The 114059-nt window shown below is 67.1% G+C and carries 94 protein-coding genes and 1 pseudogene (1 of these 95 running past the window's edge); 52 read left to right on the top strand and 43 right to left on the bottom strand.

All coding sequences use genetic code 11. The annotated features are described in order from the left end of the window. The 4 genes from ACTOWK_RS13540 to ACTOWK_RS13525 all read right to left on the bottom strand — a co-directional run. Positions 1-552, bottom strand: the 5' portion of a protein-coding gene (locus ACTOWK_RS13540) for a VOC family protein (RefSeq protein WP_441330682.1). 510 nt of this gene lie to the left of the window's left edge; 552 of the gene's 1062 nt are visible here — the first part of the coding sequence; the start codon lies at positions 550-552; the stop codon falls past the left edge of the window. Positions 553-821: 269 nt separating this feature from the next. Beyond that, complete coding sequence (locus tag ACTOWK_RS13535) at positions 822-1118, bottom strand: hypothetical protein (protein WP_441330681.1); 297 nt, start codon at positions 1116-1118, stop codon at positions 822-824. 266 nt (positions 1119-1384) lie between these two features. After that, the gene (locus ACTOWK_RS13530) at positions 1385-1744 is read right to left on the bottom strand and encodes a helix-turn-helix domain-containing protein (RefSeq protein ID WP_441330680.1); all 360 of its coding nucleotides are present in this window, start codon (positions 1742-1744) and stop codon (positions 1385-1387) included. Between the two features lie 551 nt (positions 1745-2295). Next, entirely contained in the window at positions 2296-3138 is an 843-nt protein-coding gene (locus tag ACTOWK_RS13525; RefSeq protein ID WP_441330679.1) for a class I SAM-dependent methyltransferase, read from the bottom strand. Between the two features lie 341 nt (positions 3139-3479). On the opposite strand from ACTOWK_RS13525, the gene ACTOWK_RS13520 reads away from it, so the two are divergent. The 4 genes from ACTOWK_RS13520 to ACTOWK_RS13505 all read left to right on the top strand — a co-directional run bounded on the left by ACTOWK_RS13520 (position 3480) and on the right by ACTOWK_RS13505 (position 8671). Next, positions 3480-5552, top strand: coding sequence for a M13 family metallopeptidase (locus tag ACTOWK_RS13520; RefSeq protein ID WP_441330678.1), 2073 nt, complete (start codon positions 3480-3482; stop codon positions 5550-5552). A gap of 187 nt (positions 5553-5739) precedes the next feature. Continuing rightward, the gene (locus ACTOWK_RS13515) at positions 5740-6162 is read left to right on the top strand and encodes a YqaA family protein (RefSeq protein WP_441330710.1); all 423 of its coding nucleotides are present in this window, start codon (positions 5740-5742) and stop codon (positions 6160-6162) included. Between the two features lie 372 nt (positions 6163-6534). Next, positions 6535-7977 carry a glycosyltransferase gene (locus tag ACTOWK_RS13510; RefSeq protein ID WP_441330677.1) on the top strand — a complete coding sequence of 481 codons (1443 nt, stop codon included), beginning with the start codon at positions 6535-6537 and terminating at the stop codon, positions 7975-7977. A 91-nt stretch (positions 7978-8068) separates the two neighbouring features. Continuing rightward, complete coding sequence (locus ACTOWK_RS13505; protein WP_441330676.1) at positions 8069-8671, top strand: DUF6445 family protein; 603 nt, start codon at positions 8069-8071, stop codon at positions 8669-8671. Positions 8672-8842: 171 nt separating this feature from the next. Here the strand turns inward: ACTOWK_RS13505 and ACTOWK_RS13500 are convergent, their stop codons facing one another. Beyond that, positions 8843-9073: a DUF4287 domain-containing protein gene (locus ACTOWK_RS13500; protein WP_441330675.1), complete on the bottom strand. Its 231-nt coding sequence runs from the start codon at positions 9071-9073 to the stop codon at positions 8843-8845. Positions 9074-9295: 222 nt separating this feature from the next. On the opposite strand from ACTOWK_RS13500, the gene ACTOWK_RS13495 reads away from it, so the two are divergent. Both ACTOWK_RS13495 and ACTOWK_RS13490 read left to right on the top strand, forming a co-directional pair. After that, positions 9296-10219 (top strand): M14 family metallopeptidase, encoded by a 924-nt coding sequence (locus tag ACTOWK_RS13495; protein WP_441330674.1) that lies wholly within the window; start codon positions 9296-9298, stop codon positions 10217-10219. Positions 10220-10450: 231 nt separating this feature from the next. Continuing rightward, a complete protein-coding gene (locus tag ACTOWK_RS13490; protein WP_441330673.1) occupies positions 10451-10831 on the top strand; it encodes a YciI family protein in 381 nt (126 codons plus the stop codon). An 88-nt stretch (positions 10832-10919) separates the two neighbouring features. Here ACTOWK_RS13490 and ACTOWK_RS13485 read toward each other — a convergent pair whose 3' ends face one another. Together ACTOWK_RS13485 and ACTOWK_RS13480 are read right to left on the bottom strand one after the other, a co-directional pair. Further along, positions 10920-11318: a hypothetical protein gene (locus ACTOWK_RS13485; RefSeq protein WP_441330672.1), complete on the bottom strand. Its 399-nt coding sequence runs from the start codon at positions 11316-11318 to the stop codon at positions 10920-10922. Between the two features lie 6 nt (positions 11319-11324). Continuing rightward, the gene (locus ACTOWK_RS13480; protein WP_441330671.1) at positions 11325-12965 is read right to left on the bottom strand and encodes a tyrosinase family protein; all 1641 of its coding nucleotides are present in this window, start codon (positions 12963-12965) and stop codon (positions 11325-11327) included. A gap of 549 nt (positions 12966-13514) precedes the next feature. On the opposite strand from ACTOWK_RS13480, the gene ACTOWK_RS13475 reads away from it, so the two are divergent. Then, on the top strand, positions 13515-14198 hold the full coding sequence (locus tag ACTOWK_RS13475) for a class I SAM-dependent methyltransferase (protein ID WP_441330670.1): 684 nt from the start codon (positions 13515-13517) through the stop codon (positions 14196-14198). A gap of 51 nt (positions 14199-14249) precedes the next feature. Here ACTOWK_RS13475 and phaZ7 read toward each other — a convergent pair whose 3' ends face one another. From phaZ7 to ACTOWK_RS13435, 8 genes are all read right to left on the bottom strand, one after another. Next, positions 14250-15425, bottom strand: a complete 1176-nt coding sequence (gene phaZ7 / locus ACTOWK_RS13470) for an extracellular native short-chain-length polyhydroxyalkanoate depolymerase PhaZ7 (RefSeq protein WP_441330669.1) — start codon at positions 15423-15425, stop codon at positions 14250-14252. Positions 15426-15736: 311 nt separating this feature from the next. Next, on the bottom strand, positions 15737-16114 hold the full coding sequence (locus ACTOWK_RS13465; RefSeq protein ID WP_441330668.1) for a hypothetical protein: 378 nt from the start codon (positions 16112-16114) through the stop codon (positions 15737-15739). A 459-nt stretch (positions 16115-16573) separates the two neighbouring features. Continuing rightward, entirely contained in the window at positions 16574-18202 is a 1629-nt protein-coding gene (locus ACTOWK_RS13460) for a proprotein convertase P-domain-containing protein (RefSeq protein ID WP_441330667.1), read from the bottom strand. A gap of 407 nt (positions 18203-18609) precedes the next feature. Then, the gene (locus ACTOWK_RS13455) at positions 18610-19023 is read right to left on the bottom strand and encodes a hypothetical protein (RefSeq protein WP_441330666.1); all 414 of its coding nucleotides are present in this window, start codon (positions 19021-19023) and stop codon (positions 18610-18612) included. Between the two features lie 52 nt (positions 19024-19075). Continuing rightward, on the bottom strand, positions 19076-20536 hold the full coding sequence (locus ACTOWK_RS13450) for a DUF2235 domain-containing protein (RefSeq protein ID WP_441330665.1): 1461 nt from the start codon (positions 20534-20536) through the stop codon (positions 19076-19078). A gap of 195 nt (positions 20537-20731) precedes the next feature. Beyond that, entirely contained in the window at positions 20732-21838 is a 1107-nt protein-coding gene (locus ACTOWK_RS13445; RefSeq protein WP_441330664.1) for an alpha/beta fold hydrolase, read from the bottom strand. 401 nt (positions 21839-22239) lie between these two features. Beyond that, on the bottom strand, positions 22240-22536 hold the full coding sequence (locus ACTOWK_RS13440) for a hypothetical protein (protein ID WP_441330663.1): 297 nt from the start codon (positions 22534-22536) through the stop codon (positions 22240-22242). Positions 22537-22764: 228 nt separating this feature from the next. Further along, positions 22765-23688, bottom strand: a complete 924-nt coding sequence (locus ACTOWK_RS13435; protein WP_441330662.1) for a hypothetical protein — start codon at positions 23686-23688, stop codon at positions 22765-22767. A gap of 199 nt (positions 23689-23887) precedes the next feature. Between ACTOWK_RS13435 and ACTOWK_RS13430 the strand changes: the two genes are divergently transcribed. Both ACTOWK_RS13430 and ACTOWK_RS13425 read left to right on the top strand, forming a co-directional pair. Next, a complete protein-coding gene (locus tag ACTOWK_RS13430) occupies positions 23888-24316 on the top strand; it encodes a VOC family protein (protein ID WP_441330661.1) in 429 nt (142 codons plus the stop codon). Between the two features lie 548 nt (positions 24317-24864). Next, positions 24865-26028 (top strand): M23 family metallopeptidase, encoded by a 1164-nt coding sequence (locus ACTOWK_RS13425; RefSeq protein ID WP_441330660.1) that lies wholly within the window; start codon positions 24865-24867, stop codon positions 26026-26028. Positions 26029-26152: 124 nt separating this feature from the next. On the opposite strand, the gene ACTOWK_RS13420 is transcribed toward ACTOWK_RS13425, so the two are convergent. Both ACTOWK_RS13420 and ACTOWK_RS13415 read right to left on the bottom strand, forming a co-directional pair. Beyond that, on the bottom strand, positions 26153-28582 hold the full coding sequence (locus tag ACTOWK_RS13420; RefSeq protein ID WP_441330659.1) for a S8 family peptidase: 2430 nt from the start codon (positions 28580-28582) through the stop codon (positions 26153-26155). A 276-nt stretch (positions 28583-28858) separates the two neighbouring features. Then, positions 28859-29383 carry a hypothetical protein gene (locus ACTOWK_RS13415; RefSeq protein WP_441330658.1) on the bottom strand — a complete coding sequence of 175 codons (525 nt, stop codon included), beginning with the start codon at positions 29381-29383 and terminating at the stop codon, positions 28859-28861. Positions 29384-29843: 460 nt separating this feature from the next. Here ACTOWK_RS13415 and ACTOWK_RS13410 point away from each other — a divergent pair, with 460 nt between their 5' ends. Both ACTOWK_RS13410 and ACTOWK_RS13405 read left to right on the top strand, forming a co-directional pair. Next, positions 29844-31640 carry a hypothetical protein gene (locus ACTOWK_RS13410; RefSeq protein WP_441330657.1) on the top strand — a complete coding sequence of 599 codons (1797 nt, stop codon included), beginning with the start codon at positions 29844-29846 and terminating at the stop codon, positions 31638-31640. 320 nt (positions 31641-31960) lie between these two features. Further along, positions 31961-32494 carry a hypothetical protein gene (locus ACTOWK_RS13405; RefSeq protein ID WP_441330656.1) on the top strand — a complete coding sequence of 178 codons (534 nt, stop codon included), beginning with the start codon at positions 31961-31963 and terminating at the stop codon, positions 32492-32494. A 464-nt stretch (positions 32495-32958) separates the two neighbouring features. Here ACTOWK_RS13405 and ACTOWK_RS13400 read toward each other — a convergent pair whose 3' ends face one another. Further along, positions 32959-33435, bottom strand: coding sequence for a YybH family protein (locus ACTOWK_RS13400; protein WP_441330655.1), 477 nt, complete (start codon positions 33433-33435; stop codon positions 32959-32961). 1154 nt (positions 33436-34589) lie between these two features. Between ACTOWK_RS13400 and ACTOWK_RS13395 the strand changes: the two genes are divergently transcribed. The 5 genes from ACTOWK_RS13395 (at position 34590) to ACTOWK_RS13375 (ending at position 38394) form a co-directional block, all read left to right on the top strand. Continuing rightward, positions 34590-35528 (top strand): lipase family protein, encoded by a 939-nt coding sequence (locus tag ACTOWK_RS13395; RefSeq protein ID WP_441330654.1) that lies wholly within the window; start codon positions 34590-34592, stop codon positions 35526-35528. A gap of 112 nt (positions 35529-35640) precedes the next feature. Beyond that, the gene (locus ACTOWK_RS13390; protein ID WP_441330653.1) at positions 35641-35931 is read left to right on the top strand and encodes a putative hemolysin; all 291 of its coding nucleotides are present in this window, start codon (positions 35641-35643) and stop codon (positions 35929-35931) included. A gap of 212 nt (positions 35932-36143) precedes the next feature. Continuing rightward, positions 36144-36716 (top strand): hypothetical protein, encoded by a 573-nt coding sequence (locus ACTOWK_RS13385; protein ID WP_441330652.1) that lies wholly within the window; start codon positions 36144-36146, stop codon positions 36714-36716. A 136-nt stretch (positions 36717-36852) separates the two neighbouring features. Beyond that, complete coding sequence (locus ACTOWK_RS13380) at positions 36853-37431, top strand: hypothetical protein (protein ID WP_441330651.1); 579 nt, start codon at positions 36853-36855, stop codon at positions 37429-37431. Between the two features lie 72 nt (positions 37432-37503). Continuing rightward, positions 37504-38394 (top strand): LysR family transcriptional regulator, encoded by an 891-nt coding sequence (locus ACTOWK_RS13375; protein ID WP_441330650.1) that lies wholly within the window; start codon positions 37504-37506, stop codon positions 38392-38394. Positions 38395-38413: 19 nt separating this feature from the next. Here ACTOWK_RS13375 and ACTOWK_RS13370 read toward each other — a convergent pair whose 3' ends face one another. The 3 genes from ACTOWK_RS13370 to ACTOWK_RS13360 form a co-directional block, all read right to left on the bottom strand. Next, positions 38414-38800 carry a VOC family protein gene (locus ACTOWK_RS13370; RefSeq protein WP_441330649.1) on the bottom strand — a complete coding sequence of 129 codons (387 nt, stop codon included), beginning with the start codon at positions 38798-38800 and terminating at the stop codon, positions 38414-38416. 192 nt (positions 38801-38992) lie between these two features. Then, positions 38993-39295 (bottom strand): hypothetical protein, encoded by a 303-nt coding sequence (locus tag ACTOWK_RS13365; RefSeq protein ID WP_441330648.1) that lies wholly within the window; start codon positions 39293-39295, stop codon positions 38993-38995. A 158-nt stretch (positions 39296-39453) separates the two neighbouring features. Beyond that, positions 39454-40074: a TetR/AcrR family transcriptional regulator gene (locus ACTOWK_RS13360; RefSeq protein WP_441330647.1), complete on the bottom strand. Its 621-nt coding sequence runs from the start codon at positions 40072-40074 to the stop codon at positions 39454-39456. 67 nt (positions 40075-40141) lie between these two features. On the opposite strand from ACTOWK_RS13360, the gene ACTOWK_RS13355 reads away from it, so the two are divergent. Further along, positions 40142-40570: a VOC family protein gene (locus ACTOWK_RS13355; RefSeq protein WP_441330646.1), complete on the top strand. Its 429-nt coding sequence runs from the start codon at positions 40142-40144 to the stop codon at positions 40568-40570. A 202-nt stretch (positions 40571-40772) separates the two neighbouring features. Here ACTOWK_RS13355 and ACTOWK_RS13350 read toward each other — a convergent pair whose 3' ends face one another. Further along, a complete protein-coding gene (locus ACTOWK_RS13350; RefSeq protein ID WP_441330645.1) occupies positions 40773-41636 on the bottom strand; it encodes a DUF1684 domain-containing protein in 864 nt (287 codons plus the stop codon). 218 nt (positions 41637-41854) lie between these two features. Further along, complete coding sequence (locus tag ACTOWK_RS13345; protein ID WP_441330644.1) at positions 41855-42400, bottom strand: hypothetical protein; 546 nt, start codon at positions 42398-42400, stop codon at positions 41855-41857. Between the two features lie 98 nt (positions 42401-42498). Here ACTOWK_RS13345 and ACTOWK_RS13340 point away from each other — a divergent pair, with 98 nt between their 5' ends. The 5 genes from ACTOWK_RS13340 to ACTOWK_RS13320 all read left to right on the top strand — a co-directional run bounded on the left by ACTOWK_RS13340 (position 42499) and on the right by ACTOWK_RS13320 (position 47597). Further along, the gene (locus ACTOWK_RS13340) at positions 42499-43641 is read left to right on the top strand and encodes an alpha/beta fold hydrolase (RefSeq protein ID WP_441330643.1); all 1143 of its coding nucleotides are present in this window, start codon (positions 42499-42501) and stop codon (positions 43639-43641) included. Between the two features lie 144 nt (positions 43642-43785). Beyond that, the gene (locus ACTOWK_RS13335) at positions 43786-44400 is read left to right on the top strand and encodes a hypothetical protein (protein WP_441330642.1); all 615 of its coding nucleotides are present in this window, start codon (positions 43786-43788) and stop codon (positions 44398-44400) included. A 179-nt stretch (positions 44401-44579) separates the two neighbouring features. Continuing rightward, positions 44580-44867: a PAAR domain-containing protein gene (locus ACTOWK_RS13330; RefSeq protein ID WP_441330641.1), complete on the top strand. Its 288-nt coding sequence runs from the start codon at positions 44580-44582 to the stop codon at positions 44865-44867. 358 nt (positions 44868-45225) lie between these two features. Next, positions 45226-45819, top strand: a complete 594-nt coding sequence (locus ACTOWK_RS13325) for an HAD family hydrolase (RefSeq protein WP_441330640.1) — start codon at positions 45226-45228, stop codon at positions 45817-45819. A 383-nt stretch (positions 45820-46202) separates the two neighbouring features. Beyond that, positions 46203-47597, top strand: coding sequence for a hypothetical protein (locus ACTOWK_RS13320; RefSeq protein WP_441330639.1), 1395 nt, complete (start codon positions 46203-46205; stop codon positions 47595-47597). A gap of 168 nt (positions 47598-47765) precedes the next feature. Here ACTOWK_RS13320 and ACTOWK_RS13315 read toward each other — a convergent pair whose 3' ends face one another. Continuing rightward, the gene (locus ACTOWK_RS13315) at positions 47766-49136 is read right to left on the bottom strand and encodes a S41 family peptidase (protein ID WP_441330638.1); all 1371 of its coding nucleotides are present in this window, start codon (positions 49134-49136) and stop codon (positions 47766-47768) included. Positions 49137-49519: 383 nt separating this feature from the next. Here ACTOWK_RS13315 and ACTOWK_RS13310 point away from each other — a divergent pair, with 383 nt between their 5' ends. From ACTOWK_RS13310 to ACTOWK_RS13295, 4 genes are all read left to right on the top strand, one after another. Continuing rightward, positions 49520-49954, top strand: a complete 435-nt coding sequence (locus ACTOWK_RS13310; RefSeq protein WP_441330637.1) for a hypothetical protein — start codon at positions 49520-49522, stop codon at positions 49952-49954. Positions 49955-50172: 218 nt separating this feature from the next. Further along, positions 50173-51582 (top strand): PhoPQ-activated pathogenicity-related family protein, encoded by a 1410-nt coding sequence (locus tag ACTOWK_RS13305; RefSeq protein WP_441330636.1) that lies wholly within the window; start codon positions 50173-50175, stop codon positions 51580-51582. Between the two features lie 322 nt (positions 51583-51904). Further along, complete coding sequence (locus tag ACTOWK_RS13300) at positions 51905-52639, top strand: hypothetical protein (protein WP_441330635.1); 735 nt, start codon at positions 51905-51907, stop codon at positions 52637-52639. A 135-nt stretch (positions 52640-52774) separates the two neighbouring features. Then, on the top strand, positions 52775-53377 hold the full coding sequence (locus ACTOWK_RS13295) for a hypothetical protein (RefSeq protein ID WP_441330634.1): 603 nt from the start codon (positions 52775-52777) through the stop codon (positions 53375-53377). 87 nt (positions 53378-53464) lie between these two features. On the opposite strand, the gene ACTOWK_RS13290 is transcribed toward ACTOWK_RS13295, so the two are convergent. After that, positions 53465-54430, bottom strand: coding sequence for a chitinase (locus tag ACTOWK_RS13290; RefSeq protein WP_441330633.1), 966 nt, complete (start codon positions 54428-54430; stop codon positions 53465-53467). Positions 54431-54913: 483 nt separating this feature from the next. On the opposite strand from ACTOWK_RS13290, the gene ACTOWK_RS13285 reads away from it, so the two are divergent. Both ACTOWK_RS13285 and ACTOWK_RS13280 read left to right on the top strand, forming a co-directional pair. Next, a complete protein-coding gene (locus ACTOWK_RS13285; protein ID WP_441330632.1) occupies positions 54914-55546 on the top strand; it encodes a hypothetical protein in 633 nt (210 codons plus the stop codon). Positions 55547-55674: 128 nt separating this feature from the next. Next, the gene (locus tag ACTOWK_RS13280) at positions 55675-56019 is read left to right on the top strand and encodes a RidA family protein (RefSeq protein WP_057918314.1); all 345 of its coding nucleotides are present in this window, start codon (positions 55675-55677) and stop codon (positions 56017-56019) included. Between the two features lie 100 nt (positions 56020-56119). On the opposite strand, the gene ACTOWK_RS13275 is transcribed toward ACTOWK_RS13280, so the two are convergent. The 3 genes from ACTOWK_RS13275 to ACTOWK_RS13265 form a co-directional block, all read right to left on the bottom strand. Beyond that, the gene (locus ACTOWK_RS13275) at positions 56120-56917 is read right to left on the bottom strand and encodes a gamma-glutamyl-gamma-aminobutyrate hydrolase family protein (protein WP_441330631.1); all 798 of its coding nucleotides are present in this window, start codon (positions 56915-56917) and stop codon (positions 56120-56122) included. Positions 56918-56954: 37 nt separating this feature from the next. Then, positions 56955-58085, bottom strand: a complete 1131-nt coding sequence (locus ACTOWK_RS13270; protein WP_441330630.1) for a carboxylate-amine ligase — start codon at positions 58083-58085, stop codon at positions 56955-56957. A gap of 144 nt (positions 58086-58229) precedes the next feature. Next, positions 58230-59090 carry an AraC family transcriptional regulator gene (locus tag ACTOWK_RS13265; protein WP_441330629.1) on the bottom strand — a complete coding sequence of 287 codons (861 nt, stop codon included), beginning with the start codon at positions 59088-59090 and terminating at the stop codon, positions 58230-58232. Between the two features lie 373 nt (positions 59091-59463). Here ACTOWK_RS13265 and ACTOWK_RS13260 point away from each other — a divergent pair, with 373 nt between their 5' ends. Then, positions 59464-61641: an XVIPCD domain-containing protein gene (locus tag ACTOWK_RS13260; RefSeq protein ID WP_441330628.1), complete on the top strand. Its 2178-nt coding sequence runs from the start codon at positions 59464-59466 to the stop codon at positions 61639-61641. Further along, positions 61641-62561, top strand: coding sequence for a hypothetical protein (locus ACTOWK_RS13255; protein ID WP_441330627.1), 921 nt, complete (start codon positions 61641-61643; stop codon positions 62559-62561). The genes ACTOWK_RS13260 and ACTOWK_RS13255 overlap by 1 nt, the downstream gene beginning before the upstream one ends. Before the next feature lie 172 nt (positions 62562-62733). Here the strand turns inward: ACTOWK_RS13255 and ACTOWK_RS13250 are convergent, their stop codons facing one another. Then, positions 62734-63795 carry an oxidoreductase gene (locus ACTOWK_RS13250; RefSeq protein WP_441330626.1) on the bottom strand — a complete coding sequence of 354 codons (1062 nt, stop codon included), beginning with the start codon at positions 63793-63795 and terminating at the stop codon, positions 62734-62736. A 333-nt stretch (positions 63796-64128) separates the two neighbouring features. Here ACTOWK_RS13250 and ACTOWK_RS13245 point away from each other — a divergent pair, with 333 nt between their 5' ends. Next, positions 64129-65409 (top strand): MFS transporter, encoded by a 1281-nt coding sequence (locus ACTOWK_RS13245; protein ID WP_441330625.1) that lies wholly within the window; start codon positions 64129-64131, stop codon positions 65407-65409. 112 nt (positions 65410-65521) lie between these two features. Here the strand turns inward: ACTOWK_RS13245 and ACTOWK_RS13240 are convergent. Together ACTOWK_RS13240 and ACTOWK_RS13235 are read right to left on the bottom strand one after the other, a co-directional pair. Next, positions 65522-66013 (bottom strand): annotated as a pseudogene (locus tag ACTOWK_RS13240) (YgjP-like metallopeptidase domain-containing protein); the annotation flags it as partial. Positions 66014-66092: 79 nt separating this feature from the next. Further along, positions 66093-67919: an extracellular catalytic domain type 1 short-chain-length polyhydroxyalkanoate depolymerase gene (locus tag ACTOWK_RS13235; protein ID WP_441330624.1), complete on the bottom strand. Its 1827-nt coding sequence runs from the start codon at positions 67917-67919 to the stop codon at positions 66093-66095. Positions 67920-68106: 187 nt separating this feature from the next. Here ACTOWK_RS13235 and ACTOWK_RS13230 point away from each other — a divergent pair, with 187 nt between their 5' ends. Beyond that, positions 68107-68778 carry a hypothetical protein gene (locus tag ACTOWK_RS13230; RefSeq protein ID WP_441330623.1) on the top strand — a complete coding sequence of 224 codons (672 nt, stop codon included), beginning with the start codon at positions 68107-68109 and terminating at the stop codon, positions 68776-68778. Between the two features lie 118 nt (positions 68779-68896). Continuing rightward, the gene (locus ACTOWK_RS13225; RefSeq protein WP_441330622.1) at positions 68897-69451 is read left to right on the top strand and encodes a hypothetical protein; all 555 of its coding nucleotides are present in this window, start codon (positions 68897-68899) and stop codon (positions 69449-69451) included. Positions 69452-69538: 87 nt separating this feature from the next. On the opposite strand, the gene ACTOWK_RS13220 is transcribed toward ACTOWK_RS13225, so the two are convergent. Then, positions 69539-71017 (bottom strand): phospholipase D-like domain-containing protein, encoded by a 1479-nt coding sequence (locus ACTOWK_RS13220; protein ID WP_441330621.1) that lies wholly within the window; start codon positions 71015-71017, stop codon positions 69539-69541. Positions 71018-71411: 394 nt separating this feature from the next. On the opposite strand from ACTOWK_RS13220, the gene ACTOWK_RS13215 reads away from it, so the two are divergent. From ACTOWK_RS13215 to ACTOWK_RS13205, 3 genes are all read left to right on the top strand, one after another. Continuing rightward, positions 71412-71597, top strand: a complete 186-nt coding sequence (locus ACTOWK_RS13215; protein WP_441330620.1) for a DUF6229 family protein — start codon at positions 71412-71414, stop codon at positions 71595-71597. Positions 71598-71858: 261 nt separating this feature from the next. Then, positions 71859-74696: a type 2 lanthipeptide synthetase LanM family protein gene (locus ACTOWK_RS13210; protein WP_441330619.1), complete on the top strand. Its 2838-nt coding sequence runs from the start codon at positions 71859-71861 to the stop codon at positions 74694-74696. Positions 74697-74745: 49 nt separating this feature from the next. Next, positions 74746-75966: a glycosyltransferase gene (locus ACTOWK_RS13205; protein ID WP_441330618.1), complete on the top strand. Its 1221-nt coding sequence runs from the start codon at positions 74746-74748 to the stop codon at positions 75964-75966. Positions 75967-76797: 831 nt separating this feature from the next. On the opposite strand, the gene ACTOWK_RS13200 is transcribed toward ACTOWK_RS13205, so the two are convergent. Next, a complete protein-coding gene (locus ACTOWK_RS13200; RefSeq protein WP_441330617.1) occupies positions 76798-78207 on the bottom strand; it encodes an MFS transporter in 1410 nt (469 codons plus the stop codon). Continuing rightward, entirely contained in the window at positions 78204-79181 is a 978-nt protein-coding gene (locus tag ACTOWK_RS13195) for an NADP-dependent oxidoreductase (RefSeq protein ID WP_441330616.1), read from the bottom strand. Before ACTOWK_RS13195 ends, ACTOWK_RS13200 begins: the two co-directional genes overlap by 4 nt. Before the next feature lie 70 nt (positions 79182-79251). Between ACTOWK_RS13195 and soxR the strand changes: the two genes are divergently transcribed. The 4 genes from soxR (at position 79252) to ACTOWK_RS13175 (ending at position 82383) form a co-directional block, all read left to right on the top strand. Then, complete coding sequence (gene soxR, locus ACTOWK_RS13190) at positions 79252-79731, top strand: redox-sensitive transcriptional activator SoxR (protein ID WP_441330709.1); 480 nt, start codon at positions 79252-79254, stop codon at positions 79729-79731. Positions 79732-79819: 88 nt separating this feature from the next. Then, the gene (locus tag ACTOWK_RS13185; protein ID WP_441330615.1) at positions 79820-80329 is read left to right on the top strand and encodes a DUF1993 domain-containing protein; all 510 of its coding nucleotides are present in this window, start codon (positions 79820-79822) and stop codon (positions 80327-80329) included. A gap of 556 nt (positions 80330-80885) precedes the next feature. Further along, positions 80886-81440 (top strand): Ig-like domain-containing protein, encoded by a 555-nt coding sequence (locus tag ACTOWK_RS13180; RefSeq protein WP_441330614.1) that lies wholly within the window; start codon positions 80886-80888, stop codon positions 81438-81440. Between the two features lie 652 nt (positions 81441-82092). After that, positions 82093-82383: a DUF6916 family protein gene (locus tag ACTOWK_RS13175; protein WP_441330613.1), complete on the top strand. Its 291-nt coding sequence runs from the start codon at positions 82093-82095 to the stop codon at positions 82381-82383. Between the two features lie 121 nt (positions 82384-82504). Here the strand turns inward: ACTOWK_RS13175 and ACTOWK_RS13170 are convergent, their stop codons facing one another. The 4 genes from ACTOWK_RS13170 to ACTOWK_RS13155 all read right to left on the bottom strand — a co-directional run bounded on the left by ACTOWK_RS13170 (position 82505) and on the right by ACTOWK_RS13155 (position 84791). Beyond that, positions 82505-83050 (bottom strand): GNAT family N-acetyltransferase, encoded by a 546-nt coding sequence (locus ACTOWK_RS13170; protein ID WP_441330708.1) that lies wholly within the window; start codon positions 83048-83050, stop codon positions 82505-82507. Between the two features lie 53 nt (positions 83051-83103). After that, positions 83104-83634, bottom strand: coding sequence for a phage tail protein (locus tag ACTOWK_RS13165; RefSeq protein ID WP_441330612.1), 531 nt, complete (start codon positions 83632-83634; stop codon positions 83104-83106). Between the two features lie 31 nt (positions 83635-83665). Further along, positions 83666-84196, bottom strand: coding sequence for a phage tail protein (locus ACTOWK_RS13160; RefSeq protein WP_441330611.1), 531 nt, complete (start codon positions 84194-84196; stop codon positions 83666-83668). Positions 84197-84260: 64 nt separating this feature from the next. After that, complete coding sequence (locus tag ACTOWK_RS13155; protein WP_441330610.1) at positions 84261-84791, bottom strand: phage tail protein; 531 nt, start codon at positions 84789-84791, stop codon at positions 84261-84263. Positions 84792-85223: 432 nt separating this feature from the next. Between ACTOWK_RS13155 and ACTOWK_RS13150 the strand changes: the two genes are divergently transcribed. Then, positions 85224-91781, top strand: coding sequence for a putative Ig domain-containing protein (locus ACTOWK_RS13150; protein WP_441330609.1), 6558 nt, complete (start codon positions 85224-85226; stop codon positions 91779-91781). Between the two features lie 320 nt (positions 91782-92101). After that, positions 92102-92752 (top strand): HD domain-containing protein, encoded by a 651-nt coding sequence (locus ACTOWK_RS13145; RefSeq protein WP_441330707.1) that lies wholly within the window; start codon positions 92102-92104, stop codon positions 92750-92752. 152 nt (positions 92753-92904) lie between these two features. Here the strand turns inward: ACTOWK_RS13145 and ACTOWK_RS13140 are convergent, their stop codons facing one another. Beyond that, positions 92905-93216 (bottom strand): HPF/RaiA family ribosome-associated protein, encoded by a 312-nt coding sequence (locus ACTOWK_RS13140; protein ID WP_441330608.1) that lies wholly within the window; start codon positions 93214-93216, stop codon positions 92905-92907. Positions 93217-93422: 206 nt separating this feature from the next. On the opposite strand from ACTOWK_RS13140, the gene ACTOWK_RS13135 reads away from it, so the two are divergent. The 4 genes from ACTOWK_RS13135 (at position 93423) to ACTOWK_RS13120 (ending at position 96010) form a co-directional block, all read left to right on the top strand. Next, entirely contained in the window at positions 93423-94163 is a 741-nt protein-coding gene (locus ACTOWK_RS13135; RefSeq protein ID WP_441330607.1) for a sulfurtransferase, read from the top strand. 187 nt (positions 94164-94350) lie between these two features. Beyond that, positions 94351-94980: a hypothetical protein gene (locus tag ACTOWK_RS13130; protein WP_441330606.1), complete on the top strand. Its 630-nt coding sequence runs from the start codon at positions 94351-94353 to the stop codon at positions 94978-94980. Between the two features lie 205 nt (positions 94981-95185). Further along, the gene (locus ACTOWK_RS13125) at positions 95186-95548 is read left to right on the top strand and encodes a hypothetical protein (RefSeq protein ID WP_441330605.1); all 363 of its coding nucleotides are present in this window, start codon (positions 95186-95188) and stop codon (positions 95546-95548) included. 33 nt (positions 95549-95581) lie between these two features. Next, positions 95582-96010, top strand: coding sequence for a hypothetical protein (locus tag ACTOWK_RS13120; protein WP_441330604.1), 429 nt, complete (start codon positions 95582-95584; stop codon positions 96008-96010). Positions 96011-96126: 116 nt separating this feature from the next. Here the strand turns inward: ACTOWK_RS13120 and ACTOWK_RS13115 are convergent, their stop codons facing one another. Beyond that, positions 96127-97407 (bottom strand): TIGR03862 family flavoprotein, encoded by a 1281-nt coding sequence (locus ACTOWK_RS13115; protein WP_441330603.1) that lies wholly within the window; start codon positions 97405-97407, stop codon positions 96127-96129. A 140-nt stretch (positions 97408-97547) separates the two neighbouring features. On the opposite strand from ACTOWK_RS13115, the gene ACTOWK_RS13110 reads away from it, so the two are divergent. From ACTOWK_RS13110 to ACTOWK_RS13100, 3 genes are all read left to right on the top strand, one after another. Continuing rightward, positions 97548-99278: a serine hydrolase gene (locus ACTOWK_RS13110; RefSeq protein ID WP_441330602.1), complete on the top strand. Its 1731-nt coding sequence runs from the start codon at positions 97548-97550 to the stop codon at positions 99276-99278. A gap of 552 nt (positions 99279-99830) precedes the next feature. After that, on the top strand, positions 99831-100442 hold the full coding sequence (locus ACTOWK_RS13105) for a cold shock domain-containing protein (protein ID WP_441330601.1): 612 nt from the start codon (positions 99831-99833) through the stop codon (positions 100440-100442). A gap of 265 nt (positions 100443-100707) precedes the next feature. After that, positions 100708-102021, top strand: coding sequence for a PQQ-dependent sugar dehydrogenase (locus tag ACTOWK_RS13100; RefSeq protein WP_441330600.1), 1314 nt, complete (start codon positions 100708-100710; stop codon positions 102019-102021). A gap of 25 nt (positions 102022-102046) precedes the next feature. Here ACTOWK_RS13100 and ACTOWK_RS13095 read toward each other — a convergent pair whose 3' ends face one another. From ACTOWK_RS13095 to ACTOWK_RS13085, 3 genes are all read right to left on the bottom strand, one after another. Then, positions 102047-102682 carry a hypothetical protein gene (locus ACTOWK_RS13095; protein WP_441330599.1) on the bottom strand — a complete coding sequence of 212 codons (636 nt, stop codon included), beginning with the start codon at positions 102680-102682 and terminating at the stop codon, positions 102047-102049. Positions 102683-102791: 109 nt separating this feature from the next. Then, positions 102792-105143 (bottom strand): penicillin-binding protein 1C, encoded by a 2352-nt coding sequence (gene pbpC / locus ACTOWK_RS13090; protein ID WP_441330598.1) that lies wholly within the window; start codon positions 105141-105143, stop codon positions 102792-102794. An 80-nt stretch (positions 105144-105223) separates the two neighbouring features. Then, entirely contained in the window at positions 105224-111148 is a 5925-nt protein-coding gene (locus ACTOWK_RS13085; protein ID WP_441330597.1) for an MG2 domain-containing protein, read from the bottom strand. Between the two features lie 318 nt (positions 111149-111466). Here ACTOWK_RS13085 and ACTOWK_RS13080 point away from each other — a divergent pair, with 318 nt between their 5' ends. The 3 genes from ACTOWK_RS13080 (at position 111467) to ACTOWK_RS13070 (ending at position 113366) form a co-directional block, all read left to right on the top strand. Beyond that, positions 111467-111619 (top strand): hypothetical protein, encoded by a 153-nt coding sequence (locus ACTOWK_RS13080; protein WP_441330596.1) that lies wholly within the window; start codon positions 111467-111469, stop codon positions 111617-111619. A gap of 49 nt (positions 111620-111668) precedes the next feature. Then, entirely contained in the window at positions 111669-112139 is a 471-nt protein-coding gene (locus tag ACTOWK_RS13075; RefSeq protein WP_441330595.1) for a hypothetical protein, read from the top strand. A 240-nt stretch (positions 112140-112379) separates the two neighbouring features. Next, positions 112380-113366, top strand: a complete 987-nt coding sequence (locus tag ACTOWK_RS13070; RefSeq protein WP_441330594.1) for an LLM class flavin-dependent oxidoreductase — start codon at positions 112380-112382, stop codon at positions 113364-113366. The last annotated feature ends 693 nt before the right edge of the window (positions 113367-114059 follow it).

The following is a 114059-nucleotide window of genomic DNA, read 5'->3' as shown; positions in this document are numbered from 1 at the left end:
CGGCTGCGGTTCGAACGCGAACAGCCGCCAACGGGGCGGCCTGGTTGGGCCGTCGCCGTCGGGATCGGTAAGCGCGGCAGTGAAGATCGGTGTCGGCGCGAACGCCTGTTGCTGCAGGAACTTGTGGGCTTGGTCGAGGATCGCCGAGCGCAGACCGAAAGTCCGTGAACCCGCGCCACCGCGCAGCGAAGCCTGGTCCGCCTGCATGCCCGGGTCCAGCTCAGCATCCGCTCGCAGGATGCCGAACAACTCCAGATAACTGCGATCGGCCATCCGCACATAGGGGTTGGCCACGCCTCCCGTGCTGCGCCCCGGCCGGACCTGGAAGCCGAGTTTGACCGCCATGACCGCGCTGATCTGGTCGATGTCGCGTCCCCATAACAGGGCGTGGTCGATCTCGGTGGTGCCTCCGAGCGACTCTGCGGCGATGGCCGCGGATGGAACGATGCCCAGGATCAGGGCCGACCACAGCACGAACGTGCGTGTTGCGCTCTTGCTTCGCTTCAACTTCATTCCCAACCTCTGTACCTGCAGTGCGATGGTACGCAGCATGCGAGCACGGCCGGCCTCGATGCGAGCACAAACGGCCGCTGTAGAGCACGGGTGGATGAATATTTGCGGCCCGCAGGATCGCTGTTGCTGGCAACGGAGCAGGGGCACATCGTTCGGACAACTCGTCGGAGCGAGCGCTTTCGCCAGCCCCGTCGCGACCTTGTCCTGAGCGCGCTGCTTGTCGCGTCAATCATCCGTGTGGACGCAATGCGGCCTGCCGATGCCCTTGGCAGACCCCACTGCGTCCTCAGGATTACCCGATCAGTGGTTTAGACCGTGACCGACACCGTCTGAGTCCAGACCGCGCCGACCGGCGCGCTGGCATTGTTGTAGGTGTACGGCGTGGTGCCGACGGTGACGGCGAACTTGGCCGGGCCGCCCCAGTTGATGCCGACCATGGTCAGGTCGTACTTGCCGGGCGGCAGGATCGAGTTCAGGTTGACGGCGTAGTTCACCGGGTCGTTGTAGCCGGAGGTGATGTGGAGGATCTCGGAGGTGCCCGCTCCGGTCGATGCGACGATGTAGAGTTCGTTGTCGCAGGCGCTTACTTTGATCGCGGTTGCCATGTGGATATTCCCTTTCCTGGTGTGAGTGATGTCGCGGAATGAATGAAACGGTGTTTGCCTGTGTGCGGCTGTTGGTCGTCAGGTATCGCGTTTCCCCTGTGCGATCGGAGGGAGGCGCTTTGCATCGTCGCCTCCCCGCGAATCAACGCTGCAGCCACAGTATTCGTGAAGGCATTCGCACAAGCAGTTTCAATAAACGCTCACGCAGGTATCAGTTCCATCGCACTGCGTGCAATCGGGCGACACTGCTTGCCGTCGCTTCCCGCCTATGCGGCCGGTGGCGTCCGAACGATCCGCATGACCGGCACGTCGAAGCAGCGGGCCAGCTCGTGAGCGATGCGGAAGCGCACGGCGCGGCCGGATTCGGCGCGTTTTATCGTGGCGATGGACACGCGGATGTTGCGCCGCCAACAGTCGTCGGCCAGGTCCTGTTGGCTCAACAGGCGGCTTTGCCGTAGCCGACGCAACAGCGCCTTGTCTAGAACGACCTGTCCCCGGTCCAGCAGCGGCTTCGCGTGGTCGGCGGTCGCGACGGCATCGCCGTTACCGGACAGAGCAAGCGCGAAGGCCGACGCCGAGGCGAGCTCGTCGTCTGCGGAGGGGGCGGGCAGGATGAAGTAGTCCATTGAACGATCCTCGCGGGTATGGGGGTGACCGCGTCCGAGCGGCCCCACATCGCGGCTCCCTCTCCTCGGCGTCCGTCCGAACATCGACGGGTAGAGAGGCAGAATGGATTGCGATGCGTCGGCGATCACCTTGACCGCCAGATCCACTGCTCGCCTTTCGGAAACCTGCCGGTTCGTATCCTGCTGTTTTGCTGCGCGTTTCTTGTGAGACGACACCTCGGCCGCGAATCGGGATTCGCTGGCGGCCGAGGTTCGGCAGGAAACGGGAAGGTTCGCAGGCCGGGAAATCGCGATGAAGTTCGCGTGCTCAGGCGATCGGAAGGCGATGAGTCGGGTCGATGACTGCGCAGCGAGTTGATCGGGCGTTAGCCAAGGTTAGTCAGCGTTAGCGTGATCGGATGGATCGGACGACGCGCACGGCGTTGCCGCGCGTCGAGTCGGCGCAGCCGAAGCGGGATGGTTCGGTTGCTTTGGTTGCGTTGATGCAACGGTCCGGTCGGCGCGGATGGCGGCTCCGACCGAGCCCGATCAGTTCGGTCGCGACGTTCGATTCAGCGCCGGGTGCCCAGCACGCCGTCCAGCGCCAGCTCGGCCTTGAAGCCGGCCTGGTCGAGCCGCTTGGCCACTTCGCGCGGGACATCGCGGCCGCTGGTGAGTTTGTTCGGGCTGCCGGTGTAGTGGAACAGGCGCCCGCCGCGCCGCAGCACCCGCGCCAGGTGGTCGTAGAAGGTCTGCGAGTACAGCTCGCCGGCTATGCCGAAGCGCGGCGGGTCGTGTAGCAGCGCGTCGACCGAGGCATCGGCGATCCGGGCGATCGCGTGCGAAACGTCGGCATGGGTCAGTTGCAGGCGGCCGCCGCTCGACGCGGCCTCCGGGTCGGGCGACCACGGATTGAGGGTGCGCAGCCACAGCACGTCTTCGTTCTTCTCGAACGAATGGATCTGGGCGGCGCCGGCTTCGAGGCAGCAGGCGGCGAAATAGCCCAGGCCGCCGCAGGTGTCCAACACGACCTTGCCGCGCGGTTCGACCAAGGCGACCTTGCGCTGCGCATCGTCGACTGGCGAAGCCTTCGAGGTGGGCAGCATCTTGATGCCGTCGATCTCGAAGGTCGGCGCGCCCCATTCGGTCGGCACCAGCTTGATCAGCGAGCCGGAGAAGCGCGACACCGGGGCGAAGTCCTCGCCGTCCCAGTGGTAGATGGTGCGGTCCTTGAGTTTGGACGGGTACGGATAACGCTGGTCGCGCCACACCCAGGCGTCCGCTTCCAACTGCGCTTCGCCGCTCGAACGGCCCAGGTCCAGCGAGCCGGTCCAGAGGCCGGTGCCGGCAGTGCGCGCGGCCAGCAGTGTTTCGGCATCGGGACGAGTGAGCAGGGGACCGGAGTAATGCGGCACGGCGGGGCGTTTCCTTGGGCGGTGATCGGGATGAGCGCAGGCGGGTGATCGAGGAGCAAGCCCGAGCGTGGGACGGAACGATAGCGCGGCGGGCCGACCGCAGCCAGAAGTCGGCGAAGCGCCGGGTTGGCCTGCTGGCGCCGGATACAGGCCGGGATTAGCCGGGACTGGCCGGGTCCGGGCCGGGCTCGGCCCGAAGCTTGTGGGGCCAAAACTCACGCGTGTGGCCGCGGCGGATATCTGTGCCATTGCTGGCCTTATGACTGCGGGCCCCAAACCATCGGCCTACGACAGGCCGGCCCGGCTGCGCTAGGCTGCGGCCTTTCCAGCGGGGACCGCATATGAAGCCTTCACGTTTGAGCCTGGGCCTGGCGCTTGCCGCCGCGCTGGCTATTCCTTCCGTCCACGCCGCCGACTCCGCGGCCGGCGCCGCTGGCAAGGGGCAGCCCCGGCTCGGCAGCTTCGGCGTCGACATGTCGGCGCGCGACACCCAGGTCAAGCCCGGCGACGACTTCAATCGCTACGTCAGCGGCCACTGGCTCGACACCTATCAGCTGAAGGACTACGAGACCTCGTACGGCTCGTTCAACATGCTGCGCGACCAGTCCGAGGCGCAGGTGCACGCGATCATCGAATCGCTGCAGCAACGCAAGGACCTGGCGCCGGGCAGCGACGCGCTGAAGTTGTGCGACTATTACGCCAGCTACATGGACCGCGCCGCCCGCGACGCCGCCGGCATCCGTCCGCTGCAGCCGGTGCTCGACCGCATCGCCGCGATCGACTCGAAGCAGGCGCTGATCGCGGCCTTCGGCAACACCGACCTCGACGGCACCACCGCGCCGCTGCGTTTCGGCGTCGACCTGGACCGCAAGGACCCGGACCAGTACCTGGTCGGCCTGCGCGTCGGCGGCCTCGGCTTGCCGGATCGCGACTATTACCTCAACCAGGACGCACGCTTCGTCGGCATCCGCACCGCCTATCTCGCGCATATCGAGCGCATGCTCGGTTTCGCCGGTGTCAGCGATGCGAAGGCGCGCGCACAGGCGGTGCTGGCGCTGGAGACCGAACTGGCCAAGCCGCAATGGGAGCGCGCCAAGCTGCGCGACCGCGACAAGACCTATAACGTCGCCAGCTTCACCGAACTGGCCAAGCAGTACCCGGGCTACGACTGGGCCGCGCAGGTCAAGGCGCAGGGCATGCCGGCGCTGGACCGCGTCAACGTCATCACCCCGAGCGCGGTGCAGCCGGTGCTCGACGCGATCGCGGCCACGCCCTTGCCGGTGTGGCGCGATTACCTGAGCTTCCATGCCGTGCGCAACAACGCGCCGCTGTTGAGCCGCGAGATCGACGATGCCTCCTTCGCCTTCACCGGCACGGTGTTGAGCGGCCAGAAGGCCCAGCGCGACGACTGGAAGCGCGCGGTGGCGACGGTCGCCGGCAGCGACGGCCTCGGCGATGCCATGGGCAAGCTTTATGTCGAACGCCATTTCTCGCCGCAGGCCAAGGCCGCGATGCAGACCTTGGTGGAAAACCTGCGCAAGGCCCTGCGCAGCAACATCGAGAAGATCGACTGGATGGGCGAGGGCACCAAGGCCGAGGCCTATCGCAAGCTCGCCAGCTTCCGCCCCAAGGTCGGCTATCCGGACAAGTGGCGCGACTACGGCAGCGTCGCCATCGTCCCGGGCGACCTGATGGCGAACGTCATGCAACTGCGCGGCTATGGCCGTAACGACCAGGTCCGCCGCATCGGCACGCGTCCGGACCGCGACGAGTGGTTCATGACGCCGCAGACGGTCAATGCTTATTACAACTCGACCTTCAACGAGATCGTGTTCCCGGCGGGCATCCTGCAGGCGCCGTTCTTCGATCTCAATGCCGACCCGGCGGTGAACTACGGCGGCATCGGCGCGGTGATCGGCCACGAGATGGGCCACGGTTTCGACGACCAGGGCAGCAAGTCGGACTACGCCGGCATCCAGCGCAACTGGTGGACCGACGCCGACCGCGCCGGTTTCGAGCAGCGCACCCAGGCCCTCGGCGCCCAGTACGACGCGTTCTGCCCGTTGCCGGGCCAATGCGTCAACGGTGCGCTGACCATGGGCGAGAACATCGGCGACGTCGGCGGCATTTCGATGGCCTATACCGCCTATCAGCTCAGCCTCGGCGGCAAGCCGGCGCCGGTGATCGACGGTCTGAGCGGCGACCAGCGTTTCTTCCTGTCGTGGGGCCAGATCTGGAATGGCAAGTACCGCGACGAAGCGCTGCTCAACCAGATCAAGACCAACCCGCACTCGCCCTCGCAGTACCGTGCCAACGGCCCGCTGCGCAATTTCGACCCGTGGTATCGCGCGTTCGACGTGAAGCCGGGCGATGCGATGTACCTCACGCCGGACAAGCGCGTGCGGATCTGGTGAGGTAAGCGGCGAAGCTCGCCCAAGCGGGCTTCGCACCGGACCGGATGTTTGCGAAACAGGGGCCGCTTTCCGAGTCCGATCCGGACGAAGGAACGCGGCCCCGTTTCGTTTGCGGCGCCGGAGCGCGCTGCTCGTCGCGGTGGCCTCGAAACCGAGGCGCGGCGGCGGGGAGGCTAGAATGCCTGAGATGGCTTATCTGGGACTGTTCCTCACCGCGTTCGTCGCCGCCACCTTGCTGCCTGCGCAATCGGAAACCGTGCTGGCCGGAATGGTCGTGTCCGGTTATACGCCATGGCGGCTGGTGCTGGTGGCCAGCGTCGGCAACGTGCTCGGCTCGACCGTCAACTGGTGGCTCGGGCGCGAAGCGGTACGTTTCAGCCATCACCGATTTTTCCCGGTCAAGCCCGCGGCGTTGGCGCGGGCCCGCGCCTGGTACGGCCGTTTCGGCAGGTGGACGCTGCTGTTGAGCTGGTTGCCGATCGTGGGCGACCCGCTGACGCTCGCCGCCGGGGTCATGCGCGAGCGCCTGAGGGTGTTTTTGCCGATGGTGAGCGTCGCCAAGACTGCGCGTTACCTCGTGCTGGCGATCGTCGTCATGCGCTATGCCTGAGTGCGTCGACGGCCGCCCGGGCGTTGCTGCGATGCTGCCTGGATGCATGGACGGTACTTGTCGACGGCCTGCCGGGTCGTGTCCGCAGCCGATTCGGAATACCGCACCGCGCCGGGCCACACGGCAGCGGTTCGTCCGCCATGCAACCAAAAGCTCTCGGTGTGCATCTACCACTGTCAAGACCCACGCGACAGTCTCGGCTCGCTCAAGTGGGGCTTGTACAATGCGCCCATGAGGTGCTGAAGCAGCCTTATCGGCCGCTGCGGCATCTGTCTTGTCCTTAGGTTTCGCTGCCCGCGCGCGCGGGGTTCGGCCAGGACGAGGGCGGTCGCCGCGCTCGTCGCCGAACTTCATCAACACAGGGATGTACGCATGGCCGGCTCTATCGCGTTGATGCTGTCGAAGACCGGCGGTCCGCCGTTCCACGGCTCGGTCGGCTACGTCAACGACACGATCGGTACGATCCTGGCCCGGCATCGCTGGCGAGTGCGCGCATTCGAGCCGCCGCGCAGCGATCTCGGCGAAGAAGCCATGCTGCCGTTCGCGTTGAGCGCTCGCCTGGCCGCGCTGGATGCCTGCTCGGCGCCGGACGTGGCCCTGTTCGACGGCGCCGGCACCTCGATCCGTACACCGAGCCGCGGTTGGTCGCGGCGCAATCTGATGCTGTACCACGGCCTGGCCTTCGGCACCGGGGTGTGGATGACCTCGCGCGACATCGACCTGCATTGCGCGAACTCGCCTTATCTCGAACGCACTCTGCACGCGACCTTCGCCTTTCCCAACTGGCACCGCCGCAGCTGTCTCAACCCGCACGGCATGCGCGCCCTGACCAGCCTGCAACTGCCCGTGCCCTGCGTCGAAAGCCCCGATGGCCACCCCGGTTTCGGCTACGGCGCCGATATCCCGCCGCAGATCCTGCGCCGGTTCGAAGGCGGCCTGATCTGGGGGCATGCCTTGCAGCCGGGCAAGCAGGACTGGTTCGCCACTTTGAGCGTGATGTACTGGCTCAACGAATTGCGCGGCGGCCCCAGCGCGAAGGGCATCAAGCTGTTGGTATCGGAATCGTCGCTGACGCTCGATGCCCGCCGGGCGATGGACGCGATGCTGGCCGGGAGCGGCCGCTCCTGCGACGACTACTTCGTGCCGGTGCCGAATCTCAACCAGCGTGCCTTGTTCCGGCTGATGCGGGCCAGTCATTTCGCCCTGGCTTATAACCGCTTTCCCGAGCCGTTCGGTTTCTACGTGCTGGAGTCGGTGCACAACGGCTGCCCGGTCTATACCAATGGTGTCGGCAACAACCGTTTCCTGCTGCCGCCCGCGAACGGCATCACCGTGCTGGAAACGCCGGCGATGGCGGCGCAGGCCGACGGCCGGCAAGACCCGGCGGCGTACCGCTGCGTCGCCGAACGCATCCTCGGCGACCTCGGCCAGCGCGATGCGATCGCCGGGCAATGCCGGCGCGGGGCCGCGCTCATCGACGAGCGGTGGTCGGTCGAGGCGTTCGAGCGTAGCCTGCTGGCGGCGTTGGATCGCCTGGAGCATCCCTTGCCGCCGGAGCCGGATTTCGAAACCCTGCAGGTGCAACTGAGCCCGCTGGTGCGTAGTCTGGACCCGAGCGGTCGCAGCCTGAACGACTATGCGAGCACCACGCTGCGGCCGGAGACGGTCGCGCTGGCGACGCAGTTGCTGGGGCAGCGTTGCGCCGACCTGGCTTCGGACGAAATGGAACGCATCGAGGCCGAGCATCGTCTGTTCGCCGGCGGTCTGCTGACTTTGGCGGTTGCTCCGGGTCCAGCCTGCCCTGATCCAACTTGATCTGATTTAATTTGATCTGACCCAACTCGATCCGTTCCAGCTTGTCCTACCGCTCCGGTTTCGTCCCCAAACTGATCCTCCTGCCGCAGACATGCCCACTTCCCTGATCGTTGTCGACGACTTCTTCGAGCACGCGAACGGGCTGCGCGATGCAGCGCTGCGCCTGACCTATCCGGATCAGCAGGGCGCGTTCCCGGGGCGTAATTCGCTGGAACGGATCGAGCTGGACGGGTTGGCCCCGTACGTGTCCAGCATCGTCGGCGAGCGGCTCAAGGCGATCTCGCCCCTGGGGTCGCATGCGAAATTCCGCGTCACCCTGGGCTCGGACCTGGGCCGCGGCAAAGTTCATGTCGACCCCGGTTATTGGTCCGGCGTGCTCTACCTCAGCCGTCCCGAGGACTGCCGCGGCGGCACCGATTTCTTCCGTCATCGCCGCACCAACACCGATCGCCGCCCGATGAACGAGCGCGAGCTGGCCGAGTTGGGTTATTCCTCGATCGACGAAGCCCATCAGGACATCATCGAGCGCGACGGCCTCGACGACAGTTGCTGGGAAACCACGATGACCGTGCCGATGCGCTTCAATCGCCTGATCCTGCTGCGGCCGTGGCTGTGGCATACCGCCGGCGCGGGCTTCGGCGACAGCCTGCAGAACGGCCGCTTGGTGTACCTGATGTTCTTCGAGGCGGCATGAGCCGTTGACGGTAAGACGCGGTTCCTGGGCGTCTTGTTGCGGTTCGTCGACATCGTCGAGTGACCGCCGAGCGAGGCGAGAGCACCGGCCCGATGCCGGCTCCCATCGGGAGTATCCAACGCTCGCTGCCCCGCGCATCGATCGTCGCGGGGCGCGTGCCGGGCAGCGCCTTTACTGGTCGCCTTCCTTCTTGCTGCCCTTGAGCAGGGCGACGATGGCCATCGCGTGGCCTTGCCCGAGTTCGAAGTCCTGCTTGAGCCAGGCGATGATCTCGCCGGCCTTGACGCCCGGCTTCAGGCCCTTGGCGTCGGCGAAGCCCTTGCTTTTGGCGAGCGCGCGAAACTGGGCCGGGGTCTTGCCGGTCTTGGTCTGGATGTTGTCGAGATAGGCCTGGAAGGACATCGATGCGGCTCCTGGAGTGGTGGTCGGGGCGGTCGGTTTTCGCCCTTGTACCCACTCGACGAACGAGGCGCCGACGAATCGACACGATCCAGAACAAAAAAGCGAAGGGCGCCGGCAGCGCCCCTCGCGATCCCGGCGGCGGCAGAGGCCGCCGGCCCTGGCGCGTGCCGGGCCGATGCTAAAATGCCGGTCTTTCCATCACGCACCAGAGCGAGCGACGCGATGACCGCACCAGCCTTCTACCCGATCGGCACGCCCGGACAACCCTGGGGCGCGGCGGAAATCGCCGAATGGCGTTCCAGCCAGGTCCGTCATCGCAGCTACCAGGCCGACGTGGTGAGCGCGATCGAGCGTCTGCGCTCGCGTTTCGACGTGGTCGAGTACGGCCGCCTCGACTACGCCCCCGACAGTTACCCGCTGTTCGCGATCAAGAGCCGCGACTGGCAGGACGGTTTGCCCTGCATGCTCGTCACCGGCGGGGTGCACGGTTACGAAACCAGCGGCGTGCACGGCGCGCTGGAATTCGTCGAGCGCCATGCCGCCGACTATGCCGGCCGCGCCAATCTGCTGGTCGCGCCCTGCGTCAGCCCCTGGGCCTACGAACGCATCCACCGCTGGAACGTCGATGCGATCGACCCGAACCGCTCGTTCCGCGACGGCAGCCCGGCCGAGGAATCGGCGGCGCTGATGCGCCTGGTCGCGCCGCTGCGCACCGAGGTGTCGGTGCACATCGACCTGCACGAAACCACCGACAGCGACGAGTCGGAGTTTCGCCCGGCCTTGGCCGCGCGCGACGGCAAGCCCTACGAACCGGGGGAAATCCCCGATGGCTTCTATCTGGTCGGCGACAGCGAAGACCCGCAGCCCGAGTTCCAGCAGGCGGTGATCGCCGCGGTCGAGAAAGTCACCCATATCGCCCCGGCCGACGCCCAGGGCGAGATCATCGGCGCGACCGTGGTCGCGCACGGGGTGATCAATTACCCGGTCAAATCGCTCGGCCTCTGCGCCGGCATCACCGATGCCCGCTATCGCACCACGACCGAGGTCTATCCGGACAGCCCGCGCGCCACCCCGGAGCAGTGCAATGCCGCGCAGGCGGCGGCGGTGTGCGCGGCCATCGATTTCGCTTTGGCCCGCCAGGCCTGAGCGCCATGGCGCCGGTCCAGGCCGGCGTTGCCAATCCCAACGGCGGCCCTCCGGGGCGGCCTCATGTAGGTAGGGCCTGAGCGGCTCTGGGCCGGCCTGTCCCGGCCATGCATCGATCTTCGCGGGCGTGTCGATTTCCGCCCCGCCGGTTCGTCGTTCTGACAGGAGCGGGTTGTAAGCGCCGGATTCCCGGCCGCCGCGCTCCATCGATGCGACCACCAGGAGACCTGCATGCGCTTTCTTTCGATGATCCGGATCAACGAGGCCACTTGCCAACCGCCCAGCGAACAACTGCTGGCCGACATGGGCAAGTTGATGGAAGAAATGACCAAGGCCGGGGTGTTGATCGGTACCGCCGGTCTCACCCCGAGTTCCGATGGCGTACGCCTGCGGCTGCGCGCCGGCAAGATCACCGCCACCGACGGCCCCTTCACCGAAAGCAAGGAAGTGATCGGCGGCTATGCCTTGCTGGAGGCGGCCTCGAAGGAGGAGGCGATCGCGCATACGCGCCGTTTCCTGGCGGTCCACGGCGATGCCTGGGACATCGAATGCGAATTGCGCCAGTTGCAACCCGATGGCGAGTGCGGCGGCGAGCCCATTCGAGTCAACTGACTGAAGTCGATTGATTCCAGTCGATTGATTCCAGTCGATTGATTCACCGCGACTGAGCCGCTGCAACCGAAGCGGGCGCCGAGCGCGATCAGTGACCCTCGTCGCCGCTGAGGATTACCCGCACGCCGCGTACTTCGTCGGCGGACGCCTCGCGCGGCGCCGTGTCCGCGCGGGTGATGCGGATCCGCAGGCGCAGCGGCGCGTCGCGAACCGCATCGGCGGGCAGCGGCAGGGTATAGGTGCCGGCACCGCGACCGGGACGGATGGCGTGGGGCGAGATCACCCCCAGCCTCCGGCCCGTATCGCTGCTCACTTCGACCTCGTGCCCGCTGGGGAGCGCGCCCAACTCCACTTCGAGGAAGGCGCGCTCGCCGGGTTTGGGCGCATGTGGAAGCGTCAGGCTCGTGTAATCGCGGCTCGCCGCGCACCCGCCCTGCGCGATCAGCAGGGCGAGTGCGAGAACGACGGCGACGAGGCCGCGAGACATGCCCGATCAGCCGCCCGAGGTGATCGAAACGCCCTTGACCGGAACCGGGTCGGCCGGTTGCGGGCCCGAGGGCACCAGGCGGATGTTCAGGCGTGCGCTGGCGCCTTCGGCGGTGGAGAAGGCCTGCAAGGTCTTGCGCAAAGGCACCGCGAACGTGGCCGAGTGCGACATCGCCATGTTCGGCATGGTCGGGCCGAAGAAGGCGATGGTGCCGGCGTAGTAGGGGCTGCTCGCATCGACCCGGCCGACGTCGGCGGGCGCGTTGACCAGCACGTCGAATTCGCGCGCGAGCGCCAATCCGTCCGGACGATCCAGGGTGACTTCGGCGATCAACGGCGCCGGCAAGGCGTCGGCCAGATGGCGCTTCACCAACGCCGCCGGCAAGGTCACCGAGGCCGCATTCGCTTCGACCGTGCCCTTGATCGATCCGAACCGTTCCGCCGACGCCTGCAATTTCGGCCGCGTCGGCAGTTCGCTGCCATAGCCCGGGCCGTAGTCGTAGTCGAAGGCGGTTGTGCTGACGTAGTCGCCGGCCTTGCTGGGGCCGACGAAGCCGCCGTCGCCGTCGACGTAGAACAGGAAGGGCTCGTTCATGAAGGTGTTCAGATCGCTGCCGGTCGGCAGGATCGGCAGGCCGGCCAGGAACTGTTTCTGCGTCCACAGATACCACAGGCGGTCCATGTTCGAGTGGTGCAGGAAGAAAATCGGGTCCACCGGCGACAGGAAGTTGGTCATGTTGCCGTAGGGGCCCGGGTCGATCGGGCCGACCCCGCCGATGTAGTTGTGCACCTTGTTGTGCGGGAAGCCTTCGAGCATAGAGAACTTGGTCGCACCGTCGGGCTGGACCAGATGGGTGGCGGTCTTAGAGCTGGTGAAGCTGTTGCTGATCGTGGAATCGTAGAACAGGGTCGGCGCCAACCCGGAATCGATGACGTGCGGGGAGACGTCGTAGGTCGTCTTCTCGTCGAGCTTGGGATTGGACCGCGACAGATAGCGCGCCGCGCAGGTAACCACGAAGGCCTGGTTGCCCGAGATGCCGGTCTTCTGCGCCGTGCTGTAGCCGGTGACGTCGTTCCAGAGGTCGCCGAATTCCGGGTAGCCGCGCGACTGCAACTGTGTGCGTTGTGCGGACGACAACGAGTCCCAGTACTTGGCGAGCGAGGGCTTGATGAAGGAAGTGAACTTGGCCAGGTTGCCGGTATACGGCGAATAGGCGCCGTCGACCGGGGTGAGGACGCCGTCGAACATGCCCGAGGGGATTTCCGGATGGCGGGTCCAGTCCCAGAACGGCATGGCGAAATCCGGATCGTTGCTGAGCTTGCGGATGGCGCGTTCGAAATAGCCCACGTAGCCCCGGTGCCAGACGTAGAACCACCAGTTGCCGTGCGGGCAATCGAGGAAATGGGTGAAGGCGTTGCGGAACCAATTGTGCGGATGCTCGGCCGGCAGCTTGAGCATGGCTTCGATGCCGCGCGCATAGCTGACCAGCATCTTCTGGCCTTCCGGGGTGGCGACGTCGTAACGACGATAGCGCGCGGCCTTGGCCGGCGCTTCGGCGCCGGCGGCGAGGGCCGAGCCGAACGGCAGCATCGAGCTGCCGAGTGCGGCGGCGGTGGTGGTCAGAAATTCGCGGCGTGTGTAGCGCATCCTGCAGTCCTCCTGGTTCGTGGGCGATTTGTAATCCGCTGCGTGATCTGCTGAGCGCTTGCCGCCGCTTCTTCCTGTCGCGTCGATGCCGCTCGGCTTGGACCTCGACGGGCGTCGAGCACCGTGCGCGCGGCGTGCATCTTCGAAGTCGGCGGCTATACGGTCAGGGAACGATGCAGAACGCCGGCACCGCCGATACCGCCGGTCGATGCAGCGCTTATCCGTGGATGGACGCAGTGAGGGGAGCCGGGCGGCCAGGCCGATGACGAAGTCGGGCCCGCGGTCGCAGTTTCGAGCGGGCGCCGGACACGGGTCGTCGCGATGCGGTCTTTCGCACAGGCGCGGCTTTGCCGTTGGGCGAACAACAGGCCGGCCGGCTCCGACATGCGGTTCAGGCTTCCGGCCTCGCGACTGCCCGCACAGGTGTAGGATGCAGTCGGTAAGCCGTTCCAATCGCGCGTTTCGCCCGACCGATCCTTGATCGCTCGCTTCGCTCCCTTTCACGCGTCATCGCCCTGATCCAGGGGGACGCCCACTTGGGAGCGGCCCGTGCCGGGCTATACCACTCGTCAACTCGCACTGACCGTAGGCGGCGACGCCTGGGGTCTGCGTGTGCTGAGCGACCTGCAGCAGTTCAGCGATCCCGACGGCCACGGCGAACGCCTGGGCATTTCCGCTGCGCAATGGAGCCTGTTCGGGCAGGTCTGGCCGGCCGGGCAATTGCTGGCGCAGGCCATGCACCGTTTCGCCATACGCGGCCAACGCATCCTCGAACTCGGTTGCGGGATCGGCCTGGCCAGCCTGGTGTTGCAGCGGCGCGGGGCGAATATCGTCGCCAGCGACGTGCATCCGCTGACCGAACCCTTCCTGGCCTATAACGCCGCGCTGAATCAATTGCCGGCGGTGCACTATCGGCACCTGCGTTGGGACACGCCGCTGCCCACGCTGGGCCGCTTCGACCTGATCATCGCCAGCGACGTGCTGTACGAGCGCGACCAGGCCGAAGTGATCGGCGAAGTCATCGCCCGTCACGCCTTCGACGATGCGCAGGTGCTGATCACCGACCCCGGCCGCGGCAACAGCGCGCGCTTTACCCGCTTGATGCTCGCCCAGGGTTACTCGGTCGAAGAACGGCGCTGCCCGATGAACGACACCGACGAGCCGCCGCATCGCGGCAGGTTGTTGCATTACAGCCGCGGCACGGGTGCGACGCGCGGCGAATTCCAGGTTTAAGTCACGCCAGGCAGACGATCGGCATAAGCCGATCGCCTCGGCGAGGGCTGGCTACCGATTCACCGCCGGTCCGTTGACCCCGACATAGCCGTTCGCGCAGCCGGTCGTGCAGGTGGTCGCCAGCATGTTGGAGACGATGCGGCCGGCGTTGGTCTTGGAGCGGAAGTGGCCGACGCCGTTGCTGGTGTCGCCGCCGCCGGCGTTGTAGGGGCTGCCGTCGCTCCAGTCCCAATCGTAGGCATAGGCGGTGCTGCCTACGCCGATGTCCACTTGCGCCTTGACGTTGCTCGCGGCATTGAACAAGGCGCCGCTGCTGCAGCCGGCCGAGTAGCTGGTGGTAAAGCACTGCACTTGGTCGTGCAGGCCGGCGGTGATGGTGTAGAAGGCGATGCCGCTGTACATGGCCGGCATCGCGCGCAGGCTGTTGTTGCCGCTGCCGGTCCAACGGTTGTAGCCGTAATAGGCGACGCCGCTGCTCGGGTACAGGCCGAAGGTGTAGTAGTCGTACGGAAAGACGTAGGCCTCGGCGTTGCAGGTCGGTGCGTACGGCGATTGGTAGCCGGTGCTGAGGCAGGTCTGCAGGCCGCGCAATCCGCCGCCGATGTTGACGAAGCGGCGGACGTTGGCCTGATAGCCGTAGTAGCGCAGCATCGCCAGCGACATCGACGCGCCCAGCGAATGGGTGACGATGTCGACCTGGCTGCGGCCGGTGTAGGCTCTGACCTTGTCGATGAAGGTCTTGAGGATCTGGTACTTCGCCGGCTGGTGATAGTTGTACTGCGGGGAGCTGCGCTCCTCCGCATCGAGGTAGGTCACGCCGAACAGTTCGCAGTCGTTATAGCCGCGCGCCTTGAGTTCGTCGTACATCGAATGGGTCGGCGTGGCGTAACCGGTCACTGTCGCAGGCGGCATGTCGAAGCTGAGCGCGCTGTCGCCGTTGCCGGAGACGAATACGACCGGTGTGCGCGTGGCGATGCAGTCGCCGCCGCCGAACCCGCCGCTGCCGACGCCGGGGCTGAACCCTCCCGCGTACTGCGATGCCGTGCCCAGGCAGGTGTAGCCGTTGTTGCTGCCGCAATCCAGCGCCAGCGCGGTGGAGGGGGCGAGCAGCGAAACCGCGGCCAGCATCGGCAGCAAGGCCGCCAGGGCCATGCCGGAAGCGCGGGTGGAATCGAAAACGGAATCGGATGGACCGAGGCGAACCCACTTCAGCGTAGTGCGGAGCATGAGCGCTTCCCTCCCCAGGGTGTCGGTGCGACGGCGACGGACGCCGGATCGGGCCGATGCTGGACCCATGCGCCGGGCTTGGGTATTGCACCAAAGGGCAAAGGGAATGCGGTTTCGGGACCAGTCGGCCCGGATTAATGCGACGGGTAAGCGCGACGAGTAGGCGCGACGGTTTGGGGGTAACGGCCTTGGCCGAGGCGTCGGCCAAGCCAGACCAGACCAAGCCAGGCGAATAAAAACGCAAAGCCCGCATCGGGCGGGCTTTGCGTTCTGTAGCGAGGTCTTGGCCGAGCGTTCGCCGCTTCGGTCGATCAGTCGTCGTTGCGTTTGCGGTCTTTGTCGTCGTCGCGGGTGGTCCGGCTTTCGGCGCGGACCTTGGCGGCGGTGGATTGCTCGGCGCCGAAGGAATTGCGGGTATCGACGTCGGCATCCTGTTGCAGCTTGGCGCGGGCGGCGGTGTCCTGGCCGAAAGTCGATTGGGTCTCGTGGGTGGTGCGCACGCGGGTATCGGCCTTGACCTTGGCGTCGATGCGTCGATCCTGAACGCGCGTGTCGCGGTCGTCGTGCTCGTGTTCGGCCCTGGCATCTATGGATTGCTGCGCGCCGAAGCCGGTGCGGGTGTCGTGGTCGGCGTTACGCAGTTCTTGCGCACGCTGGCTGGTATCGCGGCCGAAGCTGCCATGGTCCATGGATTGCACTGGCGAAGTTGCGCGATTCAGGGTTTGGCCTACGCCTGCCGGCGGGCCACCGCCACCACCGCGTCCCTGCGCGAATACCGTCGGTGCGGCCAGACAAGCGGCGACGCCGAGGATGAGAAGGGCTTTATGGCTCATGACGTTCTCCTACGAAAACCGTCGCAGCTCGCGACGCTCAGACCGTAGTTCCGCTCGTCTGCACCGCTACTGAATTCGTCGGATTCAGGATTTTCGATATTGCGTTAAGCATCGGCAGCTAGGTTGCTGCGGTCGATTCGACGGCCGCGTTCGTTGTCGAACGAGCGCAGCGACTTGGTATCGCTGCGCTCGTCCCTTCGGCCCGATTCAGTGCGGACGCATCGGGCCCTTCATTGCTACGCTGCTCAGAACCACATGCTCAGAACCGCTCGCTTAGAACCGCTCGCTTAGAGCTGCTCGCTTAGAGCTGCGCGTTCAGAACTGCAGACTCCACGAGTCGATCTTGCCCACGTCGATGCGGGCGTTGTCGTTGACCAGCAGCTTCCAGGTGCCGTTGGCCGCTTCGCTGGAGGCGTTCACGGTGTAGGTCTTGACGATGTTGTCGGCGCTGCCGCCGCTGCGGTTGTGCAGGTTGTAGCGGGTGCCGTCCGGCGCCACCAGATCCACGCGCAGGTCGCCGATGAAGGTGTGTTTGATGTCCACCGCCACCTTCAGCGTGGCCGGCGCGTTGCCGGAGAGGCCGCTGACGACGATGGGGCTTTCCACGCTCCGCAGGTCGAGGATCGGATAGTCGCCGGCGTTTTCGAAGAAGGTCTTGCCGCTGACCGCGACCTGCTTGCTGACGCTGTGGCTGGCGCCGTCGTTGTCGGTCACGGTCAGGGTGACGGTGTAGCTGCCGTTCTGGAGATAGGTGTGTTCGGGATGGGGCTGGGTCGATTGGCTACCGTCGCCGAAGTCCCACAGATGCGAGGCGATGACGCCGTCGCGATCGCTCGAGGCGTCGGTGAAGCTCACCTTGAGATCGGCGGCGACCAGCGTGAAGTCGGCGGTCGGCGGGTACAGCACCTTGAGTTCGTCGGCGCCGATGTCGACCGTGCGCACGCCATCGCCGTTGCCGTCGATCACGCGCTTTTCGCCATCGATGTCGGTCTCGGGCAGGAAGTCGGCGGTGGCGCCGGCATCGACCGCGGGCGAGCCGGTGGCGATGTGGTAGTTGCCGGTCGTCGGGCTGACGAGCAGCGGGTCCGCCGACAGGTTGCCGTTGACGCCGGTCTGGTCGGTCACGCCGACGTAGTTGCTGGTGTTGTCGAACACGAGGTTGTTCTTGAACAGCGGGTTATTCGCCGCCGAACCGTTGGTGATCTCGAAGCCGACCGCATTGCCCGCCAGGATGTTGTTCTGGTACAGGTGCAAGGTCGAGTTGACCTGGGCGCTGACCTTGATGCCGGTGCGGTTGCCGACGATGGTGTTGTTGGACACCTGCGGGCTGTTGCCGGTCGGCAGGGTCATGGTGATCGCCCGGCAGGGGTTGTTGAGGATAAGGTTGTTGACGATGTCGGGCGAGGAGCCGTTGACGAAGGTGATCACGCCGGACAAATGCTGGGTGTCGCAGCTGTTGTTGCGGAAGATATTGCGCTCGATCAGCGCCGAGGAGCCGTTGCCGCCGATGGCCGCGCCGTAGCCGCCGCTGGTCTGGGTGTTGGTGTCGAAGATGTTGCCGACGATGCTCGGCGAGGCGGCGAGGATGTCGATGCCGGCGCCGAAGCTGGCGCGGCCGTTCTTGATGGTGAAGCCTTCCAGGCGCGCGGCCGGGCCTTCGCCGCTGTCGAAGACCAGCACGTTGCCGTTGTTGGTGCCGTCGATGATGGTCGTCGCCGGGCCGCCTTCGCTGACCACGGCGATAGCTTTGCCGTCGTAGTTGAGGTGTTCGGCGTAGCTGCCGGGCGAGACCAGCACGGTGTCGCCGGCGACCGCGGCGTTGATGGCGGCCTGGATGGTCGGGTAGTCGGCCGGTACCCGCAGGGTGGTCTGCGCGGCCGCGGGCAGCGCCAGCGACAGCGCCATCGATGCGAGGACGGTTTTCTTCAAATGCGTATGCTTCATACCTGCTCCTTGGTGTGATGATCGGGGTCGAGCGAAAAACCGTCGTGCGCGGCTTCGCGAGCGGACACGCCCCGGACCCGCGCTTAGCGGGTGTGGGCATGCGCGTTTCGAAACGATCGAGAAGACCCCGGGCGACGGCGACAGGGCCGGAGAGCGGATCGCTGCTGCCCGGAGCCATGTCCTCGTGCACTGTAAGGCAGGGGCGTCGCAGGGGATGAGCCGGTGGTCCTGCGCTCGCGACCGATTCCATCGTCGCTTCCGTGATGGCGGCGCGGTCGCTGTGGTTGCGCGGTCGCGGCTCGCGCCGCTCCTACCCCTGGGGGGCGTTGCTAACGTGAAACCACAAAAAAGCCGGGCTCCACCGGAGCCCGGCTTGGTTTGCGTTTGGCACTCGGTGGTGCGGTCGCTTAGTTCGCGGCGCGGCACTTGCTCAGCTTGAGGCCCTGCACGACGGTGCCGACCTGGCCTTCGTTGGTGCACTCGAACACCAGGGTCGAGGATTTCTGGAACGGCTGGATCTCGTTGCCTTCGAACTTGGCCTTCAGCGCTTCCTGCTCGGGGACTTCGAAGGCGGTGTCGAACATCGCGCCGTCTTCGGCGATCGCGCCGAAGTAGGTACCGCCGGGCTCCGAACCCATGCGCATCAGTTGTCCGGAGAAGGCCAGACGGCGCCCGTCGTACTTCTTGCCCGCGGCCTCGGGGTTCGCGGCGTATTCGGCGGCGATTTCGTTGTAGCTCAGCACGGTGGTCTGTGCATGGGCGGAAAGAGCGCAGAGCCCCAGGACGGCCATGGCCGCGAGGGCCGCCGGTCGAACATGCATATCGATCACCTTCGTATGTGGGCGGCCAGGCTCGATAAGAATGTCGGTGCTGTCAAGTTTCGTGCGGCACCGACTCGGTACAGGCGGCAGTCTCGGCGACCGCGTAATAGCGGGCCAGGCGCACGTCCAGGGTCAGCGCATCGGGCCGGTAGGGACGCATTTCGCCGCAGTGGCGCACCGCGGCCAGCTCGAAGCGTTCGAGCACGCTCGGATGCAGCGGTGCGCCGCGGACTTCGATCCGCGACTTGGTCTTCCAGCCGAAGCGCAGCCCCTGCGGGACCCAGTCCGGGTAGCGCTCGCGCAGGCGCTGGATCTCGCAATGCTGCATGCCGGCAGCCGACGGAAACAGGCGCAGGCGGCCGTGGTCGATCAGCACCGGATGCGGCAGTTCCGCGGTCTGTTCGACCATCCACGACAGGGCGATATCGGACAGCCGCGATTCGTCCTCCTCGTAGCTGCCGCCGATGTCGGAATGGCAGCCGGCGAACCAGACCTGGCGCAGCCATTCCGGCTCGCCCGGTTCGTGCGGCACGTGCTGGCCTTTCACGCCCCATTCGACGCGAGCGAAGTCGGCGCGGCGTTCGTCGATGGACAGCGCATGGCGCGCATAGCGGACGCGGCGACCGAGCAGGCGATCGTAGAAGCCCGAGCGCCAACCGGCGAAATGCCAGTGGAAATCGCCCGGGTTCGGGAAATCGCGGATCGAGCGGTAATGCTGTTTGAACAATTGATAGACGCCGGCCAGGATCAGCGCGCCGAGGTAGGGGACGATATAGCGCCCCAGGCCGAACCCGTACAAGGCCGCGCACGGTGCGAGGATGGTCAGGGCGACCAGCAGCGAGACCATGACCCAGCGCAACAGGCCCTTGGCGCCGAGTGCGGCGACGGTGTCGAACACGCCGATGAAATACGGAGGCACGTTCGACTGGCCTTCGACATCGGAGCCGTACTTGAGCCGGAAGCGCCGGGCTTGCTCTTCGCGTTCGGCCAGGTACTTGCCGCGGTCCTTGCCGGCGCCGTGTTCGTAGACCTGCAACACGGCCTCGCGCGCGATCCGCATCAGGCCGCGACCGTAGCGCGGGATCGGCTTGCCGTCCGCGCCGTGAGTGGGCACGCCGCACAGATTGAGCACGCCGCCGACGCAGCGGGCGGTGTAGGCGCCGCGGCTGAAACCGAACAGATAGATGCGGTCGCCGGGCTCGTAGTGTTTGAGGATCGCCGCATAGCATTCGACGATGTTGGTGCTGATGCCGGTGCCCATCGCCGAGCTGAAGAACTTGCGCAGCATGCGCAGCAAGCGCAGGTGGACGTGGCCGGCATCGGCGTCGGTGCCCAGGCCGGCATCGTAGAAGGCGACCTGTTCGGCCGGGTCGATCGGGCTCTCGGGCCCGTTGCGGGTGGCCCGGTACAGCTTGTAGACGTTGCTCAGGCGCTGGTCCGGTCGCAGCCCGCCGGCCTGCCCGGTGCCGTCGGCGAAGATGAGGATGTTTTTCGATCGGTCCGCGGCCGGCATCGCGATCTTCCCTGAAGCCTGTGGCTATGGGTAGGCAACGCGGATCGGCGCCGATTTCGGCCAAGGGTTCGCGGGAAGATCGGCTGGGGCGCAGCGGCTTGCGTCCGCGCCGGAGCTGCGATTGCCGAGCGTACGAACGAACGGGGCCGGCCGCTGCCCCGGCAGCCCCGGCCTCGCGTTGGCGCTACTACCGGATCACTGCCCGGCGGCGTCCTTTGCCAGCGGACGGACGTACTCGAGCAGGCTTGCCAGGACCTTGCCGGGTTCCTCCCACTGGATCATGTGCGAGGAGCGCTCGAACCAAACGCCGCGCTTGTACGGCGCCTTGACCTGGGCCAGCCAGTCTGCGGTCGGTTGCGACGGTGTGGTGTAGTCGTGGCGGCCCATGAACATCACCACCGGGATCGGGAACTCGCGGATCTTGCTGAAGTCGATGGTGACGAACTCGGGCAGCACCCGGCCCAGGCTGAATTCGTTGCCTTTGTCGACGGCGGCGCGGTCGCAGTCGTCATATTCGGGCGACAGCAGCGGCGCCCGGTAGAAGAACAGCGACTCGTCGCGGTACGCGGTCATGCCGCCGTAGTACTGCGACCATTTGCGCGCGGCGATGATGCGTTCGCGGGTGATCGGCTGGTCGCCGGGGTAAGGCGCGATGGCTTCCATCTCCTTGACCGCCTCGGTGTTGCCGTGGGCCTTGGCCTGTTGCAGGCCGTAATCGAAGCTGATGCGTTCGTTTTCGCGCACGTTGATGGCCTGACCGATGCCGAGATAGGCGTAGAACAGATCCGGCCGCTTCAGCGCCGCGGTCATCGCGACGATGGTGCCCCAGCTGTGCCCGGCCAGCACGACTTTGCGCTTGCCGTAGCGCTTGCGTACGTACTCGGCGATCTCGATGGCGTCGTCGGCGTAGCGCGCGACTTGCAGGGTGCCGGCATAGGCTTTGGGATCTTGCGAGGCGAAAGTCTTGCCGGCGCCGCGCTGGTCCCAGTTGACCACGGTGAAGAATTCCTCGATGGGGCGCTGGAACTGCCACATGGTCGGGATCAGCGGCGAAGCCGGGCCGCCGTGGGCGAACAGCAGGATCGGGTTGTCCTTGTCCTGGCCGCGCACGTTGATCCACTGGTCGATGCCGCCGATGCGCACCGCATAGGCTTCCTGGACTCCGTTCGGGGCGACGATGCGGCTGAGGTCCTTGACCACGGCGCGGGCACGGTCGTAGTCCGAGGTGTTCTTGCATTCCTCGGCCGTGGCGAGGCCGGGGAGGGACAGCAACAGGGCGAACAGGACGGGCATCGTCTTCATAGGCGGCTTCCGGATCGGTGATCGACAAGGCGGAGCAGCGAGGCTGGATCGGTGGCGGTTCGGCCTGGCGACGGCCCGGCCGACTCGTTGCGTGCTCTCGTTGCGTGGTGCAAGTGATGCGGCGATGACGGAAACGGTTGCAGCGACGGCGGCGTTGAAGCGGGGGGGCGGTGCCGGCAACGCTCAGGCGTGGCCGGGCTTATCCACGGGCCGATGTTGGCCGATGCCAGGAGGCTTCATGAGCGTATCGAAGCGCCCGGCAGGGAGATCGGCCAGGTTCGGTCAGCCGGGACGGATCGTCGCGTCCGCACGGACAGGGCGATGCGAGAAGCGGGGTCGGAGACTTCTAGCGGTGATAGCGGTCTCCGACCCGGTTCTTGCTCGGAAGTGTTGCATTCGGCCTAGGGAACATAATTGCAGGTGACGCTCACCGCACTTTGAGCGGCGGAGAACTGCATGTCGTTCGGGGTGGCGGTGCGGCTGGTCCAACTGTCGTTCTTGTAGTCGTAGATGGCGTCGAGATATACGGCATCGTCCACGCCGAATTTGATGACGGCGCTGGCGCTGAGAGTGACGGTGAAGCTCTTTCGTTCCTGGCCCAGCGTATAGCTTTGATTGATGACGCCTTCGGAATAGATGGTCCACTCCTGGTCGGCTCGGGTGCCGTTGTAGATAAAAAGGGTCTTGTTTCTGGACATCGGACGCTCCACTCGGCGATCGCGGAAAGGCTGGACGACGCTGCAAGGCTCATCAACGCCATGCAGCGACGCGTGGACGGACGCGAGGCGGCAACCCCTCGACCGTTGCCTGTTGGAACGTGGGGAGAGCACGCGCGTGAACCCGGCCGGGACCGGCGTGCGGTCCGCTTCACTGAGAAGGCGTGCTGGAGGTGGCGCGTTTGTGCCGACTCGCGTTACTCCGCGCGATCAGTAATCTTTCAGTTCGCCGAGCGGGATGCGTTGGATGTGCGTGCGCGGCTCGACGCCGCTGTCGCGGTAGTCGTCGGCGGCGCTTTCGTAGGTCACCCAGACTTCGTTGTCGATGACGTTGATGCCTTCGGCGTAATGGTCGAGGCGGTAGACGGTCTGCGCATCACGGGCCGCTTCGAGCTGGAAATTCCGGCCGTTGCCGGTGAACTGCTGGAACACCAGGTCGCGCGGCGAATCGTCCTTGCCGCCGAAAGAAGTGCTGAAGAGCAGACCGCGGTCGGTCACCGTCACGCCCTGGGCGTAGTAGGGCGTTTCGACCGGGTCGCTGGGGTTGACGAACTCGCCCTCGGGGCCGATATCGAAACGCACCAGGCTGGGCTTGCCGTCGTAGTCCTGCTTGGCCTGATCCGAGCCGTACCCGTCCGGGTCGACCGCGAACTGGCCGACATAGGCCTTGCCGTCCTTGACGGTCAGATAGCTGGCGTTGCTGCCTTCCGGCATGCGGTTGATCCACACCGGCTCGACCGAGCCCCCGTCCTGGGCCGCATCGATGTCTTCGCGCCGATAGACGTAGACCGATTCCGTATCGGCCAGGTACACGAACTTGCCGTCGGTGGCCACGCCGCCGCCTTTGTCCGGGGCGATCGCGCACAGGTTCTCAGCGCTGCCGCCGTCGAGCTTGACGTGCTTGACCTCGGGGCCGCCGTCCTTGTTCTGGATCGACAACAGGACGCCGTCGTCCTTGTTGTAGTAGGTCGTCAGGACTTGCTGGCGCTGGGCATCGTAGCCCTGGCCTTGGGGGATGAACTCGCCGACGTGGATCAGTTCCGGGCCGTCGGGCAGGGAGGGCCGGGGCCGCTCGTGGGCGCCGAGAGCCACCCGCGGAACCGGGACGCTGCCGCCGCTGCCGGAGACGTGCATGGGAAACCTCCTCTCGCCGAAAGGGCACTGCCGACCGACACTCTAGGCCGCGCACGCCTTAGGTACAGCTAGGGTTGGCCCTAGCGAAACGCGATCTTCACTGCGGTTTCTTGATACGGGTCGTATAACCCGCCAGGATTCATGCCCGATCCGCCGGTTCTCGGGGCGGGCACGACGACATGACGACGGGAGATGCGAAATGGAAACGCAGGAACTGTACCGCGGCCGTTTGATCGATCACATCCAACTGGTGGTCCGCGATATCGAGGCGAGCCGGAAGTTCTACACCGCGGTCTTCGCCGCCTTGAAGGTGCCGATAGCCGGTAGCGGCGACGATCATTTCTGGGCCGACGAGCTGTTCGTGTCCACTGCCGACAGCCCCGCGGCGCAGGGCAGCCTGACCGGGCGTCATCACCTCGCATTCCAGGCGCAGGATTGGGCCATGGTCGACGCTTTCCACCGCGCCGCGATGACCAACGGCGGCATGGACAACGGCGCACCCGGAGGCCGCGACTATCACCCCGGCTATTACGCCGCGTTCGTGCTGGACCCGGACGGCAACAACATCGAGGCGGTGTATCACGGCGAAGCAGAGCGCAGCGCACCGGCGGTGAAGATCACGTTCTGATGCGCGCAAGCCGGTTGGCTGCAGCAGCAACAGCAAATCCCCCTGGCTTCCCTTTTCCAAAGGGGGGAATAGCGGGTCGTCACGGCAGGACGATCGCAGCATCGAAGCGGAACCCGGTTTCCCAACTGGAAAAATCCGTGCGCGCTGGCGATGAATGCGCGCTCATGCAGTGCGGCGCACGTCGCTCGATGCAGTTTTCAAGCAGCGCAAATAGTGCATCGTGAATGCGGTGTAATGTGCTTTGTTCGCAGCGCGCGTGCCGTCGATTCTCCATCGATGAAACTTCGATACGCGACTGACATCGAATAACTCCGCAGCGACTCGCTGGCATATGACGATTCGAAATGAAGGAAGTGCAGGGCCAGTCTCAGCGCAAGTGAGCAACCGCACTGCGATCGCACGACAGCGCCGTTGACGAACCCTAGAGTCGGAACATCGCATCACTCAGGGTGGCCGGTGCGAGCGAGACAGCGCACTGCACTCGATGCCGGATCCGTCGTTGCGGACTGGGGCATGCACGCCACCCCTTATTCGACGAGAGCGACGCAATGAAGGCGATTTCGAAAGCACGATTGGGGTTGTTGGCCTGCTGTATCGCAGCGGCCATCGGCGGCACGGCCACGGCGGGTGGGCGCGATGCGACCGCCGCTGCCGGCTTGAGCGGCCAGGACCTGGTGTATTCCTACGACGAAATGTTCGATTTCGATACCGCGGCCTATCTGGCCAAGCACGCGCCGCATCTGGTGCGTCATAGCGAGTCGATTTCGCATTGGGCCGGCTATAGCAGCATCAGCCCGAAGGTGCTGATCGCGCTGATGGAGCAGCAGAGCGGGGTGGTGTCGCGTCAGCGCGCCAGCGCCGATGCGATGCGCCGTCCGTTCGGCAAGCTGTCGGCGGCGAAGGATTTCAACGGTCAGACCCGCGAGGTCGCCACCGCCTTGCGCCAGGCCTTGTACGAGCAGGAAGACGCGTCGCTGGCGCCGCAGGGCCGCGTGCCGCTGGCGCGCGCCAACCCGCTGCAGGCTTTGTACGTGCAGGCCGGCGAAAGCCAGGCCAGTGCCGCGCTGCGCGGCGACGGCGAGTTCCAGCAGGTCTACGGCCGCTTGTTCAACGAGCCGCGCAAAGCGGCGCCCGCGTCGGCGCGTTTCGCCGACACCAGCGACGTCAACGCCCTGGCCGGCCCGGCCAACGGCTTCCTGCAGTTCCCGTATCCGCGCGGCGCGTCCTGGCATGTCGGCGGTGCGCACACCAACACCGGCTCGGGCAATTACCCGATGTCGTCGCTGGACATGTCGCGTGGCGGCGGCTGGGGCAGCAACCAGAGTGGAAACTGGGTGTCGGCATCGGCGGGCGGCTCGTTCAAGCGGCATTCCTCGTGCTTCGCCGAGGTGGTGCACAGCGGCGGTTGGTCGACCACTTACTACCACATGATGAACCTGCAGTACGGCACCGGCGCGAGCGTCGCCGCCAACAGCCGTCTCGGCAATCCGGCCAATACCCAGGCCCAGGCCCTGTGCAACGGCGGCGCTTCGACCGGCCCGCACGAGCATTGGTCGCTCAAGTACAACGGCAGCCACTACCATCTCAACGGCGTGTACCTGTCGGGCTACCAGATCACCGCACTGGGCAGCAGCTACGACACCAATTGCAGCCGCTTTTATCTGAGCAAGAACGGCTCGCGCTATTGCTCGGGGTATTTCACCAATCCCTGAGCAAACGGTTTAGCCAGCGCGCTCGTCGCCTTCGCGCACGAGCCGGCTTAGTCGTCGTACCCGCCCGAAGCCGCGGAGGCTTCGGGCGGGACGTTAGCCTGCGACGATCGAATGAACCCGGTTCTCAGCGTTTCTTCGTCGCGACCGCTTTGCCGCGCGTCGGCTTGGCTTGGCCGACGTCGCCTCGCCGCATGCATTGCCAGGTGATGCGGCCGACTTCCTCGCCTTCGAACAACTGACGGATGGCGATGCTGGCGCCCTGCATCTGCTCGGGTTTGCCACCGCGCAGCAGGAGCCGTGCCGGCAAGCGTGCGCCGCGCGGCAGCGACAAACCGCACAAGGGCAGGCGCGGCAATCCCGGCAGGGCGATGGTGGCGCGATCGCCTTTACGCGGCACCTCGACCTTCCAGGTCACCCCGGCACCGATGCGTCGGGCGAGGTCGCGCGGCAGTTCCAGTTGCACCGTGACGCCCTTGGGCAAGCGCCGCACGATCTCGAAATCGAAAGCGCGGGCGCGATCGGGCGTGCCGGTGATCAGGAACGGCAGCGCCAGCATGGCCTGCGGGTCCGGCGGCGGATCGACCACGTTGAAATTGCGCCAGGTGATGTTGTTGTGGGCGCGGATATAGTCGCGGAAGGCATCCCAATCGAAATTGGGCGGGCCCGGCGGCAACGGCGGCGCGGCATCGGCAGGGTGGTCGAGGCTGGCGACGAAGCAGTAATGGCCGGGCGCGGGGATGTCGGCTTGCGGCCAGGTGATCGCGTCGGCGACCACCAGGGTGTCGCCCAACGGCACGTCGACCGGTGCCGAGGTGCCGATCAGGTTCCACAGGTCCGGGGTCAGCAAGGTCGCGACCGGGCTCCAGTACACCGTCGCGCGGACATCGTCGGCATCGGCGGCGCCGCGATTGCGCATGCGCACGTAGAGGAAGTTATCTTGCCCGGTTTCGGCCTCGTGGCCGAGGGTGTTGCTGTTTTCGGTGCCGCTGCCTTCGCCGTAGGCCGCATCCGGGTTGGCCACCGCGTCCGGGCGCAGGATGACGTCGGGGCTGGAGCTGATCGCGCCGGTCGACGGCACCGCGCCGCTGTCGCCGACGGCGTCGCGCAGGTAGACGTCGGGCACCAGGCCCAGGGTGTCTTCGATGATCGCGCGCAGGTCCGGCATCACCCCGATGGCGCCGGCCACGCCGCCGCCTTGCGGGGTGTTGATCGCCGGGTCGGACAACAGGCTGCGCATCTGCCCCGGCGACAGGCGCGTGCCGGTCGCCGCGGCGTACATGCCCTGGGTGACGAGGGCGGCGCCGGTGACGATCGGCGAGGCCGAACTGGTGCCGTTGAAACCGGCGGTATAGGTGCGGTTGTCGTCGCCGCCGCCGTTGTCCAGGCCGCCATACCCGCAGGTGGTGACGTTCTCGCCCCAGGCATAGCAGTCGACGCGCGAGCCGAAGCTGGAGAAACCGGCGCGGTCGTGCGGCAGCGGCGACAGCGCCGCGCCGACCACGATCGCGCCGGAGTCGCGGAAGTCGGCGCTGGCGCGGTTGAACACCTGGAAGCCGCCGCCGTCGGTGTAGGCGTCGAGGTCGTTGCTGCCGTTGCCGGCGGCTTCGACCACGATCACGCCCAGGGCGCTGGCCAGGCGGATCGCATCGAAGTCGGCATTGTCGACTTCGGTCAGGATCGCGCCGCCGCGTTGCACTTCCAACAGCAACACATCGCCGACCGCCATGCTCGGCAGCGCCGCGACGATCGCATCGGCGACGTGCAGTGCGGTATCGGTGCCGGCGTCGTAGTGCGAGGTCACCCGCACCGAGGCCACGTCGGGGGCGATGCCGACCACGCCGAGGGTGTTGTCGATGCCGGCGATTTCGCCGAGCACGGCGGTGCCGTGATTGCCCTTGTAGGTACCCACGCCGTCGCGGTTGTCGCCGAAGATCAGGCTGGGCGCGTGCCCGACCAGGTCTTCGTGGCCGAGGAACCAACCTTGTTCGAGGTCGACCACGCCGATGCCGGCGCCGGTGCCGTTGGCCTGGGTCCAGGCCCAGCGCGCGTCGATGCCGGTCGGTGCTGCGTCCAGGTAGTCCTGGCCGGTGCAATAGGGGTCGTCGGCGTCGTTGACCGGATCGGTGACTTCGAGTTCGCGATAGGCATCGGCGACTTCGGCGAGCCGGCGCAGGCGTGCGACCAGGGCTTCGGCGTCGTCGGGACGGTGGCGCAGGTCCAGGCGCCAGTAACCGGTCAGGCTGCGCAGCGGCGGAAACGGCGATTGCGCGGCGCGGCGCTCCATTTCGATCAGGCGTTTGGCATCGACGCTGCGGATCAGCGGGCGAGTGGATTCGACCGTCGCTTCTTCCAGCAACTTGGCCAGCGCCACCAGCTTGTGTTTGCGCGCGAGGCTGCGCAGGTCCTTGTCGGAGCCCGGCGCAATGCGATCGGACAAGCGCAGGATGACGAAGCCGCTGTAGCGCGGCGTCGGCGATGCGGTGGGCGGATGTTGCGGCGGGCGCGTCGGGCCGGCCGCGCAATGCAGCGCGGGCGCGCAATGTCTGGATTTCATCGGACCTCTCCTGGTGTCGGCCGCACTCCTGCGCGTTGGCTGGCGATGATGCGTGCGGACGTCCGTGTTCCTGCGGCCGTTGAAACAGGGCGAGCCGAGCAGACCAGTGTGGCCGGCCGTCCCCCTGCGGCCGCCGAAGAGACGCTGCGCGCGTGGCTCCTCACCGTAAGCGAACGCCAAGACTCGCAGCGGGCGGCCATTGCGGACAAAGCAAAGGCGGCCGTGGCCGCCTTTGCGCAGTGTCCGTCGCGGATCAGTCCGCCGTCATGGTTCCCGTCACGGCGGCAGCTTGGTGCCTTGGTCGGCGATCGCCAGCCACTTGCGGCCATCGTGGCTGTAGGTGACACCGGTCAGTGCCCTCTGGCGGTAACCGATGCGCGGGATCTCATACACGGTTTCGTACAGGATGTAGGCCGAATTGCAGCCGTCGACGACGCGGTAGCGCTCGGTCCAGGTCCATTTGGCTTCGCGGTTGGTGAAGTGGCCGGCGAGCGCGGTCATGATCGCGTCGATGCCGATGCGTACGCCGCCGCTGTCGAACACGGTGATCGCGCGTTCGTCGTGGACGGCGCGGAAGGTCTCGGCATCGTAGTCGCGGAAGGATTCCATGTCCGTGCGCTGGGCGAGGTCGAACTGGCGTGCGCAGATCCGGGTCAGGATGTCGCCGACCCAGCCGGAAGCGGCGGCTTGCGGCGCGCTGCTTACCGGTTCGGCAGCGAACGCCGTGGTGGTGGTGAGGACAAGCATGGACGCGGCGAGCAGCGCCGACTTGCGGGCGGAGCGGGGAGTGCGGTGAGTCATCGTCTTGTCTCGGTGGTTGGGACGATGGCGACGTTAGGCGTGCCAGCGGTTCCAATGGAGGCCCAATCGGTTGACGACCGATGGAGCCAATTCGTGGGGCGCGAGCACGATGTTGAGCGATTCGTCTGGAGCTGCGTTTGCACTCGCGTTCGTCGAGCATGAATGTCGGTCGTAGCGTATTTCTTGCGCTTTCATCGTGTTCCGGTTGTTCCGTCTGCGCGCTTTCGACAGAGCGGCCTGACCGGAGCTGGCCTGCTTCCTCGTTGAATGAATCGGTGGGCTCGATCGGCGAAGGCGTATTCCTCGCTGCCGTTCGGTCCCGCGCCGAATGCAGCGACGCGGTCCCGAGGTTTCGACCCCGGGCAATCGGCGCGTCTGCGCCTGCGTCGGATGTCGCGTCATTGCAGGAGCTTCGCGGGTTTCGCCGCGGGGTAGCGTCGTTACTCAGCCAGGGGGCAGGATGAACACGCATGTCGAGGAGCGTTCGCGGACGCTGGTGGTGTTGCTGCATGCCTATAGACACAACACGGCCCGGCTCGAATCGGTGCGAACCCTGGTGCTCGGTGCCTGGCCGGAAGCGGAGATCTACTGCCCGGAGCTACCGACATCAACCTGGTCGATGGCGGATCCGAACCTCATCGTCGCTACTCTGCTGGCGGAGGTCGACCGGAAGTACGCACAGGCGCAGATGGACGCGACGCCCTTTCGCAATATCGTGTTGGTCGGGCACAGCATCGGTGGCCTGCTCGCGCGCAAGCTATACGTCGTGGCCTGCGGCGAAGTCGAAGGCGCTCCGTTCGAGGCCGATTTCAAGCCGGCATCCGCCGATGACGCGGCGCTCGTTTCGGCACGGCCTTGGGCCGCTTGCGTCTCGCGGATCGTGCTCTTGGCAGGCATGAACCGTGGCTGGCGCATCTCCCATCATCTGGGAATCTGGCAGGCGATTTTGTTGCGCCTAGGCAGCATCGCCGGTCATGCCGGACGTCTCGTCGGTCGGCGCGAGCCGTTGATATTTGCCTTCCGCTGCGGCGCCGAATTCATAACCCAACTACGCATCCAGTGGCTGCTGATGCGGCGGCATTCGAGCGGTGCATCACGGGAGACTCAAGGCGTCGCCGGCGCGGCGGGCCGGCCGGGCAGCGCTATGACGATCCAGTTGCTCGGTTCCCGCGACGATATCGTCGCGCCGGAAGACAACGTCGATTTGGTCTCCGGAGGCGACTTCGTCTATCTCGACGTGCCTCATAGCGGCCACCGCGACATTATCGAAATGGCCGACCCGATACTCGGTGCAGCCCGGACCCGGGCCTTTTTACTCGCGTTGCAGGGTAGCGGGGAGGAACTGCAGCGCGAGGCCGTGGTCCCATCCGATGAGCGATTCGCCGCGCCCGACGAAAGCATCGAGCGGGTGGTGTTCGTCATGCACGGCATCCGCGACGTCGGCTACTGGACCCACAAGATCGCGCGCCGGATCAAGCAACGCGCCGGCGACCGTCTGGCGACCTGGGCCACCGAGACCTCCAGCTACGGCTACTTCCCGATGCTGCCGTTCCTGTTTCCGTGGTATCGGCGGCAGAAGGTGGAATGGCTGATGGACCAGTACACCGAAGCCTTGGCGCGCTTTCCGAATGCGAGGTTCTCGTACGTGGGGCACAGCAACGGCACCTATCTGCTGGCGCGGGCGCTGGAGCTATACCCCTGCTGCCGTTTCGAGCGGGTGGTATTCGCCGGCAGCGTGGTGCGTCGCAACTACGACTGGCGGCGCTTCCTCGGCGGTGCGCGTCCGAGAATCGGCGGCGTACTCAACTTCGTCGCCACCGGCGACTGGGTGGTGGCGTTCTTCCCGAAGTTCTTTCAGTTCTTCGGGCTGCAGGACCTCGGCAGCGCCGGCCACGACGGCTTCCTTCTGTCGCAGCCCGATGCCGGCGTCAGCCAGGTGACCTATGTCAAGGGCGGGCACGGCGCGGCGATCGTGGAGTCGGTGTGGAACGTCATCGCCGGCTTCATCGTCGACGGGCGCGTGGAGATGGACGAGATCCAGCCGGTGCCGCGGCGACAGAATCCCTTGGTCAAGGCGCTCGGCCTGTGTCCGCCGTTGGTGTGGCTGGTATTGATCGCGGCGGCGTACTTTGTCTGGCAAGGGATCGCCCTGGCGATCTGCCTGTTCGGCATGGCGCCGGCGACGCAGGCCTTCGTCACCGGCTTCTCGTTCGCGCTGTACCTGTTGCTGCTGTGGCTGGTGGTGACCCGAGTCTAGCGACAACCTGCCCGAATGCGCCCCGCGACCGGGCTTGCCCAATCGGGCGGCAACCGCTAGGCCGGGTTCGTCGGTGTCGCGCGCCGGTCCGCCGAGTTACCATGCACCGCGGCCGCTGGCCGGTTGCGTTTCCGCGACGCCCCGGACTCGCGCATCGTTCACTCGCACCGATCCTGTCCCGCTGGGCATTCCGGCGGCACGGCGTCGTGTCGGCGCTCCGGTTCCGGCCGGGCCGCGCATGCCTCGCTCCGATCCCCATGGGCGGCGCTTCGGCGCAGCTGCGCATCGGAAGCCACTCTCATCAGCAAAAGGACATTGTCTTGAAGAAACTCAATCGCCTCGTTTCGATCTGTCTGTTGGCCTTGCTCGCTGCCGCCTGCAGCGGTGGTGGGCGCAGCACCATGACCGCCGAGGAATACCTGCAACAGAACGTCTCGGTGTGGAATGCCGCCAGCACGCCGGCGGTACGCTGGCTCGGCGGCGATCGCGCTGAGGAGTTCAGCAAAGTGCTGCAACAGCGCAAGGGCATGAGCCGCTACCAGCCGCAGTTCGCCGGGCTGCGTCGCGAGTTGGCCGCCAATACCACGGTGACCCAGGCGTTTCCTCCGCCGGCGGACGCCGCCGCGCTGCATGCGGACATGCTCGCCTACCTCAAGAGCGTCGACGCGGCTTTCGCCAAGTTGGAGGAAATGGGCAAACTGCCGGACGGCTACAGCGACCAGCAATTCGGCTCGCTCAGCACCGACATGGAGCGCCTGATCGGCGAGGTGGACACCAAGGCCATCGCCTGGAATGCGGCGCAGAAGGCCTACGCCAAGCAGCACGGAATCACTCTGCAAGAAACCGGCGGCTGATCGCGCCGGCCTCGCATTCAAGCTGCATCGCAACGAAGAAAGCCCGCCGTCCGGCGGGCTTTCCTTTTAAGCGCTGTGACAGGGTTTGGAACACCAATAGCAGCCGTTGCTGTGGGCGAAATGACGCCTGGCTGCGACTACCGCCGACGAGCAGTGCAGGTGATACCCCAGTTCCTGCCGGTTGAACGGCACGAACGGGCAGTCGGAGCGGTGTACCTCGTGGTTTCCGTTCGGCTGTGCGTTGCGATTCACGTAGTACACGTACATGGCGGTGTCTCCGATCCAATGGCATTCCCGAATGCCTGGATACGTCATCGACATCGCAGTGCCTGCGACGATGAGCCCTCGGACCGCCGGGCGTGATGCAGGCCCGGAACCCGAAGCGTACCGCAATGCGCCGCCATTCTTGCTTCACGCCCTTGCGGCAAGCCCCGCCAGAGCCTGTCGCTGGTGGCCTGCCTGGTTTACGGGTTGGCGATCGGCGTGGTCGTGTCGGCGCTCAAGCGCCACTGACCGCGCACCCGCGCCCAGTTGGCCACATCGATCGCGTGAAGGGTGATGCCGGCCGAGGGAATGGTGAACTCGATGCGGTCGACGACCACGGCGCTGGAGCATTGGCTGATCGTCTGCGCCAGCAGGGTGCGCTTGAACACGTATTCGTTGGCCATCACCGCGCGATAGAAAGCGGTGATCGCCGGCTTGCCGTTGAGCACCTGGCCGAGGCTGTTGACCTGGACCGCGTCTTCGGCGAAGCCGGCCATGAAGCGATTGAGATCGCGCCGGGCGAACGCGTCGCCGAGCGCTTCGGAGGTGCGTTCGAACTCGCGTTCGCAGTGCCGGTGCTGCGCCGCCATCGGGTCTTGCGCTACTGCGGCGAGCGGAATCAAACCGGACAGCGCGAGTGTCATGCCGAATGCGATCATCGAAGTACGACTCTTCATGTTCGGTCCTTGCTGGGTGGTTGGAGACTGAACGTTATCGAAGGCCCGTCTGCGGCGATGTACCCGGATCGCGAATGAAACTGCCCAAGTTACTCAATGCGCGATGTGTCGCGCAGCGTGGTGAGCGGACGACGAAGAGTTCTGAAGAGTTCTTCTGTCTGAAGCTCCTCCCTTTGTTGAGGGGGCAGGGGGATTTGCCTTTGATCGACCTAACGCAGCCACAGCAACAGCCACAGCCACAGCCACAGCCACAGCAACAGCAACAGCAACAGCCACAGCCACAGCAACAGCAACAGCAAATCCCCCGCGCTATGGATCCTTTGCTTTCGGCTCGCTGCGCCGGGCGCTTGCCCCCTTCTACAAAGGGGGCGAGGTGTTAGGCGGCTTCGGTACCAGGCTCCAGCCCGTTGCGAACTGGGAACAGTCGCCCCCCGAAGCACTCCCCCCTTTGGAAAAGGGGGGCAGGGGGGATTTGCTTTTGATCGACCTAACGCAGCAACAGCAACAGCAAATCCCCCGCGCTATGGATCTGCACTCTCAAGGTACAAGTGCATCACCCAAGCGGATCAAAGGCTTAAACCTCCTTCCTGGTAAACCGGCCTTGATTCAGAGTAAGTCTTTGATCAGTCGAGAATTTCTGATTTGCCGTCCGCCTAGGAAAAAGCGGGTCATCAGATGAAGAGTGATGCACTTGGTCCTGGTCAGTGCAATCCTTTGCTTTCGGTTCGCTGCGCCGGGCGCTTGCCCCCTTCTACAAAGGGGGCGAGGTGTTAGGCGGCTTCGGTACCAGGCTCCAGCCCGCTGCGAACTGGGAACAGTCGCCCCCCCGAAGCACTCCCCCCTTTGGAAAAGGGGGACAGGGGGGATTTGCTCTTCATCGAGAAAGCCAGGCCGCGGTGATGGCACCTGCACAAACCCCCGCACTGCGTCGTAGCACTCAACGATAACGCGCTCGCCAGCGCTGTCGGAAGCGCCGTGGCATCGCAGATCGACGCGCCGGAATCATGAGGCGGGTCACGATTTCGATGGCCGGTCCCTCGCCGATGCGGGTGCGGCGGCGACATCGTGGCCGGTCGTCGGACCCCATTGCGTGCAGTGGTGGCGAGAGCGGCGCGGTCGGCCGCTCGCATCTACCTACCGAGAGGAGCACTGCGATGACTACCACGAACGCCTCCGCCCAACCGACGCTCGATCCGACGCTTACGATCGCGCTCGCGGTCGCTTCCAAGGCCGCCTACGACTACTACCAGGGCCTGCCCTTCCAATCGCCCGACGGTTATCAGCAGATCGACGCCTGGACCGGCTGGGACGCGTTCCTGATCAGCGGTTCGGAAGAAAAGTACGGATTGGTGTTCCAGGCCATCGCCAGCCCAGGCACCTTGATCTTCGCCTTCCGGGGCACCGATTCGGACATGGACATCTACGAGGACATACGTTTCCTCACCACCGAATTCGTGCCGAGCAGCGGCACGGTTGCACCGACGCCGCACGTCGCCTCCGGCTTCTACAGCATCTACGACGACAGGGGCGGCGCGATGGCTCAGTCGATGCGGCAGCAATTGTTCGCTTTGCTGGCCAAGTACCAGCCGAGCCAGCTCTACGTCACCGGCCATAGCCTGGGCGCCGCGCTGAGCCAGTTGTTCTCGCTCGATCTGGCGATCAGCCAGCCGATGAGCGCGACCAACATCAATTTCTCCAGCCCGATGGTCGGCACCATCGACTGGCAGACCGCCTATAACGCCACGATTCCGCCGGCGAGCAGCATCCGCGTCTACAACTACTGGGACTACGTGCCCACCTTCCCGCCGAGCGACCTGGGTTTCCATACGGTGGGCTCGGCGTTCCAGACCGCCTTCTACGTCAAGGGCGAATGGTTTCCGCACGAACTGTCGCGGCATTCGGTGGTCAACCTGACCACAGTGCTGAGCCACGCCTTGCCGGCGCATCCGCAGCAGTGGGTCGGCGAGTTCCCCGATTACATCCAGCCCAAGTGGACGATGCTGAGCAAGCTGCCGCCGGCCGGCGCGGTGAGCTGGGCCGACAAGATCGGCGAACACATGCGCTTCGAACGCTCGCTGCGCGCAGCCGCCTGACCGCGGGAGCTGGGTGGGCGCAGTGGCCAGGGCGCTGCACCCATCGGCGGCCTTGACCTGGTCTTGCAGGGCGCCGGGTATAGTGCGCTCCCGTTCCCCCGAGGCTCTCGCCATGCAAAACCTGCCCCGATTCGCCCTGTTGTTGAGCGCCGTGATGGTCCTGGCCGCCTGCGCCACGCCGACCGAAGCGCCGACCGCCGATAACGCGGCGACCGACATGACCCCGGCCAAGGTCGGCATGCCGAACCCGGCCTCGGTGCATTGCAAGGAGCTGGGCGGCACGCTGGAAATCCGCACCGGCAAGGACGGCGGACAGTTCGGCGTGTGCACCTTGCCCGACGGCAAAGTCTGCGAGGAATGGGCGCTGTTCCGCGACAAGAAGTGCGTGACGCCGAGCGAGTAAGCCCGGCCGAGTCGATGCCGACCCTCGCCGGCATGGGCGCTCAGGTCAGGGCCTGCAGGGGCAGGGCGCCCCAGGTCCGGAGCCGATCCGGCCTGTTCGGAGCTTGAGCGGTAGCCGGCGTTATCCCGCGCCGAGCCGATTGGCTCGGATGCGGCGGCGCGCTATGGTAGCGACGAAGGAACGTCTGCACCGGCCATCAAGGAGAGCGCCCGATGTCTCGTACCAACGCAACAAACCTGCTGTGCATGGCGGTCGTCCTGCTGACGGCGTCGCCCGCGGGCCAGGCGCTCGAGAAGGCGCGTTTGGACGCAGCCGTCGGGGTCCATCTGGCTCTGTTTTCGACCGACGATATCGTCGAGGAACGTTTCGCCAGTCGCGCGAGCGCAATCGATCTGGATGGCGATGGCGTCGAAGAAATCCTGTTCCTGGCCACGGCGCGCTGCGTCGGGGCCAATTTCGATTGCCCTAATGAGCTGGTCGTCCTTGCCGCGACTTCGGATAAACCGGCTCAGGCCGGCAAGCGCGTGGAACCGGACGTTCTCGCCGCGGCCCGGACCGGCTATCGGCTGGTCGGTTCCGAGCAGATCCCCGGCGAAGTCCACGGCATACGCGTCTTGAATGGGACTATCGCGGTCGCCTTCCAGGTCGAGCAGGATTCGCCGATCTGCAAGCGCTCCTTCTCGACCGAGAAGGGGAGACAAGCTACCGCGCATTGTCCGGCTCCGGGTGGCTATGAGTGGACGTACCGTTGGAGCGCCGGAAAGCTGGTGAAAGCGTCGTCTTGACGGGCGTTATGATCCAGCCGCAAGCCCAGGGTAGGAACTGGGCAAGCTGCGACCGCGGCAATGCGCTCGGCGACGGATGGAGTTGCGACCGGAATCATCACGGTCGCGGCTTGCGCCGCTCCTACCCAGGCGCATCATGAACCGGTTCTGGTGGATGCTCGCAACCTTGCTCGGGTTCTGCACGGCCTGCAACGGATCGGGCGAAAAAGCGGCTCACCGTGAGGGATCGGATAAAACCCCGTCCGCTCGGCAGCGCGAGTTGGCCGACCAGACTCCGGTCGCGGTTTTCGAAACCCAGCACTACGCGATAGCGACTACCGCGACCTCCGAGCAGACCCGGGCGATCGGCGCCGCGGTCGAAAGCCTGCATCGGGCCTATAGCGAATTCTTCGCCGAGGCGCTCGCCACCGAGCGCGAGTGGGGCCGGCTGCAACTGCGCCTGTATCGCAACCGCAGCGAGTTCGTCGCCCATAACCGCAGCATGCCCTGGGCCGAGGCCTATTACCGCGCGCCGATCTGCCATGCCTATTACTCGGGCATTCGAGCGGCGTATCGGGCCGATCGATCGCGTGCAGGAGGAGTGGTACGGCTATCTGCGCGACAAGCAGATCGAAGCCGCGGCGCCGACGCCGGACGAGGCTTGGTTCGTGCCTGCGAGCGGTTAGCGTTCCGAAGCTATCGCGTTCGGTTGCTACACTCTCGACCGATGGTTTGATTCGCAAGCTGTCGTCGCCGGCGATCGACTCGCGAGGCGCAACGCCCCTGTTCGCATTCATACGGAGCCGCGATGGCCCATACCCGGATCAATCTCGGTTCGCTGAAAGTGTTCGAGGCTGCGGCGCGCGCGCTGAGCCTGACCCGCGCCGCCGAGGAACTCAACGTCACCCAGGCCGCGGTCAGCCAGCAAGTCCGGCAGCTCGAAGCGCAGTTGGGGGTGGAGCTGTTCCGACGCCTGCCGCGTGGGCTCGCCCTCACCGACGAGGGGCTGAGCCTGTTGCCGGTGTTGCAGGAAGCCTTCGATCGCATCGACGGCGCCCTGGACCGGGTCGGCGACGGCCTGGCGCGCGAAGTCGTGCATGTCGGCGCGGTCGGCACCTTCGCCAGTGGCTGGCTGTTGCCGCGGTTGGCCGATTTCGCGCGTCGCCACGCGGCGGTCGACGTGCGCGTCAGCACCCACAATAATCGTGTCGACCCGGCCGGCGAAGGCCTGGACTGCGCGATTCGCTACGGCCGCGGCAACTGGCCGGGCATGGAAAGCCGCTTCCTGATGCCGGCGCCGCTGGCCCCTTTGTGCACGCCGGCCCTTGCCGCGCAATTGCGCGGCGCGGCCGATCTGCCGCGTTTCCCGTTGTTGCGTTCTTACTTCGTCGACGATTGGCGGCTGTGGTTCGAAGCGGCACAGGTGGCGCCGAACGGAGCGATCAACGGGCCGATCTTCGATTCGTCGCTGACGATGGTGCAATGCGCGCTGCAAGGGCTCGGCATCGCCCTGGCGCCGCCGACGATGTTCGAGCGCGAGATCGCCGAAGGCCGCTTGCTGCAACCGTTCGAACCGACCCTCGATGCCGGCGGCTATTGGCTGACCCGGCTCGCCCTGAAGCCGGCGAGCGCGGGTGCGGCCGCATTCGCGGCCTGGCTCGAACGCGAGTGCGCCAGCCAAGCCGGAAACGCGGCCTGAGTTGCTGCCCGCGTCCGGCTTAAAGCGTCTGCGCGACCTCGGCCGCGCGCGCATACACGCGCAGGCGGTGGCCGTCGGGGTCCAGCGCGACGAAGCTCCGGCCGAAATCCATATCGGTCGGTGCCTGCGCGATCGGCAGGCCGCGTCGCGCCCAATCCCCATGCACCGCGTCGACGCCGTCGTAGTTGCCGACCTCGAACGCCAATTCGGTGCCGCCGAAGGCCGGCGGTGCCGCCGGCTCGACTGTGTGCTTAGACCACAGACCGAGCTTCATGCCCGTGTTCAACACGAACAACGCGAACGTCGGCGAGGCTTCGACCGGTGCCGCGCCGAGCAGATCGGCATAGAAACCGGCGCTGGCCATGGGGTGGTCTACATAGAAGAGAACGAAGTTGGAACTGATCATGTCGCGGCTCCGAGCGTGGGAATGACTGGCTGCGGCGGCAGAGCGTGAGCTGCCGTCGGCTCGGGAGCAGATTAGCCGGGGGTACTGACAAGGTATGTCAGTAGAGATGGGGCAAGCGGTGGTACGCATGAGTGCGTCGCAGTCGGTTCGCGTCGTGCGTGCGCCTACGCGTGCTCTTGTCGTCGGCCGTGCTCAGCGAGCGTGTTGCCGACGGCATGATCGCGTGAGCGGCGCATATCGGCGAGGTCGCCACCACCATGATGCGATCAGCAGCCCGATACCGGCCACAGTCAAGGCGACACCCACAGGCAGCGCATAGGGACCGGGCGTGGGCACGATTCGCCAGTAGGTATGGCCCGATTGCATCAGCAGCAACGGCTGATCGTTCAACACATGGGCGAGGATGGCGCTCGCACCGAGCGCGATCAGCACCGCGCCCGACAAGGTCGGAATCAGCAGGATAGGGCTGGTTCGAGAGTGTTTCGGTGTGTGCATGAGGGGCGCGGGATTCACACGAAACCCGCCCGGAGAGTCTCTCCCTTTATCGAAGGGAACCGGGGGGAGTTCGCTTTTGCCCGATCGGGGATGGACGGAAAGCATAGCCGACCACCGAATCCACTCGCTGGCGGAAGGCCAAACCCGGTGCACAGGTACTAACGCTTACGTACCGTCTTGTCGCCCTTGCCGAGCGTCCGCTGCACCAGCCACAGCATCGCCGCCTTGACCACTTCGGGGTCGCCGCCGGCATCGATCTCCAGCGCCGCACGATCGAAGGCGGCCGACAGCAACTTGGACAGGGCGTCGATGGAAACTTCCTCGTCCCTGCCGATTGCCGCGGCGAGACCTGCATGCAAGGTCTCGGCCGCATTGGACTCGTCGATCGCCGCGATCTCGGCCAGGCCGAGCACGGCCGGGCCTTCCAACAACAACAGACGAGTGCGGCCGGGCACGGCCATGGCCTGCAGATAGGCCTCGCCGCCGGCGATCAGCGCTTCGTGCGCGCTCAGCCCGGCCGGCGTCGCGGCGATGATGTCGTTGCGGACGGCCTCGGCTTCGCGTTGCAGTACATGCCGGAACAAATCGCGCTTATCGACGAAGTGGTGGTACAGCGCCCCGCGCGTGGTGCCCGCGGCGACCGAGACCTCGGGCGTGGAGGTGTCGCCATAGCCCTTGCCGACGAACAGGGGCCGCGCGGCCTCGAGCAGGGCGTGGCGGGTGGCTTCGGTGCGCTCGCGGTTCGAGCGTGGCGATCGGGGCGGATTGGGCAATTGCATACATACAGCCTGTATGTTAATTTGATCTACATACAGACTGTATGCCACAGCGCAGAGAACAGACAAGATGAAAGTCACCAGCTACTACCCCGTGATCATGACCCACGACGTCGCCGGCACTGCAGCTTTCTACGAAGCCCATTTCGGCTTCGTGGCCTTGTTCGACAGCGGCTGGTACGTGCATCTGCAGTCGGCGCAGGACCCGTCGATCAACCTGGCCGTGCTCGACGGGCGCCACCACACCATCCCCGAGTCCGGACGCGGCCGGGTGGGCGGGCTGCTGTTGAACTTCGAGGTCGAGGACGTCGACGCGGTCCACGCCCGACTGCAGGACGCCGGCTTGCCGATCCTGCTGAGCCTGCGCGACGAGGACTTCGGCCAGCGCCATTTCATCACCAGCGATCCCAACGGCGTGCTGATCGACATCATCAAGCCGATTCCGCCGAGCGGCGAGTTCGTCGAACAGTACGATGCGAGCGCATTGCCGGCGGCGTGAGCGTAGGCGCGGCCGATACGCACTCATCTTGCGATGGGCCCTGTGCGCAATCAGCTTGGGCCTGGCGAGACAGCTGCAGAAGCGACGTCTATCGGTTTCGGCGCCACCACCGCGATGCGATCAGCAGTCCGATCTCGGATGCAGTCAATGACAAATCGAACCCGTGCCCGGGCTTGGCCATTCCGGTGCCGCAATCCGCCACTCACTTCGTCTGCGGCGGATACTTCTCGCCGTACTTCAATTCGGTATCGACGAAGCTGGTGAGGTTGATCGGGCAGTTGTAGTAGTCCGAATGCGCGCACAGGAAGCTGTAGAGCGTGTTCAAGTCGAGCGCCATCGTCTGCGGCGGTTCGCCGGCAGGAAAGTGCGTTTCGAGCGCACGGCCGCCACCGTAAGTGGTTTTCTTCGAGGTCTTGTCGGTCAGGAACAACAGGACGTGGTTGATCTTCGTCCAGTCCTTTTCCTTGTTGAAGGCGCGCAGGTTGTAGGTCTTGCCGTGCACCGGAAGTTCGATGTCGCCGATCCAGTACATCAGGCCGGTGTGGTTGCGCGAGTCCAGGTGGCTCACGCCCACCGGCACGTTCTTGCGCTTGAAGGTCGCCGTGACCACGCCCTTGGGATCGTAGGGAAAGAAGCTCAGGCTCTTGAAGCGTTGCGCCGGCAGTTTCGGGTTGTACAGCCAAGCCTTGATCGAGTGCTCGTAGACCGTGCCACGCACGATCAGTCCGTTCGGCAGCGTCTGCTGCTGTTCCTTGGCTTTCAGCAAGTCGACCTCGGCGAGCCCCGGGCCGCGGAGGAGGGCGCGGCCGTTCTGGTAGCTCAGGCTGACCGGATCCTTGCTGCCCGCTTGTTCGGTCCAGCGGAGCTCGGCGGGCGTCCGGGCCGGCGTGAGATGCACCGTCTTGCCGGCATCGACCACGGCGACGTCCTGGATCGCATACATGCCGGTCGGGCCGCCAGCGTGTTGGGTCATGGCCGCGCGGAAATCGTCCCAGTCCTTGCGCGGATCGGCGATCGCCAGGGTAGGCAGGCTGAGCAACAGGATCGAGCAGAGCAAGGCGCGCATGGCGGGCTCCTGAAAGGGATGCATGGATGGGCGGTCGAAGACAGAGCACGCTAGCGTGGCCCGAGCGGCCGTGTGTGCGCTGTCTTGATGATTCGACGAACGGGGAGGGCGGGAATCGACAGCGGTCGTACATTCGGCCGGTCAACGAAGGTCGTAGGGACGGCTGGCCATTGCCCCGCAGCGGCTCGTCGGGGGCATCCGATGCGCCGTGCACGCTGCTACCAAGGCAGAGACGATGGGGGCCGAGGCGGAAGTTTCGTCGTCGGCTCCCTGGAACGTTTACGCAGGGCCTCCAGGAGCGGCTTGAGCACTCTCGGCTGTTCCGGACCGTTCCTCGACCCGCCTCCGCGATAAGGGCCGGAGGCATTGCATAGACCGATTTCACCGCTCGTATCGGACACGAAGACCAGATAGTAGGTGCCTGCGATCATCGGTAAACCGCAATCGCCGCCACCGTAGCCCGTAGCCAGTGTAGGGGCAGACAGACGATTGCCCTTGAAAAATTCGACCGGCGTATACCTTGCGACCTGCTTGATCGTGCAAGTCGTTTCCGATGCTGCGCAAAGCTTGCGCGACATTACGAGTTCTCGTTCCACATGGACGGTATCGATTCGGACCAGGGCGACGTGATGGGCCTTGTTCCAGAGAAATTCGGTGTCGGCCGGACAGCTGCAGGCCCAGGCCGCGGGCGAGGCAGACAATAATGCAAACAGCAGCGCAATCGATCGACGCATGGAAACCCGGAGCTGGCTGGAGGCGGTCATGCTGCCATAGGGCCGCACTGCCAGGGGGCTTGCGATGCGTTGCAACCGTTTCGCCCCTGCCCGTATCTCTTGCGACTCCACAGTGGAGACCGACCGAGATGCGTAGCGAGTGGCAGAAGAAGGCGACGAGCTGGATCGTCGCGGCGGCCCTGGGCCTGGGCGCAGTCACGAATGCCGCGGCGCAGCAGGCTGCGAAACCGGCCAGCCGCACCGAGGCGACCCAGCTGATCGCCGATCTGCGCCGGATCGTCACCCCGGAGGGCGTGGAACGCGCCGAGAAGGTCAAGATCGGCGGGATAGAGCAGTGGGTGTCGATCCGCGGCGTCGACAAGCGCAACCCGGTGCTGTTGATGCTGCACGGCGGGCCGGGTTTCGTGGAAATGCCGTTCAGTTGGTACTTCCAGCGCGGTTGGGAGGACTACTTCACCGTCGTGCAGTGGGACCAGCGCGGCGCAGGCAAGACCTATCTGCTCAACGATCCGGCCCAGCTCGAGCCGACCATGACGCGCGAGCGCATGGTCGAGGACACCGAGGAGATGGTGGCCTGGCTGCGCAAGGAATTCGGCAAGGACAAGATATTCCTGCTCGGTCATTCCTGGGGCAGCGTGCTCGGTCTCGAATTCGCCCAGCGCCGCCCGCAATGGCTGCATGCCTACATCGGCATGGGCCAGGTCACCAATTCGCCGGAAAGCGAGCGCCGCGGCCTGACGTTCGCACTCGAGCGCGCCCAGCGCGACGGCAACGCCGAAGCGCTGCGCGAACTCGCCGCGATCGAGGGTTATGCGCAACCGGGCAAGCCGCTCGCGCTCAAGGATTTGTATGTGCAGCGCAAATGGCTCGGCCATTACGGCGGCGCCATGCGCAGTCTGCAGGGCTACGACACGGTCTCGGCCGCGGTGGCGCTGGCGCCGGAATACAGCGACGCCGAGATCGCGCGCATCTGGGAGGGCAACGAGTTCTCGGAAAAGCGCTTGCTGGTCGAAGCGCTGCAGCGCGACTACAGCTCGGTCGAGCGCCTGGACTGCCCGGTGATCCTGTTCAACGGGCGCGACGACTACAACGTCTCCTCCGAACTCGCCGCCGAATGGTTCGGACATCTGCAGGCGCCGTCCAAGCAGTTGGTCTGGTTCGAGCGGTCCGCGCACGTCATGTTCACCGAAGAGCCGGGCAAGACCCTGGTCTCGCTGGTGCGTTATGCCCGCCCGATCGCCGAGCGCGCCGGGGATGCCGCACCGGAATGAGCGCTCGCGCACGGTTCCGGACATTGGCGGGCGGGCGGCTGTCCTCCTGATTCGGCCTGGCGGCGTTACCTGAAGGAAACGTCGCGGATGCGGCGTTCCCTTCCGTTTGCGGGGCCTGCCGGTCCCGCGCCGCCGAGCCCGCCCATGTCGCCTTTGTTGTCCGCCGAACTCGCCTGGTACGTCACCGGACGTTTCTATCGCACCCCCGCCGGTTCCCTGGCCGATTACGGCTATTTCCTGCATTTGTCCGGCATCGAGGGCGCGCTGTTCTGCGGCGCGGTCGGCGAAACCACCGCGCACTTCACCTTCGCCGCGCGGCCCTTCGTCGCCTCCGACGTCGACAACGGCGCGCTGACCTTGGGGCTGGACCCGGCCGGCGAGTTCTCGGTGTACCTGCAGCGCGAGCCGGCCGGCGATTTCGACCGCCCCGATTCGTTCGCCCAGGGCGAGCGCATCGCTACTTTCCGCCGCACCGGCCTGGTGGTCGGCACCACCCTGGCCGCGCAGATCGGCGCGACTTCGACCTCGGTGTTCGCCAACAACGTGTTCAGCGCGCGCCTGATCGACAGCTGGCCGTTCGAGTTCGGCGGCCGCCGCTACGACCTCAGCGCGATCCTCGGCGGCGTGACCCAGTTCGGTACTGCCGCGACCACGCCGATCGCGTTTCCGACCATCCCGCCGGCGGCGCCGATCTACGACCTGGTGCTGCCGTTCACCGGTTCGGCGATCGCCCTGTCCAGCGCGCAGCCGGGAGGATGATGCCATGCGCAAGTTTCCGGTGTTCTCGTCGGCCCGGTGGGGCCGTCCGGCATGATGCGCGTCCGCAAATGCGTAACCGTCGGTCGCTCGGCGATTCACGCCGCGATCGTTGCGCCGTTTTCCTGCCTGAGGTCTGACCAAGTCGAGAGCGGAGGTGGGCGATGGTTCGGCATTGGATAATGGTCGGCGACACGACCAGCAGCGGTGGCATGGTGCTCACCGGCTCGATGGAGCGCGCCGGCGGCTTCAGTTGGGCACGCGTCGGCGACGAGGTGTACTGCCATGAACACGGTGCGACGATCATCCTGACCGGCGACCCGACCCATCGGGTCGAAGGCAGCCCGGCCGCGCGCCACGGCGATTTCTGCCTGTGCGGCTGCATCCTGATCTCCTTGCGGCAGATGCGTTCCATCGTCGAATCGGAGCGCGGCTATGGCTTGATGCCGTATGGGCCGATGACGGATTGATGGGGGCGGGGCTCCAGAGCAAATCCCCCGCGCCACAGGTCCTTTGCCTTCTGCCGATACGCTGGGCGCTAGCCCCCTTTGTCAAAGGGGGCAATGATTCGTCGGCTTCGGTAGCGCAGTGCGGCACTACGCTGGTTTGAGTCGGCAGGCTCGTCTGAAATGAGCAACTCGACCGACCCGAAGAGCTCCCCCCTTTGAAAAAGGGGGGCAGGGGGGATTTGCTCTCGCTCGAGAACAAAGCCACTGAGCGGCAACAGCACCTCCCGCGCTGCGGTCGAACCTAATCCGGCTAGACTTCGCCGGCCGGCGTTCGTCCATGCAAGCCATCCGCCTCCGATGGCAGGGCCGCCCGGCATGCATGGATCTGGCGCTCTTCGATTTCGACGGCACCATCACTTTCGATGAAACCTTTCCGGGCTTCGTGCGCGCCACGGTCGATCGCCGCACTCTGGCGCTCGGCCAGATCCTGTTGGCCCCTTATGTGGTCGGCTACAAGCTCGGGGTGGTGTCCGGGCTGACGGTGCGCAAGCGCATCGTCGCTTTCGGCTATCGCGGCCGTGCCGAGCACGAGGTGCGCGCAGCCGGCGCGCGTCATGCGCGCGAGGTGGTTGCGCGGCAGGTCCGTCCGCAAGCGCTGGAGCGCATCCAGTGGCATCGCCAGCGCGGCGATCGCGTGGTCGTGGTGACGGCTTCGCTGGATCTGTTCGTCGCTGCCTGGTGCGAGGACCAGGGGCTGGAGTTCATCTGTTCGCATCTGGAGTCGCGCGACGGCGTGCTGACCGGACGCTATCGCGACGGCGATTGTTGCGGGCCGGAAAAGCCGCGGCGTGTGCGGGAGCGGATCGATCTGGACGACTACCCGACGGTGTATGCCTACGGCGACACCGTCGAAGACCTGGATCTGCTCGATCTGGCGCATCGCAAGTATTACCGCTGGCAGGAAGTGGCCTGAAGCAGTTAGGCGCGCCGTTCGGTGCGCAGGTATGTTCCGCGTGGAGCCGCGCGGTGCGAATCGATTGCGGTCTGTATCGAATTCGCGGTTTCGTGGTCGCGGCTTGCGCCGCTCCTACTCCGAAGCGACGCAACTCAAGGGTAGGAGCGGCGCAAGCCTCGACCGCGATCACTCCGATACGACGGATTTTTCGTGATGTCCGTCGCGTCGTCGTCATGACGCTGCGCACGGCGCTTAACCGCGCTGTCATGCGTATAGCCGTCGGCTATCGCAACCATCGAATCAAACGATTTCATCCGTGCATGCGCGAGGACTAGCCTCGAGCAGCGCACCGCGTCCGCGGTGCCCGACAGCGACGTCTTCGCCATCCAGGGAGAAAGACCATGAGGCAGCAGAAGTCTCCACGGCTTCGGCCACTGTGGCTGTTATGTCTGAGCGCACTCGGCGTATCCGGTATCGCCTTGGCCGCCGATCCGCCCAGCAGTTACATGCCGGTGGTGATCAAGGAAACCTTCGCCGCGATCAAGTCGCGCATGGAACGCGATAAGCCGGCGGTGATGCAACGACATCGCAGCCTGCTCGAACAACGCTACGACCTGGGCAACAAACCGGTGCGCGGCGTGACCATGTCGGGCGGCAAGCCGGTGCAGGGCGGGATACGCGCGCGGCTGCCGTCGGGCACGAGTTGGGAGGAGCTCGGCGCGATGAGCCCGGAGCAGATCCGCGAGCGTGGCCTGTTCCCGGTCGGGTTCCTGCCGCTGCCGCATCCGAATCATCCCGAGGGCGGCATGTTGTTCCCGCAGTTCCATATCGATGCGGTCAAGCGCGCCGAGCAGCGCGACCTGACCCGTTTCGACCTGGATTTCGATCTGCCCGATCACTTGCTTCCGGACTTTCCGGCGCCGATCTATCTGACTACGCGGCCGGACCTGGGCGATGTCTCCAAGGGCCAGCTGGTCACGATCAACAATTACTTCGAGCTGTTCAACGGCGTGTTGAACCCCAAGCAACTGGAAGGCCTGCGCCTGCTGGTGACGCCGTTCGCGCAGCAGCAGTTCAACCAGACCGAGGACCGGCGTTCGGCATTGCCGAGCCGCGGCGTCGCCTGTCTGGACTGCCACAGCAACGGTCACACGGTCGCGGCGACCCATCTGGTCGGCGACATCCGGCCGCAGCCGTTCCGTCATCGCATCGACACCCCGACCTTGCGCGGGGTCAACATCCAGCGCCTGTTCGGTTCGCAGCGGGCCTTGAAGACGGTGGAGGACTTCACCGAGTTCGAGCAGCGGGCGGCTTATTTCGACGGCGACCCGGTGATCGCGACCAAGAAGGGCATCAACATTCTCGACCGCGGCCATCAGGTGCACGCGATGGGCGAGTTCCAGGCGCTGCTGGATTTCCCGCCGGCGCCGAAGCTCGATGTGTTCGGGCGGTTGAAGGCCGATGCCGGCGAGGCCGAGAAGCGCGGCGAGGCCTTGTTCGTCGGCAAGGCGCAATGTTCGGCCTGCCACACGCCGCCGTATTACACCGACAACAGCATGCACAACCTGCAGGTCGAGCGCTTCTTCAAGCCGCACACGATCAACGGCCGCTATGCCAGCGCCGATGGGCCGATCAAGACCTTCCCGCTGCGTGGGATCAAGGATTCGCCGCCGTACCTGCACGACGGCCGCCTGCTGACCCTGGAGGACACGGTGGAGTTCTTCAACGTCGTGCTGCAGACGCGCCTGGAGAAACAGGAGAAGGAAGACCTGGTCGCGTTCCTGCGTCAGCTGTGATCGGGCGCAGAGCGTCGGCAGCCCGGTCGGAGGCGGATGATAGGGGTCGCCGGCGCAAGCTGCGACGCTCTGCACAGGGAACAAACGCGGACCCGCCGCGATTGTGAACGACGACGCGCGGCGCGATGCCGCCGCGCGTCGCCGACCGGTCGTGCATCGGCCGATGCTTCAACGCCGATAACGGTTGGAGCTGCCATCCGGGCGCAGGGTTTCCAGCGCGGCGACGCGGCCGTCGCCGTCGCGTTCGAAGCGCACGCGCACGCTCGGGTCGTCGACGACGTAGAACAGATCGCGTTCCAGCGCCGCCAGGCTCTGCTGTGGGCGTTTGCCGTTGCGCAGATACAGACGACCGGCCTCCGCTTCGATGCGCATGCGGTCGTACTGGCCGGTGTAGTCGGCCGGCTTCGTCGTGGACGCAGGTTGGGACTCGGCGCGTACCGCGTCGAGCGCCCAGCTCGCGTCGGCGGCGTCGCCGCCGCTCAGGCCGTTCTTCAGCAGGCCTTCCAGCGCCAGCGCCTGCGCGGTGCGCAAGGCCTCGCGCTGCGGCACTGCGACGTCCGGGGCGATGCCGCTGCCTTCCCAGTTGCGATGGGTGATCGGGCTGGTCGGCGAGCCGGTCGCGACGAAGACGCTGAAGCCGTTGCCGGCGTCGATCTCGGCGCCGGGATTGGCGGCGCCGGCGCTGGTCTCGCCGATCACCACGGCGCGGCCGGCGTTCTTGAGCGTATACACCAGCGCTTCGGCGGCCGAGGCGGTGCGCGGGCTGGTCAGCAGATACAGCGGCACGTCCAGGCGGGGGCTTGGGTACCAGTCCTGAGGCGCCTCGGAGGTGCTGCCGAGGCTGTCGCCGTCGCGCCAGTGGAAGCTGCTGTAGATGTCGGCGCCTTTCGGGGTGAAGGCGCTGACCAGATAGCCGACCGAGACCGGCGAGCCGCCGCCGTTGTCGCGCAGGTCGATGATCAGCGCATCGGTGGAAGCGAGCAGTTGCAGTGCCGATTCGAGAGCGACACGCGCGGGTGCGTTCGGCTCGCCGAAACGGAAGTCGGCGAACTCCTTCAGGTCCAGATAGCCGAGGTTGCCCGGCAGGATCTCGACCCGATGCACGCCATAGTTGCGGCGGCGGGCGTAATCGACCGGCTGGGCCACGTTCGGGCCCGGCCGCATGCGCATCCGCGGAGCGGGGCCTGGGCCCGGCCCCGGCAGCAACTGTTTCGTGGGCATGGGTTGCGGTGCGCGTTGTTCGGGTGCGAGCCAATTGACCCGGAAATGGCCGTCGTGCGACTTGATGCGCTCGGTCAACGCCGTCGCCAGATCTCGCGGGTCTGTGTAGCGATCGAACTCGCCCGCGGTCGCGGCCTTGCGCAGGTCTTCGCCGATCTTCGCCGCGCGATCGACATCGTAGTAGTGGTCCTGGATGCGGCTGGCGATGTCGGCGACGGTGTCGCGCGGCGTCGCGGCGGCGGCATACACGATGCCGGGCAGACATAACAGCAACAGCGGGGCGAGCAGGGAATGGATCAGAGGCTGGGCGGTGCGCATGAGGGTCTCCGGGGAAGGCCGCCGCAGCGGAACGATTCCGCGGCGGCGGACGGCGAGGGGCCATGTCTTCCGTAGATGCCACCGGGCGCCGGTGCGTCGCAGCGCGATTCGGTTGAGCGGCCGCAGCCGTGGTCGCAACGCGGGTCGGGCGAAAGGCGGCGCGGAATCGACGGGTGCGGATATGGGCCGGCGAGCGCTCATCGTGCGAGCGCGAGGCAGGGGCTGCGACGCGATCGGTCGACAGCAGACAGGCGCAGCCCACCGACTCGGCAAGGGCGACCGTTGCTTTCGGCACTCGCGCACAGTTTTCGTGTCCGCCAGGATCGCTCGATGCCGATCCAAGCTCTCTACTTCGTCCGCGCTTCCGGGCCCGGGGCCGCCTGATGTCGCAGCTCGCGCAGCCCTGGCTGTTGTTCGCCGCGATCCTCAACGGACTGGCGGCGTTGGCCCATGTCGCGGTGATCTTCGGCGGCGCCGCCTGGTATCGCTTCTTCGGCGCAGGCGAAGGCATGGCACGCATGGACGAAGCCGGCCGTCTGTATCCGGCCGCGTTGACCGCCTGCATCGCCCTGATGCTGGCGATCTGGGGCGGCTACGCCTTGTCGGGCTCGGGCCTGATCGCGCCGTGGCCTTGGGCCAGGCCGGCGCTGTGCGCGATCACCGCGGTGTATCTGCTGCGCGGGCTGGTGGTGGTGCCGATGGCGGTGGCTTCGGTGCCGCAGCCGGCCACTCCGTTCTGGTATTGGAGCTCGGCGATCTGCTTGGCCATCGGCCTGGTCCATCTGTTCGGATTGATCGGCGCCTGGCGCAGCCTCTGAGCCGCGGCGTCGGCCGATCTCTGCGCTGCCGCACAGGTCCGGCCCGGGTTTGCGTTTAGGCTGGACGCCGATACGGCAGGCGAGGGCTGAATACGATGAATCGGACGACGAGTCGGGCCACGGTTCGGACCACGGTTCCGAGCGTTCAACAGTCGACGAAACAGCGGCTACTGGCTTGGGGGCTGGCGACGATGGCGCTCGCATCGAGCGCGACCGTCGTGGCCACCACTTCGACAGCGGCTTCGGACGCGGCCGGCCATCGCATCGACTACAGCCAGGTTTGGCCCGACTATCGCGAGCGCCAGACGCGCGTGCCGCTGCGTTACGAAAGCCTCGGCAGCACGCCGCTGGAGGGCGTGGAGAAACGCAGCTATCGCCTGGCTTCGCAGCGTTGGCCCGAAAGCGGCGGCGCCATCCCGCCGGAATGGACGCATCGGGTCGACATCTATATTCCCGACGTCGCACGGCCGAAGTCGGCCTTGCTGGTGATCAACAACGGCAGCAACCGCGCCAGCGGCAACGACCCGGTGCGGCCGCCGAGCGATTTCGACGAAACCCTGGCGCTCGAGGTCGCGCGCAGCACCCACACCATCGTCGTCTCGGTGTCGGACGTGCCGAACCAGTACCTGACCTTGCCCGGAGAGACGGTCGCGAAGAAAGAGGACGTGCTGGTCGCCGCGACCTGGCGCCGCTTCCTCGACGACCCGGCTGCGAACACGACCCTGCCGTTGCACGTGCCGATGGCCGAAAGCGCGGTCAAGGCCATGGACCTGGCCGAGCGCGAATTGCGCGGCTGGCGCGTGCGTTCGTTCGTCGTCGCCGGTGCGTCCAAGCGCGCCTGGACCGCGTGGCTGACCGCGATCGGCGACCCGCGTGTGGAGGCCATCGTGTCCTACGTCATCGACATGCGCATCCAGGCCCTGATCGAACACATCAACCGCAGCTACGGCGGCGGTTGGCCGATCGCCTTGCAGCCCTACCACCAGGAAGGCATCACCACGCGCTATCGGCAGCCCGAATTCGACGACCTGATGAAGATCGAAGACCCGTATGCCTACCTGCGTACCCGTCACCGCCAGCGTCTGCGCATTCCGAAGTACCTGGTCAGCGCCAGCGGCGACGATTTCTTCCCGCCCGATGCGCAACGCTTGTACGTCGACGATCTGCCCGGCGCGACCAGCCTGCGCGCGGCGCCGAACTCCGATCACGGTGGGGTACGCCGGCACATGCGCGAGACCCTGATCCCGGCCCTGCAACGCTGGGGACGCAACCAATCCCTGCCGAGCGTGCGCGCACGGCTTAACCAACGCGGCGACCGGTTGCGTCTGAGCGCGCGCGCCTCGGAGCGGCCGGTCAGCGCCAAACTGTGGGTGGCCGACAATCCGAACGGACGCGATTTCCGCTACGCCTGCGGCATCCGTTACCGCGAATCGCCGTTGACGCTGACCCGCAACAGCGTCGAAGCGACGTTGACGCTGCCCGCAACGGGATGGTCGGCGGCGTTCGTCGAATTCGCTTTCGCCGACGGCTTCATCGCGACCACGCCGGTGCACGTGTATCCGGAAAAGACCTTTCCGCAGCAACCGCCGCCGAACGGCAGCGGTGCTTGTTTGATGGTGCCTCAATAGAGCGCGCGCATTAGCTCGGGATGCGGCGATGCGCCCGGCGCGCATCGCCTTGTGCACAAGCGGACCGAAAACGCGCCTACGGACGACCTTGTCCGAAACCAGCGAGTAATCGCCCAACTCGCGGCCTAGCTTTCGCGCCGAGGGTGCTTGCTGGATGGCGATCGGTTGCCGAATCCTCCCGACGCGGCCCGTTATCGCGGGTGGCCGCCGGGAGCGCTTGCGCCTTCGCCATGGCAATCGCCCGAGGCTTGCGCTCGCATTCTCCATCGCATCCGCCGCGCAGGCACCGTCGCCGTATCCACCTCAGTCGAGGGACCGTCCCATGCGCCAGACCCGTATCTCCGTTCTGCTTTCCGTCCTGCTCGCCTGCAGCGCTTCGGCGCAGGCCGGCAGCCCCGCCGCCGACAACGGCAGCCATCACGCCAACCAGCGCGTGCTGTATCCACGCGATTCGCGCCCCTTCGGCAAGAGCATGTCGACCTGGGGCGAAACCGCTTCGCAATGGGTTTATGCGCAACCCTTGGAGCGCAGCCCGCTGTACGACCCGACCGGCGCCAACTGCGCGGTCGACCAGCACGGCCCGGTCTGGTACATCGCCCGCATCGCCGGGCCGCCGGTGTTCAGCGGCACCCGCCATTGCACGATCCCGCGCGGTAAATCGATCCTGCTCTATATCGGCGCGGTGACGAATACCTATCCCTGCCCCGACCCGAACTTCGAGCCCGCGCCCGGTCAGTCGCTGTACGATTTTCTGAGCCAGGATGCGGCCGCGGCGATGGACACGGTGAACCTGCTCGAAGTGAGTCTGGACGGGCGCCCGATCCGCGATGTATTCGGCTATCGCTACGCCTCCGACAACCTGGTCTCGATCAAGGGCGATCTGAGCCTGCGCCCGCGCATGGACGGCTGCATCACCGGCGCCTGGCAGCCGGCGGTGGTCGACGGCTTCTTCATGATGTTCAAGCCGCTCGCGCCGGGCTCGCATACGCTCGTCGTGCACGGCACCAATACGATCGGCCACGACAAGACTTTCACTTACTACCTCACCGCCGAATAGCCGACCCGCGCCGGCGGTCGTGGTCCGCAGCGGACTTCACGCCCGCCGGCTTCACGCCCGTCGGTCTTCGGCGTTCTGTCTTCGCGATGCCGCCCCGTGCAGGTAGGCTATGGCCATCGGACTACGGAGACGGGCATGGAAGGCAAGATTCTGAGCAGGGGCGCATGGCTGCTGGCCTTGGCCTTGTCGGCCTGCGTCGGCGCGGACGACGAGAATGCGAAATCGCCGGCCGCCGCTGCACCGTCGTCTCCGCCCCCGCAGTCGCAGGCTGCGACCGTGCCGGCAGCGCCCAACGCTTTCGATTTCGCCGCATGGGTCGCCACGAATGCCGCTTGCAAGGGCGAGTATTTCGCCGATGTGCAGGAACCCGCGTTCGCGCAGACCCTGCGCCAGGCCGGCGTCGCGGTCGATGCGGACAGCAACCTCGGCGACGTGGGCCCCGGCTGGGGCACGCTGACCCCGAGCCGTCCCACGCGTCTGCATGGTTTTCTCGTACGCCATGTCGATTACGACTTCGGCAGTGGTTCGACCTTCGCCGTGGTCGTCGAGGCGAGCGCGGAACAGGCACGCGCGGCGATCGGCGCGCAGCCGGTGCCCGAGGTCTATCGCGAGTATTTCAAGCTCGGCGTGCCGACCGAGCCGCCGAGCGAGAACCTGCCGATGCCCGATCTGCGTTTCGTGCGTGCCGGCGAACAGGCCGGCACCCAGGAAATCGGCTGCGCCGCCTTCGATGGCTGAGTAGAAAGCACGCACTGCGGCCGGTACCGGGTAAAGTCCGGCCGCGCGCGCAGGCGGCGGCCGGCCCCGGCATCGACCGGTGGAGCATCAACAAGTCAGGTTATTGCCCGGCGGCACGCCGAGGATCGCGGCGAAGTTGCGGTAGTAGGCGCCGCGGTTGAGCATCTGCTGGTGGCCCAGGCCGCTGGCGTTGCATTCGATGCCGCCGTTGATCGCGCGGATGGTCTCGCCGAACGCGCGCAGATTCACCATCGCCTGATGCGGCGTATTGCTGGCGCCGCCGCGCTGGGTCATCCAGTACCACAGCGCGGTCTGCCAGGCGATGGCGGCGTTGGTCGCGACCAGGTCGGGGTTGTTGAGCAGGTCCAGGCCGAGCGCGTTGCCGGCGGCGGCGTAGTTGTAGTTCCAGCTGAGCTGGATCGGCCCGCGCCCATAATATTGCTTGTTGCCGCAGGTGCCGGCCGGTGCGCAGTAATGGTTCCAGTTGGCCTGGTTGAGCTCGCGGATATGCACCAGCCCGCCGGTTTCCTGGTTGACGTTGGCGAGGAAGGCCGCGGCTTCCTGGCGGGCGATGGTGTCGCCGCCTTCGTGGGCGAAGTTCGGATACGACTTGATCGCCGCGACCAGGCCGGCGTAGGTATAGAAGGGGTTGCGGTTCGGGAACATCTGGTTGAACTGGGCCTGGGTGACGATGAAGCCGCCGCCGCCCGGCGGAGTGGTGTTGTCGCAGCTGGTCGGCTGCCAGTACCAGGTGCTGATGGTCGGGTCGGTGCCGTCGCTGCCGTTGCTGCCGACGTTGACCAGCTTGTAGTACTGACCGTTGGGCAGGTATTTCACGATGCTGCCGAGCGTGTAGTTGATGCCGCGGCTCCAGTCGACGTAGCTGCAGCTCGCGCTGGGCCCGGCCTGCGTCGTCGCGCTCGGCGCAGCGGACCGGTCTTCGCGCGGCGCCTGCGGTGCGGCGAAAACGACGTGGGCGCAGAGCAGGCCGGCGACGGCCCAGGCGGTGCGACTGCGCTGGCCGTGGGGTGCGGTCTGGTTGGGTGTCTTCATTACGTATCCTCGGTTGTGGACGCTCGGTCCCCCCGGGGTACGCACGCGGTCGATCCGGATGCGAGGCGTTGGATGCGGCTTGCTTATGCTTATGGCCTTGCCTGCGGTCAGGCGCCGTCGCTGCGACCGGTGCGATAGCCGGTCGTTCCCAGGATCGGCAGGCGGCCATCAAGGCCGCATGCGGGTCGCGACGGTCGCGAACGACCTGCGATCGACTGTAACGGCACGGCCGCCGGCGAATCCGGGACGCGATCGCGAAACGCGCCCGGGCCCGGTCCGTGCTCGCGTCGAAGCGGTCGAGGCGCGACCGCGGTCGCATTTGCGTTGCGATGCGGCAACCGTTCCGGGCCGCCGCGGGGTATAAAGCGGTCGGGGCGGCCAAGGCCCGGCCGATCGATACGGGCCGTCCTCACTGCACGAGGTGATGCGATGAAACGTGGCGCAAATGCAGTTGGCGCAGTTCTCTGCGGTTTGATGTTGTCCATGGCGCTGAGCGCCTGCAGCGGCCAGGCCGAGCGCGAGGCGGCGCAGAAGCCGCCGCGCGCCGGCGTGCCGATCGACCGCAGCGAAACCGCCGAACGCCTGGCGAAGATGCGCGGCCAGGCGATCGCCGGCGACCAGGTCGCCTTGCACCAGAACGTCGAGGCGCTCGACCGCGATCTGCGTCGGGCGATCCGCCTGGTCGACCCGGCCCGAAAGATCGATCGCGAGAATGCGCGCGTCGCCGCCAAGAGCGTAACCGGCGTGCGTTCGGCGGTATGGGTCGACGGCGAAAACCTGTTGGCCATCGTCGACCGCAACGGCCAGCGCAGTTACGGCACCATCGATGCGATCTGCAACCGGCTCGAACCGATGGGCGACACCCTCGGCGTGGTGGTGAATCTGCAGAGCGGGGCGGCGCAGACCGGCGACGAGCTCGAAATCCTCAGCCGTAACTGCCAGCTCAAGCCCGGCGAACGCGCCGTGGCGCAGGCGCATCGCCAGATCGACGTGCTGCCGCCGGACGTGCGCGCCCAGCATCGGGCCAATGCCGACGCCGCGCTGAGCGGCCCGGACCGCAGTGGCGAGCGCGAGGAAAGCGAGCGCATCATCGAGGCCAGTACGCCGGAGCTGTAGGCCATCCGGACTGCCAAAGAATGTGCCTGAGGACGAGATCGCCGGCCACGGCGGTCCGGTGAGGCATTGTGCGTGTGCGCGGCGCCGCTTTGAACGACAATGGCCGACCCACATCCAGGAGGTGATGCATGATTCAGCGATTCGACGTCGGCGCGCGTTTGTCGGAAATGGCGATTCACAACGGCGTCGCCTATCTGGCCGGACAGGTGCCCGACAGCGAGGACCTCGACATCGCCGGGCAGACCCGCGAAACCCTGGCCTCGATCGACGCCTTGCTCGCGCGCGCCGGCACCGACAAGACCCGCATCTTGATGGCGCAGATCTTCCTGGCCGATATGGAGGATTTCGCCGGCATGAACGCCGTGTGGGACCGCTGGGTCGCAGCCGGGCATACCCCGCCGCGCGCGACCGTGCAGGCGCCGCTGGCCAATCCGAAATTCCGCGTCGAAATCGTGGTGACCGCCGCGCTGTAAGCGGCCGTCCTGCAGCGACCGTCGCCGCCGTGCGGTGCGGTCGCCCCGGCGGACTCTGGTCCGCTCAGTGCCGGGCCGACTCACATCGATTCAGATCGACTCAGGCCGCTTCGGCTTGTTCGCGCTGGCGCGCCGCTTGCATGAAGGCCATCAGCAGCGGCCGCCCCGGCAACAGCTCGGGAAAGCGCTGGTCGTGGAACTCCGGGTGCCATTGCACGCCGACCACGAAGCCGCTGCCGGCGCTGCGGATGCATTCGGGAATGCCGTCCTCCGACCAGGCTTCCACTTCCAGACCCTCGCCGAGGCTCTTGATGCCCTGGTGATGGATCGAATTGACCTGGGCCTGCGCCTGCGGATACAGCTCGGCGAACCAGCCGTCTTCGCGGATCCGCAGCGAGTGCGCGTGCTCGTCGTAACGCGCCGGGATGTAGTGCTGGTTGCGGGTGGCGCCGCCATCGACCAGGTCCTGGTACAGATTGCCGCCGTGGGCGACGTTGATCAGCTGCATGCCGCGGCAGATGCCGAGCACCGGCTTGCCGGCCTCGATGAAGGCGCGCAGCAGGTTCAACTCGAAGCGGTCGCGCTCCGGGTCGGTGGTCATCAGCATTTCGCTGGGGCGTTCGCCGTAGGCCTGCGGGTCGATGTCGGCACCGCCCTGCAGGATCAGGCCGTCGAGCGAGCGGGCATAGTCGCGCACCGACAAGTCGGTGGCCTGCACTTCGCCGAGGGCGTCGACGGTGGGGATCATCACCACCAGCGCGCCGCTCGACATGACCCAGTGCGCCATCGATTGTTCGAGGTATTGCAGGGTTTTGTTGCGAAAACCGTACGACGGCGGCAGGTTGCGCATCAGCCGAGGCGACAGGCCGATCAGCAGTTTGCGGGCGGGCGGGGGCATGGCGGGTTCTCGGTCGTTCGCGGGCATCGTCGCGGCCTCAGCAGGCAGGTACGGTGGTGTGCAGCAGCCAGTCGACCACCGATTTCAGCGCCGCCGTGCGGCTCGCGCCGTGGTCGCGTTGTTGGCGGTACAGGGCCAGTTGCGCATGCGCGCTGGTGCCTCGCGCCAGGATGTCGTCGATCGAGGCCAGCGCCTCGACGCAGTCCAGCGCCTGTGCGTCTTCGCGGCAAAGCTCGCGCAAGCGCTGCAATTGGGTCAGGGCCGGCTCGGTGTTGCCGCGTTCGTCGATGAACTCGGCCTGCAGGCCGAAGCGTTTGGCGCGCCAGCGGTTTTCGTCGATGATCCGGCGCACGCCGGCGTTGCATGCCGGCGCTTGCGCCGGATGCATGACCAGGTGACGCATCAGGCAGCGGTACAGCGCCGCGATCGCCAGGCTGTCTTCCAGGCGTGTGCAGGCGTCGGCGATACGCAACTCGACAGTCGGGTAGTTCGGCGAGGGCCGGATCGCCCACCACAACGAACTCGCGTCGGCGATCGCGCCGGCACGCACCAGCACTGCGGCGAAGGCGTCGTAGTCGGCTTCGCTTTCGAAGAAATCCGGGATGCCGGTGCGCGGCCATTCGTCGTACATGGCCTGGCGGTAACTCATCAGGCCGGTACGCAGGCGGTCCCAGAACGGCGACGAGGTCGACAGCGCCAGCAGCAGGGGCAGCCACGGCATCGCCCGATTCATGACCTGGACGCGGTCGACGTCGTCGGGCAACTGTACGTGCACGTGCAGGCCGCAGACCAGGCTGCGCCGCGCGACGATCTGGAAATCCTCGACCAAGCGCCGGTAGCGCGGTTTATCGGTCTCGATCTGTTCGCGCCACAGCCCGAGCGGATGGGTGCCGGCGGCGAGCAAGGCCAGCCCGTGCTCGTGCGCGAGCGCCGACAGGCCGCGGCGCAGGTCGCCGAGCTGACGCCGGGCCTGGCCGATGTCGCACAGGATCGGCGAGGCGATTTCGATCTGCGCCTGCAGCAGTTCGCTCTCGATGGCGTCGCCGAACTCGGCGCGGGCCCGCTTCCACAACCGCGACGGCACCTGCGAGGCCAGCAGCCGGGATTCCGGGCGGACCAGGAAGAATTCCTCCTCGATGCCGAAACTGTAATCGCACTGCGCGCTCATCGCGGATCGTTCCGCGACTGCGATCGGGTCGATGTCGTCATGCGCCCAAGGTAGCGCTCCGGATGTAAGCGCGAGTTGAAGAGAGGCGGCCGGCGCGCGCGGCCGCCTCTGCTTGGGGCTCTGTTGGAAGGTACTTCAAGGGGCTTACTTCAAGGGCAGGCAGATCGCGGTCTTCCATTCGGCCGGCGGCAGGCTCGACGGGTCGTTGAGGTACTCCTCGTACACCGGCGCGTCGCCGGCCTCCTCGAAGCTCGCCGGCAGCCATTGGCAAAACAGCCAGTCGTAGGCTCGGTGCAACTCGTTGTAGGGGCCGGTGTGCACGACCACGGCATGGCGGCCGCCAGCGATTTCGACCCAGCGCATGCCCTCGCCGAGCTCGGTACCGCCCGGCACCGTCAGGCAGGCCTCCGAGCGCAGTTGTTCCTGCGGGGTGTCGGCCGGGCTGTCGTAATAGATGCCGAGGCAACGCGTGTCCTGGCGCATCAGCCCGCGCGGGCCGGCCCAGGCGTACAAGGCCTGGAAGGTGTCGCCGATGGCTTGGTAGTTGCCGCTGTGCGGCAGGGCGACGACGCGGATCGGGGCGAGGGTGGTGATTTCGGCGCTGTACATCAGGCTCTCCAGGGTCGGGTCGAAGGCTGCGCGCGACAACGCGGGCAGGGCGGCACGACGCTTGCGGAACGCGGCCGGCGCACAGGCGTAGGTGGCGCCGAATGCGCGAGTGAAGGCCGCGGCGCTGCCGTAACCGGCGCGGCCGGCGATCTGGGCGATGCTGTGTTCGCTGGTCAGCAGATCGTTGGCGGCCCGGTGCAGGCGCAGCCGGCGCTGGGTGCTGGCGATGGTCTCGCCCATCAGGCCGTGATAGACCCGGTGGAAATGGAACGGCGAGAAATGCCCGGCTTCGGCGAGCTGGGCCAGCGTCAGCGGCTGGTCGAGCCGGCTCGACATGAAGGCGACGACCTTCTCGATGCGAGCGCTGTAGTGGTCGAAGGTGCTGCTGCGGTTCAAGCGGGGCTCCGGTGGCGTCGTGCGGGGCCAGTCTGGGCCGGCGGACTTGATCCAGGTTGCGGATTTGCAGGAAGCGTCGCCTTCGGGCGGTGATGGCGATGGTCGCGATGCGCAGGCCGGCGAGCCGCCGTCTGCGGATGCGGCTGCGCACGGCGGGCGCGCAGGACATTGCCATGCGGTGGCGGGGTTGGCCAGAGACATGGTTGCCGGCAGACGCGCGGTCGCCGGAAATTGAGACGACCTCTTGCCTTGTCGCGGCCCGTGCGACGGACTCTGCCGCGTGGCACAAAGTCGCGTTTGGCGGACCAGCGACCGGGCCGTGGTCGGGCTGATAAGCTGGAATGGCAACCCCCGGTTGAATAAGGACATTCCGATGGCAGCTTCCTCACAGCGGGTGGATACCCGCGATCTGGCTGCGTTGCTGGCGGCTACCGATGAACATGGCCGCGTTGATGGGCTCGATTACGAGGCCGAGCGCTTACTCATCCATAACCGCCGCGTTGGCGGGGTCGACGCTGTAGGTCTAGTCAACGACCTGCAACAGCTGGGTTTCCGCCAGTTCAATCGCGACGAGTTCCTGGATGCAATTGATCGCCGGTTGGAGACCCCGGCGGAGAAGCAACGGTTCGCCGACGCGCTGGATGCGGCCAACATCACCGATAGCTTTGTAGAGCGGCAAGGCGAGCGGCTTGCGGAAGCGGCGGCTGCCGCCCGCGATGAAGTGGTCAAGCGGTACAAGGCAACGGACAAAGCGTTTGAAGACTTGCGCGGCGAGGGTCAGCAACGTCTACGCGGGATCGCCTCTGATCCCGACGCCAGTAGTGGTGAGCGGGCGGCAGCTGGCGCGGCGACAGCAATGTTGGGTATGCATCAGTTTCAAGTGGGTGCAGCGCGAGGTGCACTGACTCACGCGGCCCGCACGATCGGCGACTTCGTCGATGTTGTGGACATGGCGGACCGCCTGTCCAGAGACCCCGACTACCGCAAAATGGTCGTCGGCATGGTCCGGATGTACGCCGCCGAGGTCGTGGATGACCCGAAGAAGCCGCTGACCGACGCCCAGGCCGCCGCCACCGATGCGATGGAGAAATGGGACAAGGGGCTCCGCGAAGCTCAGGCGAAGGGCACCGAATCCGAATACCTGGGCGGCTCCGCCGGTGTGATCGGCGTCGAAATCATCGCCAATGTCCTGCCGGCTGGAGCGCTTAGGAAATTCGGCAAGGCCGCCAAAGCCATCGATACGCTGGTGCCTGGTGAGCATGCGGTCGAAGTGTCGCGGCTGGGCGAGATTGTGCGGGTTGGCGGTGCCGACATGCACGTTCTGGGCAAAGCCGGAGGGCTTGGTCGCGGCGCTCGTGAACTCGCAGGAGATACGGCCGAGGCGGTCAAGGACGCTGGTGAGGTTCTCGGAAAGCTTGAACGAAATGTAGGGCGCGGCGGGAGCGCAGCTGCCGGTGCCCAGGAGTTCGCGGAAGGCTTAATCAATAGCGCCCGAAGGAATGGCGACCTCGAAGGCATTGTTAGAGCTGCGCAGCTGACGGACAACGTCGAAGGCATCTTGCGCAGCGGCCAACTCACGCCGAAGGAACTAGGTGAGGTTGCCAAGCTCGACAAGACGATCTTCGAGGGCAAGGTCAGTTTCCAAGAAGCGCTGGATCACAGCCTGAAAGGTGTGGACCTCAATAGCCTCAGTCGTAAGCAGGTCGGCGACATCGGCGAGGCGCTCCAGACCTACAAGATGGTGGAGCAGGGCTACACCGACATTGTTTCGATTAAGAACAGATCGGGGCAAGGTATCGACGTCGTCGGGCGCGACCCTGATTCCCAGAAACTGGAATTCTTCGAGGTAAAGACATCGATCCTCGGCAAGGCCGCTGCCCAGCGCGGGCCTGATCCTGAGGAGTTCATCGCCGCTCGCCTTCAGAAGGCTATGGAGCAGCAGGGGCAGTGGCAGCCGCATCGCACCATTCCCGGTCTGAACAAGATAGCGGAAGGCATACGTGAGGAGGCATTCGGCGCGAATAACGTGTTTCAGGCTAAGGCGACCTGGGTAAAGATCAATATTTCCAATCAGCCTGGATCGCATAAGCTTCGGGTGGATACACACGAATCCGAGCCCTGGACGCATCCGAAGGACCGGAAAGCTGAGCTATCGCCCGAACTCGATTCGCTTAGAAATGGCCCAGAGTTCCAAGCGCTCCAGAGAGGGATTGCCGCTAGTGGATGTCTTGGTGAGCAGCAATGCATAAATGTTGCGGCTGCTTTGCTCCGGGAGTATGCGGCCGATCCCCTGACAAAACGAATCGACGGCGCCGGCATTGCGACATCTCCTACTGGCGAGCAGACGGCATATGCTGTGTACTCGCCACACGGTGAACGCGGACCACACTTCGATGTTCGCGTGAACGTCTCTCAGGCTTCGCAAGAGTCCGCTGAGCAGAATCTAACGAGGACAGCGCAGATCCATCAGCAGCAAGCCCTGGCTCAACAAGAACAGCTCCAGCGCGGCCCCGACGAGCCAAATCGCGGCGGCCCGAGGATCACGGTCTAATGGTCGCAAAGAAATCGAACACTACAGGTGGACTTCTGTGGCATCCGTCGCTCAAGAAGGTTTTCAAGGGCTGCGACCAGTGGTGGCAGCACAGCATGGTGGACAGCAATGTTTTGGAGGGACGATTCGCGACTCTCCACGTTGAGCTTCAGGCGCCTGGAGTCTTTGTTCCGGCGCTCGCAACGCTGCACATGATCGGACATGCATATGCGACGCGCGCCTGTACGACTGAAACAGCGCACAATCCTAAGCTGCTTGTAGAGGCACTCCAATACGCCATGCAGTTCCGGGCGCTCGATTTCCGAAAGGTGGCAGGACTATCGCTGCCTCACGAGCATCAGCCGTTACGACCGTTCCTTACCGGCATGCAATCGGCAGGCCCGGCCATGCTTTCTCAGTGGGCGCTCGCCGAGGTGTGCGCCAAAATTCTGATTGATGTGGCGGAGAAGGACTTGCGCATGAAGCCGTTGAGCCACTATCCGGACGGCTGGCGGCGCGGGACGAGTGATGCGTTTTTGATCTATCTTTTTTCCGCCGCGTTTGACCTGGAGACTTCGTATCGGCCTAAGGATTCGGTTTGCCCAGAGTATCAAGCCGTTCTGGATTCCTGGCGCACTGACGACGAGGCTGTTTTCTGCAAGGTGATGCAGGCGGCCTCGGACTTTCATATCAGCCGGAGCCGCGGCAGCACAAACCGCATTGATTACGAGTTTGAGTACAACTTTGATCGTGTATACCCGGCCGAGCTGCTGGCGGTTCAGGCGCTTCGCCGGCGCGTTGGGGCGCCGGAGTTCGCGGTAGGGCATCTGTTGGTGGATACGCCGTGGTCGTTGATTCGCGACTTGCCCGAGATGGCCCCTCACCCCCTGGCTGTCCAAGCTGAGGCCCGACTGCGACAGGACTACCCCAGCTTCCGTTGATGCCTCAAGGCGTCTTGCCACCCTTGAGGGCGAGCCCGACAGTGATGCAGGGCAGGGGTTGACGTCTGCTTTCCGGGATGGGGAACCACAGGGCAAGCAAGGCGATTACGGTCTGCCCCACGCCTGCTGGACTGGATGCGCGCTCAGCGTGGGATCGACAAGCGCGCGCGCCTCAGCCGAAGGCGGCGCGTTCGCTGTCGTTCAAGGCCGGCACCACGGCGCGGCCGGCGGCCGCCGATGCCACCGCCGCTTCCAGTACCGCCATCACCGCGATCGCCTGCGCCGGCGTCACCGGATTCTCGCCGTGGCCGAGCAGCGCATCGCGCACCGCCATGTAGTAACGACGCTGGTCGCCGGCCGGCGTCGGCAGACGCCGGGTCGCCTCGCCGTCGTGCAGGATCAATTCGTCCTCGTCGAGGCCCCAGCCGGGCGCACCCGGGCGCAGACCCGACAGCAACTGCGCTTCCTGGCGGTCGGCCAGGGTCTTGACCACACTGCCGCGGGTGCCGTGTACCAGGAAACGCGGGCTGCCGCCGGCGGCGAGCATGCTGCCGTGCAGGATCACCCGCCGCGTGCCGTATTCGAGCACCGCATGTGCCCAGTCGCTGACCTGCGCGCCGGGGCGCTGGGTCGCGAGGCTGGCGATGACCCGCTCGGGCAGACCGAACAGCTGCAGGGCCTGGTCGACCAGATGCGGGCCGAGGTCCCACCACAGCCCGCTGCCCGGGCCGGCCTGTTCGCGCCAACGTTCGCGCACCTGCGGCCGGTAGCGGTCGATATGCGACTCGAAATGCGCGACCTCGCCGAGCAAGCCGGTGTCGATGACGTGCCTGACGCCGAGGTAATCGCTGTCCCAGCGCCGGTTCTGGAACACCGACAGCAGGCGTCCATGGTGGGCGGCCAATGCGGCCAGTTCGCGCGCTTGCGCAATCTCGAGGGTGAAGGGTTTGTCGACCACCACGTGCTTGCCGGCGGCGAGCGCGGCGCGCGCGAGCGGGGCGTGGCTGTCGTTCGGCGTGGCGATGACCACCAAGTCGACGCGCGCATCGGTCGCCGCGGCGAAGGGATCGGCAAGCACCTCGACCTCGGGGTGGTCGGCCTGGACCTTGCCCGCGTTGCGCGAGCCGACCAGGCTCAGGCGCAGGCCCGGTGTCGCTGCGATCAAGGGCGCGTGGAAGGTCTGGCCGGCAAAGCCATAACCGATCAGGGCGACGTGGGTGGGGGATTCGCTCATGGCCTGGCTCGTGCGGGGGATGCGGACACCTTGCCGGATCGTTGCGCATGGGGCCACCGGGCTTTCGGGTTAGTGGGGTTGCACCTCTGATGTGCACAGGCTTTGCCGGAGCGGCAGGACGGGCAGAGAGGAGTCGTCGGGCGGCCGATTATCGGCGCGATCGGATGCAGGACGGTCGCGGCTTGCGAGCAAAGGAAATCCCCGTGGGACGCCGCTCCTACCCCGAGGCGGCACGACGCGCGGATACGGCCCGATTCCGCCGTTGCGGCCCGCGCTGGCCTGCGAGGGCCCGGATCGGGTAACAATTCACCGGTCCCCAGGTTGGAAAACGCAATGAGCGCAGCAGCACCGGCGTCCGCCAATTCCCCGTCCCGCGTGCTGTTCGCCAGCCTGATCGGCACCACCATCGAGTTCTTCGACTTCTACATCTACGCCACCGCGGCGGTGCTGGTGTTCCCGAAGTTGTTCTTTCCCTCGGCCGATCCGGCTTCGGCGACTCTGCAATCGCTGGCCACCTTCGCCCTGGCCTTCTTCGCCCGTCCGGTCGGATCGGCGGTGTTCGGCCACTTCGGCGACCGCATCGGCCGCAAGGCCACCCTGGTCGCGGCGCTGCTGACCATGGGCCTGTCGACGGTAGCCATCGGCCTGTTGCCGACCCACCAGAGCATCGGCATCGCCGCGCCGATCCTGTTGGCGCTGTGCCGCTTCGGCCAGGGCCTCGGGCTCGGCGGCGAGTGGGGCGGCGCGGTGTTGCTGGCGACCGAGAACGCGCCGCCGGGCAAGCGCGCCTGGTACGGCATGTTTCCGCAGCTCGGCGCGCCGATCGGCTTCTTCCTCTCGACCGGCATCTTCCTGCTGCTGACCGACACCATGGGCGACGACGCCTTCTTCGCCTGGGGCTGGCGCGTGCCGTTCCTGGCCAGCGCGGTGCTGGTGTTCGTCGGCCTGTGGGTGCGGCTGCGGATCAGCGAGACCCCGGCGTTCCAGCGCGCGATCGACCATCACGAGCGCGTGCGCCTGCCGATGCTCGAGGTGCTGGTCAAACATCCCGGCGCGTTGGTCGCCGGCACCTTCGCCGCGCTCGCGACCTTCGTGCTGTTCTATCTGATGACGGTGTTCGCGCTGAGCTGGGGCACCTCGCAGCTGGGCTATTCGCGCGAGCAGTTCCTGCAATTGCAGCTCGGCGGCGTGCTGTGTTTCGCCGCGACCATCCCCTTGTCGGCGATCTTCGCCGACCGCCGCGGGCGGCGCCTGGCGATGATCCTGTCGACCCTGGCGATCATGCTGTTCGGCATCGGTTTCGCGCCCTTGTTCGCGAGCGGCAGCGCCTGGGGCACCTTGCTGTTCCTCGGCCTGGGCCTGGGCATCATGGGCCTGACCTACGGCCCGCTCGGCACCATTCTCGCCGAGATGTTCCCGACCCCGGTGCGCTACACCGGCGCCTCGCTGGCGTTCAACCTGGCCGGGATCTTCGGCGCCTCGCTGGCGCCCTACATCGCGACCTGGCTCGCCGGGCGCTACGGCCTGGCCTATGTCGGTTATTACCTCGCGGGCGCGGCCGCACTGACCCTGATCGCCTTGTTGGCGGTGCGCGAGGATCGCAGCGCGGCTTGAGCCCGCGATCGATGAGCGGCGCCGTGCGCTGTGCGAGTAACTACGGCCCGGCGCCGCTCGCCGCTTGAGGCTCGCTACCGTCGGCCGCGGCGTTGCCTTCACGGCGCGTCGCGGCTTCGAGCTCGAGCTGGGTCAGGTACAGGCGCAGATCGAACTCGTGCTGGTGATAGTCCGGGTTCATGTGCGCGCACAGCTGATAGAACGGCTTATCGTGGTCGCGGTGCTTCAGATGAGCCAGTTCGTGCACGGCGATCATTTCCAGGAATTCGGCCGGCGCGTCGCGGAACAGGGTGGCGATGCGGATCTCGCGCGCGGCCTTGAGCCGGCCGCCCTGCACGCGCGAGATCGCGGTATGCGTGCCCAGCGCATGCCGCACCACGTGCAGCTTGTTGTCGTAGATCACCTTGTTGAGCGGATCGCTCTTGCGCATGTAGCGGTCTTTGATATCGACCACGTACTCGAACAAGGCCTTGTCGTCGCGTACCTGGTGGCGACTGCTGTAGCGGTTGCGCAGCACCTCGCCCAGGCGCCCGCTGTCGATCAGCGCGCGCACCTGGTCCAGCACGCGCTCGTTGTAGCCGCGCAGGTAGCGAAGCTCGTCCATGGGCGAACGATACGGCAAACCCGTCCAGGACCGCGAGACGGCGGTCTGCACCGCCGTCTCGCGGCCGTCGAACTGCGACTCAGGGCCGGTATTCGACCCGCAGTTTCGCGCTCGCGCCGCGGTCGATCCACAGGTAGTGGGTGGCGCCTGGCGCTTGCTCGAAACGCAGCCGCAATTGGGTGCGGCCGCCGCGGTTGAGCGCATTCAGGCCGGCCGCGCTGAATGCGGTGCTGGTCTGGCGGCCGCCACTGAAACGCGCGAGTTCCGCTACCGCCGTGGCGTCGGCCGCGGCCGCGTAGTCGCCGGCTTCGATGGCGCAGGCGCCGAAACAGCCGCTGCGCGCATCGACCAGCAGGCGGTTGCCGGCCGGCTGGCTCCACGGGTCGCCGTAGGCGCTGCGATTGGCGACGCTGAGCGAGGCCGCGACGACTTCGGCACCGTCGGGCAGGGCCGAGGTGTCGAACGACAGCAGGCTGCGATTGTGTTTGCCGTCGCTGCCGCGGCCGATCGCCAGGCCGTAGCTCGCTTCGAGCGTGCCGACCGCGGTGGCGCTGGCGTCGGCATTGGCTTTGACGTAGCCGTCGTCGGCGTCTTCGTTGTCGAATTCCATCGCCAGGGGCGGGCCGCTGGTGCCGCCGCTGACCTCGACCTGCACCGCAAGCGAGGTGGCGGTGTTGCCGGCCACGTCCTGGGCACGCGCCTGCAGGCTGTGGATGCCGTTGCTGGCGGTGCTGCTGTCCCAGCTCGCCGCATAAGGCGCTTCACCATCGCTGGCGAGCAACGCACCGTCTAGCAGAAAATCCACGCGCTCCACGCCGACCCCGTCGCTGGCGTTCGCGCTGAGGGCGACCGTGCCGCTGACCGAGGCGCCGTCGGTCGGCGCGGTCAGGGCGACCTGCGGCGGGTTCGGGTCGAGATCGTCCAGCCCCCAGAAGCGGCCGATGTAATAGCTCGAACACAGATTGACGTCGAGCACGTAGGCGCCGGCCGTGCCGCATTGGCTTTCGCCGTTGCCGGGGTCGACCGGCGTGCCGTGGCCCATGCCGGTGATCGAGTAGGTTTCGACGAGCGCTCGTCCGGCGGCATCGCGATAGAGCTTGTGCGGATAGCCGGCGATGGTGTCCTCGACGTCGGCGATCTGATCGATGCCGTGTACGTTGGTCCACTGCTGCAGGCTTTCGGCTTGATTGGCCGGACGCACGAGGTAGTCGGCGTCGCCGTGCCAGATCGACACGATCGGCCAGGGGCCGGCGTGGCTGCTCGCGGCGCGTACCTTGTCGCCCCATTGCGCCGGCGTCAGATCGGTACCGGGCGACATGCACGAGAACGCCGCACTCGAACCGAGCGCGCAGCGATAGGGAATGCCGGCGACGATGGCGCCGCCGGCGAACACGTCGGGGTAGGTCGCCAGCATCACCGCGGTCATCGCCCCGCCCGAGGACAGGCCGGTGATGTAAACGCGGTCGGCGGCGCCTGCGTGATCGCTGCGCATGCGCTCGACCATCTGCCGGATCGACAAGGCTTCGCCCTGGCCGCGCGTGCTGTCGCCGCTTTCGAACCAGTTGAAGCATGCGTTGGCGTTGTTGACGCTTTGCTGCTGCGGCAGCAGCAAGGCGAAACGCCAGCGTTGGGCGAGCAGTTCCCAACCGGTTTCGGCGTCGTAGCTGGCCGCGCTCTGGGCGCAGCCGTGCAGGGCGACGACCAGCGGCGCATCGGCCGGTAATCCCGGCGGGACGTATTTGTACATGCGCAGATTGCCGGGGTTGCTGCCGAAGCCGGTGACTTCGGTCAAGGCCAGCGCCGGCATCGCTGCGCACAGCGCGCCGAGGGCGAGGGCGAAGCCTGCGATGCGCGCGGCCGTGCGATGCGGACGCAGGCTTACGGAGGGACGGTGCGAAGCGGACATGCGATCGACTCCCGCGCCGCTAGCGAGTCCGGCGTGGCCGCAGTGGGCCATCGCGGGCCAGCGCCCGCCATCGTCCGATGGGGCACATTGCGCTGCAGCACGGGGCCGCACCGCTGCGTGGCGGGCTGGGCGATACTGCCGCGGGCCGCGATCGCGCGGCCGCAGATGCCGATCCGGAGCGGTCCACATGCACTACCTGTCTCAAGACCTGGCCTGGGTGATCGACGGCTTGCCGCCGTTGGCCTTGGCCAAGCCGCATTTCCTCGCCGCCATGCTCGCCGCCGGCGAAGAACATGCGCCGGTGCTGGCTGAATACCCGCAGGCGCGCCACGAAGACCTGGAGGCGTATTACCTCAGCCTGCGCGGCATCGGCGCTCTCGACGAGGATCTGCTCCATGACCTGCTGTTCGCGCATTCCTTCCGCGAACTGGCCTGCGGCGCCTGGCTGGCGGCGCTGGCGCCGCAACCCTCGTATCGCCGGTACCTGCTCGAAGCGCGCGATCGCGCGCCGCATCAGCAGTATCTGGTCGATCTGGCCCTGGCCATGCTCGACGGCGGCGAATGGCCTTGCGATGCGTCGACCTTCGCCGGCACGCAGCGTATCCGCGCCGCGCTGAATGCCTTGCCGAGGCCCGCGGTGCCGCTGCGCCGCGCACCTGCCCCGTCGCTACAGCAGCGTCTGCAGGAAGAGGACCAACGCATCCGCGAGCTCTACCGCCGCGAAGGCAGCGCCGCGGCGCTGGCGGCGATCAGCCGCAGCGCGACCGCGTTCTATCGCATGGACTATCCGGCCTGGCATCGCCTCGGCTGTCCCGGCCTGGAGGAATTCCTGGCCGGGCAGGGAGGTCGGAACGCTTGAACTTGCCGCTCGGCGCCGTTGCCGGCGGCCGCCGACGAACGAATGATTCGGGCAAGCGGACCGAGCCGACGATTCGCCGCCCCAATGTCCTGTCTACCCACTAAAGGAATATCCAGCCATGACGATGGAATCGTTTCAGCGGAACTTTCACGGGCAGCCGCTGCCGAAGGAGTTCATTTGGCTGTATGCCTTTCAGCAGCGGATGCCCGCCTTCGCTCAGGGCTTCGCATTGATCGAATACGACGGCCGCGCTCTGAAGGCATGGTCCGGGAAGGATGATTTTTCGAGGCGGCTGATGCCTTTCGCGAGCGCGAACCGGGCCGGCGCATTGCTCGCGCTTTGGGATGAAGGGCTAGGCAAAGAACTCGACCAGATGCCTGTCGTCGCACTCAGCGAAGCAGCCGGGATGCATGTAATCGCCGGCGGTGTCCTGGAGCTCATGCGAATCCTGACTTACGACATCGACATCATCGTCGAGTTCGAAGGGCTGGGCTTTTATAACGACCAGGAAGGCTACGAGGTCAGCGCGCACGGTGACGCTTATACGGATTGGCTCAAGGAAAATTTTGATGCCGACCCTGTCGAGAACCCCTGGGAAATCGTGGATATCGCCCAGGAGGCACACGGCGAGGCATTCGAAGTGTGGTTGCAGAGCCAGACGGAAGAGACCTGAGTCCTACACAGCGCGGTCGCCCGCATTTGCTGCCGTGCGACCGTCCTGCAAGCGGTGTGTGCCGGCTGCCCAAGTGATGAGTCGCCGTCAGTAGCTCGATAGCCCGCTGGCTTCGCCGAAGCGGTACCAGAGTTTTCGCCAGCTGGATTCGTCGGCGTAGGCCGGGTAGTCGACGCTGATGCTGCGGTGGTCGCCGTTGCCCCAGCTCTGCTCGAAATAACTCGCGGCCTGGCGCGCGACTGGTGCGTCGGACTCGGCCACCACGCGCGCGCTGCTTTCCAGGTTGTAGTCGTCGAGATTGCGGCGGGTGTAGTTGGCCGAGCCGGCGATCAATTCGATGCGGCCGTCGCGAGCGGTCTTCAACAGCAGCTTGGCGTGGCATTGCTCGCCATGGGTATCGCACCAGCGCAGGGGCACTCCGGCGGCATGCAGTTCGCTGGCGACCTGGCGATTGGGCACGCCGTCCTTCTTGCGCCCGAACGCGTCTTCGTTGGGATCGAGCAGCACGCGCACGCCGACGCCGCGTTTGTGCGCGGCGACCACGGCGTTGACCAAGCCGCGATGGGAGAAATAGAACACCGCGATGTCGACGCGGTCGCCGCCGCGCGCGCCGTCGATGGCGGCGAGCAAGCCGTCGCGGATCTTGGCTTCGGTCAGCAACTGCACGCGGGGCGCCGAGGTGGTGTCGACGATGGACGTGGGCGGCGCCGCGACCGGCAGGCCTTGCGGCCAGCGCCCACGCGACATCGTCACCACGGCGCGCTCGCTCATCAACACGTCGAGTGCGGCCGCGCCGCGAAAGCGCAGGGCGATATTGCCGTGGCGGCTGCTGCCGTCGTGCGGGTTGGCCGAGGACACCAGGGCGGTCCACGCGTCGCCCTCGTCGACGACCAGGGTCTTGCGATGGTTGGCGTTGAGATTGAACAGGGCCAGCCAACTGCGCAGGGTGACCTTGCCAAGCCCGAACGGATTCGCGAGCCAGCCGCCCTGCGCATCGTTGCCGGCCCAACTGCAGCACAACTGCCACAGCCCCGACCAGGTCGGGTTGGGCGTGCGCAGGCGGCGCAGGTCGGTGATCACCACTTCCACGCCGGCCGCGCGCAAGGCCTGCAGTTGTGGCGATTCCAGGCCGCCGTAGACGGTGTTGATCGGGTCGGTGATCAGCACTGCCCGCAGTTGCGGCACGGCGCGCTTGCGTGCGATCAGGGCCGCGCTGAGTTCGTTGCTCAGGCGGCGGTGCCGCAGGCTGCCGGCATCGGCGCCGAAGTCGTTGAACAGGAACAGGTCGGCGACCACGCCGCGCTGCGCCTGGCCGATCAGACGCAGGGTTTCGTCGAATATGTGTTGCTCGGCGAGCCCTTGTTTGGCGCCGTCGACCCAGGTGACGTCGGTCAACAACTCGACATTGTCGGCCGAACGCAAGGGCCAGTGCTGGCTGATGCCGGGCGGCAGGGGTTTGTAGACGTGATAGACGCCCATCGCCAGCCAGGCCAGCGCGAATACGGCGAGGGCCGAGCGCAGCCAGCGGCGTCGGCGGGGAGTGGACGGATCGAGTTCGGTGTTCAAGGCATTCCTGTCGGCTGTCGCCGTGCATTTCGTGATGAACTTATAGGGCTGGACATGCGGTGTCGGTGTCGCTGCGCATCGATGCGGCGCGAGCTTCGCGACGACACCGCGATGCAGGGTGCGGCATGGCCGGTCAAGGCGAGGTCATGCGCAATCCGATGGTGCATTGCAGCGGCGTAATTGACAGTTGACATCGACCGGTCCGAGCGCGCAGCGTGTCGGCGCGGAGTTGAGGCGACGGGATTCGATGGCGGCACGTTATCGCTCCGGAGCAAAGGGCTTCGCTTACGTTCGACGTCAACGATCGGGACCGGCCCACGCGCGGACTACGATGAACGGATGTCCGGGATGGACTGTGACCGATTTCACTTATGTTGTGAACAAGGAGAAGTTTATGCAACAGATCGACGACATCGTTTCGGGCTGGCTGAGCGGTGCGGAAGGCGGCATGGAAAATCCCGCCGGTCCGCTGTACATCGAAGGCACGTCCGCGACCGAAGCCGCGTTGACCGACAGCAGCCTGCCGCTGTGGACGCGTTGCAGCAGCTGTAGCGCTTCCGGCGGCGGCCAGTGCTGCTAAGCCGTAGCTGAGCTGAAAGGGCTCGCTCCCGACCAGCGTCGGGAGCGAGTTTCACAGCCGGCGGCGACGATCAGTTCGCAGCGGCCATCGTCACCACGAGCCAAACCTCACCACACCGCGCCGTATCGCTCCGCCGCGCGGGAGCGGCCGCGCGGGGCAAGGCCTGCACGCCGAGCGACCGTCGGTCGCCGCTGCAGCGCGTGCCGCGCCGGCCGGGCTCGTGTTTGCTTCCCATCGATCCAGGCAGGATGCGTCGAACCGATGAGCGAGACCCGTAGCGGCGAATCGTTTTTACCGATCATCGAGATTTTCACCGCGCACGCGCGCCAAGCGCTCGGCGCTAATCTGCAGGCGCTGGCGCCGGGTCTGGACCGCGACGAGATCGACTTGTTGCGCCAGGTCGGCGAGCAGGGCCTCAACGACAACGCCCGGCTCAAGATCAGCCGCACCTTGTTGCTGGAACTGCATGCGGCCAAGCTCGGCGGGCAACTGGATGCCGAGGACGATGCCGGCCGGTTCGCCCAGTTCATCGCACTGGCGACGCAACCGGCGTTCGATCCGCACCTTCAGCGTCGCTATCCGGCCTTGCACGAGCGTTTGCGCCGTTCGCTGGAATTGCAACGTCTGGCGTTGGAGTCGCTGGCGGCGCGTTTCGCCGCCGATCGCGAGGCCTTGTCGGCACTGCTAGGCCGGCCGGCCGGGCGCTTGCTCGCGTTGCAACCCGGCGAAGGCGATCTGCACGACGGCGGCCAGACCGTCGCCCGCCTGACCCTGGAAGGCGGGCGGGTGATGTACAAGCCACGTTCGCTGAACATCGACCTGGCGCTGGACGCTTTTCTCGCCCAGGTCTTCGCCGACGATGCGCAACGCATCCGGGTGCCGCATGCGCTCGACCGCGGCGCTTACGGCTGGGCCGGTTTCGTCGAGCACCGCTACTGCGACGGCGACGACGAACTCGCGGACTTCTATCGCAACCTCGGCCATTGGCTGGCGGTGATGCAATTGCTCGGCGGCACCGACATCCACCAGGAAAACCTGATCGCGGCCGGGCCGGTACCGGTCGTGATCGACGTCGAGAGTCTGTTTGCGGTGGAGATCGAAGCGCCGTCGTCCGGGCGTGGGCATGCGTTCGACCTCGCCTCGGAACTGATCCGCACCTCGGTGCTGCGCACCGGCATCGTGCCGTTCCGCGCACCGGCGCTGGGCTTCGGCGGCGTTGACATTTCCGCGGCCGGCGCCTTGCCCGGCGAGCAGCCGCAGATCCGCGTGCCGACCATCGCCGACGAGGGCACGATGCAGGCGCGGTTGGCGGTGGTCAGCGCCGACTTCGGCCAGTCGCAGAACCATCCCAGCCCGCATCCGGACGTGTCTCGTTATTGGGACCGCATTACCGACGGCTTCCTGGACGCGACCGCGCGCCTGCGCGCGCTCGATGCGCAGGCCGCGCTGGCGCCGTTGCTGCAGGGCTTTCTCGGCTGCCGGGTGCGCGACATCCGCCGCCCGACCCAGGCCTATGTCGAGATCATGCGCATGCTCTGGCATCCGGCCTCCTTGCACGACGAGCCCAAGGCGATCGGGCGCGCCCGCGACATCCTGGCGCGCAACGCCGCGGTGTTGCCGATCGCGCCGTCGGCGCCGGTCGAGATCGATGCCGAGATCGACGACATGCGCCGCGGCGATGTGCCGATCTTCGTCGCCCCGCTCGATGCCGCGCGCATCGAAGAGGCACTGACCCACTGGCGCGGCATGCGCGTCGAGCTGGAAGAGCTGACCATCCGCAGCGCCCTGGTTACGGTCGACCTCAATCAGCGCCTGGGCAGGAACGAACGCGTACGCAGCGACGTCTTCGCGCGCAATCCGCATGCCGAACGGCTCGACGCGCGCCGCCGCGCGGTGGCCGCGCGCGCGGTCGAACAACTGCTGCAACTGGCGGTGCGAGGCAGCGACGGCACGGTGACCTGGATCAGCCCGGTGCTCGGCGACACCGGTTGGGTGACGCGTCCGCTGCAGGCCGACCTCTATACCGGTCTGGGCGGGGTGGCGCTGGCGCTGGCCGGTTATCTGCACGAAGTCGGGCAGGGCCGCGCCGACCCGGTCGACGGCGCCGAGGCCGCGCTCCACGGCGCCATCGCGGTGATGCGCGCGATCGAGAGCCAGGACCGGCCGACCACGGTCGGCGGCATGATCGGTTTCGGTGCGCAGATCTGGACCTGGGTGGCCTTGCACGATCTGTTGCGGCGACCGCAGATGCTGGAATGGGCGGTCGAGCGCGCCGAGGCGATGGCCCAGGCCGGGTTCGACGGCGACCGATACCTCGACCTGCTCGAAGGCGCCAGCGGCACCATCGTGCCCTTGCTGCAACTCGCCGAAGTGCATGCCGACCCGCGTTGGCCGGCGTTGGCGGCGCAGGCGGCGCGCTATATGGAAGCGCAGGCGATCGTCGATGAGCGCGGCGCGCGCTGGCCGTCGACGATCTTCGCCGAACCGGTCGGCGGTTTCGCCCATGGCGCCAGCGGCATCGGCTGGGCGTTGACCCGGATCGGGCTCAGCGAGGCCGGCGATGCCGACGAGCGCGCGCGCTGGCTGGCGCTGGCCGAACGCGCCTTCGCCTTCGAAGACAGTCTCTACGACGACGCGGCCGGCAGTTGGCTCGACGCGCGGGTACCGGAGGAACGCCAGTTCCTGCACGCCTGGTGCCACGGCAGCGTCGGCATCGGCTTGGCCGCGAGCGATCTCTACGCACGCACCGGCGAGGCGAAGCACCTGCGCACTCTGCGCCGCGCGGCCGCCGCGGCCGGACGCGACGGCTGGGGCCTGGGGCATACGCTGTGTCACGGCGATCTGGCGCTGTGGGAGCTGTTGACCCGGGCTGCGCGCCTGGACCCGGAGGGCAGCGGCCGGATCGACCCGATCGAGCACAGTGCCCAGATCGTCTCGGCGATCGAGGAGCATCGCGGCGCGGTCGGCAGCCGCGCCCGCGATGCCTTCACCCCAGGGCTCATGACCGGCGTGGCCGGCGCCATCCACACTCTCAACCGCATGCACCCGCAGTGCGCGCTGGCTTCGCCCTTGCTGTTCGAGCGGTTTGCGCCGGCATAACCGGCGCGGCCGCCACAAATCCGTCATCAGCGGGGCCTAGGCTGGCAGGATGAACATCCTGATGCTGTCGGACGTGTACTTCCCGCGGGTCAACGGGGTGTCGACCTCGATCCGCACTTTCGCCCAGTCGCTGGCGCGCAGCGGACACGCGGTGACCCTGGTCGTGCCCGACTACGGTCCCGGCAGCGGCCAGGAACTGCACGACAGCGACGAATTCGAAATCGTCCGGTTGCCGGCGCGGGTGATCTTCTTCGACCCCGAAGACCGTCTGATCCGCGCGCCGGAACTGCGGCGGATTCTGCCGCAACTGGCGCAGCGGCACTGGGACGTGATCCACATCCACACGCCGTTCCGCGCCCACCGGCTAGGCGTGCAACTGGCGCAAGCCAGCGGCCGGCCGACGGTCGAGACCTACCACACCTATTTCGAGGAATATATCGGCCACTACTTGCCGTGGGCGCCGGCGCCGCTGCTGCGTTTCGTCGCCCGGCGGGTGTCGCGGATGCTCTGCCACGGCGTCGATCACCTGATCGTGCCGACTGCGCAGATGGTCGAGGTGCTGGACCGCTACGGCGTGACCACACCATCGACGGTGCTGCCGACCGGCATCGATCTGGCCGAATTCGCCCGCGGCGACGGCGCGCGTTTCCGCGCCGAGCACGAAATCGACGCGCGCCGGCCGACCCTCGTCACCGTCAGCCGGCTCGCGGTGGAGAAGAACATCGCCTTCCTGTTGCAGGTGGCGCGGCGCCTGATCGCCGATTTCCCCGAGCTGATGTTCATCATCGCCGGCGAAGGGCCGGACGCGGAGCGGCTCAAGCGTTTGTCCAGGGAGTACGGCCTGGAACGCAACGTGCGTTTCTTCGGCAACCTCGATCGCCGCACCAGCCTGCTCGATGCCTACCGCGCCGGCGACGCCTTCGTGTTCGCCTCGCCGACCGAAACCCAGGGCCTGGTGCTGATCGAGGCGATGGCGCTCGGCGTGCCGATCGTCTCGACCGCGGTGATGGGCACGGCGACCGTCCTGCGCGGCGCGCGCAGCGCCGTGGTCAGCGAGGAAACCATCGAGGCCTTCGCCGGGCACGTCGCCGACGTGCTGCGTTCGCCGCAGCGCCGCGCCGAGCTGTCGGCGGCCGGCCCGCTCGATGCGCGCGCCTGGAGCACCGAAGGCCTGATGGAGCAGGTGGTGGCCTTGTACCAATGCCTCGCCCAGGCCAAGCCCGCGTTGATGACCATGACTTCGACCGCGGCGACCGAGTTGTCGCGCTAGGCGACGCGAGGCCGAGGCGGCGCGGTCGCGATTGACGTCGCTCCTACAGAGTTCCTGTCGTTACCGTCGCAATGCCGTGGCCGTAAAGATGTTGCCGTTGCCGTTGCCGTGCGTCGATTCGCACTAGCGAAGGCAATAGAAGACCCGAAGGGCGGCCTGCATGGATGCAGGCCGTTTTTTTCATCGGGACAGGGATGTCCCGTATGTAGATCCCTGCGCATGCATCGCTCGTGCGGGCCTGTGATTCAAAACAAAGCAACTTCTTTGGTTAGCTTTCTTTTGTTGCTTTAGACAAAAGAAAGTAACCCGCCGCTTTAGTGGCGGAAGCTGTTGGCGTTTGATCTTGCTTCTCGGCGAGAAGTCACAAGCAAGTGCAGAGCTTCCGTCCGCTACGCGGCCGGGTTACTTTCTTTTGCTAAGCCCAAAAGAAAGGTAACCAAAGAAAAGGGCTTTCCTTGACGAAGCTCCCCTGCGAGCACGCAGCTCGCGCCGGGATTTTCCGATAAGACATCCCTGTCCTATCGAAAAACGGCGCACGTCCTGTGCGCCGCCCTCCGGGTCTCCAGGTGTTGTCGCAAGTTCGGAACTGCGCCAAGCTTTCACGGCAACGGCAACGGCAACGGCAACGGCAACGGCAACGGCAACGGCAACGGCAACGGCAACGGCAACGGCACCGTGGTTGAGACAGACACCCATCCCGGCCGGCGACGGCGGCTGAATGAACGCGGTCGCGGCTTGCGCCGCTCCTACCCTGGCGAGAACACGCCGCTTCGATGAATGGAGCCGGCCTCGTTATCTATGCGCGTCCAGTGGTCGCGACTTACGTCGCTCCTACAGGGGAGGATTGGTCACCCGCACCCGCGCCGCCAGCATCAAGCCCAACAAGGCCAAGCCGAGCGCGATGCCGAACCCGCACAGATAGGCCAGGGTAGGCGAGCGGGTCATCAGCGCCGCGAACAGCGAACCGCCGATCGCCAGGGCGGTGGCGGTGAAGATCGCATCGCCCAGATGCAAGGCCGAGGAGTTCACGCCCTGTTGCTCGGGCGGCGACAGTTCGAGCATCAGCACCGACAGGGTCGGGTAGATCATGCCCATGCCGAGGCCGGCGACGATCCAGCCGGCGACGCCGAGTGCGAGCGGCGCCTGCGTCCACACCAACGCGGCGATCGCGATGACGCCGAGCGCGACCATCGCCATGCCGGCCTGCAGGAAGCGCTGCGGCGCCGCCGCGACCGCGGTGCGTCCGCGATACCAGGAGCCGCTCGACCACCCGACCGCGCCCAAGGTCAGCACCAGTCCGGCCCAGGTCGGCGACAGCCCGCGTTCCTGCGACAGCAGCAGCGGGATGTAGGCTTCGGTGAGGAAGAACGCGCCCGCGCCGATGCCGCGCAGCGAGACCACCGTCGGCAGGCCGCGTGCGGCACGCAGCGCGCCGCGCGGCAGCAAGCGCGATGCCGCCAATGCCAGCGCAGCGAGCGCGGGGACCAGCACGGCCCACGCCAGCCAACCGCGTTGCTGGCCGCCGTAGTGCAGGGCGAGCAGGCTGGCCGTGGTCAGCAACGCCCACAGCAGGCGTGCGCGCTGATCGCCGCGGGGATCGCCGCCCCCGACGGTGGGGCCGAGCTCGCGCAGCGACGGCAACACCAGCCACGCCGCCAACACGGCGACGATCGGCACCGACAGGAACACCCAGCGCCAGCCGGCGTGTTCGACGATCGCGCCGCTGATCGCAGGGCCGACCACCGCCGGTACCACCCAGGCCGCGGCGAACGCGGCGAAGATCCTGACCCGTAGTTGCGCCGGATAGACTCGGCCGACCACCACGTACAACGCGACCGAGATCAGTCCGCCGCCGAAACCCTGGACGACGCGGCCGGCGATCAGCCAACCCATCGATGGCGCCAGACCCGCCGCGATCAGACCCAGGGCGAACCAGACGATGCCCTGGCGCAAAGGCGCGACCGGCCCGCGCGCATCGGCCCAGCGGCCGGCCGCGACCATGCCGATCACGCTCGCGGCGAGGGTGCCGCCGAAGGCGAGCGCATACAGCGCCAGGCCGTCGAGCGCGCGGGCGACGCTCGGCATCGCCGTGGTCACCGCCAAGGCTTCGAAGGCGACCAAGGCCACCAGCGCGACCGCGCCGATGGTCAGGCTGCGGTAACGCGGCGCGTACAGGCTTTCCAGGGCCATGGCCGATTCGTTGTGGGCCATGGAGCGATCGAGTGCGCTGGCGTCCTTCATGCGCTGTGCTTCATCGCCATGGCTTCGTAGACCATCAACACGACCTTGCCGCGGCCATGGCCGCGCTCCACCGCGCGATGCGCTTCGGCGGCTCGGGTCAAGGGGAACATCTCGCGCACGTGCACCAGCAGGCCGTGGCGCACGTGCATGGCCATCAGCTCGTGCAGGTGCGCGCGGCTGCGCTGGCTGCGCAAGGTGCGCAGGCCGAGGCGCCGGGCCTGGTCGGAGTCGCACAAGGTGGCGATGCGCGAAGGCGCCGCGCCGAGCGCCAGCCAGCCCTCGTGGACCTCGCTGCCGAGCGCGTCGAAGATCGCATCGACGCCGTGCGGCGCCAGTGCGTGGGTCTGTTCGAGGCCCCGGCGGTCGTCGAGCACCGGCTGCGCGCCGAGCGATCGCAGGTAATCGTGATCGTTGGCGGCGGCGCTGCCGATCACCTGCGCGCCCCAGGCGCGGGCCAGTTGCACGGCGACGCTGCCGATACCGCTGGCGGCGCCGTGGATCAGTACGGTGTGGCCGTGTTCGACGCCGAGCACGCTCTGGCCGGTCGAGGGCAGGGCGCCGGCGACCGCCCAGGACATCGTCTGGGGCTTGTGCACGACTTGTTCGGCCGGCACGGTCAGCACTTCGGCATAACTCATCGCCACCGCCCAGCCGAGCACTTCGTCGCCGACTTGCAGATCGTGCACGCCAGTGCCGACCTGGTCGACGATGCCGGCGAATTCGTTGCCGAGACGGCGCGGAAACGCCTGCCCCGCATCGGCCGCGCCGACGCCGCGGCGCAGGGCGATGTCGCTGGGGCGCACTCCGGCCGCGCGCACGCGCACCCGCACTTCGCCGGGTCCGGCCTGGGGCATCGGCAATTCGATGGCATGCAGGACCTCGGGCGCGCCATAACGGTCGAACACCACCGCCTTGACCCGGGGCAGGCCAACAAGCGATTTCGTCGTAGGTTGGTAAGCGTGGGTGGGGGCCATGGCTTGACGTCGAATGAGACTGAGTGCAGCATAAAACCTCAATATAAGTTTAGGTCAATAGCCGATGAGCATGACGATGGAGCTGAGCGTGGGCCAGGTCGCGGAACGCTCGGGCGTGGCGGTGTCGGCCTTGCACTTCTATGAGTCGAAGGGCCTGATCCACAGCCTGCGCACGGCCGGCAACCAGCGCCGCTACAGTCGCGACACCTTGCGCCGCATCGCCATCATCCGCGTCGCCCAGCGCGTCGGCATGCCCCTGGCGACCATCCGCGAGGCGCTCGACACCTTGCCGGACTCGCGCGTGCCCACGCGCAGCGACTGGTCGCGGTTGTCGGCGACCTGGAAGGACGAACTCGAGCAGCGCATCGCCAACCTGACCCTGATGCGCGACACCCTCGACCAATGCATCGGCTGCGGTTGCCTGTCGATCGACCGTTGCCGGTTGGCCAACCCCGACGATACCTGGGGCGACCAGGGCGCGGGTGCGCAGCGTTGGGCGGCGGCCTTGCAGCAGGCCAAACCGCGCCGCCGGGCCAAGTTGCCGGCCTGAAGCCGGCGTCAGCCGCCTCGGCGCAACAGGGCGGCGGAGACGCCGCCGTCGTACCATGGCGGCTTTCCCCTGCACGAATCCCGCCACCATGCCCATTTCGATGTATTCCGCGTCCGTCCCGATGTTCAAGCAATTGCTCGGCAGCCTGGCCGAGATCCTGGCCCGTACCGAGGCCCACGCGACCGAGCACAAGATCGACCACGACGCCTACCTGCAGGCGCGTCTGTTCCCGGACATGTTCCCGTTGTTGCGCCAGGTCCAGATCGCCTGCGACTTCGCCAAGGGCGTGAGCGCGCGCCTGGCCGACGTCGAGGTCCCGGTCTACGACGACAAGGAACGCAGCTTCGCCGAATTGCAGGTGCTGATCGCCAAGACCATCGCCTTCGTCGACGGCCTCGAGCCGGCCCTGTTCGAAGGCGCCGAAGATCGCGAGGTGGTGCTGCGTGCGGGCACGCCGAAGGAACGCCGCTTCGGCGGTCACGACTACCTGGTGCACTACGGCCTGCCGCAGTTCTTCTTCCACGTCACCACCACCTACGCGATCCTGCGCGGCCACGGCGTCAACATCGGCAAGCGCGATTTCATGGGAAAGTATTGAAGTAAACCATCGCCGCAGGCCCGATCGCCTGCGCCCGGCGCCGGGCGCGGCAGCCTGAGTCGCCCCGAAGGCCCGCATGCGCGGGCCTTCGTCGTTTTAGATCGAACCGCATGGCCCGCCGCCCGGGCTCCAGGGTAGGAGCGGCATAAGCCGCGACCGCGTTACCGCACGCGCGAACGTCACCGCGAACGAGCGCGAATCGCAACGCCTGCGACGGCGCTATGTCTTATTCGACGAACCGTCTCGTACGGCTACTCTCGGTGGTCGCGCGTTCTCCGCAAACCTCGGCCTTCGCGAATAGAAGCCAAGCGCTTCGGCCCGAATGCGCCGTTGCGGATCAAAGAATTCGACCCGCGTCGCTCGCCGTCTCGGCCTCTGCGACGCCGCCCTGCGATCATGCTTTCCCGGTGGCGACAGGAGGTCGCAAGCGGGTCCGGACAGGGCGATGCAGGAGAAGGAGCCTCGGTCGCGATAGCGATCGAACAGCGATCCAGCGCAAGCAGGCGCAGTCCGGAACAGACGATAGATCCGTTCCCATCCAGACCAAGGAGTAGGCATGTTGTCCAAGAGTATCCAGGGGCCCGTCGCGTTGTGCCTGACGCTGCTCGCGTGCAGTGCCGGTGCGTTCGGCGCCCCGAGTTCGAGCGCGCAGCGCGGTTTTGCCCGCGAAGCGCATGGCGAAGCTTTCACTTTCGAGCAAAGCGAGCAGCGTCCGTCGACACCGATGTTCTCGCAGGCCGGCCGCGGTCGTTCCGACAGCGGCCATTCGGCTCGCCTGGTCGAAGGCAGCGTGCGCGGTTTCAAGCGTTACGAACCGCTCGCGGCGGCCGATCTGGTCACCCACAGCATCGACGGCGCGACCTCGACCGTCGCCTTGCGCGGGTCGATCGGCAGCGACGCATCGTTGCGCTACAGCATCGTCGAAGCGCCGCGGCATGGCGCGGTGACTTTGCAGGACGGTCGGGCGACTTATACGCCCGATCCGGAGTTCGAAGGCGTCGATATCTATACCTATCGCGTCCACGCCGGCGATGCCAGCGCCGATGCGGTGGTGGCGGTGACTTCGATCCGCGGCCGGGCGTTGCCGCCGACCGCCGCCGCGGCCTTGTAGACGGGCCGTTCGTATTGCCGCTGCCGCGATCGCCATCGCGGCGGCGATGCCGGTACCCCCACGGAGGGGGGAGGGGACGGTTTCCCGCGCCAGGCGCGAAAGCCGAGCACGCAGCTTCAGGGCCTACGTCCGCGCAGATAGCGCGGCGGGTCTGCCGGTCACCGCGTCGTGGTGGTGGCGGCACGGCTGCGTCTTCCCCGGCGTCGACCGGTCCGCGGCGCCCGCAGGCTTCGAGCCTTGCGGGCGCCGCGGCCGGCACGGGCCGCAAGGTTTGGAATCTTTCATCTCCGTCAGTGATGAAAGCAGGGACGGGCAGGGATCGCCCGCGCTGTCGGCGGCTCCGGTCGTCGTCCGCCGCGAACTGGGATCGCGGCGGCGCGTCCGGAGCCGGCGGCGGTCGTCATTCGCCGCCGGCGGCCCGTCTCGCGGCCGAAGCCGCGCCATCAGGCGAGGCCTTTGCGCTCGCTTCGACGCTCGATCCGCCCGCTGCGCGCATTTCCCGATGCGGTCGGCTGTCAGCCGAGTCGCCGCGGGCTGCGGAAGGCTGACTGCGGCTCGCATGCAGGCGCGAATCCGTCGCAAAACCGACGACGGGGCTTGCATCGGACGCCAGACACGACGACGATGCGGCCTCGGCTTGGGGAGGCCTGCGATGGACGTATTGACCTTGGAACACTTCGCTGCGCACGTGAACGAGACCTACTCGGCGCAACTCAACGACAACGAAGTGCCGTTCGTGCTGGTCGAGGCGCGGGCGCTGAGCACCCGGCCCCAGCAGGGCGAGCGTGCGCCGTTCTCGCTGCTGTTCCGCAACGGCTCGTCCTTCCTGTTTCCGCAGCAGATCTATGTGATGCGTCACGACTCCATCGGCGAAGTCGGCATCTTCCTGGTGCCGGTCGCGCGCGAGCGCGAAGGCTTTTTGTACCAGGCGATCTTCAACTGAGGCCATCGCGCACGGCGGTGCTTCGGTCGCTTCTATCGCAGGGGTTCGATCCTGAGTTTCGACGAGCCCGGGCCGCGTGCGGCGATGTCGTCGACTGTCTCGTAGCGAGACGGTAGCGGCTCTAGGCCGGGGTCCAACGCATCATGATGTGGGTCGGCAGGGCTTCGACGACGCGGAAGCCGAGGCGGTCGTACAGCCGTTGCGCCGCGGTATTGGCCGATTCGACATGCAGGCGCATGCCTCGCCCGAGCGCGCCGGCTTCCTGCTGCGCCATCGCGATCAGCGTGCTGCCGTAGCCTTGCCCGCAAATCGCAGGCGCCAGGCTGATGTCGACCAACAAGTGCTCGCGCGCCTCGCGCAACAGATAGAAGCGCCCGACCGGACGTCCGGCCTGTTCGACGATCAGGAACTCGGCCTCGCCGTAGTGACGCAGGTAATGCACGTGCTGGAGCATGAACTGTTGGTCGAGGAACGCATGCAGGGCCGCTTGCGGCCAGCCCAACTCGGCGAACTCCGGCGCCCGCAGGTCGCGATACAACAGGCGCAGCCAGTCGATGTCCTCGCTGCGTGCCGCGCGCAGACCGATCCCGCGTCCGTGCAGCGACGCGGGAAGGGGCCATGTGCCGCTGCGTTCCTGCGGGAACGACAGCGGCGCGGCGGAGTGCATGACGTTCAAGCGATTTGCTCGAGGTTCAAGCGATTTGTCCGAGGTTCAAGCGATCAGGGAAACGACGGGAAGATACCCTCCAGGGCGATGCAGAAGTTCATCGCCAGGTAGGGCTGCCGGTTTTCGTGCGGCTGACTGCCGCCGGTCGGGCCGATCATGGCCGGTGGGAACGGCGAATTGGCGGTGCCCGCGGCGGTAAAGGCCGCAGCCAGCGGAGTGCCGAGCGCGACGCCGTTGGCCGGCGCCGACTGTCGCTTGCTCGCGTCGTTCTGGCCGTAGATCTGCACCGGATGGGTATGCGCAGGCATCTCCTGGGTGGTGAGGGTGACGCTGTTGGAGCCGAAGTTCTCGCCGATCTGGTGTGGGGTGAGGCCCGGTCCCTGGCCCTGGGTGCAACCGCTCCGATTGACGAAGTTCGGCAACTGGAAGGTGGTGGTGCCGTTGCCGCCGTATTGGGTGCCGAGCAGCGCGAACAGCGCGGTATTCTGCTGAATCGCCAGGGTCGCGCCGTTGCAGAACGCCCAACCGCGCGGAGCGAAGTTGAAGCCGAAGATCTGGATCTGGCCGATGAAGGGTTCGGTCATGGTGATGTCCTCTTGAATGCGATCGGCGAGATCAGCTTTGCTGCGGGAAAATCCCGGCCCAGGCGATGCAGTACTGCACCGTAAGCGTCGGCATCTGGTTGGCGTGCGGCTGGGTGTTGCCGGCTGGCGTCACCGCGCTGGCGGCTTCCGGGATCGGCGGCAGGCCGCTGATATCGGTCAGATACATGGTGTCGCCGGACAGCGCGCCGGGCTGCACGTTCACGGCCGGCTTGTTCGAGGTGGCCAGCGAGGTGGTCGCGAACATGGTGTGGGTGTGGGCGGGCATCTGGGTGCCGATCAAGGTGACGCTTTCGCTGCCGCTGGCCTGGCCGATGACGTAGTTGCTCAGGCCAGGGCCGGTGCCGGTGTGGACCGGCACCCGGCCGCGCAGGTCGGGCACCGCGAAGGTGCTCTGGCCGTCGCCGCCGTAGGTGGTGCCGATCAGGGTGAACAAGACCTCGTATTCCGAGATCGGCTGCAGGCTGCCGTCGCAGGGGAACCAGCCGTTAGGGGTGCGGCCGAAGCCGAATAGACGGATTTCTCCGACGAAGGGTTCGCTCATTGATATGTACTCCGGAACGGAATGCGATGTGAGCGCCGCAAGGGCGCCCGCTTGACCGGCCGCGTCAGTTGCGCGATGGGAAAATGCCGGACAGAGCGATACAGAAATTGATCGCCAGGTAGGGCTGCACGTTGGTGTGCGGTTGGGTGCCGCCGGCCGGGCCGAGCACAGCTTGCGACAACGCCACCTGCGGGCCGCCGACGTCGGCGTACAGCGGGATCGTGCAGTTGCCGTTCAAGCCACCGCGTGGATTACGCGTGTCGGCGGCGGTACTGGTGCCGACCTGGCTATGGTTGTGCGCCGGCAACTGCGTCGTGAGCAGGGTGACGTTCTCGACGCCGCCGGTTTCGCCCAACTGATAGGCGCTCGGGTTCCAGCCGCCGTCGGCGGACTGGCCGAACCCGACCGGCGTGCGGCTGCGCAGGTCCGGCAACTGGAAGGTGGTCTGGCCGTTGCCGCCGTAGGTCGTACCCAGCAGCGAGAACAAGGCCTGGTTCTGTGCGATCGGCATGAGCTGGCCGGCGCAGGACGCGAAACCCTTCGGCACGAAATTGAATCCCACCGTGATGATCTGTCCCAGGAATACTTCTGTCATCTCTTCCCCCAGAGGATGTCGTCCGGACCCCGTGCGAGCCCGGACTGCGTACCGGAGGCCCCGCCCGCACGGCCCGCCCGCGCACGGCGGAGGGGGCCGATCCGAGCGGATCCGGCATGGCGCCGAAGCGCCATGACTTTCCTTAACGCAATGCCGCGGCAAAAGCGGCCGGTTCCGGTGCCGATTTGCGTACTAGATCAAGGATAGGGGTGCGCCGAGGCAGTTCGGCGCGTGGGACCAGACCAGGTCGAACAGGCGGAACGTCGACGGCGGCAGCGGAGGAACCGCGCTACCGGTCGATGTCAGGGGATCGGAATCATGCATCTGCATTGGGCACGTCGCACGGGCATCTCGAATGTCGGGCGTCAGGGACGGTACCTGCAATTGGGGCTGGGGCTGCTCCTGTTATGTCTGGCGGGGCTGTGCTCCACGATGGCCAGCGCCGCGCCGTCGCCGCATTGCGGGCCGTTCAACATCTCCGTGGCTCATGGTGGCTCGCACACCATCGATGCCAGCGCCTGCGACGGCCCGGACGATTTAGGCATCGGCATCGTCGAGACCCCCCCGACGAACGGCACGGCGACGACCAATCAGCTCGCCCAGACGGTGACCTACGTCCACAACGGCAACATGGCGACCAGCGACACCTTCGTGTTCGACGACGGCCTCAACAACGACGTCACCGTCAATGTCACCATCGCGGCGCCGACTTCGCCGATCATCGTCAGCCCGGCGTCGATCTCGCCGGTCCTGGGCGTGCCCTTCAGCCAGGCGCTCAGCGCCACCGGCGGCGTCGCGCCCTATAGCTTCGTGCATACCAACGGCACCTTGCCGACCGGCCTGACCTTCTCGGGCGGCGCCTTCGGCGGCACCCCGACCCAGCGCGGCAACTTCGCGGTCAACATCACCGTGACCGATTCGACCTCGCCGACGCCGCTGACGACGGTGAAGTCCTACTCGATCCTCATTCCGACCGTGGCGCCGGTGATTTCGCCGACGACCCTTCCGGCCATGGCGGTCGGCATTCCGTACAACACCACCCTGACCAGCAGCGGCGGCGTTGCGCCGTACACCTATTCCGTACAGGCCGCGCCGAACCTGTTGCCGCCGGGCCTGAGCCTGAGCAGCGGCGGCGTGATCAGCGGCACCCCGACCACGACCGGCACCTACACCTTCCGCATCCTGTCCGACGACAGCAGCGGTTCGCAGGACGGCTCCGACAATATCGGCAACCGGCTCTATACCGTCACCGTCACCGCAGCGCCGGTCATCGTGGTCGACCCGGCCACGATTCCGGGCGCGACCGTCGGCGTCGCATACAGCCAGACCTTCACCGCCAGCGGCGGCACCTCGCCGTACACCTTCGCGATCTCGGCGGGCGCTCTGCCGGCCGGCCTGACGCTCGCCAGCGGCGGCGGCCTGACCGGCACGCCGACCGCGGCGGGCGCCTTCAACTTCACCGTGCGCGCCACCGATGCCAACACTTTCACCGGCACTCGCGCCTACACCCTGACCGTTGCCGCGCCGACGACCTCGATCGCACCGACGACCCTGCCCAACGGCACGGTCGCGGCGGCCTACAGCCAGAGCATCACCGCCAGCGGCGGCATCGCGCCGTACACCTATGCGGTGACCGCCGGCGCGTTGCCGGCCGGTCTGAGCCTGAGCAGCGCGGGCCTGTTGAGCGGCACGCCGACCGCGGGCGGCACCTTCAACTTCACCGTCACCGCAACCGGCAGCAGCACCGGTACCGGCGCTCCGCACACCGGTGCGCGCGCCTACGCCTTGGTCATCGCCGCGCCGACGATCACTCTGCCGGCGACCACTCTGGCCAACGGCACGGTCGCGGTGGCCTATAACGCCACCCTCAATGCCGCGAGCGGCGGCACCGCGCCGTACACCTATGCGGTGACCGCCGGCGCGTTGCCGGCCGGCATCAGCCTGAGCAGTGCCGGCGTGTTGTCGGGTACGCCCAGCGCGGCCGGCACCTTCAACTTCTCGGTGACCGCGACCGACAGCAGCACCGGCACCGGCGCGTACAGCTCGGCGCCGCGCGGCTATTCGCTGCAGATCATCAACATCCCGCCGGTCGCCAACGCGGTGTCGGCCACCGTCGCCTACAACAGCGGCGCCAACCCGATCACCTTGAACATCACCGGTGGCGTGCCGACCTCGGTGGCCGTCGCTACCGCGCCGTTGCACGGCACCGCGATCGCCAGCGGCACCACGATCACCTACCAGCCGACCGCGGGCTATGCCGGGCCGGACAGCTTCACCTACACCGCGAGCAACGGCGCCGGCACCTCGGCACCGGCGACGGTCACCATCACGGTGAGCCCGCCCAGCATCACCGTGGCCGCATCCGGTCCGTTCACCGCGCAGATCGGCGTCGCCTACACCCAGACCTTCACCTGGTCCGGCGGCACCCAGCCGTTCAGCGGTTACAACGTGACCGGTCTGCCGGCCGGCTTGAGCATCACCGGCACCACCGCCAACAGCGTGACCGTCAGCGGCACGCCGACGGCCGCCGGCACGTTCCCGCTCAACGCCAGCGCGACCGACAGCAGCACCGGCAACGGACCGTTCACCGTCGGCCAGGCCTTCGTCCTGTCGGTGAGTGCGCCGACGCTGAGCATGACCCCGGCCGCGGGCACCTTGAACGCGACCTACGGCAGCGCCTACAGCCAAGCCTTCGTCGCCAGCGGCGGCACGCCGACCTATGCCTACACCGTCTCCGCCGGTGCCTTGCCGGCCGGCTTGAGCCTGGACGGCGCCACCGGCGTGTTGTCGGGCACCCCGATCGTGACCGGTTTATTCACCTTCTCGGTCCGCGCCACCGACAGTTCCACCGGCGCCGGTGCACCGTTCGCCCGCACCCAGAACTACGTCCTGCAGGTGGCGGCGCCGACCATCGTGATCGCACCGCCTACCTTGCCGGGTGCGCAGGTCGCTGCGGCCTACAGCGCCAATGTGAGCGCCAGCGGCGGCATCGGCCCGTATAGCTTCGCGGTGACCGCCGGCGCCTTGCCGGCCGGTGTGAGCCTCAGCTCGACCGGCACGATCGCCGGTACGCCGACCGCGGGCGGTACCTTCAACTTCACCGTCACCGCGAGCGATGCCAACACCCAGACCGGTTCGCGCGCCTACGCGCTGACCGTCGCCGCGGCGACCATCAGCGTCGCACCGGCGACCCTGCCGGCAGGCGGCGTGGCCCAGGCGTACAGCCAGACGCTGACCGCGTCCGGCGGCACCCCGGGCTACACCTTCGCGATTACCGCCGGCGCCTTGCCGGCCGGCCTGAGCCTGGCCAGCAACGGCACGCTCAGCGGCATCCCGACCGCGGGCGGCAGCTTCAACTTCACCGTCACCGCGACCGACAGCAGCAGCGGCAGCGGCCCGTACACCGGCTCGCGTGCCTACACCTTGAGCATCGGCGCCTCCACCGTGGTGTTGCCGCCGACCTCGTTTGCCAGCCCGACCGTCGCATCGCCGTACAGCGCCAACATCAATGGGGCCACCGGCGGCACTTCGCCGTACACCTATGCTTTGGCTTCCGGCGCACTGCCGCCGGGCATGAGCTTCAGCAGCGCCGGCCAGATCAGCGGCACGCCGACCGCGCCGGGCAGCTACACCTTCGCCGCGACCGCGACCGACAGCAGCACCGGCACCGGTCCCTACACCTCGGCGCCGCAGAGCTATTCGCTGGCGGTCGCCGACATCGTGCCGGTGGCCAACCCGGTCTCGGCCACGGTGGCCTACGGCAGTGGCGCCAATCCGGTCACGCTCAACATCACCGGCGGCATCCCGGCATCGGTCGCGATCGCGGCGGCACCGGCGCATGGCACGGCCATCGCCAGCGGCACCACGATCACCTACCAGCCGGCCGCAGGCTACGCGGGCAGCGACAGCTTCACCTACACCGCGAGCAACGCCTCCGGCACTTCGGCGCCGGCCACGGTCACCATTACGGTCACCAACCCGGTGATCACGGTGACGGTCACCAACCCGCTGACGGCGCAGGTCGGCGCCGCTTATACCCAGACCTTCACCTGGGCCGGCGGCACTTCGCCATACAGCGGCTATAACGTCGCCGGTCTGCCTGCGGGCCTGAGCATCACCGGCACCACCGCCGACAGCGTTACCGTCAGCGGCACGCCGACTGCGGCGGGCAGCTTCAGCCTCAACGCCAGCGCGACCGACAGCAGCAGCGGCAACGGTCCCTTCACTCAGGGCCAGGTGTTCACTCTGACGGTCGGCGCACCGACCTTGTCGATGACGCCGGCCCCGGGCAACCTGCCGATGAACTACGGCGTAGCCACCACCATCAACTTCGCCGCAGGCGGCGGCTCGGCGCCGTACAGCTTCAGCCTGGTCAGCGGTTCCTTGCCGGTCGGCGTGAGCTTCAGTTCGGCCGGCGTGCTCAGCGGCACGCCGACGGTGCCCGGCAACTACAACGTGGGCATCCGTGTGCAGGACAGCAGCACCGGCGCCGGTGCGCCGTTCGCGCTGCAGCAGAACTACACCATCGTGGTCGCCACACCGAGCATCGTGCTCGACCCGCCGAGCGTGCCCAACGGCACCGCCGCTGTCGCCTACAACGCGACCATCACCGCCACCGGCGGCGTCGCACCGTACAGCTTCTCGCTGCTCAGCGGCGCGTTGCCGGTCGGCATGACGTTCTCCTCGGCCGGCGCGCTCAGCGGCGTGCCGCGCTCGGACGGCAATTTCAGCCTGACCGTGCAGGGCACCGACAGCAACGGCCAGACCGGCTCGCGGGTGTACACCTTCACCATCGCCCCGGCCACCGTGGTGATCTCGCCGGCGACCTTGCCGGGCGGCATCGTCGGCGTGCCCTACAACCAGAGCCTGAGCAGCAGCGGCGGCATCGCGCCGTACAGCTACTCGATCGTCTCCGGCAATCTGCCGGTCGGCCTGTCCTTCAGCTCCGCCGGTGTGTACAGCGGCACCCCGACCACGGCCGGCAGCTATACCGCCAACATCCGTTCCACCGACGACGCCGGTTACAACACCACGGTGCCGCTGACGATCGTGATCGTCGACGCGGTGCCGGTCGCGGTCGACGACAGCGCCAGCACGCTGTCGAACCAGGCGGTGACGATCCCGGTCACCGCCAACGACACCGGCATCATCGCGAGCATCGCGGTGGCCTCGGCACCGAGCCACGGCACCGCGGTGGTCAACGGCGTGGACGTGGTCTATACGCCGACTGCCAACTACTTCGGCAGCGACAGCTTCACCTACACCGCCAGCGGCCCGGGCGGCTCCTCGGCGCCGGCCACGGTGACGATCACCGTCAACGCCTTGCCGGTGCCGCAAGGTCAGCCGCAGACCGCGACGATCCTGTCGACCCAGACCGCGACCATCGACGCGGCCGCCGGCGCCACCGGCAGCCCGTTCACCGGTGTGACCCTGCTGAGCCCGCCGTCGTCGGGCACGGCCGTGGTCAGCGGCACCCAGATCGTCTACACCCCGGCGGCCAACACCGTCGGCCCGATCGCCTTGGTGTACACGCTCAACAACGCCTTCGGCCCGTCCGCGCCGATCACCTCGACGATCACCGTCAACGCGGTGCCGGTGGCGCAATCGCGTCGCGTCCGCACCATCGCCGGTGCGGCGGTCACGGTCGACCTGACTGTCGGCGCGACCGGCGGCCCGTTCACCGCGGCGACCCTGGTGTCGTTGACCCCGGCGTCTTCGGGCAGTGCGGCGATCAGCGGCTCGGGCGGCGTGTACACGCTGCGCTATACGCCTGTGATCGGCTTCTCCGGCGTCGCGGTGGCGAGCTTCACTCTCAACAACGCCCATGCGACCTCGGCGGTGGCGACCATCGAAATCGAAGTCATGCCGCGCAGCGATCCGTCGAAGGACGCCGAAGTGCTCGGCCTGCTCAACGCCCAGGCTTCGGCCGCACGCCGTTTCGCCAACTCGCAGATCGGCAACTTCCAGCAGCGCATGCAGGGCATGCACGAGGGCGGCAGCGACGGCGCACGCTTCGACAACGGCCTGAGCTTCTCGATCGATCAACGCTGCCGCGACGAAGCGCGGCGCACGCCGGGCAGCGATTGCCGCCAGCCCTTGCTCGGCGACGAGCAGGCCGCGATCGAGCCCAAGCCGCCGGTCGAAGGCAGCGGCACGCGCTACGGCATCTGGACCGGCGGTTCGATCAACACCGGCAACCGGGACGGACGCGGCGGCGGTTCGGCCGGCTTCGACTTCGAGACCAGCGGCATCAGCGCCGGCGCCGACTACCGCCTGCGCGACGACTTCGCCCTCGGCGGCGGCATCGGCTACGGCCGCGACGACACCGACGTCGGTCAGCGCGGCAGCCGCAGCAAGGCCAAGAGCTACAGCGCCGTGTTGTATGCCAGCTACCACCCGGGCGAGAGCTTCTATCTCGACGGCTTGCTCGGCTATCAGTGGCTGTCGTTCGACACCCGCCGCTATGTCACCGACACCGGCGGCATGGTCCGCGGCGACCGCGACGGCACCCAGTGGTTCGCCTCGGTCTCGGCCGGCATGGACTACCAGCGCGATCGCCTGCACGTCACGCCGTACGCCCGCCTCGACGTCGCCCGCGCCCGGCTGGACGGCTACACCGAACAAGGTGACGCGTCGTATTCGTTGACCTATCAGGACATGGACGTCGATACCACCACGACCAGCCTGGGCGTGCGTCTGGACTACCGTTACCCGGTGCGCCTGGGCACGTTCTCGCCGATGGTCCTGCTGGAGTACCAGCACGACTTCCAGGACGACAGCTTCGCGACGATGAGCTACGCCGACATGGTCGGTGGTCCGTTCTTCCGCGCCCGCCTCGAAGGCCTGGACCGCAACCGCTTCGTGTTCGGCATCGGCGCGGTCCTGCAGACCGAGCGCGATCTGGTGCTGCGCTTCGAGTACCGCGGCCTGTTCGGCAGCGGCAACGACGACGACAACAGCTTCATGATCAACATCGAGAAGAAGTACTGATCGAACCCCTGGCGCGGCTACCGTCGCGCCAGGGGGGCAGGGCCCGATGCACTCGACGCCGGCCGGGTGCTTGCTCCGGCCACGATGTACGGGCTCCCGGCCGTCATCCTTGCGAACACCGATACACAACTTTCCAGTCGTGATCCCCGCGAAGGCGGAGATCCAGGGCTTCATCCCGGCGCAGCGCGAAGTCTCTGCGACGATCCACTGAAGTCCACGCAGCCGTTCCGCCGGTGCTGGAGCTGCCGACCTGCGACGCCACCGCCACGCAACATGCCAAGATGCCGCCATCGCCCCTGCGAAACCTTGCCGCGATGTCGATGTCGTTAGCCGAACCCAGCGCCAACCTGCCCGAAACCCTGCTCGCGGAACTGCCGCTGCAGCTTCCGCCCGAGCAGCGCGTCGCGCTCGAAGCCGCGTATGCCACGCCGGCACGCGCTTACCACCACATCGGCCACGTCGCCGAAGTGCTGCGCCATTATCTCGACGTCGCCGCCGGCCCGGGTTGGCGGCAGCCGCGCGAGGTCGCACTGGCGGTGCTGTACCACGACGCGATCTACGAGGCGGGGCGGCGCGACAACGAGGCGCGTTCGGCCGTGCTCGCGCGCGAACACATTGCGCGCTGGTTGCCGGAGTCGGGCATCGATGCCGACCGCGTCGCCGAACTGATCGATCTGACCGCACGCCACGGCGCCATCGCGCGCGACCAGGTCGATGAGGAGACGCGTTTGTTCCTCGACGGCGACATGGCCATCCTCGGCGCCGAGCCGGCGATGTTCGACGCCTACGATCGCGGCATCGCCTCGGAATACCGCGGCCACGTGCCCGGGCCTTTGTTCCGGCTGAATCGCCGTCGCTTCCTCAAGGCTTTGCTCAAGCGAGAGCGGATCTTCCTCAGCGACTACTACCACGCCCGTTACGACGCGGCGGCCCGCAACAACCTGCGCCGGGCGATCACGACCAAGCGTTGAGCGGCCGGGCGGCGCATCGCGTCCGCCGCGGGCAGGGCAGCGGCCGAGAGCGGCTGCGGGGCGGCCGCGACGGGATGAAAAAGGCCGCCGCATCGCTGCGGCAGCCCGTGTTCGAGAGCCGACGGTCCTCGCCGCCGGCCAGGTTGGTTATATCAGCTGGATAACCGGCCCAGCGAGCTGTCGAGCACGCGTTGCAGCTTGCGCGCCGCGCCGCTGATCGCTCCGCGCATGGTGTCGGCGTCTTCGGTCGCGGCCACCGGCGGGCGACCCTCCAGACGCGCTTCCATGGTGCAGTGTTTGTCGCCGCCGCCGGCCTTGGCGCCGTTGACGTCGCGCAGGTGGACTTCGACCCGGGTGACCTGGTCGCGATAACGCGACAGGCTGTGGTCGACCACGCCTTCGACGTGCTGGGCAAGCGACTGATCGCCGCGGAGATGGTGGTCGGTGTTGAGCTGTACCTTCATGCAAACGCCTCCTGATGGAGCAGTTGAGAGGGCAACGCCGCCGCCCTTGCGGCGGCGTTTCACGCGGTCCGGGCCTGCTTGGCCGTCTTGTCTGGGCCGCGCATTGTTGGGACAGCGGTTTGCGCGGAAGGTTCGCGGCTCGGTTCAGGTCCGGCCCAGGGGCCGCGTGTCAGGCTCGCACAGGCGCCGCGCGTTAGAATGGCGGCATGATCGTCAATATCGCCGCCTACCATTTCGCCGTTATCGACGACCCGTCGCAGTTGGCCGCCTGGGTCCGTGAACAGGCCGAAGCCGGCGAGCTGCGCGGCACCGTGCTGGTCGCGGGCGAGGGCATCAACCTGTTCCTGGCCGGCGCCGCCGGGGCGATCGAGGTCCTGCTCGACGGCCTGCGCGCCGACCCGCGCTTTGCCGGTTTGATCGTCAAGTACAGCCACAGCCACAGCCAGCCGTTCGCCCGGCTCAAGGTCAAGCTGAAGCAGGAAATCATCGTCTTCCGTCGCGATAAGTCCTCGCCCTTGCGCGAGCGTGCACCAACCGTGACGCCGGACACGCTTGCGCGTTGGCTCGACCGCGGTCACGACGACGGCGGACGCCGGGTCGTATTGCTGGACACGCGCAACCGCGAGGAAGTCGATTACGGCAGCTTCGCCGACGCGCTGACCTTGCCGATCGACAACTTCACCGAGCTGCCGGAGGCCTTGGCGCCGCATCGCGAGGCCTTGGCCGACGCGACCGTGGTCAGCTTCTGCACCGGCGGTATCCGCTGCGAAAAGGCCGCGTTGTGGCTGCGTGCCGACGGCATGGACAATCTGCTCCAGCTCGACGGCGGCATCCTCGGCTATTTCGAGCAGGTCGGCGGGCGTCATTACCAGGGCCGCTGTTTCGTGTTCGATGAACGCGTCGCCCTGGATCCGACGCTGCAACCCCTGCACGACGCGGCCGCCTGAGCGCGCGGCCGGTCGCGCGCGCGGCCTTACGAACTATTAACGGCGAACGGTTAGGCTGCGCGTTCGCGCCGCGCCGGCACCCTTGTGCGGGCTTCCCCCGGCGACGCGACACGGACCTGCGTTGGCGCTGTCGACGCGCCCGCGACCCGCAGCAACCGAATCCAGGATTTTGCACAGAGGACCCCTGATGAACCGACGTCTGTTCCCCGCTTTGTCGACGCTCGCGCTCGCCGTCGTGGCGCTCGCCGCGTGCAGCCAGAGCGCGCCGGTCAACACTGCTGCCCCGCAGGAAACCACCGCGGCCCTGCCGCAGGCGCCGCAGGCGGTGCCCGATCCGAACGCCGAACCGGTCTCGCGCGCGGCCCCGCCGATGCTGCCGCCGGTCGCCCTGGGCACGTTCGAGCCGGGCAACCCGGTCGCCCAGGCGACCACCGGCAAACTCACCATCGACGATCTCGAACTCAAGGGCGAGAACGGCTCGCTGTACAAGACCGAACGCGTCGCGCTGGTGCGCGGCGGCGACCAATACACCGCCGGCGAGACCTATGGCGCGGTCATGCAGGTCGAAGCCAGCCAGGCGATCGAACTTCGCCGCGTGATCGAGCAAGTGCCGCCGAAGGAAACCCCGGGCAACGCGTTCTGCGGCACCACCCCGACCGGTTTCATCGCCTTGGCGAAAGTCACCGAGAGCACCGGCGATGTGGTCAAGCTGATCGCGCTGCAGGGCAGCGACGTCCCCGCCGCGACCGCGCAAGGCGTGGGTCTGTGCGCCTCGACGTTCTACATGGGCAAGGCGAGCGAGAAGCCGGCGGCCTGAGAACCGGCGCGACCGCGCCGGCCGTTTGCGGAATAATCGGGCTTGCGCTGCATTCCCGTCGTCGCGTAAGTCCGTGGGGTCTGCCTCCTCGGTGAGAAGGCGGCCTTCGACGAGCGCTCGACGAGCGAACACGCCTGGGGCGTGCGGCGGCTCTCGCCGATGTGGAATCACCGACAGGAAAGGCCTGACGGCTTTGGAGATAACGATGGACGGTTGCCATGTGCTCGCCGCAGCGCTCGTTGTTGCCAGCCTGCTCCAGGCAAGTCCTGCGTCGGCAACCGAAAGCGTGCCCGAGAAGGCCGTAGTCGTTACCAAATCTACGTTCAAAGGAATCTGGCCGCTGCCCTATGAGAGGGCGACGCTGACCTGCCGCCCAAGAGGGTATGCGAACACGATGGCCACGCTTGAGGGGGAGTTCGCCCTCAACGACGCGGCCAAGGCGGAAGGATTTCCAGCGTTGAAGACGTTGCGGCTGAAGGGCCGGCAGGCACCCGCCAGCAAGACCGGTTTGGATGAGCTCGCCAAGGCCGCGGACGAGTTTTGCTCGAGGAGCTGGTCGCGTTCTTGAGGGCGCGCCAGGCAAACAAGGGAGAGGGGCTGCATGCCGGACTCGGCCGACAAACAGGCGCTGTTGACCGGGTTGAAGCAGCACCTGGCAGCGGAAATAAGCCGCATCCAGGCCAAGCTCGAAATCCACGACAGCTCGCAGGACAGGATTCATTTATCCGATTGCACGGATAACCTGCGTTCGCTCGAGCGTGCGCAGGATTCGGAGCGATCGATTCTCGTGATCGAAATCGAAGAGAGCGAGTTCTATCTGGATCGGCTGAGCGGCACCCGGAGCTACCTGGACCTCGTGGCCGAGGTGCCCTATCCGCTGTCGGGAACAGCGGTGATTCAAGGCCGTGAGTACCGGTTGTCGAAGCACTCGCCGTGGCACGAGAGCGTAGGCCCGGGTGCGGAATTCAACGGCTCTTCGAGGCGCGACGAGCGCTGGACGACCCGGTTGGTCGTCAGGTCGAAGGTCTGAGAGGTCGCGGCCGGGGCTCTCGATCGCTGGCCGCCGCCGCGCCGTCGTCGAAGCCGAAACCGGATCACTCGGCGCGCGCAGACGCACTGTGGCGCTGCAGCGGCGCCCTCGGCGGCTCACTCGCCCGCAGCCCCCAGCAGATGCCGCGCCGCGGCGCGGCCGGCGATCAGGCCGCTCGCGAAGCAGGCGGTCAGCAGATAGCCGCCGGTCGGGGCTTCCCAGTCGAGCATTTCGCCGGCGCAGAAGATCGCCGCTGGCGACGGCTGCCGCGCTTCGCCGTCGGCCGGCGCGAGCAGGCGCAGTTGCGAATCCAGCGTTTCCAGGCGCACGCCGCCGGCGCTGCTGATCACCTCGGCGATCGGGCGCGCGCGCAGCAGTCGCAAGGGCAGGCGCTTGATCGTCTGCGCTACGACAGCCGGGTCGTTGAGGCCATCCTTGCCCAATACCTCGAACACGAGAGCCGCCTTGACCCCGTCGAGGCCGGTCTGACGCCGCAGATGTTCGCCGACGCTGCGGCCGCGGCGCGGTTGGGCGAAATCGCGTTGCAGGCGATCGCGCTCGCGGCCCGGCGCGAGGTCCAGCCGCAACACCGTTTCGCCGTGCGCGGCGATGCGGTCGCGCAAGCCCGCCGACAAGGCATAGATCAGGCTGCCTTCGATGCCGGTCGCGGTGATCACGCATTCGCCCTGCAGGCTGTGTTCGCCGGCTTCATCGTGCCAATGCGCGATTACCGGCTTGAGCGGTGCGCCGGCGTGGCGGCTGGCGAAATGTTGGCTCCAGCCGATGTCGAAGCCGCAGTTCGACGGTTGCAGCGGGGCGACGTCGATGCCGCGTTCGCTCAACCACGGCGCCCAGGCGCCGTCGGAACCGAGTTCGGGCCAACTGCCGCCGCCGAGCGCCAGCACCGCGGCTGTGGCGCGCACCTGCGACTCGCCCTCGGGCGTGGCGAAGCGCAGAGCGCCGTCCTCGCTCCAGCCGGTCCAGCGGTGATGGACGTGGAAGCGCACCCCATTCTCGCGCAACCGGCGCACCCAGCCGCGCAGCAGCGGCGCGGCCTTGCGGTCCATCGGGAACACCCGCCCGGAGGTGCCGACATAGGTTTCCACGCCGAAACCGCGCGCCCATTCGCGCAAGGCCTCGCCATCGAATTGGTCGAGCCAGGCGCCGACCGCTTCGCTGCGCGCGCCATAGCGGCGGTCGAAGGCCGGCCGCGGTTCGCCGTGGGTGAGGTTGAGCCCGCCCTTGCCGGCGATCAGGAACTTGCGCCCGACCGAGCCCATGGCGTCGAACAGATCCACCTCGACGCCCATCGCCCGCGCGGTCTGCGCGGCCATCAGGCCGGCGGGGCCGCCGCCGATCACGACCAGGCCGGGCAGGGTGCTTGCGTTGACGGACATGGGCGGGAAGGCACGGCGGCGCGATGACGGCCGGCCATTATGCCGTCCCGGCGCGCGGCCCGCGCCCGGACACGACTTCCGACCTCTGGCGCGCGCTACGACTATCGCCGAGAGTGGGCGTTTTTCCGGGAAGGACAACGATGCGAGCCAACGACTGGAAAGCGCACGGCGCCGGTCTGCTGTTGTGCGTGAGCGCCGCCGGTGCCGCCGCGCAGGCGCCCAAAGCGGCCGCCACGGCGGCCACGGCCGCGGTGCCGGCGCTGCCCGAGCAGTTGCAGGATTTCGACGCCTACGTCGAAGCGGTGCGCAAGCAGTTCGAGGTGCCCGGCATCGCGGTGGCGATCGTCAAGGACGGCCAGGTCGTGCTCGAACGCGGCTACGGCCTGCGCGAGATCGGCAAGCCCGAGCCGGTCGACGCCCACACCTTGTTCGCCATCGCCTCCAACACCAAGGCCTTCACCGCCGCCTCGCTGTCGATGCTCGCCGACGAAGGCAAGCTGAGCCTCGACGACCGGGTGATCGACCGCTTGCCCTGGTTCCGCATGGCCGACCCCTACGTGACTCGCGAGATGCGCCTGCGCGATCTGCTCGCCCATCGCAGCGGCCTGGGTCTCGGCGCCGGCGACCTGCTGTATTGGCCCGGCACCGACTACAGCAACGAAGAGGTCGCCCGGCGTCTCGCCGAAGTGCCGCTCAGCGGCGGTTTCCGCGGCCAGTACGCCTACGACAACATCCTCTACGGCGTCGCCCAACTGGTGATCGAGAAAGTCAGCGGCCAAAGCTATCGCGACTTTCTCGGCGAACGCATCTTCGCGCCGCTCGGCATGGACGAGACGCGCTACAACAGCGACGCGCTGCGCAGCGGCGACGCGGTCGCGAGCGGACATGCCAAGGCCGATTTCAAGGATCTGCAGACCGCGCCGCGCATGACCTGGGCCAACGTGGCCGGCGCCGGCGGCCTGTACTCGAGCGTGCACGACATGAGCAAGTGGATGCGCGTGCAGCTCGACGGCGGCGTCTACCGGCGCGATGGCGACCAGGAGCGGCGCTTGTTCAGCGCCAAGCGCCAGCAGGCGATGTGGTCGGTGATCACGCCGATGCCGATCGCCGAGCCGCCGGTACCGGAATTGGCTGCGGTGAAGCCGAATTTCGCCGGCTACGGCGAAGGTTGGCAGCTCACCGATTACCGCGGACGCAAACTGGTCTGGCACACCGGCGGCTGGCCCGGCATGGTCTCGCGCGTGACCCTGGTGCCGGAGCAGAAACTCGGCGTGGTGGTGCTGACCAACGCCGAGCTCGGCGGCGCCTTCCAGGCGGTGACCATGCGCGCGCTCGACGCCTACCTGGGCGCGGCCAAGACCGACTGGAATGCGGCCTATGCCGCGGCCCTGGCCAAGAGCCGCAGCAAGGCCGACGACGACTGGAGCAAGCACGTCGCCGCGCGCGACGCGAAATCGAAGCCGTCGCTGCCGTTGCAGGCCTATGCCGGCACCTATCGCGACCCGTGGTACGGCGAGGTCTTCGTCGAAGCGGCCGGCAACGGCCGATGGCGGCTGCGCTTCGGCCGCAGCAAGGACCTGGTCGGCGAGCTGACGCACTGGCAGCACGACACCTTCATCGTCCGTTGGAACCAGCGCTGGCTCAACGCCGACGCCTTCGTCAACTTCGCCCTGACCCCGGACGGCAAGGTCCGCGAAATGCGGATGGAGGCGATCTCGCCGATGACCGATTTCAGCTTCGACTTCCAGGACCTGCGCCTAGCGCCGGTGGTCGCGGCGGACCCGGACACGGCTCTGCCTGCGCCGAAAGGCACGCCGGCCAAGGAGGCCCCGGTCAAGGCCACCTCGCCCGCGGGCAAGCGCGCGGGTTGAGCGAAGCAACGACGGCGTTCGTCGTCGGAGCCACGGACGCTGCCGGCAGCTGTCATGGCCTACGAAGCCCGTGCCATGCCCCGCGGAAATCGGGACTGGGTCGCGATCCGACAATCGGCAGCGTTTTCCTGGCCGGACGAGGTAGGGGGACGGCGATCCTGTCTCGTTGTTAGCTAGGACTGGGTACCCGGTCGTCCCGCCGCATGTCTCCAGGATGCCGGCGGCAGCTTGTGGCGCATAGGGACCGTGCCCATTGCGTCACTTAAGGCCCTGCATCGCCGTGTCCTGCGATGCAGGGCCTTCTTCATTGGCGCGGCGTTGCCGGCTCCGGCGTGCCGCCGGTAAGAGACAGCACGGGCCGGGGCGCTGGCGGTAAACGACGCGGTGCTCTCGACCCAGACGGCGACAGGTCCACAGGATCCGCAACGGATGCGGCCGCATCGAGCTCGGGCCTTGATTCGGCCGCTTCCGCGCCGGATGCTGCGGGCGGGAATCGACCGAGGGATCGACCGAGGGATCGACCGAGGAATCGGCATGCGAACGCATGGCAGCTTGATCAAATGGAACGACGAGCGCGGGTTCGGATTCATCGCCCCGGCCCAGGGCGGCGACGAAGTGTTCGTGCATATCTCCGAGTTCAATCGCCGCGGCATCCGGCCTGCACTCAACGAATGGGTCTCCTTCGAGATTCGTACGAAGAGCGACGGCAAGCGAGAGGCCGTTCGGGTCATGCGCGCCGGCGAAGGCAGGCGTGCGGCATCGGCACGGCGTCGCGATCCGGGTACACCGGCGCGTAGCGGCTGGGGCATCGCAGCCCTGGCGATCTCGGCGATGGTCGCCGTCGGCGGATACGTGTACAGCCGGTCTTCGTCGCTTCATTCCGATGGCGTCGAATCCGCACGTCCGACGGTATCGGCAACGATGTCGACGCGCGCGTCGGTAGCGCCGCCCGTGCAGGATCCGGCATCCTCCTCCATGCCCAGACCTTCGGCGGCGCAGCCGACGACCCAGTCGTCCGCGAGCTTCGCCTGCGACGGCCGCAGCCATTGTTCGCAAATGACTTCGTGCGCCGAGGCCCGCTATTTTCTTCGGCATTGCCCGAATACGGAAATGGACGGCGATGGCGACGGCGAGCCCTGCGAACAGCAATGGTGTTCGCGTTGACGTCGAGGCATCGGCGCGGGGATCCAGGGCTCTATCGCGGCATCGCTCTGAAGTCTCTGCATCCCCGCCTGCGCGGGGATGACGGCAGTGAGGATGCATCGGATCGGTCAAGGACGGGCGCGTCGCGAATGACGGCGATGCGGAAACCTCGGAATCAGCGGTCGATTCAGGCAGACGGTCACGTTTGCGGCCCGATCTTCTCGCGCGCTTTACCAAGGCCTGCGCATGCTGGGCGCGACCGCCGATTCCATCGAGGGTTCAGACCATGGTGCTTTCGCTGCGTTCCCTGACTGCGCTTTCGTTCGCGATGGCGCTCGCCGCCTGCGGCGAGAGCGCGACCCTGCAGGTTTCCGACGGCATCGGCCACAAGCCGCAGTTGCCGGCGCCGAACAAGACCGTGCTGCCGACCGTCAACGTCGCGCCGGCGGTCGGCTGGCCGTCCGGCGGCAAGCCGGTGGCGGCCCCAGGCCTGGCGGTGACGGCGTTCGCCGGGGGGCTCGATCATCCGCGCTGGCTGCATGTGTTGCCGAACGGCGATGTATTGGTGGCCGAAAGCAACGCGCCGGCATCGGACAAGAAAGCCTCGGGCATCAAGGCCTGGATCGCAGGACGGATGATGAAGCGCGCCGGTGCGGGCGTGCCCAGCGCCGACCGCATCAGCCTGTTGCGCGATGCCGACGGCGACGGCGTCGCCGAGTTCCGCAGCGTGTTCCTGCAAGGCCTGCATTCGCCGTTCGGCATGGCCCTGGTCGGCGGAGATTTCTATGTCGCCAATGCCGACGCGGTGCTGCGGTTCCCGTATCGCGAAGGCGAGACCTCGATCGCCCAGGCCGGGGTCAAGGTCACCGACCTGCCGGCCGGTATCAATCACCATTGGACCAAGAACCTCATCGCCAGCGCAGACGGCCGCAAGCTCTACATCACCGTTGGTTCCAACAGCAACGTCGGCGAGAACGGCATGGCGATGGAGGAAGGCCGCGCCGCGATCTGGGAGCTCGACCGCGCCAGCGGCAACAAGCGCTTGTTCGCGACCGGCTTGCGCAATCCCAACGGCCTGGCCTGGGAGCCGACGACGGGCGCGCTGTGGACGGCGGTCAACGAACGCGACGAGATCGGCAGCGACCTGGTGCCGGACTACATCACTTCGGTGCGCGACGGCGGTTTCTACGGCTGGCCGTACAGCTATTACGGTCAGCACGTCGACGTGCGGGTGAAACCGCAGAAACCCGAATTGGTCGCCAAAGCGCTGGTGCCGGACTACGCGCTCGGGCCGCATACGGCCTCGCTCGGCATCGCCTTCTCGCAGGGCACGAGTCTGCCGGCGCAGTTCGCGAACGGTTTGTTCGTCGGCCAGCACGGCTCGTGGAACCGCAAGCCCAAGAGCGGCTACAAGGTGATCTACGTCGCTTTCGACAACGGCCAGCCCGACGGCCAGCCGGCGGATGTATTGACCGGCTTCCTCGACGCGGCAGAAAACGCGCAAGGCCGGCCGGTCGATGTGCGCCTGGACAAGCACGGCGCCTTGTTGGTCACCGACGACGTCGGCAATATCGTCTGGCGGGTTAGCGCGGCGAAGTGATGCGCGGCGGCAGCGCTTGCGCGGTTCAGTCGCAGCCGTCGCGGCGGCCGTCGAACAGCACTTTTTCCGGAATTTTTGCGGTGTGCGGATGCAGACCGCCGATGCTCAGCTTGAGATGCTCGGGCGAGACCTCCACGCGCAAGGACGTCTGGTCGTGGTGGTAGACGATGACGCTGGTCTGCGCGGGGGCGCCGGTGGGGGGAGGGGACAAACCCGGTGTGCGCCAGTAGTCCATCTGCGTCTTCGGCAGATGCACCAGGCCGGACCGCGCCGGGCGGAGGGTCTTGAGCGGCGCCGGTTTGGGGCCGGGCGTCGCCGCATCGCCGCTCGGCGTGTTGGGGCCGAGCACAGCCGAGAGGCCGCTGCGTGCGAATTGCAGGCGCAGACGGCGGTCGGGGTCGTCGCCGTCGGCGCGTTGCAGTGCGCCGACCAGCCAGTCCTTGCGCTCGGGTTCGGGCAACAGCCGCAGGAACAAGGTAGCCGGTCCGTCGGGTTCGACGCGCTGGATCCAGCAGCCGCGGACCTTGTCGATGTCGTCGGGATAGTCGGTTTGCGCAGGCGATGCCTGAGCGCTGGCGGCGAGCAATCCGAGTGCGGCCAGGGCGATCGAGCGGCGCGAAGCGGTCGCGAGCGGATGCGAACGTAGCGTATGACGCGACATGGAGGTTTCCTGCGCGATGGACGCGCTCACCATAAGCGCCGCGGACGCTTTTCCAAAGCCTCCGCGGCCGATGAGCGGGGTGGGGTTCAGCGTCGCGTCGCGGTCCGCTTCATTGCACCACCGCGACCTCGATCTCGCGTTCGTCGCTGCGGCCATGGTCGTCGACCACCGACAAGCGGAAGTGCCCGGTGCGGTCCGGCGTCCAGGCCAGGGCGGTGCCGGGTTCGGCGCTGCCGAGGAAGGTGTTGCCGACGAACCAGTACAGGCGCGAGACGTCGGCGTCGACGGTCGCGGCGAGGTTCAGGGCGACTTGCTCGGGATGCGACAGGCGCATGGTGTAGCGGGTGGCGCGATACGGCGAGGTGATGCTCGGCGCCGAGCCCAGCCAATCCTGCGAGCCGGCGCAGTCGTGTCCCGGCGGCGGTCGCCGGCGCGGAATGCCGGCCTGGACGAACACCCGCGCGAGGTCGGAAGGCCAGAACTCGAACACTTCGCTGCGCATGGTGCGCGGATCGAACGGCCCGCAGGCCGGCCGGCCGCTGGCGATATCGATGGCGATGGCGCGGTGCACGGTGCTGATCCGGATCGGCGACTTGCCGGGGATGAACCAGGTCATGCCGCGCTGCGGGCACCAGGCGTTGGGCAGGTCGCCGCTGGCGCGGCAGATCTCGACGCGCTTGAGGTTCAAGGGCCATTGCCGCACCGGCTCGGCGAGATCGACCCGCGCCGCCTGCAGGCCGTCGACGATGTCGAAGAACAAGGGCGCCGCGGCTTCGACGCCGACCAAGGCGGGATTGCTGGAACCGTCGAAATTGCCGAGCCAGACCACCAATACGTAAGGGCCGACGAGGCCGGCGCTCCAGGCGTCGCGGAACGCCCATGAAGTGCCGGTCTTCCAGGCCACCGGCAGGGGCCGCGAGGCCGACTGCGAGCCGGCGTCCGGGCGTGGGTTGTGCAACAGCATGTCGCGGGTGACGAAGGCGGCCTCGGCGCTGAGCAGGCGCGCGCCTTCTTCCTGCGGGTCGTGTTCGCGCCAGCGCAGCGCGCGCAGACGGCCGTCGTTGCCGAGCATGGCGTACATGCGTGCGAGCTCTTCCATCGTCACTTCGCCACCGCCCAGGACGAGGGCCAGGCCGTAGTGATTCTGGCTGGCCAGCTCGCGCACGCCGGCGCGGCGCAGGAAGTCGTAGAAACTCGGTTGCTTCAATTGAGCGGCGACGCCGACCGCGGGGATGTTGCGGCTGCGCACCAGGGCTTCGGTCGCGGTCACCGGGCCCATGAAGCGGCCGTCGAAATTTTCCGGCGTGTACGGCCCGAATGCGCTCGGCACGTCGCGCAGCACGCTGGCCGGATGCAGCACGCCCTGGTCGAGCGCGAGTGCGTAGATGAAGGGCTTGAGGGTCGAGCCCGGCGAGCGCTTGGCATCGGCGCCGTTGACCTGGCCCTGGATGCCGGCGTCGAAGTAATCCGCCGAACCGACCAGGGCGCGCACGCCCATGTCGCGGGTGTCGATCAGGATCGCGCTGGCGTTGCGCAGGCCGCGGCTGCGTTCGCGTTGCAGGTGGTTGCGCACGCGTTCTTCGAGCAGGCGTTGCAGGCGGGTGTCGAGGGTGGTCTTGAGCTCGGGCCCGTCGTGCGGGTGCCAGGCGCGTTCGGCGAGCACTCGGTCGACCAGGTGCGGTGCGCGGAACGGCAGCTCGCGCGCGCTGTGCAGGCGCAGCGGCAATGTCAGCAGCGCGTCCTCGGCGGCGTCTTCGGGGTGGCGCTCGCGCCAGCGCGCATACAAACGCGCGCGCGCCGCTTCCAGGCCGCTGCCGATGTAGAAGGCGTCGTCGTCGCGCGCGGTCAGGCGGCCGCGCCGCGACGGCGCCTGCGGCAGCACCGCCAGGGCAAGCGCTTCGGGCAGGGTCAGGCGGTCGGACGGTTTGCGGTAGTAGATCAGGCTGGCCGAGCCGACGCCTTCGATGTTGCCGCCATACGGGGCCAAGTTGAGATAGGCCTCGAGGATCTCGTCTTTCGAGTAGCACAGCTCCAGTTGCAGCGCGCGCGCGATCTGCACCAGCTTGCCGCGCACGTCGCGGGTCTGCAGGCGCCAGCGCAGGCGCGCGAGCTGCATGGTCAGCGTGGAGCCGCCGATGCGCGCCTCGCCGCTGGCATAGGTCGACCAGGCGCCGCGCACCAGGCTGATCGGGTTGACGCCCCGATGCCAACGGAACCAGGCGTCTTCCTGCAGCATCACCGCTTCGACCAGCGACGGCGAGACCTGCGACAACGGCACCCACAACCGATAACGCTGGTCGCTGGCGAGCGTCAGCCGCAACAGCCGGCCTTCGCGGTCGCGGACCACGGTCGACAGCGGCACCGCTTCGGCCAGGGATGGTCGCGGCGAATAACGCACCGCGACCAGCACCGTAACGACGGCAATGAGGCTCAGCAGCAGAATCCACCACTGCCGTCGCATGCTTCCTGTCTCGCCTCGCAGTCGCATGTATCCCGTCTCGCCCCATTGGCGCATCTTCCCTGCCTCGCCCGACGAAACCCTCATGGCTTCGGCGCGTCGACCTGCAGCTGACCGGCGGGGCCGCCTTGCGCGTACACCGAGCGTTCGTACATCGACTCGGCGTACACCGGCGGCACCACGAACTTGCCGGTGTTGTTGGCGCGCACCGCGTAGCGGAACTCGGCGACTTCCGAGCCGACGCTGCCGTACAGCACGATGCGGTCTTCGCGTTGCTCGACGTGCTCGGGGGTGAAGCTGGAGTTGGGCAAGGCCAGGGTCTGCTGCGGCGCCGCGTTTTGCTCGCCGCCGTCGCGCGAGGGCTGGCCGTCTTCGTCGCCGCTGTCCTCGCATCCTTCTTCGCAGCCTTCGCTTTCGTCGTCGTTGGACGCCGCTTCGGCCCCGACCGACGCGGCGGCGTACTGCATCACCGGCTCGAAACCGCCCGGCAGCAGATCGACGATGGCGATGTTGCCGCGGCCCGGCGCACCGAGCGCACGCACCCGCAGGCGCACGATGATTTCCTGCCCCTGCGTGAGCGCGGTCACCGGTTTGCCGGCGGCATCGAGGTAGTCGCGCACCACTTCCAGGCCGCGGTCCTGCACCGCCTTCGGCGCGGCGCGGTCGTAGCCGCTCTGGTTGACCAGGTACCAGGCCGGGGTCGGGCCGGCCGGCGCCACCCACAGGCGCAGGTCGCCGCCGGCGAAGGCGCCGCGGGCGATCAAACCCTGGGCGCTGCCGATGCGGCGCGACTTGCCGTCCTTGCCGGCCGCTTCCAGCATCGGCGCGGCTTGCGCCGGTTGCGCGCTGGCGTAAGCGTCCATCGCCAGCACGGTCAGGGCCGAGGACAAGGTGTTGTAGCTGTTGTTGCGCAGCGGATCGAGCAGGCGTTCCAGCGCTACCGGCTTGAGTTGGTCCTTGGCCAGGGTGGCGAAATGGCGGTTGAGCAGGTAGACCGTCCAGGCCTGTTCGATGCCGCCGTCGTAGTAGTACGAATACGCGGTCGGCTTGGCGCTCGCGGTGCGGTTGGCGCGGGTGAAGGCCTTGACCGCGAGCGGCCGCGCCGCCTTGTCCTGTTGCAGCAACTGATAGCTCGCCGCGATCAACAGGCCGGCGCTGTCGTTCTCCCAGGTCTTGGGTTGGTCGCGCTTGATCTGCTCGTGTACCGAGCTGAGCAGGTTGCTGGCGGTGCGGCCCTGGCGGACCAGCAGATACACCGCGAAGGCGCGGCTGCGCAGGGTCGCCAGGTCGTTGCCGGAGCGATCGGCGGCCAGCGATTCGAGATAGCCGTTGAGCGACTTCAGCAGATCGTCCGGAATCGGCTGGCCGCGCTCGCGCGCTTCGATCAGATACAGGGCGGCGTAGGCAGTGACGAAGGCGTCGGCCTGCGGCGTCGCCGTCCACAGGCCCAGGCCGCCTTCGCTGTTCTGGCGCGAACGCAGCACGTCGACGATGTTCTGCTTCGGCTGGCCCGCGCCCGGGCCGACCACCCGGCCGAGCTCGGGGTGCGATTGCAGCACCAGTGCCGGGAACGCGCCGCTCAACAGTTGCTCGGTGCATTGGTGCGGGTAGTCGCCGAGGTAGGCGCTCAGCCCGTCGAGCGCGACCAAGGGCGAAACCGAGGCCGACAGTTGGCGGGTCGCGCGTTGGTCGTACATCGTGCGCAAGGGCTGGATGACGGTGCGCTGGGTGGCGCGTCCGGCGATCAGGTCCTGGCGCGCGACCACGGCCGGGCGCAGCGACAACTCGATCCGCCGTTGCGCCTTGAACGCGCCCGAACTGGCCTGGATCGCGACCGGCACCGCACCGAGTGCCTGGCCGGCACGCACCCGGAAGCGCACCGTGGTTTCGCCGCGCGGGGCGATCGACACCGGCGCCGGCGCCGCGCCGACCAGGGTCAGCGACGGCGGCAGTTGCAGCGCGACCGCGACCTTGGCCGCGGCCTTGGCGCCTTCGATGGTATTGGCGACACCGACCGGCAAGTCGAATTCGTCGCCCGGGGCGACATGGGTCGGCACGGTCGGCGTCAACACGAAATCGCCGCGCACCAGCGCCTCGGTCTGGAACACGCCGACCCGTTCCGGGGTCACCGCGACCGCGACCACCCGCACCTGGCCGTTGAAATGATCGGGCAGGGTGAATTTGAACTGGTGCTGGCCGTCGACGTCGACGATGCCCGACCACCACACCGCCGGTTTCTCCGATTTGCGCTTGAACGGATTGAGGTGCTTGGCCATGCCGCCTTCGCCGTCGCCGCCCGGCGCGGCCTGGCCGGCGATGCGGCTGAACTCGGGCAGCAACAGGTCGAGGATCTGGGCGGTGTCGACCTGGAGCATCTTCTTGCGGAAGAAATGATCGAGCGGGTCGCCGACGCGGTAGCGCGCGACCTGCAGGATGCCTTCGTCGACCGCGAACAGCACCACCCGCGCCTTGCCCTGGGTGACCACGTCGGCGGTCATCGGCGTGCCCGGCTTGGTCACCCGCGGCAGGCTGACCTTGATCGGCTGGGTGCGCGCGCTGCGGTCGACCGCGAACGGCGCGACGCCGTAGGACAGCGGGCTCATGTAGATCTCGTCGGAGTTCGGGTCGCGCAGGAACTGCACGTTGACGTAGCCGTTGCCCTCGAAGTCGGCGGGCACGACGATCTTCTGCACGCTGGCGTTGCTGTCGGCGCGGAACCAGGCATGGGCGTAGACGCGGTCGCGCTCCAGCGTGATCAGGCCGCTGCCGGCGTAGGGCGCGCGCACGCTGATCTCGATGGTTTCGCCGGGCTTGTAGCTGGGCTTGGACAGATTGAGGCTCAGCTCGGCATTGCGTTCGAGCGAACGCGACAGGTTGGCGGCGCCGGCGATCTGGTAGCCGATCTGGTTGAGCACCTTGCCGTCGGCGGCGCGCACTTCGAGCACGAAGTCGCCGGGCTGGTCGGTGGTCAATGCCACGTTCTCGCGGCCGCCGGCCAGGGCCAAGGCCTGGTCGCGGCGGTCGAAGCGGCGTTCGTGCGAGACGTAGCGGTACAGGCCCGAATCCTGCTTGGTCAGCACCGACACGTAGCGTTTTTCGACCACCACCGCGCGCAGGCCGGCGACCGTCTTCGGCTTGCCGTCCTGGCCGATGGCCAGCAACTGCAAGGCACGCTTGGCGCCGCGCTGGATGTAGTTCAGGTCGTCCTGCGACTTGATCCCGAGCAGATGATCGTTGCTCGACACCAGGGCGCTGGTCTGGGCGGCGACGTTGCGGCCGCTGCCGGGCTCGAAGGCACGGGCGAGGAAACTCAGCTGATAAGTCGCGCGCTCGTACTTGGTCAGGTCGAGCTTGAACTCGGCCCGGCCTTCGGCGTTGGTGGTCTGGTCGCTGAGCGATTCGTCGTAGCCTTCCTTGGCGCGTTGCGGGTCGAAGAACTGGTAGCCCGGATAGGCCGGGAAGCTCGGGAAGGCCGGGCGCAGCACCATCGTGCCTTCGACGCGGCGCTGCTGAGCGGGCGTGCCGAACAGGTTCTCGGCGTCGACCTGGGCGGCGAGCTGTTCGGGCTTGATCCAGCCGTTGGGGTTCTCCGCCGACAGCTTCGCTTTGACCCGCATGGTGTCGGGGGCGAACTCGCGCACCTGCACCGAGGTCGAGCCGATCGTGGTGCGCTTGTCGTCGCGGCCGAGCAGGAACAACTGCACCTGCCAGGTGCCGCTCGGCGCGCTGTCGCTGGGGGCGAAGCTGGCGCTCTCGAAGCCGCTGGCGCTGAGCTTGAATCGCTCGCGCTTGGCCACGGTGCCGCGCGGATCGGTGAACTCCCATTCCAGCGGCAGGCCGGTCAGCGCGCGCTTCCAGTCGGCGGCGCGCACGATCATGCCGATGTTGACGGTGTCGCCGGGACGGTACAGGCCGCGGTCGGAGAACAGGAAGGCGTTGAGCGCGCCGGCCTCCAGGTCGTTGGGCTCGCCGCCGATGTCGAAACGCGAATAATCCAGAGTGCGGTCGTGGTCGCCGATCGGCAGGAAGGAGTAATCCTCGCCCTGGCTCACGGTCAGCATCGCCGGCTGCTTCTCGCGCTTGAAGCCTTTCAGCGAAGGCAGTTGCGCACGGCCGCTGGCGTCGGTCTCGGCCTCGACCAGGGTTTCGCCGTTGCGGGCGACTGCGCGCACGCGCGCGCCGGCGACCGGGGCGCCGTTGGACAGCGATTGCACGAACACGTCGCGGCGGCCGTCGAGCGCTTGCTTGACCGCCATGCCGAGGTCGGTCAACACCACCAGACGGCTGTCTTCTTCGCTGCCGGCGTCGTCGGCCAGGGTTTCCTCGGCGCTGCGCTTCTGGTCGTCTTCATCGAGGGTGCGCAGGCTCAACAGGAACACGCCGCGGCGCCCGGGCTTGAGGTACTGGCCGAGGTCGACGCCTTCGTAGTGAGCCTTGGCCGGATTTTCGGCCGGCAGGGTCAGGCGTTTTTCCTCGCGCTCGACCAGGCTGTCGGCGGACAGGTTGTAGAAGCTGGGCTTGGCGTAGCTGCCGTCGTTGTTGAAGACCAGGTGCTGGATTTGCTCGGGCAGGACCCGGGCGATTTCCAGGCGCGCGCTGGCGACGTTGCGCGAGACCAGGCTGATCCGGCGTTCGCCGCGCAGCGACAACAGCGCGCCCTCACCGACGAAGCGCAACAGCTTCGGGTAGTCGGGCACGGTCGCGACCGTGGTGTGGTGGGCGCCGAGCATGAAACCGCCGAAGGCCTTGAGGCCTTTGTTGACGCGCAGGTAGATGCGCCGGCCGGGCGGGGCCTGGAACTTGAAGCTGTGGGTCTCGACGTATTCGCGCTCGGTCGGCACCGCGCTCAAGGGCAGCGGCGTGGCGTGCTTGAGCACCCCCTCGTCGACGTCGTCGCGGCTCCAATCGTAGGCGCCGCTCTGCTGCCCGGCGGGACGACGTGGGTGCTTGACCGGCAGCAGCCAGGCGCGCACGGCGCCGGCGACCTCGCTGTCGCGCATGGCGTTGTTGAAGCTCAGCACCAGCACTTGTTCGGGTTCGAAGCGCTCGTTGTCGACCAGGGCGGCGGCGACGTCGGTGATGTTGACGCTGTAGAGCGAGGGCAGGGCGACGGTGGCGCTGAGCGCTTCGGCGCTGCCGCTGCCGCCGAGGGTGCTGACGATGCCGGCGGCGAGTTCCAGTTTGAGGTTGCCGCCGTTCTCCGGCAGGGTCAGCGGCTGCGAGTGGATCCAGGCCTTGAGCCGGCCCTTCTCGTCGTAGTTGACCGTGTATTTGGGCGCGGCCAGCGCGGTGCCGGCGCCGTCGGCGAGCTTCAGCGCGATGCGGCGTTCGAGCTGGGCGGCGTCGACCGGGTGCGAAAACTTGAGTTCGTACACGCCTTTCTTCAGCGCGGGGTCCTGCGGGTCTTGATAGAACTCGCTGCTGGCGATCTGCGCGGTGAACGGCGCGGTCTCGAACTCGAACTGATAGTCCTGCAACAACACCTTGGGTGCCAGGCTGAGCTTGGGATCGAGCTCGACCGTGTAATGGGTCTTGACCGGCCAGTCGGCCGAGGGCTTGAACACCAGGGTCTTGTCGTCCTCCCAGCGCCACGCGCCCTTGAGCTCGGGCGTCATGCTCACGCCGGCCGGCGCCAGGCCGACCTGCTTGATCGGCGCGGCGGTGTCGGAGAAGGTCAGGCGCAGGCTGTCGACCTCGGCCGGCGCGCGCGTGTAGTCGGTCAGCGCCGGGGTGTGGACTTCGACGTCCAGCGCGCCGGGAACGATGGGCTTGGGCCGGGTGGCGAGCCAATAGCCGAGCGTGCCGACCAGGATCAAACCGAGCAGGCTGCGCAGGTACAGCCTGGGGCGTTGCCGTACCCGGGCGAGCACAGCGGCGAACCAGACGGGTGGGACCCAGTCGACCTGGCCGAACAGGGAGCGCGTGGCCCGCGCCCAGGGCGTAGGGCGGCCGGCGTCGCCGGCCTCCGCGGTGGGAGCCGGTTGCGACGGCGAGTCGGTGTTTTGCATTGCGGGTGTTCCAATCCGTGGTGCTGTGGCTAGTGCCGGGCCAGTGCGATCCGTTGCCTGGCCGGTCCCCGTGTTCGTCCCTTTCCCGACCTTGCCGGGCGCTTGCGCGCGGCACTGCGTGATCGATCGATGGGCTAGACCGGAATGTTAGAAAAACGTTCCTGCCGTTCGTCGGAATCCTAAGGATTTTTTAACGCCGTGGATACGCTGCTTGCGACGGCGGCCAAGGACCGAGCCGGGCAGGCGGTACGCCCGGCACTTGGTCGCCCCGTCCGCGAGCGCTTAAGCTCGGGGCCGTTTTGCAGCGCAGGAGTTCGGATGGACATCGTGGCGATCGTGATGGTGGCGTTGGGGCTGTACCTGGCCTTCAAGCTGGTCGGCTTTCTGCTGAAGTCGGCGATGTGGCTGCTGGTGCTGGCCGGGCTCTATTACCTGATCGCACCGCTCGCCGGTTGGCCGATGCCCTGGTAAGCGCGGCTGCACCGTCGTCTTCGTCCCCGTCGCAAGGAACCGACCCGCCATGAACGACCGCACCGACGCCGTACCCGCCGAGTGGCAGCAAGACACCCAGGATATCGGCCGCCTGATCCGCGCCGTCTACGCCTGCATTTCCGGCCCGGCCGGCGCGCCGCGCGACTGGGCGCGCTTCCGTTACCTGCAGCACCCGCGCGCGCTGAGCCTGCGCACCGTGGTCGAGGCCGATGGCTCGACCCGCGCGGCGGTGTTCGACGTCGACAGCTACATCGCCGACGTCGCGCTTTTCTTCGCCGGCAACGACTTCCACGAAGTCGAGACCGAGCAACGCGTCGAACGCTTCGGCCAGGTCGCTCACGTCTGGAGCAAATACGAAGCGCGGCCGACGCCGGACTCGCCGACGGTGCTCAAGCGCGGCGCCAACAGCATCCAGCTCTGCCACGAACAGGGGCGCTGGTGGGTGTTCTGCACGGTCTGGGACAACGAGCGCGAGGGGCTGCGCTTCGATTTGTTCTGAGGTCCTCTTGGCCCCTCACCCGTGCACGGGTGAGGGCAGGTTGCATGCGAGCCGCCGGCTCGCGCAGCCCCGAGCGCCCTGCGTTCGGGCCGGGCCGGGGGTAAGGGTTGCGATGCTGTCCAGCCCCGACATCGCCCCCTGATCCGCAACACAGCGTCGCGTCCAAGCGCGCTCGAACCCCGCTGAATTCCCCTCGTCGCGCCCCCAAGTCGAAAGACTCTATGTTGCGAGCGCGACCGCATGCTGCCGTTTTCCGTACTCGACCTGGCGCCCGTCACCGAAGGCAGCGACACCCGCCAGGCCTTCGCCAACAGCCTCGAGCTGGCCCGACATGCCGAGCGCCTGGGCTATAACCGCTACTGGCTCGCCGAACACCACAACATGCCCGGCATCGCCAGCGCCGCGACCGCGGTGCTGATCGGCCACATCGCCGGCGGCACCTCGACCATCCGGGTAGGCGCCGGCGGCATCATGCTGCCGAACCACGCGCCGCTGCAGGTCGCCGAGCAATTCGGCACCCTGGCTTCGCTGTACCCGGACCGCATCGACCTTGGGCTGGGACGCGCGCCCGGTACCGACCAGGCGACCGCACGCGCCCTGCGTCGCTACTACGACGGCGCCGACAGCTTCCCGCAGGACGTCAGCGAGCTGCTGCATTACTTCGAACCGGTGCAGCCCGGACAAGCAGTGCGCGCCGTGCCCGGCGCCGGCCTCGGGGTGCCGGTGTGGCTGTTGGGATCGAGTCTGTTCAGTGCGCGTCTGTCCGCCGCCCAGGGCCTGCCGTTCGCATTCGCCTCGCATTTCGCGCCCGACGCGATGGACGAAGCCCTGAGCCTGTATCGACGCGACTTCCAGCCGTCGTCGCGGCTGCTGCGCCCACACGCGATGCTGGCCTTGAACGTGGTCGCTGCCGACGACAGCGCCGCAGCGAAGCGCTTGTTCACCACCCAGCAACAAGCCTTCGTCAACCTGCGCCGTGGCCGCCCGGGTCTGATCCCGCCGCCGATCGACGACATCGAATCGTTCTGGACCCCGATCGAGAAAGCCGGCGTCGCCCAGGCCCTGGCCTGCGCCGTGGTCGGCGACGCGGCTGAAGTGCACGCCGGCATCGCAGCCTTCATCGAGCGCCATCGCCCGGATGAGTTGATGCTGACCGCGAACATCTACGACCATGCAGCGCGACTGCGTTCGTTCGAGATTGCCGCCGAAGTTTGTCGGGCGGTTTAGCTGGATGTAGGAGTGACGTGAGTCGCGACCGAGGGATGCGCAGACGCCGCACCGTCGTCGAGACTGATCGAAGCGGTCAACGGTTGCGGGGTAGGAGCGGCGCAAGCCGCGACCGCGTTCCCTCAGCCTCGCGGCGTTACCGGCTGACCCCTTTTGTAGGAGCGGCATCCTACGGGATTTCCTTCGGTCATAAGCTGCGACCGCGTTGCTCGTCGTTGCGGCGCTGCTTGCCACGGAGCGATAAGGCAACGTCAATATCTAGAGCTTCCGTCCGCTGACGCGGCCGGGTTACTTTCTTTTGCGGGCCCAAAAGTCCCACAGGGAGTTCCTTCGGTCAAAGCTAACCAAAGGGAGGCCTTCCTTGACGAAGCCCCCTTGCGAGGTCGCGGCTGTCGCCGGGATTTTTCGATAGGACATCCTTGTCCTATCGGGGCATTCCATTTAGGAGCTGGGCGCACGTCCTGTGCGCCGCCCTCCGGGTCTACGATCGCATCGCGAGTTCGGAACTGAGCCAAGCTCTCACGGCAACGGCAACGGCAACGGCAACGGCAACGGCAACGGCAACGGCAACGGCAACGGCAACGGCAACGGTCGACGGCTTCGCGGCTGCTCTTGGGTAGGAGCGGCGCAAGCCGCGACCGCGCAACCCCGATCGCCCGCGTCGGCGGCCGCAGATTCGCGGTCGCGGCTTGC

Origin of the sequence: Lysobacter sp. CA196, from assembly GCF_052078695.1 — a bacterium.
In the GTDB taxonomy this organism is placed as follows: Bacteria; Pseudomonadota; Gammaproteobacteria; order Xanthomonadales; family Xanthomonadaceae; genus Lysobacter.
The sequence above is the reverse complement of the archived record's forward strand: the minus strand, read 5'-3'. Positions and strand labels throughout refer to the sequence as shown.

Excerpts from the sequence above, each read along its gene's own strand:
- ACTOWK_RS13535 (WP_441330681.1), bottom strand. The coding sequence starts at position 1,118 with ATGGCAACCGCGATCAAAGTAAGCGCCTGCGACAACGAACTCTACATC.
- ACTOWK_RS13530 (WP_441330680.1), bottom strand. The coding sequence starts at position 1,744 with ATGGACTACTTCATCCTGCCCGCCCCCTCCGCAGACGACGAGCTCGCC.
- ACTOWK_RS13520 (WP_441330678.1), top strand. The coding sequence starts at position 3,480 with ATGAAGCCTTCACGTTTGAGCCTGGGCCTGGCGCTTGCCGCCGCGCTG.
- ACTOWK_RS13515 (WP_441330710.1), top strand. The coding sequence starts at position 5,740 with ATGGCTTATCTGGGACTGTTCCTCACCGCGTTCGTCGCCGCCACCTTG.
- ACTOWK_RS13510 (WP_441330677.1), top strand. The coding sequence starts at position 6,535 with ATGGCCGGCTCTATCGCGTTGATGCTGTCGAAGACCGGCGGTCCGCCG.
- ACTOWK_RS13505 (WP_441330676.1), top strand. The coding sequence starts at position 8,069 with ATGCCCACTTCCCTGATCGTTGTCGACGACTTCTTCGAGCACGCGAAC.
- ACTOWK_RS13500 (WP_441330675.1), bottom strand. The coding sequence starts at position 9,073 with ATGTCCTTCCAGGCCTATCTCGACAACATCCAGACCAAGACCGGCAAG.
- ACTOWK_RS13495 (WP_441330674.1), top strand. The coding sequence starts at position 9,296 with ATGACCGCACCAGCCTTCTACCCGATCGGCACGCCCGGACAACCCTGG.
- ACTOWK_RS13490 (WP_441330673.1), top strand. The coding sequence starts at position 10,451 with ATGCGCTTTCTTTCGATGATCCGGATCAACGAGGCCACTTGCCAACCG.
- ACTOWK_RS13485 (WP_441330672.1), bottom strand. The coding sequence starts at position 11,318 with ATGTCTCGCGGCCTCGTCGCCGTCGTTCTCGCACTCGCCCTGCTGATC.
- ACTOWK_RS13480 (WP_441330671.1), bottom strand. The coding sequence starts at position 12,965 with ATGCGCTACACACGCCGCGAATTTCTGACCACCACCGCCGCCGCACTC.
- phaZ7 (WP_441330669.1), bottom strand. The coding sequence starts at position 15,425 with ATGCTCCGCACTACGCTGAAGTGGGTTCGCCTCGGTCCATCCGATTCC.
- ACTOWK_RS13465 (WP_441330668.1), bottom strand. The coding sequence starts at position 16,114 with ATGGACCATGGCAGCTTCGGCCGCGATACCAGCCAGCGTGCGCAAGAA.
- ACTOWK_RS13460 (WP_441330667.1), bottom strand. The coding sequence starts at position 18,202 with ATGAAGCATACGCATTTGAAGAAAACCGTCCTCGCATCGATGGCGCTG.
- ACTOWK_RS13455 (WP_441330666.1), bottom strand. The coding sequence starts at position 19,023 with ATGCATGTTCGACCGGCGGCCCTCGCGGCCATGGCCGTCCTGGGGCTC.
- ACTOWK_RS13450 (WP_441330665.1), bottom strand. The coding sequence starts at position 20,536 with ATGCCGGCCGCGGACCGATCGAAAAACATCCTCATCTTCGCCGACGGC.
- ACTOWK_RS13445 (WP_441330664.1), bottom strand. The coding sequence starts at position 21,838 with ATGAAGACGATGCCCGTCCTGTTCGCCCTGTTGCTGTCCCTCCCCGGC.
- ACTOWK_RS13440 (WP_441330663.1), bottom strand. The coding sequence starts at position 22,536 with ATGTCCAGAAACAAGACCCTTTTTATCTACAACGGCACCCGAGCCGAC.
- ACTOWK_RS13435 (WP_441330662.1), bottom strand. The coding sequence starts at position 23,688 with ATGCACGTCTCCGGCAGCGGCGGCAGCGTCCCGGTTCCGCGGGTGGCT.
- ACTOWK_RS13430 (WP_441330661.1), top strand. The coding sequence starts at position 23,888 with ATGGAAACGCAGGAACTGTACCGCGGCCGTTTGATCGATCACATCCAA.
- ACTOWK_RS13425 (WP_441330660.1), top strand. The coding sequence starts at position 24,865 with ATGAAGGCGATTTCGAAAGCACGATTGGGGTTGTTGGCCTGCTGTATC.
- ACTOWK_RS13420 (WP_441330659.1), bottom strand. The coding sequence starts at position 28,582 with ATGAAATCCAGACATTGCGCGCCCGCGCTGCATTGCGCGGCCGGCCCG.
- ACTOWK_RS13415 (WP_441330658.1), bottom strand. The coding sequence starts at position 29,383 with ATGACTCACCGCACTCCCCGCTCCGCCCGCAAGTCGGCGCTGCTCGCC.
- ACTOWK_RS13410 (WP_441330657.1), top strand. The coding sequence starts at position 29,844 with ATGAACACGCATGTCGAGGAGCGTTCGCGGACGCTGGTGGTGTTGCTG.
- ACTOWK_RS13400 (WP_441330655.1), bottom strand. The coding sequence starts at position 33,435 with ATGAAGAGTCGTACTTCGATGATCGCATTCGGCATGACACTCGCGCTG.
- ACTOWK_RS13395 (WP_441330654.1), top strand. The coding sequence starts at position 34,590 with ATGACTACCACGAACGCCTCCGCCCAACCGACGCTCGATCCGACGCTT.
- ACTOWK_RS13390 (WP_441330653.1), top strand. The coding sequence starts at position 35,641 with ATGCAAAACCTGCCCCGATTCGCCCTGTTGTTGAGCGCCGTGATGGTC.
- ACTOWK_RS13385 (WP_441330652.1), top strand. The coding sequence starts at position 36,144 with ATGTCTCGTACCAACGCAACAAACCTGCTGTGCATGGCGGTCGTCCTG.
- ACTOWK_RS13380 (WP_441330651.1), top strand. The coding sequence starts at position 36,853 with ATGAACCGGTTCTGGTGGATGCTCGCAACCTTGCTCGGGTTCTGCACG.
- ACTOWK_RS13375 (WP_441330650.1), top strand. The coding sequence starts at position 37,504 with ATGGCCCATACCCGGATCAATCTCGGTTCGCTGAAAGTGTTCGAGGCT.
- ACTOWK_RS13370 (WP_441330649.1), bottom strand. The coding sequence starts at position 38,800 with ATGATCAGTTCCAACTTCGTTCTCTTCTATGTAGACCACCCCATGGCC.
- ACTOWK_RS13365 (WP_441330648.1), bottom strand. The coding sequence starts at position 39,295 with ATGCACACACCGAAACACTCTCGAACCAGCCCTATCCTGCTGATTCCG.
- ACTOWK_RS13360 (WP_441330647.1), bottom strand. The coding sequence starts at position 40,074 with ATGCAATTGCCCAATCCGCCCCGATCGCCACGCTCGAACCGCGAGCGC.
- ACTOWK_RS13355 (WP_441330646.1), top strand. The coding sequence starts at position 40,142 with ATGAAAGTCACCAGCTACTACCCCGTGATCATGACCCACGACGTCGCC.
- ACTOWK_RS13350 (WP_441330645.1), bottom strand. The coding sequence starts at position 41,636 with ATGCGCGCCTTGCTCTGCTCGATCCTGTTGCTCAGCCTGCCTACCCTG.
- ACTOWK_RS13345 (WP_441330644.1), bottom strand. The coding sequence starts at position 42,400 with ATGACCGCCTCCAGCCAGCTCCGGGTTTCCATGCGTCGATCGATTGCG.
- ACTOWK_RS13340 (WP_441330643.1), top strand. The coding sequence starts at position 42,499 with ATGCGTAGCGAGTGGCAGAAGAAGGCGACGAGCTGGATCGTCGCGGCG.
- ACTOWK_RS13335 (WP_441330642.1), top strand. The coding sequence starts at position 43,786 with ATGTCGCCTTTGTTGTCCGCCGAACTCGCCTGGTACGTCACCGGACGT.
- ACTOWK_RS13330 (WP_441330641.1), top strand. The coding sequence starts at position 44,580 with ATGGTCGGCGACACGACCAGCAGCGGTGGCATGGTGCTCACCGGCTCG.
- ACTOWK_RS13325 (WP_441330640.1), top strand. The coding sequence starts at position 45,226 with ATGGATCTGGCGCTCTTCGATTTCGACGGCACCATCACTTTCGATGAA.
- ACTOWK_RS13320 (WP_441330639.1), top strand. The coding sequence starts at position 46,203 with ATGAGGCAGCAGAAGTCTCCACGGCTTCGGCCACTGTGGCTGTTATGT.
- ACTOWK_RS13315 (WP_441330638.1), bottom strand. The coding sequence starts at position 49,136 with ATGCGCACCGCCCAGCCTCTGATCCATTCCCTGCTCGCCCCGCTGTTG.
- ACTOWK_RS13310 (WP_441330637.1), top strand. The coding sequence starts at position 49,520 with ATGTCGCAGCTCGCGCAGCCCTGGCTGTTGTTCGCCGCGATCCTCAAC.
- ACTOWK_RS13300 (WP_441330635.1), top strand. The coding sequence starts at position 51,905 with ATGCGCCAGACCCGTATCTCCGTTCTGCTTTCCGTCCTGCTCGCCTGC.
- ACTOWK_RS13295 (WP_441330634.1), top strand. The coding sequence starts at position 52,775 with ATGGAAGGCAAGATTCTGAGCAGGGGCGCATGGCTGCTGGCCTTGGCC.
- ACTOWK_RS13290 (WP_441330633.1), bottom strand. The coding sequence starts at position 54,430 with ATGAAGACACCCAACCAGACCGCACCCCACGGCCAGCGCAGTCGCACC.
- ACTOWK_RS13285 (WP_441330632.1), top strand. The coding sequence starts at position 54,914 with ATGGCGCTGAGCGCCTGCAGCGGCCAGGCCGAGCGCGAGGCGGCGCAG.
- ACTOWK_RS13280 (WP_057918314.1), top strand. The coding sequence starts at position 55,675 with ATGATTCAGCGATTCGACGTCGGCGCGCGTTTGTCGGAAATGGCGATT.
- ACTOWK_RS13275 (WP_441330631.1), bottom strand. The coding sequence starts at position 56,917 with ATGCCCCCGCCCGCCCGCAAACTGCTGATCGGCCTGTCGCCTCGGCTG.
- ACTOWK_RS13270 (WP_441330630.1), bottom strand. The coding sequence starts at position 58,085 with ATGAGCGCGCAGTGCGATTACAGTTTCGGCATCGAGGAGGAATTCTTC.
- ACTOWK_RS13260 (WP_441330628.1), top strand. The coding sequence starts at position 59,464 with ATGGCAGCTTCCTCACAGCGGGTGGATACCCGCGATCTGGCTGCGTTG.
- ACTOWK_RS13255 (WP_441330627.1), top strand. The coding sequence starts at position 61,641 with ATGGTCGCAAAGAAATCGAACACTACAGGTGGACTTCTGTGGCATCCG.
- ACTOWK_RS13250 (WP_441330626.1), bottom strand. The coding sequence starts at position 63,795 with ATGAGCGAATCCCCCACCCACGTCGCCCTGATCGGTTATGGCTTTGCC.
- ACTOWK_RS13245 (WP_441330625.1), top strand. The coding sequence starts at position 64,129 with ATGAGCGCAGCAGCACCGGCGTCCGCCAATTCCCCGTCCCGCGTGCTG.
- ACTOWK_RS13235 (WP_441330624.1), bottom strand. The coding sequence starts at position 67,919 with ATGTCCGCTTCGCACCGTCCCTCCGTAAGCCTGCGTCCGCATCGCACG.
- ACTOWK_RS13230 (WP_441330623.1), top strand. The coding sequence starts at position 68,107 with ATGCACTACCTGTCTCAAGACCTGGCCTGGGTGATCGACGGCTTGCCG.
- ACTOWK_RS13225 (WP_441330622.1), top strand. The coding sequence starts at position 68,897 with ATGACGATGGAATCGTTTCAGCGGAACTTTCACGGGCAGCCGCTGCCG.
- ACTOWK_RS13215 (WP_441330620.1), top strand. The coding sequence starts at position 71,412 with ATGCAACAGATCGACGACATCGTTTCGGGCTGGCTGAGCGGTGCGGAA.
- ACTOWK_RS13210 (WP_441330619.1), top strand. The coding sequence starts at position 71,859 with ATGAGCGAGACCCGTAGCGGCGAATCGTTTTTACCGATCATCGAGATT.
- ACTOWK_RS13205 (WP_441330618.1), top strand. The coding sequence starts at position 74,746 with ATGAACATCCTGATGCTGTCGGACGTGTACTTCCCGCGGGTCAACGGG.
- ACTOWK_RS13200 (WP_441330617.1), bottom strand. The coding sequence starts at position 78,207 with ATGAAGGACGCCAGCGCACTCGATCGCTCCATGGCCCACAACGAATCG.
- ACTOWK_RS13195 (WP_441330616.1), bottom strand. The coding sequence starts at position 79,181 with ATGGCCCCCACCCACGCTTACCAACCTACGACGAAATCGCTTGTTGGC.
- soxR (WP_441330709.1), top strand. The coding sequence starts at position 79,252 with ATGACGATGGAGCTGAGCGTGGGCCAGGTCGCGGAACGCTCGGGCGTG.
- ACTOWK_RS13185 (WP_441330615.1), top strand. The coding sequence starts at position 79,820 with ATGCCCATTTCGATGTATTCCGCGTCCGTCCCGATGTTCAAGCAATTG.
- ACTOWK_RS13180 (WP_441330614.1), top strand. The coding sequence starts at position 80,886 with ATGTTGTCCAAGAGTATCCAGGGGCCCGTCGCGTTGTGCCTGACGCTG.
- ACTOWK_RS13175 (WP_441330613.1), top strand. The coding sequence starts at position 82,093 with ATGGACGTATTGACCTTGGAACACTTCGCTGCGCACGTGAACGAGACC.
- ACTOWK_RS13170 (WP_441330708.1), bottom strand. The coding sequence starts at position 83,050 with ATGCACTCCGCCGCGCCGCTGTCGTTCCCGCAGGAACGCAGCGGCACA.
- ACTOWK_RS13165 (WP_441330612.1), bottom strand. The coding sequence starts at position 83,634 with ATGACCGAACCCTTCATCGGCCAGATCCAGATCTTCGGCTTCAACTTC.
- ACTOWK_RS13160 (WP_441330611.1), bottom strand. The coding sequence starts at position 84,196 with ATGAGCGAACCCTTCGTCGGAGAAATCCGTCTATTCGGCTTCGGCCGC.
- ACTOWK_RS13155 (WP_441330610.1), bottom strand. The coding sequence starts at position 84,791 with ATGACAGAAGTATTCCTGGGACAGATCATCACGGTGGGATTCAATTTC.
- ACTOWK_RS13150 (WP_441330609.1), top strand. The coding sequence starts at position 85,224 with ATGGCCAGCGCCGCGCCGTCGCCGCATTGCGGGCCGTTCAACATCTCC.
- ACTOWK_RS13145 (WP_441330707.1), top strand. The coding sequence starts at position 92,102 with ATGTCGTTAGCCGAACCCAGCGCCAACCTGCCCGAAACCCTGCTCGCG.
- ACTOWK_RS13140 (WP_441330608.1), bottom strand. The coding sequence starts at position 93,216 with ATGAAGGTACAGCTCAACACCGACCACCATCTCCGCGGCGATCAGTCG.
- ACTOWK_RS13135 (WP_441330607.1), top strand. The coding sequence starts at position 93,423 with ATGATCGTCAATATCGCCGCCTACCATTTCGCCGTTATCGACGACCCG.
- ACTOWK_RS13130 (WP_441330606.1), top strand. The coding sequence starts at position 94,351 with ATGAACCGACGTCTGTTCCCCGCTTTGTCGACGCTCGCGCTCGCCGTC.
- ACTOWK_RS13125 (WP_441330605.1), top strand. The coding sequence starts at position 95,186 with ATGGACGGTTGCCATGTGCTCGCCGCAGCGCTCGTTGTTGCCAGCCTG.
- ACTOWK_RS13120 (WP_441330604.1), top strand. The coding sequence starts at position 95,582 with ATGCCGGACTCGGCCGACAAACAGGCGCTGTTGACCGGGTTGAAGCAG.
- ACTOWK_RS13115 (WP_441330603.1), bottom strand. The coding sequence starts at position 97,407 with ATGTCCGTCAACGCAAGCACCCTGCCCGGCCTGGTCGTGATCGGCGGC.
- ACTOWK_RS13110 (WP_441330602.1), top strand. The coding sequence starts at position 97,548 with ATGCGAGCCAACGACTGGAAAGCGCACGGCGCCGGTCTGCTGTTGTGC.
- ACTOWK_RS13100 (WP_441330600.1), top strand. The coding sequence starts at position 100,708 with ATGGTGCTTTCGCTGCGTTCCCTGACTGCGCTTTCGTTCGCGATGGCG.
- ACTOWK_RS13095 (WP_441330599.1), bottom strand. The coding sequence starts at position 102,682 with ATGTCGCGTCATACGCTACGTTCGCATCCGCTCGCGACCGCTTCGCGC.
- pbpC (WP_441330598.1), bottom strand. The coding sequence starts at position 105,143 with ATGCGACGGCAGTGGTGGATTCTGCTGCTGAGCCTCATTGCCGTCGTT.
- ACTOWK_RS13085 (WP_441330597.1), bottom strand. The coding sequence starts at position 111,148 with ATGCAAAACACCGACTCGCCGTCGCAACCGGCTCCCACCGCGGAGGCC.
- ACTOWK_RS13080 (WP_441330596.1), top strand. The coding sequence starts at position 111,467 with ATGGACATCGTGGCGATCGTGATGGTGGCGTTGGGGCTGTACCTGGCC.
- ACTOWK_RS13075 (WP_441330595.1), top strand. The coding sequence starts at position 111,669 with ATGAACGACCGCACCGACGCCGTACCCGCCGAGTGGCAGCAAGACACC.
- ACTOWK_RS13070 (WP_441330594.1), top strand. The coding sequence starts at position 112,380 with ATGCTGCCGTTTTCCGTACTCGACCTGGCGCCCGTCACCGAAGGCAGC.